Here is a 111787-nt window from a genome sequence, read left to right on the forward strand (position 1 = left end):
TGAGTTGAAACAGCGGAGCGGCCGTGCGACCGCCCCACCGTGGCTTCATGCCGTCGGGCTACTCACCTTCGCGTCGGCCCAGACGAAGTTCCAACTGGTTCGTTTGCCCTTGGCAATCTCGATCAGCTTGTTCTCATATACGGTGTGATTGACCGTGCCGGTGTAAGTCAGCTTTCGGGCCGCATTGGTCCCGGTGACTTCCCCGGGTTTGCCGCCAGATTCAGTCATGGCCTTTTTCATATCGGCTTCCGACGGGGCGCTGCTCTGGTTTTTTTCAACGGTTACGAAACTCATGGTGTCACCTCTTCCGTGATGGGGGGATCGGCGGACAGTCGGGTCAAGACGTTCTCGACCCGGCCAACACACCGAAGCCAACACTCTATTGGCCCGCCGGGCACCGCAGAAGTGACAACACGGTCGGTAAGGTAACACCGCGGATACAGCGAATCGCACGATGTAACGGCGACGTATCAGCCAGTGGCATCATTTCGCTTTCCAGTGTCCACCGCCCGATTCGCAATCAGTCTTCGATTGGGCCAAGTGTTCCGCACCGTAGTAATACGTGGTGACCTGAGCGTTGTCGGGGATGTTCAGCGACTTGCTGTTCTTGTCCTTGCTGGTGGAGTGAGGGTTGGCCAGGGATTCCTGAGTCAGGGTCGCGATGCAGGAGGCCTGATAATGGTCGTCGCACTGGTCGACTTTTTTCTTGGTGCTGGTGAGCATGTCCTTGCTCTCGTTGCTGCATGACCAATCGATGGCATTTACCGGCATGCCTTCGTACTCATAGCAACTATGGGACTCGACCACCGGAACGGATGGGCTTTGGGATCGGGTCAGGACGTCACAGCCTTCAGCGAATGCCAGCGTGGGGCTCAGGCTGGCGAGCAGAAACAGCAGTCTACGGTTCATCGGGAATTCCTCTCCAATGGCGCTGCTCGTGATCAAAGATCGGCGCTTATGGAGTTTCGAAAACACGATGAGGCGTGGGGTTCAATTCGTTTTTGAGCCGCGACGGCATTTAATCCATCTGCGTGCATTAAAAAGGCCTGCCCTCTCGCTCACGAGAGGGCAGGTGCCCGTTTTATGTGTGATGAATCTCCCGATCCTTGGTTTCCGGCATGAAGAATATGCCCAGGACGGCGGTCATCACGGCGATGACAATCGGGTACCAGAGGCCGTAGTAGATATCACCCGTGGCCGCGACCATGGCGAACGCCACCGTCGGCAGGAAGCCGCCGAACCAGCCGTTGCCGATGTGGTAGGGCAGCGACATCGAGGTGTAGCGGATGCGCGCCGGGAACAGTTCCACCAGCCAGGCGGCAATCGGACCGTAGACCATGGTCACGTAGATCACGAGGATGGTCAGAAGCAACAGCACCATCGGGTAGTTGGTCTTGGCCGGGTCGGCTTTCTCGGGGTAACCGGCTTCTTTGAGGGCGGTGCCGAGAGTGGCGGTGAACGCGTCGTTCTTGGCCTTGAAGTCGGCGGCCGGCATGCCGGTGCCCTCGAAACTCTGAAGCACTTTATCGCCGATGCGCACCTGCGCGACCGTGCCCGGTTCAGCCTTTTCGTTCTTGTAGGGAATGGCCCGTTTCGCCAGCACGGTCTTGGCGAGGTCGCAGGAACTGGTGAATTTGGCCTTGCCCACCGGGTCGAACTGGAACGAGCACTGGTCGGGATCGGCGATTACCGTGACCGGGTTCTTCTCCTGCGCGACGAACACGTCGGGGTTACCGTATTGGGTCAACGCGTTAAAGATCGGGAAGTAGGTCAGCGCCGCGAGAATGCAGCCGGCCATGATGATGCCCTTGCGGCCGATGCGATCGGACAGGCTGCCGAAAATGACGAAGAACGGCGTGCCAATCAGCAGCGAGCCGGCAATCAGCAGGTTGGCGGTCTGCGGCTCGATCTTCAGCGTCTGCAGCAGGAAGAACAGCGCGTAAAACTGCCCGGTGTACCAGACGACCGCCTGGCCGGCCGTACCGCCGAGCAGGGCCATGATCACGATTTTCAGGTTATCCCAGCGGGCGAAGGATTCGGTCAGCGGCGCCTTGGAAGACTTGCCCTCTGCCTTCATTTTCACGAATACCGGTGATTCGCTGAGCTGCAAGCGGATGTACACCGACACAATCAGCAGCAGGATCGACAGCAGGAACGGAATCCGCCAGCCCCAGGCCTCGAAAGCTTCGTTGCCCAGGATCGTCCGGCAAGCAAGGATCACCAGCAGCGAAAGGAACAGGCCCAGGGTCGCGGTGGTTTGAATCCATGAGGTGAAATAACCGCGTTTGCCTTTCGGCGCATGCTCCGCGACGTAGGTCGCCGCGCCACCGTACTCACCGCCCAGCGCCAGGCCTTGCAACAGGCGCAAGGTGATCAGGATGATCGGCGCCGCCACGCCAATGGTCGCGTAACCGGGCAGAAAACCGACGACGGCGGTGGAGACACCCATGATCACAATGGTGATGAGGAACGTGTGCTTGCGCCCGATCATGTCACCCAGGCGCCCGAACACGATGGCGCCGAAGGGACGCACCGCGAAACCCGCAGCGAACGCGAGCAGCGCGAAGATGAAGGACGTTGTCTCATTGACCCCGGCAAAGAAATGCTTGGCGATGATCGCGGCCAGGGAGCCGTAAAGGTAGAAGTCGTACCACTCGAACACGGTGCCCAGGGACGAGGCAAAAATGACCTTGCGCTCCTCCTTGGTTATACCGCGTTGGGGCGCGCTGCCCGTGGAGATGTTGTCGATTGCGGCCATGAGTCTTCTCCGTCGTTCTTGTTATAGGCCGGAGTACCTTGTTACCTCTTTGCCGCACCCAGGCCCTTGGGCTGATGTCGTCGGATTACGGATTGCACGAAGCATGCACACAGGTTGACCGCCTCGCATCGCTGCAAGGTTCTTGAAGCATAATCGGCTTCACGCAGATATCCACTCGACGTCACTTCTCACCCCACGGAGTCACGCCTGACGCCTCGGTACGCAACCATTCGTTTAATCAATAATCACCATCAAGGAATGCAAGTTCTGTTTTTTTGTCATGAGAGGAGGATAGCGTCATACCAAAGTCGCCTCTGAAGGAACCTGCGCGATGAGAATCTCTACCTTGCTGGCCCTTGTCGCCGTATTGACCGGCAGTGTTGCCGCCACCGTGCCGGCCTACGCGGCCGACCCGTCCTGCCATTTCCTGCCGATGGGCGACAGCCCCGCCAGCTTGCAGCACACTCAATCGGTGGGCGTGCTCTACAGCGAAAACACCCTCAACACGATCGAATACCTTGAGCAGTACCATTCGGTCGCGCTGAATGGGGCGAAGAACCCGGCGCTGGATTCGCGCATCAGCAGCGCCTTCGTCAACAGCTCCGATCCGAAGCGGGCGATCAACTGGCTGATGGGGTCGCTGCAAAAACAATTTGCTTCGGTGACCGTCTACGACAATCTCGACGCCCTGGTACAAGCCCATCCCGATGTGGTGGTGATGCTCGACACCTACAACCGTCTGGTGTCCAAGCGCAACAACCAGGTCGAAGCGCGATTCCTCGCCAAGTTCTACGACTCGAACCTGCAATACATCGGCAAGGCTGAAGGCTCACGTGAGCAGCAGATGCCTTCGGTGTGGGTGCAAGGCAAAGCCGCCCCGGAGATTGCCGCGCAGATTGACCAGCAGAATGTGGTGCAGGTAAATGCGTTGAAGCAGTTTGATGCGTCGTTGAAGGCGTTGGTGACGTCTGGTAATGGGGCGCAAGTCGCCAGTTACTGATGCACATTCAACGTGATCAATAGCTTATTTGTGAATTCAACACATTGAGGTGTGACCGCTTCTGTACCTGTGGCGAGGGAGCTTGCTCCCGCTCGGCTGCGCAGCCGTCGTAAATCCAGTACACGCGGTTTATCTGAATGATCCGGGTTGCGGATTTTGGGGCCGCTTCGCACCCCAGCGGGAGCAAGCTCCCTTGCCACAGGATATTGGTGAGTTCGACGCATCGAGGTCTCAACGCTCCTTTTTTGAGGAAGGGCGGTCAGGTGATTTTCAGGTTTATTCAAGTGCCGCGCATATCAGGTGGCGCACGACCTCTGCCTCCACAGCCCCTTCGTTGCCGCTTTCATCAAAAACCGCGCAACTCGCCGTGCTGTTTCCATCAATGCAGCGGTAAACCGCAATGATGCTGCCCGGTCCGACTCCCGTGTGACCACTCAAGGTCAGGCCACTTTCCACCATGCCCTGCATCAGACCGAGGCCGTATCCCGGAGCAACCCAGGGACGCCCAGCGATCGGTCCGCCCAGCGTGCGTACCGTTTGCATCTCCCGCAGCAGTGATTGCGGCAACAGATGCCCGTCCAATAGACGATCCAGACACAGGGCCGCTTCAACAAGCGGGCCGACCAGCAAACCGTGATAAACCCAGCCCGGGTCGTAAGTCGAAGCCGCTCCCATGATTACGTACGCCAGATCGGCGCGGGTCGTGGCGAGGCGGATGCGCGATAAACCGAGCGGGGCAAACACGCGTTGCGTCAGCGCTTCTTCAAGTCTCAGCCCGGTGACGCGCGCAATGAGCCTGGCGATGAACAAGTAGCCGACGTTCGAGTATCGCCAGCCGTCTCCGGGTGCATAACGTAACCTGGTCGCATCAAGACGCTGCAGCATTTCGGCGGCTGACCACGGTGTCTCATGGCGCGCGACGGCGGTGTGGTAATCGGCGAGTTCACTGTAATCCGCCAATCCGGCTTCATGCCGCAGCAGTTGACGCAACGTGAACGGGCCTTCAGGCACGCCCTCATCCAGACCGATCAATCCATCACGCACCAGCGACAACGCTGCGGCGGCGAGAACTGTCTTGGTGAAACTCCACCAGGGCACGGTTACGTCGGGCTGCTCAGGCGTGAGGAGTGAACCGTTTGAGACAAGGGCGAAGGGCATGGGCTGACTGCTCTGGGGGAGACGCCGGGGAGTTTGCCAGAAAACAAAACCGCGATTGTGTTTACGCAACGGTTTGGCTAATCTCGCACAAACACGCAAATTCAGGCATAAACATGCAAGATCAGCATTCGGCCACCGAGCTTCCTTCCGTGCGCCGGCAAAAAATCCTCCTGATCCTCGAGCGCGACGGCAAGGTCATGGCCTCTGAATTGAGCCAGCATTTCGCCGTTTCGGAAGACACCATTCGTCGCGACCTGTCGGAGCTGCACAGCGCCGGTCTGGTGCAACGCGTGCACGGTGGCGCGCTGCCTCGGCCCAAGGATACGGGCAAGGATTTCCTCACTCGGGTAGGTGAAACCGACGAGGTGAAAGTGCACCTCGCACAACTCGCCGCGCGACACGTCCGGGATGGTCAGATCGTGATGTTCGATTCGGGGAGTACCACGCTGCAGATCGCCCGGTCCTTGCCTTCGACTATTTCCATCACGGCCATCACCACATCGCCGTTAACCGCGATTACCCTCGCGGAATACCCAGGCATCAAGGTGATTCTGGCGGGTGGGCAACTTAACCTGGCGACGATGTCGGTCAGCGGTCACGAGACCGTGCGCTTGTTGCAAGGCATCAAGGCTGACGTGCTGTTTACCGGGGTTTGTGCGATTCATCCGGAGGTCGGCATCAGCTCGCTGCATTTTGATGAGGTGCCAGTGAAGCAGGCGCTGTTTGACAGTGCCTCTCAAGTGATCGCCGTTACAACGGCGGACAAATTGGGTGCGGTGGAACCGTACATCGTCGTGCCGTGCTCACGATTGCACACCCTGATTACCGAGCGTCACGTGGCGTCAGGCGACATCGACGACTATCGCAAGCTGGGAATCGAAGTGGTGCAAGCGCACGCCTGAGCGATCAGCCATGCCCCAGGGCAATCGCAAACGACACCACGATCAAGCACGCAAACGCAAAATTGATGTTCATGAAGCTTTCGCCCGAATAATCAGAAGTGGCGCCATCCTGAACTCGCCGCTGAAAAATAAGAAATTCGGCTTCATGATTTAAAAGATCGAAGCAATTGATAACGGTGTAGCCCACACCGGCAAACAGCAGCCTAAACCAGGTATTTGTTGAACCAGGCCACGGTCCTGTCCCACGCGAGCTTCGCGGCGGCTTCATCGTAGCGAGGCGTGGAATCGTTATGAAAACCGTGATTGCAGCCTGCGTAAATGAATGCCTCGTAAGTTTTACCCGACGCTTTCAACGCTTTCTCATACGCCGGCCATCCTTCATTGATGCCCTTGTCCAGTTCGCCGTAATGCAACAGCAGCGGCGCCTTGATTTTCGGCACATCCTCAGCCTTTGGCTGACGGCCATAAAAGGGCACGGCCGCCGCCAGTTCCGGGTAGGCCACCGCCGCCGCATTGGAGACGCCGCCGCCATAGCAGAACCCGGTGATGCCGACCTTCCCCGTGGTCTTGTCATTTTTCATCAACCAGTCAATGGCGGCGAAAAAGTCATTCATCAGCTTTTCCGGATCGACAGTCGCTTGTAACTCCTTGCCTTTTTCATCGTTGCCCGGATAGCCGCCCACCGAACTCAGGCCATCGGGTGCGAGGGCAATAAACCCCGCTTTGGCAACGCGCCGGGCGACGTCCTCGATGTAAGGGTTGAGCCCACGGTTTTCATGCACGACCAACACCGCCGGCACCTTGCCGGTGGCTTTGGCCGGGCGCACCAGATAGCCGCGGACATTGCCGTGGCCCTTGGGTGATGGATAGGAAATGTACTCGGGGAGGATGTCCGGGTCGGTGAATTCAACTTGCTCGGCGAGCGCGTAGTTCGGGCTCAGGGAGGCGAGGAGGGCGCTGGCTGTCAAACCGCCCAGGGTGAACAGCGCTGCTCGATCAAGAAACTCGCGCCGGTTGATCTTGCCGTGGGCGTAGTAGTCGTAGAGCTCCAGCAGTTCCGGGGCGAAGTCTTTGGCGGTGAGACGTTCCATGGGGGCACTTCCCGTTGGTTCAGGATCTGAATCAGTAAAGCAGCGTTTGGCGCACTGACTCAGTTTTCGAAACAGGACGCGAGGAAACTCATCACCGCCTGCACCGACGGGGTGTGCCGGATGTCGCTGTGGACCACCAGCCACACTTCACGCGCCAGCCCCGCGCCCACGGTCTCCATCGCTTGCAATCCGTAGTGCTCGCCAAGGAAGTACGGCAGTGCCGCAACGCCGGCGCCTGCCTGGGCAATGGTCGCCTGGATGTTCAGATCATTGCTGCGCAGCAGGATCGGCCGATCCCCCGCTTGTTGCTTGAGCCAGATCTGTTGCGGGGTTTGCTCCATGGTCTGGTCGTAAGCGATGAACGCCAGATCTTCCGGGGCGGTCTTGGACAAGTAATCTGCCGAGCCGTACAGGTGAAACTGCACCGTCGCCACCTTGCGCGCCACCAGGTCCGGCTCCTTGGGGCGGCTCAGGCGCACGGCAATATCGGCTTCGCGCCGCGACAACGAAGCGCTGTCCAGACTGCCGATCAACTGCACAGACAGTTGCGGATGCAGGGTGCGCAACGCCTTGATTCGCGGCGCTATCAACGCGCAGGCCAGGGCGGGCGGGGCACTGACGGTGACTTCGCCGGTAAAGCTTTCCTGCCCGGCGAGCGCCGAGCGTTGCACCGCGAAGGACTCGCTTTCCATGCGCCGCCCGAGCTGGGCAATTCGCTCGCCGTCCTCGGTGATGACATAGGAACGAGGGCGCCGGTCCACCAGCTTGAGGTTCAGCGAACTCTCCAGCGCGCTGATGCGTCGCGCCACGGTGGCGTGGTCGACCTTGAGCTTGCGCGCCGCCGCCGACAACGACTGCTCGTGGGCGAAGACGATGAAGTAGCGAAGATCCTCCCAATCGAACATGGGCGTTTTCTCACATGAAGGGTGAATAAATGGGGAATTTTGCCCCATCGCCAAGCCTGCAAGAATTCTTCAACACCTGACAAGCAGGTCTGAAGCGCGCCGTGTGCGGCGTGTTCATCGCACGACTTGACGAGGAAACAGCCATGTCCAAATCAACGCCTCTCGCGTATGCCGGCATCGTCGGCGCCACGTTTTTCTGGGGCACCAACTTCAATGCCGGTGCCTATATCATCAAGAGCATGGCACCGATCAGCGCGTCCATTGAGCGCTTTGCCATTTCTACCCTGTTGCTGTTGCTGGTTTTCGGCCTGGCGGGCAAGTTGCGCCTCACCACGCTGAAAAACAATCTTGCCGCGTTTATCGGTCTGGGCCTGCTGGGCTTTACCGCGTTCAACCTCGCGACCTTCTTCGGCCTGCAAACCACCACGCCCATCAACGGCGCGCTGATCCTGGCGACCACGCCGCTGTGGACCATGATCTTCGCGGTGCTGCTGGAAGGCGAACGCATTGATCGCGGCCGCGCCATCGGGCTGGTGCTGGGATTGCTGGGCGTGGGACTGGTGATCACGCGCGGGGATATCCAGGTGCTGCTCGGGCTGAAAGTGGCGACCGGCGACGCGATCATTCTGGCCGGCAGCATCGCCTGGGCAGCCAACATGGTCGGCACCCGACGCTTCGTCAAAGACTCGACACCGCTGGAAACCACCACGTTTTCGATGCTGTTCGGTGTCATTGGCCTGATCGTGTTGGGCTTCATCTATGAAAGCCCGATGGCCTCGATCAGTACGGCTTCGTTGTCTGTGCATGGAGCGGTTTTCTACTTGGCGGTCTGTGGTTCGTTGATTGCCTACTTGCTGTGGTTCAAAGGCATTCATGCGATCGGTGCGGCGCGCACGTCGATCTTCTTCAACCTGGCGCCTGTGTTCACCATGCTGGTGTCCTCGATACTCGGTGTGCTGCCCAATGTGTGGCAGTTGCTGGGGGCGGGCGGCGTGATTCTTGGGGTGGTGTTTGCTTCGGGGTTGGTGTTCGGTGCGGGGCAATCTTCGGCGGTGAAGGTTCGCGGTGGGCTTACAGATAAGGCCGCTTGATGCCTTAGCTGTGGTCGTTAACCAATTCCTCTGGTAACACAACTTCTGTGGCCGCTGACGAAGCCTGCGTTCGGCTGCTCAAGTGCTGGATAAAATTGATCTGCCCAATTAGGTGCGGTCAGTCGTGGCATTGCCCAGCGCTTGATCTTATTTAACCCATCGTAAAAAAAGACCCGCTGATGCGATGCACCAGCGGGTCAATTGGCTTGCCGTTCAATGCGGCTTTTGTTTTACAGCCCCTCATTCAGTTCTGCTCTTCGCAGGCTTGGGCCATTTTGAAGTAGGTGAAAGCCTCGACATTCCCGGAGTCGTCCAGATAAGTAAGTTTGGCGTTGACCACTTCGCAATCGGCGGAACGAGGCTCTTCAAGGGAAATGACCTTGGCCACGTGTATCGGCATGCCGTAGTGATAAGGCTTGGCGGGTACGTCGGGCGTGTCCGCCTGGGCGTAACCGGTGAACGCGGCAATGGTTAGCGTGGTTGTAGCCAGTAATGTTCGAATGTTCATGATGTGCTTCCTGTCATGATGATGAGTGAGCAACGTCTGCCGTCTGGCAGGCTCGGGTCATTCTGGAGATATAGCGCTCTATGCGAAATTCCCCATAGGCTCACCTGACATGTGAATAAATACGCATGTGGTTTTATGTCGTTAGTTGCAGCGCCGCCCAATAAAGATGACGTCGGATATCCATCACCACTTCAGGTGGTCGCGCACCGTGTGGGGGCGTGAGGATCTGTAGAAGCAAGATGAATAAAGTCGTCGATGTCATTTTCAATTCAATCAGGGTGCTCCCTCCGAGCGCGTTGCGTGGACGCAAACAAAGGGAGCGGGGTGAAACTCTGCAGTTGGCAACTTGAAGCGTTGAAGTTCAGAGCCCGATCAAATCGCGATGAACTTCCAGCGAATTACGCTCAACCCAGTTATGCGCCAGCAGCCCGTCCGGTCGAACTTCCCAGACCGCAGTGCCGAGCATTTCAAAGGGGCTGTTACACGTGCGGCCACCAATAAAGCCCTGGTTCTTTCCGGCCAGTTTCCAGCGGGAAGCGACGCGAGTGCCTTCGGCGTTCTGAAACGTCTCGATACTGCTGAATTCGAAGTCTTCGATCTTCGACAGAAAGACACCGATCCATTGAATAAAGGCATCGCGGCCGACGATATCCATCCCGCCAGACGTGATCACAAAGTCTTCGGCTACAAAGCGCGCTGCGGCTTGCGGGTCCTTGGCTTGCCAGACTTCGCGCCAGAAACTTTCAACAATATCTACTGCTTTATTGACTGCCATTTTCGAACGCCTCGTATTGGATTGAGTACGATGTTCGGCAATTGCTATCTAGAACACAAACGCATAAATTTAATGGCATCCAGTAGAAAGGCGAATCCATCATGCAAGCCAGCGACCTTGAGATCGACCTGCTTCGGGCGTTTATCGCCGTGGCGGAGACCGGCAGTTTCACTGCTGCTGCCGAGGTGATCGCGCGGTCGCAATCGGCAGTGAGCCAGAAGATCATCCGGCTGGAGGAGGTGCTTGGTTTTCGTGTCTTCGAACGCACCAGCCGCGCCCTGACCCTGACCCCGGACGGCGAGCGACTGCTGGCAGGCGCACGCCGAATGATGGTGCATTTCGACACCTTCATGCGGGACATCAAGGCGCCGGCGACCGTCACCCTGCTGCGCCTGGGGATCTCGGAAAACCTCGTGCCGACCCAGCTGCCCAAGCTGCTGTCGCGCTTCACCCAGTTGTATCCCGACATTCAACTCGAACTCACCACAGGCTTGAGCGACGACCTGCTCACCGACTACGAAGCCGGGCTACTGGACGTGGTTATTTCCAAGCGAAAATTCAGCTCCGGGACCACGCGAGGCCGAGTCATCTGGCGTGAGCCGCTGGTGTGGATTGCCGCGAAGGATTACCAAATCGAATCGTCGAAACCGGTGCGGTTGGTGATGATGCGGCCGCCCTGTGCGTACCGCGCCATCATGATCGAAGCCCTGGCCACGGTCGGGCGGGAATGGGCATCCGCGTGCCTGGCCAGCAATTTGATGGGGGTGCAGGCGGCGGTTGCGGGGGGGTTGGGGATTACGGCGTTGGGAACGTCATTTTTGCAGGAAGGGATGCGCATACTGGAACCGTCGCAGAAGTTGCCGACTTTACCCAGCACCGAGGTGGCGGTGATTGGTGATGATGTTCGGACTCAGCATCTGGTGCAGCCGTTGGTGTCGTTGCTGACCGAGGGGTTGATGTCGGGCGGCCGTCTGACTTGATCCGCGCGTTTTCAAGCCCTGACCCGGGCGACTCGCCCGGGTCTGGGACCTTTTGACGTCTAGTGTCCGCCCACCACCATACTGCTGAACGGCGCCACATAAGCCTGCAACGTCACCAACCCACCGACCAAGATCGCCAGCACAATCGAGTGGAAGAACACATATCGCAGAATCTCCCCTTCATGCCCGTACCAGCGAGTCGCCGTGGACGCGACCACGATCGACTGGGCGTCGACCATTTTGCCCATGACCCCACCGGAACTGTTGGCTGCGGCCATCAGCACCGGGCTGATGCCCAGTTGCTCGGCGGTCACTCGTTGCAAGCCGCCGAACAGCACGTTGGAGGCGGTGTCGGAGCCGGTCAACGCCACGCCGAGCCAGCCCAGGAGGGTGCCGAACATGGGGTAGAAGATGCCGGTCGCGGCGAAGGCCAGGCCCATGGTGGCGTCGAGGCCCGAGTAGCGCGTGAGGAAACCGAGCGCAAGCATGGCCACGATGGTGATGAGTGAGTAACGCACCACCCACAGCGTTCGCAGGTATTGGCGGGCCAGTTGCGGGATGGAATAGCCCATCAGCAGGCCGCCGACGATGGCCGCCAGGAGGATGCCGCTGCCGGTGCTGGTGAACCAGGTGAATTTGTAGACCGCTTCCTCGGTTTTTGCCGCGGGCACCACGGGCGGCACCTTTTCGATTTGCTGATGAATGGTGGTGAAGGTCACGATCGGGGCGAAGATCGGGTTGGCTTCGCGCACCGGTTTGCCCTGAGGGTCGAGCTTGGCCGAATTGGTGGCCGGATCGATTGCCGGACGGGTGTCGAACATGTTCTTGAAGCCCTGGGTGCCCCAGGCGAACACAAACACGGTGAGGATGATCCACGGCATCCAGGCGCGCATCACCGCCGGTTTGGCATCGCTGGCGAAGGTCCCGCTGGCCTCGGGTTTTTGCTGATGCTCCTCGTCGATCTTCGAGTTGTCGACATGCCCTGTCAGGGCTGCCGAGGTGTGGATCGTGGCCGGTTTCCAGACCTTGAGGAAACCGGTCAGGCAGGCCATGGAGATCAGCGCGGCGATCACGTCCACCAGCATCGGCCCGTGGTAGTTGGACACCAGAAACTGCGGCACGGCGAAACTGACCCCGGCTACCAGAATGGCCGGCCAGATTTCCAGCATTTTGCGCCAGCCGGCAAAGGCCCAGATCAACCAGAACGGCACGAGCACCGAGAAGAACGGCAACTGCCGGCCGACCATCATCGACAGCTCCATTTCATCCAGGCCGGTGACCTTGGCCAAGGTGATGATGGGCGTGCCCAGTGCACCAAACGCCACGGGCGCGGTGTTGGCGATCAGCGCCAGGCCTGAGGCGGCCAGCGGCGAGAAGCCCAAGCCGATCAGAATCGCCCCGGTCACCGCCACCGGCGTGCCGAACCCGGCAGCCCCTTCAAAGAAGGCGCCGAAGCAGAAGGCGATCAGCAGCAGTTGCAGGCGTCGATCGTCGGTGATGCGCGCAAGGGAATCCTGCAGCACTTTGAACGAACCGTTTTCGGTGGTCAGCCGGTGCAGGAAGATGATGTTGAGGACAATCCAGCCAATCGGCAGCAGGCCGTTGGCGGCGCCGTAGAGTGCCGCCGAGCCGGCCATGTCCGCGGGCATGCCGAAGGCAAAAATGGCAATCAACAGCGCCGAGCCAAGGGCCAGCAAGGCTGCCAGATGCGCCTTGATATGGAAAAACGCCAGGGATGCCAGCATCACCACCACCGGCACCGCCGCCATGATGGTTGAAAGCACCGGGTTACCAAAGGGATCGTAGATTTGCTGCCAGACCATGTTCCACCTCTGCTTTTTATTGTTGGTAGTGCAGGCCCCGGACGGGGTTGGTGGCATGGAGTATAGGTGGCATTACGCCGCTGTCCTGTGAGGTTTGTCGGCGTTAATACCTTGTATCAGTGGCCAGTCCTGACCCGGCCGATCTTCTACTACGCTCAGAAAGAATGACGGCGCGAGCCCCGAATCAGGGCTTTCGCGTCCAATGCTCTGGCCCGATCCATTCACCACGAGAGGGAGACAGCGATGACTGAACGCCATGAGGAACACAAGGAAACGCTATCCAACGGATGCAGGATCGACGTGAAAGCCGAGATATTGAGGGACGGCTCCCTGAAGATGTTCATCGGTGTTTACCGGCCGGATGGCTCGGTCATAAAAGAGGACAATGACCCGCGTCCGCATCTGTTGGACATGGAGGACGCTTTGGCCTGGGCAGTTGAAAAAGCCAAAGACATCGGTAACCGCCAGCACACGTTGTAAGAGCGGTGAACCACCGCTCTGACCATCGCCTTTATTGCGTACCAAACATGGCTGTCCAGTAAATCCCGGCGTCACTCTTTGGATCAACCGCATAGGCCGCGCCCAGTTCGCGGAACTGTGGGTTCATCAGATTGGCGCAATGCCCGGGGCTGGCCAGCCAGCCATCGACGACCTTGCGCGGGGTGTCTTGCCCGGCAGCGATGTTCTCGCCGATTTCCTGATAGGTGTATCCCGCCAGTTCAGCGCGATCCCCCGGTGTGCGACCGTCCTGGTCCTTGTGGTCGAAGAAATTGTTATTCGCCATGGCCCGGGTATGCGCTTCGGCCGCGGCCGCCAACGTCGCATTCCAGGCCAGCGGCGTGGTCGCGGCAAACGGTTGGCCGCCGCATTGGCGCGGTTGGGCGCGGGCGGTATTGAGCAAGCCCAGCAACTTCTGGCCCTCAGCCGCGGCGTCACCCATGCGCGCGGTCAATTGCGGTCGCGCGAGCACAATGCGCCAGTCGCGACCCTGGTGGCTGACACCGACGTCGATGAATTGCGGGTTCAGCACGACCTGGCAGAAGCTCTCCTTGATCGCCGTCATGGCGGACTGTGCATCACGCGGTCCGGACAACATAATCGCTTGCACGTTGGTCATCGGGTACGACGCTTGAGCCATGGCCTGCTGCAAGTCGACAGCTCCGCTGGGTGACAGGTTCAGGCGCGAATCGCTCGTCAGCGGCGGCAACACCGATGACGCCTGACCGGCGCAACGCTGTACCTGGCTGCGGTAAACGTTGATCGACTCGACCAATTGCGTTTCTTCGCTGGCCACAGCAGTGGCGGCGAACACCAACCCCAGTGGCAACACGGCAAAACGCAGAGCGGATGACAGGACGCGCATGGAAATCTCCCTTGAATTGACTGCGCCCATCATGCGCGATTCCACCCCATGCCGCGCAATGCCTTTTTGCGCTTTGTTGTCCGGCGGTTGACATGATTTGGCTACTACACTGAAGCCAAGTCGCCAAACGGGCGCTTCCCTCGACGCCAAACAGAGTGTCTCCATCATGTCCTTCAAATGGTCCGTTGCGTTTCTCGTGGTTACCCTTGTCGCAGGCCAGGTTATTGCCGACGACCAGCAGCAAAAAAAAGAAGTGGCTGAAGACAAGGCTCAGGTGCTTGAGCAAAAAGCCGCGGACAAGAGCGCCGATGTACCGGTGCCTAAATCCGAGGCGATCACCCAATCCGAAGTCCAGGCCGTCGATCCCGCCGGCAAGTCTCCGCTGGACGATGCAATAACCTGCATGGCCCGCTCCATCTACTGGGAGGCCAAAGGCAAGGACACCGACGACATGGCCGCCGTCGCCAACGTGGTCATGAACCGCCTCGGCCACGCTGGTTTCCCCGACACCGTGTGCGCGGTGGTCAAGCAAGGTTCAGAGACCAAGAGCTGCCAGTTTTCGTGGTGGTGTGACGGGCGCCCGGACACCGTCCAGGAAGAGACGCAATATGCCCTGGCCAAGGAAATCGCGCGCAAGGCGCTGAACAAGCAGCTCCCGGATCGCACCGGTGGCGCGATGTATTTTCATGACCGCACGGTGAAACCGGACTGGGCCAAGGAGTACATCAAAACCGCTGAAATCGGGATGTTCCGGTTTTATAAACCGCATGATGGTTCGGCGAAGTAGGTCCAGGCCATATCCTTATTTGACCAACGACTGGTTCCATTTCGACGGAGGCAGGGTTCTACTACGATGGCTTGAAACACGTCATGCCACGTAATCGGACAGCCGCCATGCACAACATCGGACTCATCGTTTACCCCCGGTTTCCAGGTGCTGGGCCTGGCCATGTGCGCTACCTTCGAGTTGGCCAATATGGCGGCCGACGAGCCGGTGTACAGCATTGCGCTGCTGTCGGAGCAGGGCGGCTCTGTAATGACGTCGGCCGGTTTTGGCGTGGAAACCCGCGCGTTTGACGAGCGTTCCTTCGATACGCTGCTGGTGATGGGGGACAACCTGATCCGGCCGACATCACCGGGCATGGTTAAGTTTTTGCGCAACGCCAGCCTGACCACCCGACGCCTGGGCTCGATCTGCACCGGCGCGATTGTGCTGGCGGAGGCGGGTTTACTGGATGGTCGGCGGGCCACGACTCACTGGTGTCATGCGTCGGCCTTGCAGCGGGCGTACCCGAAAGTGAAGGTCGAAGAAGACCGCATCTTCATCAATGACGGCAATATCTGGACCGCAGCGGGCATGAGCGCTTGCGTGGACCTCGCACTGGCGCTGGTGGAAAAGGATCTGGGCGCCCAGGTCGCACGTGTGGTGGCCCGGCAATTGGTGGTTTATCACCGTCGTGCGGGAGGGCAGTCGCAGTTTTCGGTGATGCTCGAACTCGAGCCCAAGACCGATCGCATCCAGGCCGCGTTGACCTATGCCAAACACAACCTCAAATCAACGCTGTCGGTCGAAGAGCTGGCCAGCGCAGCCAATCTCAGCCCACGGCAGTTCAGCCGGGTTTTCCATGCCGAAACCGGTCAATCCCCGGCCAAAGCCATCGAAAACCTGCGGGTGGAAGCCGCCCGGCTGATGATGGAAACCGGTCGGCACTCCATCGATGTGGTGGCCAGCGACACCGGTTTTGGTGATCGCGAGCGTATGCGTCGGGCGTTTATCCGGGCGTTCGGGCAGCCGCCGCAAGTGATCCAGCGCGCCAATCGGATCATGTCCTGAAAGGTGGTGTATTCGACATTTAAGACAAAATATGACTGCCGTAATCTAGATCTCGTTGAAGCCGTTTCCCTCAGTGAGATCACCACCATGACCCTCGTCAAAGCTGCCGCCGTACAAATCAGCCCAGTGCTCTACAGCCGTGAAGGCACCGTCAATAAAGTCGTGCAGAAGATTCTTGAACTCGGTGACCAAGGCGTTCAGTTCGCCGTGTTCCCGGAAACCATCGTGCCGTACTATCCGTACTTTTCTTTCGTGCAGGCGCCGTTCGAAATGGGCGCCGAGCACCTCAAGCTGCTGGATCAGGCCGTTACGGTCCCTTCGGACGCCACCGATGCCATCGGCGCCGCTGCCAAACAGGCCGGCATGGTCGTGTCCATCGGCGTCAACGAACGTGACGGCGGCACGCTGTACAACGCGCAGTTGCTGTTCGATGCCGATGGCACGCTGATCCAGCACCGGCGCAAGATTTCCCCGACTTATCACGAGCGGATGATCTGGGGCATGGGCGATGGCTCCGGGCTGCGCGCTGTCGACAGCGTGGTAGGGCGCATCGGCCAACTGGCGTGCTGGGAACATTACAACCCGCTTGCCCGTTACGCCTTGATGGCCGATGGCGAACAGATTCATGCCTCGATGTACCCGGGGTCGTTTGCCGGTCCGCTGTTTGCCTCGCAAATGGAAGTCAACATTCGCCAGCATGCCCTCGAATCGGCGTGCTTTGTGGTGAACTCCACAGCTTGGCTCAACCCTGAGCAACAGGCACAAATCATGGCCGACACCGGTTGCCCTATCGGCCCGATTTCCGGTGGTTGCTTCACGGCAATCATCAGCCCGGATGGTGTGGTGCTTGGCTCGCTGCAGGAAGGCGAGGGAGAAGTGATCGTCGACCTCGACATGGGCCTTATCGACAAGCGCAAACGCATGATGGATTCGCGCGGCCACTATAGCCGCCCGGAGTTACTCAGCCTGCTGATCGACCGCACGCCGACGACCCCTATGCATGAGCGCGGTGCTCATCCGCAGGTGCCAGTGATCGATGCTGTGGAAGAGATCAACCGCTGATTGGCTTGAGACCGCTCCGCCCCCTTCGCGTACAGATCATGCGCCATATCAAAATGGGCGCATGAACTGTAGGAGCAAGGCTTGCCCGCGAAGAGGCCATCACAGTGGCAGACAAAAAAGGGACTTCCACGAAGCAATGGAAGTCCCTTTTTTTCACATTTTGTCTTTACAACTCCTGCCCCAGAAAGATCAACGTATTGCCATGGGCCTCAGCCGCTGCACGCTGGTTGTAACTGTCGCGATGCGAGCAGTTGAAGCCATGCTCGGCCTCCGGGTACACGACGATTTCCACGTTGTCGTTGTTGTCGAAACGCTCGGCGATTTTCTCCACCGCTTCCAGGGGAATGTGGCTGTCCTGTTCACCGAAGTGCATCAGCAACGGCACCTCGATTTCATCGGCGCGGTCCAGGTGGTTCTGGATGCCGCCACCGTAGTAGGCGATGGCCACATCCACCAGGCCGTTAGTGGCGGTGAGGTAGGACAGCAAGCCGCCGAAGCAATAACCGATGGAAGCGATGCCGCCGTCCAGGCCCGGTTGCGCATCGAGCGCTTCGATGGCCAGTTTGATGTCGTCCTGCGCCTTATCGATGTCGGTAACGTTCATCAGCTCGACGGCGCGTTTCCAGCCCGCTTCGTCGTAACCCAGTTCGATACGGTGGCCGTTGCGCCAGAACAGGTCCGGCGCAATCACCAGGTAACCATCGGCGGCGTATTGCTCCGCGACCGAGCGGATGTGTTCATTCACGCCGAAGATCTCCTGGATCAGCACGATCCCCGGACCTTTGCGAGTATGCGGAATCGCCAGGTAAGCGCCGAAGGTGCCTTCGTCGCTGTCGATCTCGATCCATTGGGTGGTTACGCTCATGGTGGCTCCTGTCTACGCAAGTGAGTGAGGTTGAGGCTTATTTCGGCTGCGTGGCCTTGTAGCTTGGCAGAGACTGCATACGTTTCCACCATCCGTCGAAACCGTCCACCGAAAACACCTGTGGCGCATCCGGCGTCATCGCGATGTAGGCGCAGCCCGGTGCCAGGTAAAAGTCACCGATACTGGGTTCAAGACCGGCGATATACGGATCGGTGCCTTTTATTTTCATCAGCTCGCGCAACACCCGTTTCGAATGTTCGATCCCTTTGCGGCGCGCCTCTTCATTCTGACCGCCAATGAAGTCAGGAAAAAGATGGTAGCCGAACACTTGCACCAGGTTGCCATAGCCATAGGCATCGTAGATGCCCTGGGCCATGTGAGTGCGAGCGCGGTCGTGGGCGTTATCCGGTGTGATGGACGGCCCGGGCAGGACTTCGTCCAGGTAGGCGATGATCGCGCCGGTTTCGATGACCCGAAAGCCGTCATGGTCGATGACGGGCACTTTGCCGAAAGGGTGCCGCACCAAATGTTCCGGCAGATGCGGCTCGCCTTTGATCACATTGACCTGCACCTGGTCGAAGTCCGCGTCTTTTTCCGCAAGCAGCATTTTCACTGTGCGCACATAGGTACTGCCGTCAAAACCGTAGAGAGTGAGGCTCATGGCGATTGCTCCGTTTTCAAGGGAGTGGAGGACGCGCCCGAGACTCTGGTCGGTCAACGGTTATGGCGACGCCAGAAGAATCGAGCCAACAGTGCATCCAGGCTGAGCTTGCCGGCACCCGAGAGCAACAACGGCATCATGGCGGCGAGGTAGATCAGCGGCAGCTTGAAGTTGCCGTGACCCTTGTTGCTGATGGCGTAACCCTGGGCAAGCTCACTCAATGTAGACCAATCGGTCGGCCAGTGAACGGCAGCGGTCGCGACAATCGTGACGACGATCAGAATGATGGCCGACACCCGCGTCCCGAAGCCGACCAGGATGGCCAGGGCGCAAATCAGCTCCGCCCACATCGACAGTTCCCAGTTCAGCGTGGCCGGCACGTGGTTAAACGGAAACGGGAAGGCGTCCTGGATGTCGGCGAACCAGTTCTCGCCGTTCCATTTTTCCAGGCCCGACTCGAAGAATTCCCAGGCAATGAACAGCCGCAGCGTCAAAGGCGCGAGCCAGCTGCCGGCACGATCAAGGTTTAGGTGCAGGCCTTTCACGGCCGATGAAAGTGAGGTGGTCATGAGCGTGATCTCCGTTCAGTCAGGAAGGCGGGGCAGCGGTTGCCCCGCGTAATCGGGTTACTCGCTGGCGCCGCACTTACCCTCGCCGCACTTGCCTTCGCCACATTTGCCTTCAGCCGGTTTTTCCGCGGTGTCGGCCTGGGCTTGGCTGTAGCCGTGGGCCAGTTGTTTCATGCTGAACGCTTCGGATTCGGAAGCCGAAGCCGCATTGGACAGGGCCAGGCCACCGGCGATGATCAGGCCGAGGGTCAGGGAAGAAGTCGAGAGCTTGAACATGGTGATACTCCGTAGCGTTGAGTGAGTTGAGCGCTTTGATCGGCTTGGCCAATCGACACGCACAGTTCATCAAGCGGGTGTATCTGCGATGTGTCTTTGGTGCGGGGTTTTATGGATGGGGTGTGTCGCAAGGGCGTCTGTACACACTCCGATACACGGCCCCGACACCTTGAGCCTGTGCAACCCCCCTGTGGGAGCGAGCCTGCTCGCGATAGCGGTGTGTCAGACACCATCAATGTCGACTGACAGGCAGCTATCGCGAGCAGGCTTGCTCCTACAGGGGGATGGGTGAAGTTGAGATTGTGGTCGGGTCATCTGTGATCCGGCGCTCACCAACAGCGTCTAGCCTCCGTGTCCCCGCAATCCCACGGGGCGAGACTTCGGAACCCGGCATGCAAGCGCTGTTGAACGAGATCCTTGACGCCGTCCGGCCGCTGATCGGTCAGGGCAAGGTGGCTGACTACATTCCCGCCCTCGGCACGGTGCCGGCCAATCAGTTGGGCATTGCCGTGTATGGCAACGATGGCGAGCTGTATTGCGCGGGCGATGCCGATACACCGTTTTCGGTGCAGAGTATTTCCAAGGTGTTCAGCCTGGTGCAGGCCATCGATCACTCCGGCGAGGCGATCTGGGAACGCCTCGGTCACGAGCCTTCCGGGCAGCCGTTCAACTCGCTGGTGCAGCTGGAATTCGAGCGCGGCCGCCCGCGCAATCCCTTTATCAATGCCGGTGCACTGGTGATCTGCGACATCAACCAGTCACGCTTTGCCGCGCCAGCGTTGTCGATGCGCGACTTCGTCCGTCGCTTGTCCGGCAATCCGCAGGTGATGGTGGACGGCAAGGTCGCCGAATCCGAATACCAGCACCGCGCGCGCAATGCGGCCATGGCCTACCTGATGCAGTCGTTCGGCAATTTTCACAACGACGTCGAGGCCGTGTTGCGTAGCTATTTCAGCCATTGCGCGGTGCGCATGAATTGCGTGGACCTGGCCCGGGCGTTCTGCTTCCTGGCCAACGACGGGTTCTGCAAACACAGCGGCGAACAGATCCTTACCGCGCGCCAGACCCAGCAGGTCAACTCGATCATGGCCACCAGCGGGCTGTACGACGAAGCCGGCAACTTCGCCTACCGCGTCGGCTTGCCGGGCAAAAGCGGTGTGGGCGGGGGAATCGTCGCGGTGGTGCCGGGGCAGTTCACGGTGTGCGTCTGGTCACCGGAACTGAATGCCGCCGGCAACTCGCTGGCCGGCATGGCGGCGCTGGAATTGTTGAGCCAGCGGATTGGCTGGTCGGTGTTCTGAGGCATTCGGGCCTGAGCGATTAATGACGCTCCCTGGATTTTCCTATACATTTTCCAGCCGCCCACAGCATGGTGAAACCGCTTCATGTCTCTTGCGCTCGAACGTCTAGTCGCTGGCACGCCGATCCCTTTTGCCGGTAATCGTGTCACTGTCGTCAGCCCCGAACTGGCCGCGCGCTTTCAGCCCGGGGACCATTTACTGGTCGAGCAGGTCAGTGGCGAATTGTTGCTGATCCCGGTAGTTGACCAGCAAGCGGCCGCCGTCGCCATCGAGCGCGCCGAAGCGGCGTTCGGTGCGCTGTCCAGCGTCCCGGATCAGGCGATCAGTGCGTTCTTCGATCTGTTTGCCCAACGCCTGGAAACCCCCGAGTGCTGGGCCTTGATCGAGGCCGCCAACCTGGCCGACATCGAACGCGCCAAGGCCCGCGGGCGTTCCACCACGCGACTGCTCGCCGATGAACGCATGCGCCGCGACATGATCGCCGGCCTGCGGGCCTGGCGCGATGCGTCGGCGACACGAGGCAAGGTCATCAGTTGCGTCGAGCACGACGGCTGGAAGGTCGAGCAAGTGGTGTCGCCGCTGGGCATCGTCGCGTTTGTGTTCGAAGGCCGGCCGAATGTGTTCGCCGACGCCGCCGGTGTGTTGCGCACCGGCAACACCGCCGTGCTGCGCATTGGCAGCGATGCGTTGGGCACCGCTCAGGCCATCGTCACTCACGCATTGAACCCGGCACTCAGCGACGCCGGTTTGCCGAACGGCGCGGTGTCGTTGGTGGAAAGCGTCAATCACGCCGCCGGTTGGGCGATGTTCGCCGACCGTCGTTTGTCGCTGGCCGTGGCCCGGGGTTCGGGGCGGGCGGTCAGCCAACTGGGCAGCATCGCCCAACAGGCCGGCACCGCTGTCAGTCTGCACGGCACTGGTGGCGCTTGGCTGATCGCTGACAAAGACGCCGATGCCCAGCGCTTTGCCGCCGTGGTACGCAATTCACTGGACCGCAAAGTCTGCAACACCTTGAACGTCTGCCTGATCCAGCGTGACCGCGCCGCTGAGCTGGTGCCGTTGTTTCTCGACGCCCTACAGCAGGCGGGCACCGCCCGGGGCCAGGGTTGCAAGCTGCATATCGTTGAAGGCAGCGAGTCGTGGTTGCCGACTGAATGGCAAACCGGCAGCGTTGAGGTGTATCGCGCCGAAGGCTACCAGACCGAGGCACTGGCCGAACCGTTGTCCGAGGAGCAGTTGGGCCGCGAGTGGGAATGGGAAGAGACGCCGGAAGTCAGCCTGAAGATCGTCGATGACCTGGACAGCGCCATCGCCTTGTTCAATCGCTACAGCCCGCAGTTCACCGTGTCGCTGATCAGCGAAGACGGGGCCGCGCATGAGCGTTTCTACAACGCGGTCAACGCGCCGTTTGTGGGCAACGGAATTACCCGCTGGGTCGACGGCCAATATGCGCTGAACAAGCCGGAACTGGGGCTTTCGAACTGGGAGAGCGGTCGCCTGTTTGCCCGCAGTGCGATTCTTTCGGGAGACGGGGTGTTCACCATTCGCAGTCGCATGACCCAGACCGATCTGTCGGTAAAACGCTGACATTCCTGGCACAGGCAACGATCGCACTATAATTAAGGTGTGTTTGCGTCTGTGTCTTGAGTGAGGGCTGCGTCATGAAACTTCATTCTTTTCGGCATTACTCCCACGATCTGGAAACGGTCGTGCACGACACATGGATCACCGGCCGGGTGAAGTCCGCCTTGGCTTTGGCCGAACCCAGCCTCGGCCTGCAGATCCATGTCAAAACCCTTGCGGGTACGGTGGCGTTGAGCGGTCGGGTCAACACCCATAAACAGTGTGAGCAGGCTGTTGCTCTGGCCCGTTCGGTGCCGGGCGTCGTCGAAATCGATGCCAGGGATTTGCTGACCCACGTGTTCACGCCAGGCAGTAATCCAGTTCCCCCCAACGCCGAAGAAACCGCCGAGCGTCGGCCATCATCGTCAGCAAAAGACGATCACTGATCAGGGCGACCTTGTGAGTGCAGCGCTCCCGTGAACCGGGAGCGCCTTGGTGTGGGCATTTCAGCTCAAACAACAATGGATTGCGTTTTTTGGGTGTTCTCTCGCGGGAAGCAAAGGCGGATGATTGGCCGTTCCCCAGAGAGGTGTACCCGATGAAACGTGTCCTCATGTTGTTGGCCAACGGTGTCGAGCCACTGGAAATGGCGGCGTTCACCGATGTGCTCGGTTGGGCCAATCTGCTTGGCGACCAACCCGTGGAATTGATCAACGCCGGCCTCCGACGGAATATCGTGACGACCTTCGGGTTATCGTTCAATCCGGCTCATTTATTGAGCGAGGTTGATCTCGACAGCTTCGACGCGTTGGCATTGCCCGGTGGTTTCGAACCCTCGGGCTTCTACGAAGAGGCCTTGAGTGAGCCGTTTCTGGCGGTCATCCGGCACTTTGTCGCGGCCGGTAAAACCGTCGCCAGTGTCTGCGTGTCGTCGGTGTGCCTGGGCGTTGCCGGGGTGCTGAAAGACAAAGATGCCACGACCTATCACCAGGTCGGTGGCAAGCGCAAAAACCAGCTGGTTGAAACCGGCGCCCGTTTCGTCGACTGGCCTGTGGTGGTGGATGGCCGCATCATCACGTCAAGCGGCCCCGGCACGGCAACGGAAGTCGCCTTCGTGCTGCTGGAACAACTGACCAGCGCTGCAAATGCGGCGGATATCCGGCAGAAAATGCGTTTTCCAACACCGTCTCGCCAGTGGTATGAAACGCCGCAAGTGCCTTGATCCGGCACGCCCTTCATTTGCCTCGTACATCCAGGGAACCGCTTTAGTCGAGCGCATTCGTCGCGCTCGACCTTCCAGGTTCTGCCACCCATCCCATCAAGCAGCTTCGACGGCTTTGCCATACACGGCGCACGTGGTCGGGTGTTCGGCCAGTGACACAAAGCGGCGACTGCCGGCCTCCAGGGCATCGATCGAACCGGTCTCGATGTCGTAGACCCAGCCATGCAGGTTCAACTGACCTTTTTCCTGGGCCAGGCGCACGCTCGGATGCGTCTGGATGTTGGCCAGTTGCGCGATGACGTTCTCCCGGACCATCGAACTCACCTTCGCCGCGTCATTGGCGTGAGGGCGGGATTCGTTGATGACCTTGGCGGATTCAGCGTGTTGCAACCAGCCACTGACGGCGGGCAGGTGATCCATGCATGTGCACTTGGCGATGGCGGTCATGGCGCCGCAATCCGAGTGGCCGCAGATCACAATGTCAGTCACGCCCAGCACTGCGACTGCATATTCGACCGTGGCCGAGACACCACCCGGGTGCGGGCTGTAGGAGGGCACGATATTGCCGGCGTTGCGGATCACAAACAGTTCCCCGGGTTCTTGCTGGGTCAGCAGTTCGGGGACCACGCGGCTGTCGGAACAGGTGATGAATAACGTGCCGGGATGCTGGGTGGTGGCCAGGTGTTTGAACAGGTCGGTGCGTTGCGGGAACGCTTCGTTCTGGAACTTCAAAAAACCTTCGATGAGCGCTTTCATGGTGACGTCCTCATAAGTGATGAACAGGGGCTACTCAGCTCGAGCAACCGGTGCCGAATTCGCTGAATTGCAGAATGTGAGTGGTGCCTTTGGAATCCTGGTACGTCATTTCCACCGGGACCACGCCGCAGACATCGGCGGTCGGGGTGATTGCCACGACGTGGGCGATGTCCAGGCTCATGCCGTATTGATAGGCAACGGCTGCGTCCTGGGCTTGAACCTGGGCCGATACGCCCGCGATCAACAAAAGAGCCAGCATCATTTTTTTCATGGGGCATCCTCCAGACGAGTGTGGTGGCTGACAAAGTGTTTGGGGTGTTGGGTCTGGCCCGCACCGGAGTGCGGACCGGTTCAACTTAGAAAGGACACAGGGGCAGGAACTTGCCGTCGAGGGTGATGACTGCGCGGTGGCCGCCTTCCGGGTCTTCGACTTTCTTCATGTCCAGCTTGAAGTTGATCGCGCTGATGATGCCGTCGCCGAATTGTTCGTGAACCAGGGCTTTCAACGTGGTGCCGTAGATCTGGATCATCTCGTGGAAACGGTAGATGGTCGGGTCGGTTGGAACGCCTGAGAGGCTGCCGCGCAGCGGAATGATTTGCAGGCGGGCCACGGCGTCGGCGTCCAGGTCCAGTTTTTCGCCAACCACTTTGGCGGCTTTTTCTGGCAGCGGGTGTTGGCCGAGCAGGGCGGCGGTGACGTAGGCCAGGCTCAGGCCGGTGCCCTCGGCCATGTCTGCGAAGGACAGGTTTTTGCGCGCTTTGGCGTCGAGGATTTTGGCGGTCAGCTCGAGACTGGTGTCGTTGTAAGCGTGGGACTGTTGCATGGTGTTTCTCCTATCGGGGTTGTGTTGCTTGGGTGTGAAGCAATCTTCTGCCGATTGATCCATAGCGTCCAAGACCGATATACAATGCGTTGCATAAGTACTGCCTATAGATGGTGAGCCCCATGCTGCTGCGACATCTGCGTTACCTGCTGGCGGTTGCCGACCACGGCGGCTTCACCCGCGCCGCCGAGGCGTTGCACGTTTCACAACCGACCCTCTCCCAGCAAATCCGCCAGCTTGAAGAAACCCTGGGCGTGAGCCTATTCGACCGAACGTCGCGCACGGTCAAGCCGACCGATGCGGGGCAGGCCTACATCGAGTGTGCACGTCGGGTATTAGTGGAACTGGAAGCCGGCAAACGGGCGCTGCATGACGTGAAGGATTTATCGCGCGGCACCTTGCGCCTGGCGATGACGCCGACGTTCATGGCGTATCTGGTGGGGCCGTTGGTGCGCGATTACGTGGCGCGGTATCCGAACATCCATCTGCAGATTTTCGAGTTGTCGATGGACGACATCGAGGCGGGGCTGGTGGATGACTCGCTGGACATCGCCATCGCGTTTACTCAGGTGAGAAACGCCGACATCGAATCGATCCCGGCGTTTACCGAAACCCTGGGGGTGATGGTGGGACGGGATCACCCGCTATATGAACGGCGAGCCGCGTTGTCCGCTGAAGAGGTGGCGCAGTTGGATTTTGCGCTGCTGGCCCCGGACTTCGTCACCCGCACCCGCATCGATGACTATTTTGCGCAGGAGCAGATCACGCCGAAGGTGGTGATTGAGGTGAATTCGGTGAGCACCTTGCTGGAGGTGATTCGGCACACGGCTATCGCCACCATTCTTCCCGAACCGATTGCCACCCAGGACCGGGCACTGCGCAAAATTCCGTTGCTGGGGGACGCGCCTACACGCGGGGCGGCGCTGCTTCGACGCAAGAACAACTATCACAGCGCGGCGTCGGTGGCGTTCATGAATCTGGTGTTGGGCGCGGTGGCGACGGAGTCAGTCGTCCAGTGATTGGCAGATGCCATTGGGGGCTTTGCCCGTGGAGCTCACGGTCACCGAGTCGTCATCGGCGAGAATGATCAAGATCGTGACGCCCGAACCCTTGGCTTCAAAACTGCGCTCGTTGATGGCTTTGGTAACGGCATCTTTGTCATTGATTGTTACCGGACCCTCCTGATCTGCATGGACGGCAATATTGCCGGGGCAAATCACATCAAATGAAGGAAGGTTGGGGATGCTGTCTGCGTGGGCAACATTTGCCATTGTCAGTAACAGCAGGGTTGTCAGGGCATTTTTCATCGCAAGTCTCCATGGGCACAGCAGCGAATACGCTTAACGATAGCTGTATTTACTGCGCACGAGACAAACAAAAAAAGGCCCCGCTCGATCATACGAGCGGGGCCTTATTTATTGAGGAGCAGCGGGGGGGGATATCAGTAGAACCGGTCAATCACCCGAACTTCATTCTGGTTCTGCATCGAGGCCCACGCCTGTTTCAGCGTTTGCAGAACATTACCGATGAAGTCCTTGTCGGCTGCGGCTTTCTTGCCGACATAGCCTTGGCCGCGACGGTACATCTTCAGTCGGGCCAGCAGGTTCTGGTTGTTCTGGTCGAACTCCGCTTCATGGGCGTGTGGCGACAGGCAATCGATATGAACCTGGCCCGATTTGCTGATCCACAGAATGTGGCTGTCGTGGCTGTCTTTTTGCGCCGCGAAGATGCGAGCCAGTTCATCGATAGTAGGTTGATTGTTCAGATTCATAATATGCCCCTTGACCATTTGGTGATCTTTCAAAGTTGATTCGCTAATACAGGTAGCCCATCGGTTAGTTGATCCCTGGCACCGAAACCAGGACGTCAGCGGTCAGCCGTCAATTCGACGGGGTCTCGCGTCTGTTGCATGTAGTCGTGTTGAATAACTGCTACGCAATAGCGTCACAACGAAGAGAAGCAGCGAAAACCTGGAGGCCACCGCCGACTTTTGAGGGTCGGCCACAAGCTTCATGAGGATTGATCGCCAGCGCTTCTCGTCCTTGTACTGGACGTTCGGGCCAGGTCAGCTTCTTCAATCTGCCTTGTGGGCAGCGTGTATCCGGGAAAAACAGCTCGGCGGTCAGACGAGCTTGCTCAAACATGTTGCTGTACTCCCGATCGGGGAGATGTCTGCATCATGCAAGGGCAAATCGGAGGCGTCAACCGTTATGTAGTGATTATTTTTAGACACTACATATTGTCGGACAAAGCGCTTTGGAATTAAAAAGCAGCGACGCAACGCCCGGGTCAGGACGATGGCAGCAGATGTTGGAAGCGATAGAAGGTGCAGGGATAACCGTCTACCGACCGTTGATGCAGGGTGAATTCATCGCCTGCGATCTCGGGCATCACCTTGGCCCAGAAGTGCCGTGCAGGCAGGTTCGCGTCGATGTGGAAAATCTGCCATTGACCGGGGAACCGGCTCAAGAGGGTGGACACGACAAACTTCGCGACACCTTGGCCACGAAAGCGTCGGCTGACAAACAAGTAGCCGATGTTGTGCTCGGCGCCGTCGATATGCGTGTCGTCGTCCACGGTCACGAAACCGGCGAGTTCACCGTCCACCTTGATCAGAAATGGCTGGGTCCCAGGCTTGCGCCAGTAATCTTGGTTGGATCGGATGTCGAAGAAACCGTGCTCGCCGAGTTTCAGCGGTAGAAACTCGCTGAAGTCATGCATGTAGAACTGCATCAGGTTTTCAATCGTTTCCAGTTCGTCGCGGTGTGCGGCATGCAGTTCTATCGAGGGCATGCTGGGTTTTCTCCAGATCGAAGGGCCGTCCGTGGCTCTTTCGGGATCACTCAGTGCGGAGCGAAGTCGTATGTCCCACCCGTCTTCAACGCCGCGGCGTAAGCAGGACGTGCCTGGAAGCGATCAACCCAGGCCGCTACATGAGGGTAGTTGCCCAGCTTGCCTTGGGCGCGGGCAATCTCGCCGATAAAGCTCATCTGGATATCGGCGGCGCTGAATTCGTCACCCAGCAAATAATCGGACTGGCTCAAGGCCGTGTCGAGGTAGCCAAGGTAGTTGGCCACTTCGGAGTTGATGCGCGGATGCAGTGGCGCACCGGCTTCACCCAGGCGCCCGACGTACAGGTTCAACATCAGCGGCAGCATGGCCGAGCCTTCGGCGAAGTGCAGCCACTGGACGTATTCGTCATAGGCGGGGGTAGACGGATCGGGTTGCAGGCGCCCCTGGCCATGACGACGGATCAGGTAATCGATGATCGCAGAGGACTCGATCAATTTCTGCGCGCCATCTTCGATGACCGGCGATTTGCCCAGGGCGTTGATCGCTTTCAATTCCGGCGGTGCCAGATTGGTTTTCGGGTCGCGCTGATAGCGTTTCAGCTCATAAGGAATGGCCAGTTCTTCCAGCAACCAGAGAATCCGCTGGGAGCGGGAGTTGTTGAGGTGGTGCACGATAATCATAAACAAGATTCCTGTAGCAGCTGTCGATTGAAACGAGGCTGCGATGCCGTTTCAGAAAATGGGGCCATCGCCGGGCTTGAAGAACACTAGACCATTACGGTCCGTTCGAAGTGCCCTCAAGCTTTACTGGCCGGTTTCGCCGCGCGTTTGGCGCCTGTCGACGGCTTGCGCTTGGCGGGCTTTCGTTTGTTTTTCCACGGAGTGGCGCCACGACCGGCCGGGCTCGCCGGCCCGCTGATGGTCAGGCTCAGGCCGGCGCAACGGGCGACCTGTTTGCTCATCCACGCGGCCTGTTTGGTGACGAATTCTTCCAGGCTCATCTCGCCGCTTTGCACCATGTCCAGCGCCTGTTCCCAGATGGCCGTGGTGCCGGGGTCGGCGATGGCGCGCGGCACCGCATCGATCAGGCTGAAGGCCGCCGGGGTCGCGGCCAGGGCCTTGCCGTTCTTGATCAGGTAACCACGGTCGAGCAGGCCCTGGATGATCGAGGCGCGTGTCGCCTCGGTGCCAATGCCGGTGGTGTCCTTGAGCTTCTGTTTGAGCAGCGGGTCTTCCACCAGTTTGGCGACGTTCTTCATCGCTTTGATCAGGTCGCCTTCGGTGAATGGCTTGGGCGGTTGCGTCCAGAGGTCCTTGAGCTTCACGTCGGCCACCGCGCAGTCACGCCCTTCGGCCAATGCCGGGAGTGTTTGCGGTGCGGGTGCCTCGCGACCCTTGGCCGGGGCGAGCGCCTCGGGCAGGGCGCGTTTCCAGCCGGGCTCGACGATCTGCTTGCCGACGGCGCGCAAGGCTTCACCGGCGCAGTCGAAGTCGGCCTGGGTGCGGTCGTATTCATGGTTGGGCAGGAACTGCGCCAGATAGCGTGCGCGGATCAGGGTGTAGACCGCCCGTTGCTTGCCCACCAGTCGATCGAGATGCTTGGCCGCCGCCGTCGGGATGATGCCGTGGTGAGCCGTGACCTTGGCGTCGTTCCAGGCCCGTGAACGGCGCTGTGGCTCCAGGTGATCGTTCAAGGCGTTCAGGGACGGATCGGCCTGCCGGAGCGCGGCGAGAATGCCCGGGGCTTCACTGTGCTGGCTCAGCGGCAGGAAACCGCAATCGCTGCGCGGGTAGGTGATGACTTTGTGGGTTTCGTAGAGCGCCTGGGCGATGTCGAGGGTTTCCTGGGCGCCGAGCCCGAGCTTCTTCGAACAGACTTCCTGCAACGTGCCCAGGTCGAACGGCAACGGCGCGACTTCACGCATTCGCTCGGTGCGCAACTTGATCACCCGGGCACTCGCCGCGCTGCTGATGGCCGCAGCCGCTTGCTGGGCCAGCGCCTGATTCAGGCAACGATCCTGATCGTCACAGACGTCGGATGCCGCGCGCCACTGGGCGGTGAACGCCGTGCCGTCATGCAACAGCTGCACGTCGATGGCCCAATAGGCCACCGGTACGAAATCGGCAATGCTGCGGTCACGATCCACCACCAGCCGCAAGGTCGGTGTCTGCACCCGGCCCACCGGCAACACGCCCTGATAACCGGACTGACGGCCCAGCAACGTGAACAAGCGGCTCATGTTCATCCCGATCAACCAGTCGGCCCGGGAACGTCCCAGCGCCGAATGATAAAGGCTGAAAGTTTCGGCTCCAGGTTTGAGCGCCGCCAGCGCCTTGCGTATCGACGCATCGTCCAGCGCCGACAGCCACAGGCGCCGGATCGGCCCGCGATAGCGGCAATGTTCGACCAGTTCCCGGGCAATCATCTCGCCCTCACGGTCGGCGTCAGTGGCAATCACCAGTTCATCCGCCTCGCCGAGCAGGCGTTTGACGGCCTTGTACTGGCTGGCCGTGCGCGGTTTGACCGTCATCTTCCATTTTTCCGGAATGATCGGCAGATCCGCCAGCACCCAACGCTTGTAGCGCGCGTCGTAGGCGTCCGGCGGCGCGGTTTCCAGCAGATGGCCGATGCACCAGGTCACCGTGACGTCCGTTCCCAGCCAGCAACCGTCGCCCCGACGCTTGGCGCCGAGCACTGCCGCGATGTCTTTGGCCTGGGAAGGTTTTTCACAGAGGTACAGCTGCATAACCACCCACCATCGTTCATCAAGTGTGCAAGAGGCGCACAGAATGGCGGGTGATGAGCAAGGGATCAATCATTATCTGTATGGATGTACAGCAAAGCTGTTGCGTTTGTTTGCGCCAGTCAAAACGGCCCGTTCGGCTGCGGGGCCGTCGTGCTGACGAAATTTGGGTTATACCTGACATTCGCAGTCTCAGGTTTCGGGGCCGCTGCGCGACCCATCGCGGGCAAGCCGGATCACCGTACCGCACGCTCCCACAGGTCCATCACCTTCATGAGGCACGTATTCCATGAAAAGCACCGGTCCCAGTCCTGTCATCACCATCGCCGAGCAGCCGGGCTGCCTGTTGGTAAAATTTCACGGTATTCAAGTGGCCGCTTCCTCGCGCGCACGGGTGCTGCTGGAGGCCAATTATCCTCCGGTGTACTACGTGCCCTGGGAGGACATCGACGAACAGTATTTCGCCCGCACCGACCACACGACCTATTGCCCGTACAAGGGCGACGCCACGTATTACAGCCTGCAAATCCCGGGGCATGAGGGCGCCAACGCGGTGTGGCGCTATGAAGACCCCAAAGTGTCGGTCGATCAGATTCGCGGGTATGTGGCGTTCTATCCCGATCAGGTTACGTTTGAGGTGCTCAAAGACGTTGAGTGAGGTTCGGCATTGACGGCAATGCTGCTCACTCACGCTCGATTTTTCAGGCCTACCTGCTTTAGTGGCTAGGGAGCTTGCTCCCGCTGGGCTGCGTAGCGGCCCCAAAAACAGGGCAACGCTACCGATTTTTGTGAGTGCTGCGCACTCAAGCGGGAGCAAGCTCCCTCGCCACAGGTTTTTAATTGGCTGAAGAGGTGATCAGGTGAGCAAATGCCCACACTGATGGGGCGTGTTCATTTCAGCGAACAGCCCCCACCAACGTCGATTCATCAATCTGCCCAATCGAAGTGACCCCGGTCAGGGTCATGGCCACGCGCATTTCCTTGGCGAAAATATCCAGCATGTTCTCCACCCCGCGTTGACCATCGGCCGCCAGCGCATAAGCCATGGATCGCCCCAGCAATACACCTTTGGCGCCCATGGCCAGCATCCGCACCACATCTAGCCCCGAGCGAATACCCGAGTCGACCAGCACCGTCAGGTCATTGCCCACCGCTTGCATGATCGGCGGCAATGCCTGGGCGGTAGAAAGGACGCCGTCGAGCTGCCGTCCCCCATGGTTCGACACCACGATGCCATCCGCGCCAAAGCTCACCGCGTCCCTGGCGTCCTGCGGGTCGAGGATGCCTTTGATGATCATCGGGCCTTTCCAGAAATCACGAATCCACTCCAGATCACTCCAGCTGATCGACGGGTCGAAGTTATTGGCCAGCCAGCCCATGTAGTCTTCAAGCGTGACGGCTTTGCCCAGGTACTTCGAGATGTTGCCCAGGTCGTGTGGGCGGCCCATGACCCCAACGTTGAACGCCCAGTCGGGGCGTGTAATGGCCTGAAGCATGCGTCGCGATGACGCAAAAGGCCCGGACATGCCCGAATGCGCATCCCGGTAGCGGGCGCCGGGGGTCGGCATGTCGACAGTAAACACCAGGTTTTTCACCCCGGCGGCCTTCGCTCGCTCCAGGGCGTTTTTCATGAAGCCCCGGTCTTTGAGCACGTACAGCTGAAACCAGATGGCTTGCTGGCTCTGCGCCACGACTTCCTCGATCGAACACACCGATACGGTTGAAAGGCACAGCGGAATACCTTTTTTCTCCGCCGCTCTGACCGCCTGCACCTCACCCCGGCGGGCGAACATGCCCGTCAGGCCGACCGGCGCCAATATGACGGGCATTGATAGGGGCTGATCGAAGAGGGTGGTTTCCAGGCTCAGGGTTTCGACGTTTTTCAGAATCCGCTGACGCAGGCTGATGCCCGCCAGGTCGGCGCTGTTGGCCCGTAGCGTATGCTCGGCATACGCCCCGCCATCAATGTAATCGAACAGAAAACGCGGAAGTTTGCGACGTGCTGCCTCGCGGTAGTCGGATGCGGATGAAATGATCATGGGGCCTCGGTCTGGTGAGTGTCGGGGCTGTAGAGATCGTTGAGCTTAACCTGTGGCGAGAGAGCTTGCTCCCGCCGGGTGGCGAAGCCACCCCAATCCAGCCGACTCGATTGTTCTGACACACCGAGGCGGCTGGTTTGGGCCTGCTACGCAGGCCAGCGGGAGCAAGCTCCCTCGCCACAGGGGATTGTGGTGGACTCAGTTAGTGTCCAGATCCACATTTTTGGTCTCACGCAGACAGATCATCCCCACCACCAGGCTCACCGCGGTAATCACCACCGGGTACCACAGCCCGTAGAAGATGTCCCCGGTATACACCACCAAGGCAAACGACACGGTCGGCAGGAAACCGCCAAACCAGCCATTACCAATGTGGTACGGCAGGGACATCGAGGTGTAGCGGATACGGGTCGGGAACAGTTCGACCATCAGCGCTGCCAACGGGCCGTAACACATGGCGGAAATGATGATCAGCACCACCATCAGTCCCACGATCATGGGCTTGTTGACCTGTTGCGTATCGGCTTGTGACGGATACCCCGCCAAGGTCACCGCACCGCGCAGGGCCGCTTCGTCGAAGCCATCCAGTTTCACGTCACCGACGCTGACCTGCACGTCGCTGCCGGCCGGTGCGGCTTCGCTCGTGTAGGGCAGGCCCTGCTTCACCAGGAAGGTTTTGACCTTGTCGCACGGGCTGTCAAATTTCGCCTTGCCCACCGGGTCGAACTGGAAGGTGCAGGTGGCCGGGTCGGCCAGTACGGTAATCGGTGCCTGACGGCTGGCCTGGTCGATGGCCGGGTTGGCGTAGTGGGCGATGGACTTGAAGATCGGGAAGTACAACGCAGTCGCCAGCAACAGGCCGATCATCAGCACCGGTTTGCGCCCGACCTTGTCCGACAGCCAGCCAAAAAAGATGAAGAACGGCGCGCCGATGATCACGCTGACAATCAGCAGACTGTTGGCCAACGCCGGGTCCATCTTCAGGAACTGCGTGAGGAAAAACAGCACATAGAACTGTGCGGCGTAGAAGGTCACCGCTTGCCCGGCGTTGATGCTGAACAGGGCGATTAGTACGACTTTGAGGTTTTCCCATTTACCGAAGGAATCGCGCAGCGGCGACTTGCAGAGTTTGCCTTCCTCTTTCATTTTCACGAAGGCCGGCGACTCGTGCAGGCTCAAGCGAATCCAGGTCGAGATGCCCAACAGCACGATGGAAAACAGAAACGGAATGCGCCAGCCCCAGACTTCAAACTGGTCGCCGGTGAAATAACGGCAGCCAAGCACCACCAGCAGCGACAGCAACAGGCCGAGGGTGGCGGTGGACTGAATCCAGCTGGTGTGGAAACCGCGCTTGCCCATCGGCGCGTGTTCGGCGACGTAAGTGGCAGCGCCGCCGTACTCACCGCCCAGGGCCAGGCCCTGAAGCATGCGCAACACCACGAGGATGATCGGCGCGGCGATGCCGATGCTCGCATAAGTCGGCAACAGCCCGACACAGAAGGTCGCCAGGCCCATGAGGACGATGGTCGCGAGGAACGTGTATTTACGCCCGATCATGTCCCCCAGCCGTCCGAACACCAACGCGCCGAAGGGCCGCACGATGAAACCGGCGGCGAAGGCCATTAGCGCAAAGATAAACGCCGTGGTGTCGTTGACCCCGGCGAAAAACTGCTTGCTGATCACCGCCGCGAGGGCGCCGTAGAGGAAAAAGTCGTACCACTCGAACACCGTCCCGAGTGACGACGCGAAGATGACTTTGCGGGTATCGGGGCTGGTGTCGACGCTGAGCGTGGCATCCAGGGGCTGAACATGTTCTGACATATCGGTATCCCTCACAGTGATTGTTTTTGTTGTTCCACTGTCGGCGCCAGCCTTGTGGGCGGGCGCCGCGTTTATCCATAAAGCCGGGTGTACGTCGATCTTTGTAGGAGCGAAGCTTGCTCGCGAAGGCGTCAGACCTGCCACATCGCGTCATCGTTCTTCGCGGGCAAGCCTCGCTCCTACAGTGGGTTGCTCCATAAAGCCGGGTGTACATCGCGAAGGCGTCAGGCCTGACACACCGCGTCATCGTTCTTCGCGGGCAAGCCTCGCTGCTACAGTGGGTTGCTCCATAAAGCCGGGTGTACGTCGATCTTTGTAGGAGCGAAGCTTGCTCGCGAAGGCGTCAAACCTGACACACCACGTCATCGTTCTTCGCGGGCAAGCCTCGCTCCTACAGTGGGTTGCTCAGCAGTTCCTTCTGCGAGTTGAGGCTCCTTGTGCTGGGGTTGAGGATCATCAGCGCAGCATTTTCGGCAATCATCAGCGTAGGCGAGCACGTATTGCCCGAGGTAATGCGCGGCATGATCGAGGCATCAGCGATGCGCAGTCCGGGAATCCCGTGAACGCGCAACTCGGCATCGACCACGGCCTGCACATCGTTGCCCATGCGGCAGGTGCCCACCGGATGGAAAATCGTCGTGCCAATTCGTGCGGCGGCTTCGTGCAGTTCCTCTTCGGTCTGCAAGCTATCGCCGGGCAAGTACTCGACGGGTTTGAACGCTCGCAGGGCCGGGGCGGCGACGATGCGCCGGGTCAGGCGAATGGCATCGGCCGCGACCCGCAAATCCTCTGGATGGCTTAAATAGTTGGGCTGAATCAGCGGCGCTTCCTGCGGATCGGCGGAACGAATCTCCACCCGTCCGCGACTCTGTGGCCTCAGGTCGCAAACCGACGCCGTGAAAGCAGGGAAGGCGTGCAGCGGTTCGCCGAAGCGTTCCAGCGACAGCGGTTGAACGTGGTATTCGAGATTGGCCGAGGTCTGTTCCGGCCCTGACCGGGCAAACGCCCCCAGCTGACTCGGCGCCATCGACAGCGGGCCGCTGCGGTCGTACAGATAACGCAGACCCATGCCCATCTTGCCCCACACGCTGCCAGCGATCTGGTTCAGGGTGCGGGCGTTTTCCAGTTTGTAGATCAGCCGCAGTTGCAGGTGATCCTGCAGATTGTCGCCCACTCCCGGCAGCTCATGAGCCACACCGATCCCCAGTTTTTCCAGGAGCGGGCGAGGGCCGATGCCGGAGCGTTGCAGAATGCTCGGTGAACCGACGGAGCCTGCGCACAGCACGATTTCCTTGCGCGCCTTGAAGGTTTTTGCCTGGCCTTGATAACGCGTACTGACCGCCGAAGCACGGCCGTTTTCCAGCAGCACGCGGTCCACTTCGACGTCGGTCAGCACGGTGAGATTGGCGCGATTGCGGATCGGTTTGAGAAACGCCTTGGCCGCGTTCCAGCGAATCCCGGCCTTCTGGTTGACCTGAAAATAGCCGCAGCCTTCGTTGTCGCCCTGGTTGAAGTCATCGATGCTGGCAATGCCGCTTTGCTCGGCGGCGCTGCGGAACGCATCCAGAATCGGCCACGACAGCCGCTGACGCTCGACCCGCCAGTCGCCGCTGGCGCCGTGAAATTGCGAGTCGCCGGCAAAATGGTTTTCGCTTTTCTTAAACAGCGGCAGCACGTCGTTCCAGCGCCAGCCCGGATTGCCGTCAGCGGCCCAGCCGTCATAGTCGCCCGCCTGGCCGCGCATGTAGATCATGCCGTTGATCGAGGAACAGCCGCCCAGCACTTTGCCGCGCGGGTAACTCAGGGCGCGACCTTGCAGGCCGGGTTGCGCTTCGGTCTTGAAGCACCAGTCGGTGCGCGGGTTGCCGATGCAGAACAGGTAACCCACGGGGATGTGAATCCACGCATAGTTATCGCGGCCGCCTGCTTCGAGCAGCAAGACGCGGTGTTGCGGGTCGGCCGACAGCCGATTGGCCAGCAAACAACCGGCCGGCCCGGCGCCGACCACGATGTAGTCGAATTCATCAAGGGAAGTCTGCATCCCTGACCTCGTATTGTTGTTCTTGTTGTCGGTCATCCTAGTTGTTAGCTTTCGTCAAAAGAATGTTAGTTTTTGCGCAGCCGCTGTGCGTTTTCAGACAGCGCCTCAAACAGCGTAGCCCCAAGGACGACTCATGTTCGACTGGAATGACCTGCGGTTTTTTCTCGAATTGCAACGCAGCGGGCGCTTGCTCACCGCCGCCCGCCGTTTGAACACCACCCACGCCACCGTCGCCCGGCACATCGAGGCCATCGAAAAGAGCCTTGGCACCGCGCTGTTTGTCCAGCATGCCCAGGGCTACGAAATGACCCCGGCCGGCGAAGCGCTGCTCAAGCACGCCGAAGCCATGGAAAACGTCGCGTTGCTGGCGCAAGAGGAAATCACCCAGTCCACGGCACCACTGGGCAAGATTCGCGTCGGCGTGACCGAAGGGCTGGGCATCATGTTCCTCGCCAGCCGCATGAACGGGCTGTTCGAACGCTACCCCGGACTGGAAGTGGAGCTGGTGGCGGTGCCGCGCTTCGTCAGCATCCTCAACCGCGAAGCCGAAATCAGCATCCACCTTGAACGCCCGGCCGCCGACATGCTGGTCACGCGCAAACTCACCGACTATCGCCTGGCGCTCTATGCCAGCCAGGCCTACCTCGACAAGGCACCGCCGCTGCACAGCCGCGAAGACCTCGGCCGGCACGCGTGGATCGGCTACGTCGACGACTTGCTGTTCAGCCAGGAACTGATGTTCCTCAACAGTTTTTGCCGCAACCCGCAGGTGGTGTTCCACAGCACCAGCGTCATCGCCCAGCAACAGGCGGCACGTTCGGGATTGGGGATTGCGGTGCTGCCGTGCTACATGGCCAGCGCCGATCCGGAACTGGTGCCGCTGTTTCCGGACGAGAGCATTGAGCGCAGCTACTGGATCAGCACGCGGCGGGAATTGCACAAGTCGGTGAGATTGCGGGTGATGTGGGATTACGTGGTGGAGTTGTGCGAGACGGAGCAGGGGTTGTTGATGGGATAGCCTGCCAATCCTCCATCATAGATCTCTGATCAACCAAGCAATGAAGCAACCAACACAACCCCTGTGGCGAGGGAGCTTGCTCCCGCTGGACTGCACAGCTGTCCTGGTCTTCAATTCGGGATGAAGACAAGGAGCGTCCTCCGACTCTCCGTCGCGAACAAGGGAGCTTGCAGCATGAGCGAAGAGACAAAAGTGAAAGGCCCGGCGTCGTATTTTCCGTCCATCGAGAAAAAGTACGGTCAGCCCATCAACCATTGGCTGGACCTGCTCGGGACGGTGAGCGGCAAGAAGCATATGGAAATGGTGGCTTTGCTGAAGGATGAGCATGGGATGGGGCATGGCCATGCGAATGCGTTGGTGGCGCATTATTTGGCGGGTGTTAAAAAGTGAGGCCGCTGTAAAAGGCTGCAATGTGAAATGGCGGTGAGAGGGGGGCCGGATGTGCCACCGCCATCGCGAGCTGGTTCACTCCTACATGGGTTCTGCGTCGTTCGCGAGTGTTGTGGTCAGCATAGCCTCCTGTGGGAGTGAGCCTGCTCGCGATGGCGCCAGCTGGCTCACCACATTCTGCCGGGATCACTCAAACATTCGGCGGCAACTCGCGGGTGGTGCGCTGTAGTGGGTCGCGGGGTTGGCTGTCGGGAATCGACAGCGTGGCGCGCAAGCCGCCTTCCGGGCGATTGGCTAGGGTGATGCGTCCGCCCAGTCGGGTGGCGATGGTGTTGACGATGGTCAGGCCCAAACCCGCGCCATGGGCATTGCCACGGCTGTAGAAGCGTTCGAACAACCGCCCGCGATCCGCCTCGTCGATGCCGGGCCCCTGGTCCTCGACGCTCAGCGAATAGAAGCCGTCCGCCTGACTGAGTTGCACCGTGATGACCCCATGCTCCGGGGAAAAGTTCGCCGCGTTGCTGATCAGGTTGTTCAAGGCGATGTCGATGGCGGCGGCGTCGGCCACCACTTCAAAGGGGCGATCGGTGACGTCGAAGGCCAGCTCAAGGTTCTTGCTCAGCAACCACGGCGTGAGCTGCACGAGGCTGTCGCGCACGGTGGCGGCCAGGTCGATGCGTTGCTGTACAGGTGCGATGGCTTTGGGTTCGAGGCGGGCCATGGTCAGCAATTGATTGACCAGGCGGCTGGTGCGGTCGACGCCGGCGATCAGGAATTCCAGGGATTCACGGCGCTCCTGTTCCGTGCCGGCTTCCAGCAGATTTTGCGCATGCACACGCAGCACGGCCAGCGGTGTACGCATTTCGTGGGCGGCATCGGCGATGAAGCGCCGCTCGCGACCCATCACTTCCTGAATCTGCGCGAGCATGCGGTTGAGCGCCGCTTGCATCGGCTCCAGTTCACTGGGCAACGGCGTCAGTTGCAGAGGCTCCAGCGAACCGCTGTGCCGCGCGCGCAAGGTCGCCGCCATGTCTTCCAGCGGCTTGAGGCCCCAGCCGATGGCCAACCAGATCATCGCCGCCAGAATCAGGCTGCCCAGCACATTGGGCCCCAAGGTATGGCGCACGATCCGGTCCACCAGGTCCGAACGCACGTCGTCCCGTTCGCCCACCCAGATTCTCAGACCGTTCTGTTTGTCTACCAACAGGAACGCACGCCAATGGCGGTTGTTGAGGTCCACGACGTCGCTGAAGCCGGGTGTCGACGGCGGCGCGCTGAAGGAGGGCGCACTGGCCGTGTGCACCAGCACTTCGCCGTTGAGGGTCCAGACCTGAAAGGCCATCTTGGTTTCATAGGGATGGCCATCGACCCTCGGCTCGGCCTCGCCCAGCGCCTTGTTGAAGGCCTGATACAGATCGGCGTGTTCCTTGCTCGCCATCGGCATGCGCATCACCCCCTGCAACAGCCGGGCGTTTTGCGCGAGTTGGGCATCGTAGACTTCGGCGATTTCGTGATTGCTGTCGTGCAGGTTCAACAGGCTGATCACCGCCAGCCCTACCAGCATCAGGCCAATGATCAGCGTGAGCGTGCGGCGCCGGATCGACGTCATCGGCGCTCCTCCACCAGGTAACCGACACCGCGAATGGTGCGGATCAGGTCGGTGGAGAATTTTTTGCGCAGGTGATGGATGTGCACTTCCAGGGTGTTGCTTTCGGCTTCTTCATTCCAGCCATACAGCAACTGCATCAGATGATCGCGGGTCATGACCCGGCCTGGCGGCGAGAGCAATTCGTGGAGCAGCTGATATTCCTTGGGCGTCAGAGCCACCGGCTCGCCCAGGTAACTGACTTGCTGGGTGCCGGGGTTCAGGCTGATGCCGGCGTGTTCGATCAGCACCTGGGCGCGGCCGGCACTGCGCCGCAACAAGGCCCGCAGGCGAGCCTTGAGTTCCGCCAGATCAAAGGGTTTGACCAGGTAATCGTCGGCCCCGGCGTCCAGCCCGGCAATGCGGTCTTCGGTCGCATCCCGGGCGGTGAGGATCAGCACCGGCAGGTTGGAGCCGCTGTCCCGCAAGCGGCGCAGCACTTCCAGCCCGTCCATGCGCGGCAGACCGAGGTCGAGCACCGCCAGGTCAAAGGTTTCACTGAGCAGCGCGTGCAAGGCGCTGGTGCCGTCCTTTAGCCAATCGACGGTATAACCTTCGCGGCCCAGGGCTTGATGGATGCCCTCGCCGAGGGCCACGTCGTCCTCAATCAGTAATAAGCGCACACGGACTCCTGTCAGTTGAGTTTCTTGTTCACGTCCACCAGCAACGTTTCGATCTCTTTGCGTCGCCCGGCGTCGGCGAGTTCACGGCCTGGCCTTGGGGCGGCCTGCAGGGCTTTTTGCAACGCGCTGCGGGCTTCGCTGTAACGTTTTTGACGGTAGAGGTGATCGCCCCAGAAGTACAGACTATCGATGCCCTCCGGGTTCAGTTGCAAGGCCTGTTTGAGTAACTGTTCGGCCTTGTCCGAGTCACCGAAACCGATGGGCCAGCCGGGGACGCGATCATACAACGCGCCGAGGCTGGTATAGGCCGAGCCTTGCAGGGCTTTGGGGTCCAGCGTCATGGCTTTCTCCAGATCGGCTTTCGCGGCCTTCACCTTGCTCAGCGCACCGAGGCCACCTTGGGCACCGGCCCAGCTGCTGTTGACGATGCCGGACCAGATCCAGGCTTCGGCCACCGATTGACGTTCCTGAGTGAACGCGGATGCCTGGCCTGCCAGTTTCTCGAATGCAGCGGTGCGTTGCGCTTCCGGGACTTCGTATTGAATGTGCGCCCAGCTTTGCTGGATGCCCTGGAGGCGTTGCTGATCGGCGGGTTCCAGTGCCCAAACAGTCTGGCTCAGGGCTCCCAGCAGCAGGCAAGCGATGATCTTCTTCATGGTTTGAGGGTCTCGTTGTCGGGCTTCTGACTCAGGCGACGGATCAGCGGCAATTGCTTGCGCAAGCCACGGTCCACCAGATTGGGCAGCAGGCTGTTGAGGCGCACAAAAAAGCGCTCCGGCCAGCCGAGGTACAAGTCGCGCCGGTCACCGGCAATCGCATGCATCACCGCAGCGGCAACGGTTTGCGGATCGTCGACGTTGGCCTTGAGCGCATCGTTTAACGCCTGCGCCGCCGGGCTGTTCATGCTGGTGCGGGTAGCGCGCGGAGCGACGTAGAGCACGCTGACCCGGGTGTCCGCCAACTCCCGGCGCAGGGCCTCGGAGAACCCGCGCAAGGCAAACTTGGTGGCGCAATAACTGGCGTAACCGGGGTAACCGATGGAGCCGTAAGTCGAGCCGACGTTCACCACCATCGCGCTCTCGGCTTGCTTGAGCAGCGGCAGCAGGGTTTTGGTCAGGCAAATCGGCGCGCTGATGTTAAGGGCCATCATGGCGTGGATATCGCTGTCCTCCAGCTGCTCAAGCATGGCGAAGTGATTGATCCCGGCGGCGTTGATCAGCAGGTTGATCCCGCCAATCGATTCGGCTGCGGTCAGCACCTTGCGTCGGTCGGACAGCACGGTCAGGTCCGCGCCGACCCAGCACAGGTTTTGCGGATAGCGTTCAAGCAAAGGCCGCAGCGGTTCCTGGTGCCGAGCCACCGCCAGCACCCGGGCGCCGCTGGCGCACAACGCGGTGGCGATCGCCAGGCCGATACCGCCGCTGGCGCCGGTCAGCACCACGCGGGCATCATGCAACTTCATGCAGGGCCTCCCCGTCACGCGGCAAGCCGCGGAACATATCGGTGTAAAGTTTGTACACCACTTTGGAGGCGTGAATCACCGCAGCCTGGTCGTCCGGATCGTCGAGGGTATTCATCAACCGGCGATAGGTCTGCATGTGTTCGATGTCCAAAGAGCCATGGGAACTCAGGTAACTGAAGGCGCTTTCCGGCAATGCCAGGCGCTCGCGGATGCTGCCGGCGGCGTGGGTAGCCAAGGCAATGCTGGTGCCTTCCAGCACGTTGACCATGCCGAACAGGCCGACCGGGTTGTCGCGGGCAATCAGGTCGTAGAGGTAGCTGACCATCAATTCAATCGGCAGGCTCGGACGACCGTCGCGCACGGCAACGCGGTCGCCGCCGCAGGCTTCGATATCGTCCAGCACCCACTGCTCGTGACCGTATTCCTCCTCGATGTACTCGCACACCGCTTTGCGCAGCCATTCCAGGCGCGACGGCAATTTCGCCCCGCACGCCATCATCAACGGCACGGTGTGGCGCACGTGGTAATAGGCTTGCGCCAGGAAGGCCCGGTAGCTTTCCAGGCTGACCTTGCCCTCAAGGGCATCGCGGATGACCGGCAGGTTGAACAGTTCATGACGTTCGTGTTGCGTGGCTTCTTGCAGCGTGTCGAAAAAACTCATGATGCGGATTCCTCGGAAAGTACAGATTCAGTCAGTTGCGCCCGGTAACGCTCGATGATGGCGTCACGGCGCGGGCGGCCATTGGCGGTAAGCAGGCCATTGGCGGGGGTGAACGGTTGATCGAGACGGGTCCAGTGATGGACCTGCGCATAACCGGGCAAGGCCTCGTTGGCCTCGGCGACGGCGGCAGCCAGTTCGGCGTCGGTGCAGTCCGGGCGATGGGGCCAGAGCAGTGCATGGTTGTGCGGCATGGCTTCGCCGTAGACGAAGGCCTGGGCGATATGGCGGCGCTGGGTCAATTCTGCCTCGACCCATTCCGGGTTGACGTTGCGCCCAAAGCTGGTGACGAATTGATGCTTCTTGCGCCCCTTGAGGTAGAGAAAACCGTCCGGGTCAAACTCGCCGAGATCGCCGGTCGGCCACCATTCATCGGTGTGCGGCGCCTCTCCCAGATAACCGAGCAGGGTCGAACCCTTGACCAGCACCTCGCCGTCCTCGGCCAGGCGAATCGTGACGTGGGGCAGGGGCCGGCCGACACTGCCGAGACGGCGCGCTTCGGGGCGATTGAGGCACACCACCGAGGCGCACTCCGACAGGCCGTAACCTTCGTAAACAGGGATGCCGATGCGTTGCGCGCGGTGCAGCAACTCCTCGGACACCCGGGCGCCACCTACCGCCGCAAACCGCAACGAGTAGGGACTGAAGGCTTTCTGCTCGGCGGCGCTGACCAACATCTGCAACAACTGCGGCACCAGGATCAGGCTCTCGGGCGCCCGGGTGGCCAGGCAACCGAGCAGACGCGGCACATCAACACCGCTGGCGCCCTGAATCCCCAGGGTTTTCTGGCTGGGCAAACTCAACGTGGCCCCGGCATACAGCGCGGCGTAGCAACCGAGGTTTTCCAGCAAAATCGCCAGGGGTAACAACGCCAGATGATGCTGCGGATCGGCGGGTTTGCTCGCCTGATTCAGTTCGCGAGCGACCGTCAACAGGCTCTCGGCGCTGAGGCACACGCCTTTGGGCGTACCCGTGGTGCCCGAGGTGAAAGTCAGTTTGGCGGTCCCTTCCGGCATACGGTTCGGGCCGCTGAACGTGCGGCGCCAGAACTCACCGGTTTTCTCGTAGCCGGCCGCTTGTAACTCGTCGTCCAGCGCGGGTTCGGCAATCACCCGTTCGGCCTGGCTCTGTTCCAGACAATGGGCGCGCTGAGCGGGGCTGAAAAAAGGCGGCAACGTCAGGCAAGTCAGGCCTTCGAACAGCGCGGCCAGGTCCCAGAGCATCGCTTCGACGCCATTGTCCAACGCCAGCGCAATCACCTTGACCTGCTCATCGCGCAGCCGTTGCTGGCGATACACCACCTCGGCATACAGCGTGGCGTAATCCACCTTCTGATGATCACCCCACAACGCGATGGCGCTGGTCTTGCGCTCGGCATGGCTGCGCAAGGTCTGTTTGAAACGCTCGGTTTCAGGCGACATGGCTGGATTCCTCAAGGGATGTCGGCAAACCCAGGCGATTGAACATCCCGATGTTGCGCAAATGAATAAAACCGGCGCGGATGTTGCCGACGTGCACCCAAGGCTTGCTCTCGTAATAACTGCCCCAGTGCTGGCGTTCGTCCCCCAGCCGCTCAGGGTCGGCCGCGCACAGCGTCACCGGTTTCAAGCCCAGGCGATGAAAGCTGTTCACCAAGCCGATGTTGCCGGTGAACGCCACCCATTCCAGGCCGCCCATGGCCAGCAAGTAAGTGATGGCAATGATGCTCATCCGCGCACTGCCGGTGTCACTGGCGGCCAGATTGCCGACCTCGACGATACCGGCACGATCCACCGGGCGGTCCGCCGCAGCGCTGATCAGCGGCTCGATCGATTCGTCCAGATAACGTTCCAGAAACAACGACTCAGCATTGGCCATGCGCACACCGGCCACCGCACACAGCGAGCCGGAGGCATCGCTCATGCCAAACAGCTCCGGCATGAAATGACGAATATCGGCGCCATGGGCCTTACGAAAACGTTGCTGAATAAAGGCTTCGAAGACCGGGCGCTCGACGTCGTCCGGTAACGCCCTGGCCAGGTTCATCAGCGGAGCTTCGGCCTGGCCGAAGCGTAGGGGTAGAGGAATATTCCATTCAAAGTCAGGCATTGGAAGACGCCTCCCGAGTAAGTGTGGGAGAAGTATCGAAGCCATTTCTTAACGGAATCTGAAGGTAAGAAAAAGATCATCTTCCGCTGTCTTCAGATTGCCTTAAGACTTCGCGGGCAGGGTGTGGCCCGTCGGTGCGTTGACACACCGCACCCCGGCCGCACGAATGACTCGGCCGCCGGCAATGACATTCATGAGGCCCGTTATGACCCGCGAATCAATGACCCATCGGTATGGAAAACTCTCGATCACCTTGCACTGGCTGATGCTGGCACTGTTCGTCGGCGTGTACGCCTGCATCGAAATCAAAGGCCTGCTGCCCAAGGGCCAACCGTTGAGAGCCATGTTTCTCGGGCTGCACGGCCTCTTCGGCTTAAGCATCTTCGCCCTGGTGTGGGTGCGTTTGCTCGGTCGCCTGACGCCTCGGCCACCGATCACCCCGGCACTGCCCAAATGGCAGACCGGCGTTTCGCACCTGATGCACCTGGCCTTGTACGTATTAATGATCGCCACGCCGCTGCTGGCCTGGCTGATGCTGTCCGCCGGCGGCAAACCGATGCCTTATTTCGAGTTCTACCTGCCATCGCCGGTCGCGGTAGACCCGGACCTGGCCAAGCAATTCAAGTACTGGCACGAACTGCTGGGCAGTGCGGGTTACTGGCTGATCGGCTTGCACGCGGCGGCGGGGTTGTTTCACCACTACTGGGTCCGCGACAACACCCTGACCCGCATGCTGCCCGGCCGATCCAACAATCCCATCAACCAGCGCCAGCGTTAATCCCAAGCCCGGTGCCAACCAGACACCGGCCATATCCATAGCCACCCCGAGACCCCGAATTCACCCCAAACCCCCTGTGGGAGCGAGCCTGCTCGCGATGGCGTCATCCCAGACGCCATCAATCTCAGCCATGGATTCCCACTTCGATACTCACTGCCTTAAACATGTTTGAGCCCCCACGTTTAAAGACACTCAGTGTTACGTCCCAACGGCTACAACGCCTTGCGTCGTTGCCTACGCGTACGCCAGAATCCGCCGGCTTGTGCGTCTAGGGCCCCGTCGGTAACTTGATTCCTGTCACTGCTCATCAGTGATCGGGTCTGCAAGCCCGCCGGAATGCCAGTCGCATAGCCCTATTACAGGACGCTTGTTCAGGTCTTTGAAATGGCGGTTTTGTGCGGGAGACCTCACGGTCTGCCGGGTTCCTGGTTTCCCGAACCCATGTTCCTCGCCAACCCCAAGTACGATACAGAATCCCTGCTGGCCATCGCCAGCGAGTCACTGGGCTCGGCGTCCGTTGCCGGGCATCGCTTCATAGGCTCAATACACTTCCTTGTGCAGACGATTTCCGGCTGATAACTCGTCGACGAAGGCCTGCGCGTCGTCCTCATCCAGTTGGCCGAAGTTCATTGCGATGTTCTTCAGGGCCTGCTCGATGGCGCGTTCCAGATTATTTTTGTTGCCACACACATACAGATGTGCGCCCAGGTTCAGTATTCCCCACAAGTAAGCACCGTGTTCAAGCATTGCGTCCTGCACGTAGTAACGGGTTTGCGAGTCCCGGGAGAACGCGGTAATCACCCGATCGAGCACGCCATTGGCTTGCCAATTTTCCAGGCGCGACTGGTAGAGGAAATCCGCTTCACGGCGCCGGTCCCCGAAGATCAGACAGGTTTGCAGAGGGTTGTTTTGCTGCTCCATCTGCTCCAGCAGCGCGATCAATGGCGCGATGCCGGTGCCGGTACCGATCAGCACTACCGGGTGTCCGACCTGGCGTGGCAGGTGAAATCGCGGATTGCTGCGGACAAATACCCGGGCGCTGGGATGCTCCCCGGTGAGGTGCCCGGTCGCGGTGCCGGTGCGCGAGCGGTCCGCCATGTCATAAGCGATTTCGCGAATGCACACGTCCACGTAACCGGGGTTGTCATGAGAGGCAATCGAATAGGCGCGCGGCAAACAGTCGGGCAACCATTCGATCAAATCTTCCAGGCTCAGCTGCGCGGGATCACAGAAATCGTCCAGCACGTCGAGCACATCCTTGCCGTACAGATAGACTTCCAGATCCTTGCGGTTGCTGACTTTCAGTAAGGTTTTCAAGGTGTCGTGCTGACTGCACCGAGCAAGTTCGCGCAGCAGCGATTTGCCCAGCTGCCGAAGCTCCTTGGTAGTCAGCAAAGTGGCGGCCTCTTCGCGGCCGAACCATTGGCTGATTTGCGCCAGCAGTTGCGGATCGTTTTGCGCCAGCACGTACAGGTTGTCACCCGCACGGTACTTGATGCCGCTGCCTTCAATGTCGAGGCGAATCTGCCAGGCGTAAGGCGCCGTGGTGTTCAGCCGGGTGCGAGAGATGACGCGTGCCGGCCACGCGGCGTTTTCGCCATAGGCGGTGACTTGCAGGTTCAAGGTGCTGCCGGCACGCCGATCACCCTTGAGCACTGCTGCAAGGGTTGCGCACCAGATGTCGAAAAAACCGTCGAAATCGGTGTCGGCGTCCACGCGGGTGATCCACGGGCGGGCTTGTTTTTGCAGCAGTGCGGCATCCAGGCTTTTGGTAAAACCGCAGAAGGTCGGGTAAGCCGTGTCGCCCAGCCCGAAGATCGCGTAGGGCTGGCCGTTCAGGGATGGCGAAGCATTCAGTTGATCCATGAAACGATCGGCATTTCCCGGCGGATCACCGTCGCCGAAAGAGCTGCAAACGATGATCAACACGTCACGAGGCGTCAGTTTGTCGAGGTTCAGCGAGTTGAGATCCTGCACGGCCAGTTCATACGGCTGCAGACAGGGCAGACGCAATAAGCGTTGCGTCAACCCGCGTGCATTGCCGGACTCAGAGCCGTAACCGATCACAATGCGTTCGATTACGTCTGTCATGACGGTTACCTGTCGTAATGTTCGTCGAATTGCTCCTTGGAAAACTCCAGTGCTTCGAAGTCACTCATCAAGTCGTTGATTACCCTGCGGATACTGATGTACTCGACGATATTTCCCTGTTCATCAAACAGCGGCTGCACCGTGGTATCTACCACGTACAGGCCGCCGCCCTTGCCAACGTTGGGGATCACGCCGGTCCAGATCTCACCTTTCTTGATGGTGTCCCACATCTGTTTGTAGGTGCTCTTTGGCACCGAATGATGGCGCACCACGTTATGTGGCTGGCCCAGTAATTCCTCTTTGGTGTACCCGGTAAGCTTGCAAAACAGGTCATTGACGTAAGTGATGTTGCCTTGCAAGTCAGTGGTGGAAATAACCATGACGTTTTCCAGTGCACTCAAGACTTTGGCGTTGATGGCTTGCATTGTGTTTCCCCTGAAATGATTGAAAAGTTGTTGCTGCGAATTCGAATTCGGCGCACCCACGGCTTAGGCACTTCTATTTTTAGTCGTTATAAATCAGTCAACTGACTGAGGGGCATACTGAGAAAAAAGAGGATCCGACCCATGAGCGGATCCTAAAAAGGAGTTTGTGGCGATGGCGGTTTCAGCTGTCCTGAGGTATCAGGCGCGGGCCTTTCCGGGTGACTTGCTGACCCGGTTCGAAGCGAGCATTGGGCGAGCGAACGGTGCTGATTTCGCCTTGGGTGTCTTTCACTTCGTAAGCGGTTTCCGTGAGGCCGGTTGCTTCTTGAACCGAGCTGCCGGCAAAGAATCCGGCGCCGGCACCGATCAGTGCTCCAACGGGGCCACCCACGGCACCGACCATCAACCCGGTCACGACACCGACGGCCTTGCCGGCGGTGGTGTCAGGCACCTCACGAACGACCTGATCGGCCATACACACGGGCGAGAGCAACAAGAAGAGGGTGAAAGGTAGGAGGATAGAACGAGACATGGCGTATTCCTGCTTCGGGTTCATTTCCCTAAACAATCCATAAAGCATGCCAATATTTTATTCTTTATATATCAATTAGATAGGAAATCATGCAGTCATATGTACAACTAAAAAATTAGTCCATATGACTACTGGCTAGTCTTAAAGACTATGTGAAATTCGACAATCCTTACCCGGTCACGTATGCGAAACCCTCGCATCCCATGAATGTTATTGCCGTCGATTAGCCGTGCGAACTGGAAGGTTTAAAGTGTCGCGGGCCCCTAAAAGCAGCTCATATGCAGTGGTGGAGGTGCGGCCGCACAATAAAAGCCGACCCCATTCAGCTAAATATCGAGGGCGATAGCTGCTGCGTTTTCTTGTGTGGGTTGCACGTGTGCGGTCAGCAAAGGCTGTTGTGAACTTGTATTGCGTTTGAGTCACTCAGCTGGAGGACAACCGATTACATTCAGAAAACTTTTTGAAAAAGACTGCCGGTCGTGGAGGGCGGAGATCGACCCAAAGCGGACTTCTGCACTTTCTGATTGAATAAGCCCACCGCACGATACTGATCAACACTCGGACTTGAACGAATGACAGATAATCCTTTTCGTATTCCAACAGATGCTGAAATTGCTGACGCGGAGAGCAGGCTCAACTTTCGCTTTCCCGATGAATATATCCAGTTCCTGAAAGGTGGCAGCGATGTCGCAAACACCGTATTTGAGCCCGCGGTAATTTTGGGTGGATGCAGCCATCTAAATATCTTTGAAATTGCCGAAGCCGCCTGGGCTCAGGGTGTTCCGCGGGATTGGTTGCCTTTCATTGAAGATAACAGCGACTACTTCTGCATATCGCAGGCTGGTGTTGTTCGATACTGGTCACACAACGGAAGTACAGACGAAAGCTGGCCAACCTTTTCCGCCTGGTTCGAGCAGGTCTGCATAGCCCTTGAGTAGTGTCCGCTTCCGGCCGAGGCTGTGTAAAAACGTTTTTCAGTGCGATTGGAGCCCAGTGTTGGACTGAAAATCGCGTTTCTACGCAAAATCCAGCTCGGCTGAGCAGCCGATAATTCTCAGATTTCGCATAGACGCGCAAACTTCAATTTTGACGAAGCGTTTTTACACACTCTGGGCCCAAAGCAGCCCCTTGGGTTTAGACGAGTCGTTAACGACACTAAACCCATGCTGTCCAACGCCAGCGAATCAGTGGGCTCGGCTAGGACCATGTTCAGCCATTTTGCGGCGTTGCTGGATAACTCGCACCGCAAGACGTTGTTGGGAATTACCCGGTTGGTGATGTGGGGGGGAAGGAGTAAGTCCAAACCCCTTTATGGCGGTCGGTTCGTTCGTCAAAGGGGAGAGTCCGTCGGCAACCGTATCCGTGCCACCTCAAATTTCCGGTGAAATCGGCATTTGAAATTCAATCCATGATCTGAGGCCGGTCCGGTCCAGTCATCCCATCAAGTAGAGGCAAACTCGCCCCGAACGTTCAGGCCGACACAATCCCCTGTAGGAGTGAGCCTGCTCGCGATGGCGTCAGACCTGACGCCCCAGATCCAGGCTCGGATGTTTTGCTCGACTATTGATGCACTTAAACAGGTTTCAAGGCTCACGTTTAAAGACACTCAGTGTTACGTCCCAAGGCCTACAACGCCTTGCGTCATTACCTACGCGTACGCCAGAATCCGCCGGCTTGTGCGCCTGTGGGGCGAGCTATATCGTTTCCCGGTCACTGAAAAACAGTGATCGGGTTTGGTAGCCCGGTTTCGTATCACGGCGCATAGCATCACCTTTTATGGTGGCCATGCGCGGGGTCCTTTCGAGGGCGCCGGGAACTGATACGACCGGTCTACCAACCCGCGTATGGCCGCCACCTGTCGTTGGTAGCGAGGGTGACGGCTCTCTTTTAAATAAACTCGTATCAGGAGTTTTATTCATGATCAAACCAACACCCAACCCACCGGACACCAATCCGGCATCCCCCTACGAATCCCTCGATTCCAAAAAACTCCACGAAGCCGCCGAACGCGCCCTCGACCACTACCTCAATCCAGATGCCAACATCATGGCCAGCACCCACGAACCCGAACCCATGTTCCTCGCCAACCCGGCATACGACACCGAATCCCTGCTGGCCAACGCCAGCGAATCACTGGGCTCTGCGACTACCATGCTCAGCAATTTTGCGGCGTTGCTGGATAACTCGCACCGCAAGACGCTGCTGGGGATTACGCAGGTGGTGATGTTGGGGGAATTGGCGGTGAATCAGGCGCTGGATAAGGTTGAGGTGAAGGAGTAAGGGCAATCCCTCTGTGGCGGTCGGGTAGGCCGCCGTCACGGAGGGAGGGCAAGTCGGCAACGGTATCCATGAGGTCTCAGTTTTTTGGCCGAAAATTGGATAATTGCTGGCGGTCATAGCCCAAAAGCTGGCTAAAACGGGAGCAGAAAGTAGCCAGTAATGGTCACCGGTTTTTCAGGATGTTCAGCGAGTAAACAGTCCATTGAGCGTTCGGGTTCAGAGCCTGCAAGCAATTTCCTTCCACATGTAGTCGTATTCGTATCGCAGCCATCGGACCAGCAACTTATCAAACTGCCTGCGTAGCCAATTACGCTTCCGCGCCGCGAGCCTTTCCTCGATCGTCGCTCTGAGCCAGTCGGGGTCAAAGCCTGTCCAGACAGAGGGCAAGACTGCTGCAAGGTTGGAGAAGCAAACGGGCGCCACTTCTGAATAAAAGATTTCGTAGAGTACGTCAGGATCGACGCCTTTGATCTGGCGTGCGATGTAGTCGTAATCGGTCGGAAAATAGTTGAATGGTTCGGACAGTGCGGCTCTGACGTCTGTCAGTTGTGGTTCGGTCAGAAAATGTCCCAATGCGAAAGTTCCTCCAGTACCTCATCCAGCGACTCCGCGACCACTCCGCCCGCGACGCCACCGACGACCGATCCCATCAAGACCTCCCCAATTGCGCAGATCGGGGCTCCAGGGCACCACAATGCACTGACGCCCTATCCAGCAGTACGCCGCCTAACGCACCGGCCAAAAGCTGCCTGACTTTCCGAATGGAAAGCAGCCACAAATGGTCAGCGGGTTTTTTATAACGTTCAGCAAGTCTCTTGACCCTAGTGCATTCCGGTTCAAAGCCTGCTGGAGATCTCTTTCCAGATGTAGGCGTAGTTATATTTCAGCCAGCGAACCAGCACTTTATCGAACTGCCGGCGAAACCAATTACGCTCTCTTGCTACCAGCCTTGTCTCTATCGATTCCCTGAGTATGTCGGGATCGAAGCCCGTCCATACCGGTGGTACAGTGGCCACTAGATTGGTGAAACACACCGGTGCGACTTCTGAATAGAGGATTTCGTACAGAATGTCAGGGTCAACGCCTCTGACCTTCTGCGCTACAAAGTCATACTCGACCGGAAAATCGTTGAATGGCTCGGAGAGTGCGGCTCTGATCTTTGTCAGTTGTGGTTCAGTCAGAAGATGTCCCAATGCGAAAACTCCTCCAGTTCTTCATCCAGTGAACTCGCAACCGCTTCGCCCGCGAAACCGCCAGCGACTGTTCCAGCCAAGACTATCGCAATCGCGCAAATGGGCATGGCAGGGCCGCAAAACGTGCTGACGCCCATCCCAGCGAGGATACCGCCCAACGCTCCCGCACCCGCACCAACAATGATGCCTTGGCGCGCCGATTCTTTGGGTTTGTTTTCAGCATCCAAGGTGGTCAGTAATAACGAGTACCAGGTCGTGTAGCTCTCACTTGGAAATTCCCCGGAAATCGATCACGCACGGATTTGTCATGGACATTTATGTCCCCTATGGCTTGGCTAAATCCTACTCGCAAGCTTTCAATCGCTCTCCATCAGTGCCACTGCCTTCACTGATGTCAATCTCGCCGTTACGGTCAAGATGTATTTCCGTTGTCGGCCATTGGGGCGTAATGCTGATGCAACGGTTCAGGCCCTTCGCGTTCCACCAATCGAGACGCATAAAGAACTCATCGTCAGGAAAGATATGTCCTGCATCACCCATAGTCTTTCCGGGCTGCAGTTCACCGCGAACGATGGTGTGCTGTGTGTTTAGGACGTAACTAATTTTCTTGGTGCCGTCTTTTGAGTAGAAAATGACAACTCGCGGGATAGCTACGTACCAGCACGCCACAGCACCAATGAGAACCAGCGCTATCCACCGCCCAATATGCCGTGGTCGCTTTTCACTTGCAGACATGTTTTTGAACTCCTGTACCCCAGTCAGCGATTGGCACTGCCAACACTTTGTCCATGATGATTTGTGCAGTGACACCGCCGTTCGGATACTCCTTGTAAAGCTCCATTCCCAGGATGATCGACACCCTATCTGGAGCATCGTCCCATGCTCGCATCCCTTCGACTCCTTCCGTCTTTCGTGGGCCATCAAACCTATTGGGGTCTTTGAGGAAGCGCCAACTGTCTGAGCCTATTTGCTCAACACCAGCGCCGTCCAATTGCATGCTGTCGGAGAGTCCACCGGCTAAGCCGACATACCCATAATGGATGTTCGACCAGATGTCGTAGTAGAAGTCATACGCCCCTTGCTTGTGCCAAGGTGCACCAAACAGTTTGGCCAATTTGGGCTTGTGATCCCAATCCTGACCCTGACCCACCTGTTTCGTCCAGATGGCGAAAGCCATCGCCTTTTTTCCAAGTGCCATGTTGTAAAACTGGGGGGCTTGCCCTAGGCGCAGGTAGAGCGGAAGCTCCATGAACTTCTTGGTTTCCGCCTCAGGATCGAAGCTGTTTAGTTCTTTCATTTCCAAGACTGCTGGGTCTTTGATATTGCGGTTCATCTCATCGGCGATGTAACCGGCCAGTTGCTCCATCATGTCAGGGTCTTTGCACGTAGTAGGTGCTTCAGGCTCTGTCTTCGCTGTGGGTTTTTCGGTGCTGGCTTGCGGATCTACCAAGGCATTCGCCGCCAGAGCCTTCTCTTTCAAATTTGGATCAGAGAGCAAGGTCGCCATCTTCTCATCGTCCACGGTGCCATCTGGACGGAACGCTCCCAGTGCCATGAAGTTGATGATAGTTGCACCGCCAGCATCGCCCATTACAAACCCGCCACCTACATCGCCTGACCCGGTGATGATGGTTCCGCCATGGCTGGTAGGACTGCCAAGGTGGGCCATAGGACGGCCATTCACTTGAATCGATGGAAACCCTGTGGTGATTACGGCGCCACAACCACATGTATCGCCAACACGTGCGGAGCCCATAAAATTGATATTTACGTCGCCACTTGCGGAGGCAATCGGGGTGGTGCCATGTCCAGGCAAAGGACAGACATGCTTGTCACCCAGTCGTGCAGAAGAAATCATGTATCGTCCTTGAGTCGTTGCGAAGAATTCCTACTTGGGGCTGGCTAGTCTGACTTTATCGGGAAGCTCAAACAATGGCTGCAAGACAAATCCGAAAAGTCTTGCTGAAAACCTTCCGCGTTCCGTGTCGGTTGCTTTCTATAAACGATACCGGGTCGTGGTGAATCGCCCCTAGTTCGCAGACACATCCGATTGACTCCTTTTGGCCAGTCGCTGCCTATCATGGAGGGCAGCAACCGGCCAGAAGCTGCCTTTCAACGCTGTCCACAAAAACACGCTCAACGTATCCTGTAGTGGTCAACTAATCCCGGACACGACGTTAAGTTTTTCCTCGGCCCGCGCTGGTGCCAACCCCTCGTTGAATTGGTGAGGCCGAATCCAGTTGTAGCGATGCATCAAAAAATGGCTGATATCGCGCTGTGCTTCCTGCGCAGTTCGATAGCCCACGGTCGGTATCCATTCTGTTTTCAAGCTGCGAAATACGCGCTCCATCGGTGCGTTATCCCAGCAGTTTCCTCGTCGACTCATGCTCTGGCGCATGCGGTATCGCCACAACCGCTGGCGAAAGAGTCGGCTTGCATATTGCGATCCCTGGTCCGAGTGGAATAGCAGATCCGAAGGCCTGCCACGCTGCTCGTAAGCCATATCCAGCGCTTTGATCACCAGCTCAGCGTCTGGCTTTTCCGACAGCGCCCAGCCCACGATCCGACGCGTACAAAGATCCAGGACGACAGCCAGGTAATGCCACTTTCCTTGCGCCCAAATGTAGGTGATATCGCCGCACCAGACTTGATTGGGCGCTGGCACGTCGAACTCGCGGTTCAATGTGTTCGGGATATCCAGTCTTTCTACTGTTGCTCGTTTGTAGGCATGGGAGCCGGGTTGTTTGCTGACTAAATCAAGCTCGCGCATTAAGCTACGCACTTTGAATCGACCGAGTTGCTCACCGTCTTCACGCATCAGCGACAGGATGCTGCGACTGCCCGCAGAGCTGCGACTTTGCGAGAACAGCTCACTGACGCGACTACGCAATCGAAGCCGTTCAACATCCGGCGTGCGGCGCCGCAGGCGCTGGGCGTAGTAACACGAGCGAGTGACGTCAAACACCTTGCACAGCCAATCAACCGGCTCATGTGCCCTCAACTGGTCAATCAGCGCGAACGCTCGTGATCTTCCGACATCAAGAGCGCGGTAGCCTTTTTTAGTATTGATTTCTCTCGCTCAAGCCGAGCAATCCGGGCTTCCAGCTCCTGAATTTTTTGCTGTTCCGGAGTCAGTGCCTTGCTCTGCGGGGTGACGCCTTTATGTTCTTTCTGAATCTGGTCAACCCAGCGGCGCAATGCCGATTCACCAATGCCGAGTGAACGGCTGGCTTCGATGTAGCTGTAGTTTTGTTTGAGCACAAGGTCGGCAGCCTCGCGCTTGAATTCAGGAGTAAAGGAGCGGCGTTGTTTAGTCATCTGACACCTCGATCTGGCGAGCATTCTCGCCTAAATGGGTGTCCGGTTTCATTAGACCACTACATCCTGCTAAAAGACAACAATGAAAAGGAGTTCAAATGAAAACTGATTGGCAACAAATTCGAGAGATGATGAACACTGTTATCGATAGCTGTGAGCAGATCGAAACGGCAGGATTCCGTGAGGAACATCGCTCAGCGACTGTGGAAATCAAAGGCGTCGAACTCCGTCCAGGAGTTTTTGATCAGTGCGTGGACACTTCCGGAGAACATTCGCTACCAGATCATTCGTGAGCGTCATGAAGCTGGAAATGACCTTCCCTACGTTCCCGAAGCAGCCCGCATTCTTGTCGCAATGGCACAGGCTTGTGCGGAATTGGTCGGAGCAGCAGACAAGGCACCAGCTCAGAAAGCTATTGCGGGAATGAATCATTGGTACAAGGCCTACGCTGTACCGCATATGACTACAGCCATCAGGCTGGCAAAAAAATAACCTGACGCTTAGATTCACGGGCAATCACCCGGCAGTGATGGATCACATCTATTGTCTGAACGTCGTCTATGGGTCGGTAGCTACCTGGCGCAGCCACCGTCTCTCATCAGTGAGGTGGGTCTTGGCATCAGGATATGTGTGGCTGGATTCCGAGTCCGATGAAAAAGGCCCCCGCGCTCTGTGCAAGTGTCGGGGCCTGTTTGACATAAGCGGTGTTACTCGCCGTGGCGCTGCTGGCCTTTGCGGAGGGTGACCGGAGGGTAGAGCTTTTGCAAGGCTCGCAGGCTTTCGAGGATCGCGAACAGTCGGCGCGCATCCGGGCGCTGCCCGTCCATGGGCTCGACCAGCAGGGTACCGTAGATCAGGGCGATGCGCTCTTCGGCGGCGTGCAGTTCGGCCAGCACGCCTAGCTGGGCCTTGGCGGCGCGGGCCTCGAACGACGGAGGCTGTAAGTTGGCTTCTTGGGGTTGTCCTGTCATCGTGGGGTGGCCTCTTTGGGGTGCATGCCGCAAGTGCAGATCAACGTCGCCTGGTGGTGCCCCTGGCTGAATTCGGGGGGTACTTTTAATGGTTTCACAAGCCGCTATCGGCCAATTGCAGTCATTCATCGACTGCCCGCTACGCTAGCTGAGATGCGTCAGCCGTGCGGTCGTCGTGTATGACTACTTGAATTCTCCATATCGCTTTACCTGTGCAGCGTTTGAGATTCGGATTGCCTCTTTAAGTTTAGGGAGTGCGGCATCAAGGCTAACTTCTATGAAGTTGACACCTGTGTACTTACCCTTCATTCGGATGGCTGTGTAGACAGTTTTTTCCGGTGAGTCTTGGCCTGCAAGCATTCTGATGGTGTCATATATAAAACCAAAATCGTTGCGCGGTTCGGTCTTATGGCAAGGCAAAATTTCTGCTATGTGGCACGCTTCAAAAATGAACGGTTTACCTGAGCCTATCAATTGAACCATGCCTTTCGCTGAGGTTTTTAACACGGAAAATAGCTGCGTACACTGCGCTGAAGTCAGGTTAACGTTCATCTTGAGGCTATCCAGTTCAGCCCTATCGCTAAGGCTCTGCATTTTATTAGAGTCTAATTTATTAAGTAAGGCTTCTCTGTCCGCAGCATTGATCGCCTCAGTCACGTGGTGATTGGCCGCAACCTGATAGATCGACATTCCTAGAGTGGCGTCAGAGCGCGTGACATAGTTAATGATCTCCGTCTTGAACTCTGATTCAGGGATTTTCTGGTGATGGAGCAGTTTCTCCTTCAACTCAATAAATTCCAAAATCATTCTGCGATAGCGGCTGGCGAAAGTGTCGCGAAATTTCGCCCGTTGCGCATCGCTGAGCATAACGTACAGCGAAGCTTGCGGGTCCTTCAAATCCTGCCCACCCATCAATCCGCCGACTAATCCGAAGCGGTATGTTTCGCGACCGTCTGAGGCCATTACCGCTAGCACCTGCGGGTCAACCTCGGTCAACAGATGATTGACGATATCTTCAATGAAAGCTTCACGACTCATACGTAGCTAACCTTGCCAATTCAGATAAGAGTTCCTATTTACCGCTTATGGCGTTCAGCCACTACGGAGCTACTAGGTTAGCCCCCCGTTGGCTGAAGAGCCAGTACCCGTTCCTACTGAGGGTATCCAGCGACCCCGAATCCATTTATTGACGAGGTTGGCACTGATGGTGTGGGTCAAAGCTAGGAACCGCCTTAGCTGTTGTAGACGTGAGATGACCGCTTTAGGCCGATTTTCGCCTGTGGACACCGGCAGCGCTGGGCTACCTCCAGCGACTAGGCCTGCTGGCTAGGTGGCGTGTCCGTAAGCTGGTGCTCACGAGGGGCTGCTTCTGGCCGATTGTTGCATATCGCGAAGCCCTGCAATCGACTCGAATCGGACGGCGAAAAGGAAAGGCTCATTTTTTGCGATAACGCGCTAGGTCAGGCCTGAAGCCATCGCGAGCAATTTTCGCTCCTACAGAAGAGCAGTATGTCTCAGACGAGAATTTCGAATGACGTACTGGCAAGGCGTTCCCCGTTCACCAGAATATGCACTGCATGTTTCCCCACATAGTGCTTCCGAGTAGTCAGTTCCTTGATCTGCTGCCCACGACTAACCCGCTCAATCGCCCCACCATCCAACGTCAACGCCTTCAGCTTGAACACCTTCGCCGAAGTGCTGCCATTGGCCTTCACATAATCAATCGCATAATCAATCACCAACCGCTGACTCTCCGCCACCGTGGATTTCACCGCAAACGACAACGTAATCTTCTCCCCCAACCGAATTACCGCCGGTTCCACCTTCACCCCAACAATCTCAACCTCAGCCTTACCACTCGCCCCAATAATCGCCAACGCCCGCTGGTTTCCCTGCTTGATCAAGCTGCGCAACGCATGCTTGGCAATCCACGCCGTGTGCTTGTTCTCCAGCGACCACCCCTCAATCAAGTCCAGCACCCACTCCGGATGGTCCTTGGTGATGTCATTCAGGTGATTGGCCACCGACTTGCGCACGTAAAGGCTGTCATCTGCCTTGAGGTTGTCGAGAATCGCCGCCGCCAATGTCGGATCGCTCTGGATCTGCTCCAACCGAAACGACCACGGCAAACGCGGTCGACTGCCTTCGCTGGCCAGGCGCCGCACATGCTCGTTCTCATCCCGAGACCATGCCTGCATCAGCGCCAATGACCGTTGCAGATCGCTGCGCAGAAAATACCGGATGGCAAATTCTGCCGAGCCAAATGCGGTGAAGTATTTGAGCGCGTCCATCGATTGCTCGAAATCATGCGCGCCATACATCGCCACGTAGTGCGGCAGCGAGATGCTGACGAAGCCGCTGTTCAGGCGGGGGGCGAGGGCGCGTAGCACTTCGAGGGATTCGTCGTAGTCCAGCGGCAGCACGGCGTGCAGGCATTCGCTGACGCGGGCCATGCGTTGCATGATCGACAGGTCGGCGAGGCCGTCGTTGGCCATTTTCAGGAAGGCGTTGGCGTTGAAGGCCGGGTAGACCGCCGTCATTTCGGTGGCGATGTGTTTGAGGCGTTCGGCGTTGAAGATTTCCTTCAGGGCCGGGGCTGGTTGTTCGGCGGCGGTCATGGTCGGGTCCGTTCGAGGGGGCCGGTCAGGTTATCGGGGTACTGATGAAAGCCTCAAGCTTTTCTGTCTGCGCGGCGAATTCCGTGATAGTGGCGGGCTCACGGGTCAAATCATTCCCCGGGGGATCGACGTTCGCTGACGCTGACGATGGACGCTCGGGCCGGTTCGGGAGGGGAGTTGAGTGGGTCCATACGGACGGTGCCTGTGAAGTACGCTTCCGGGCCTTTTATCGAGGGTTGCGAGCCTGCGCGCTTGAGGATCATGATCCGGTCCTATTGATAAATGAACAGGAAATTTTATGGGCCTCACGCTCCGCATACACTCTATGCATGTCCTGGAGTAAAGCGACCCATGGAAGCCAACCGATTGGGTGACATCGCTGCATTTGTCTGCGCCGTAAAGGCTGGAAGCTTTACCGCTGCGGCGGCTTCTCTTGGCCTGACCCGGTCGGCGGTGGGGAAAAGTATAGTTCGCCTGGAAAGCCGGATGGGTGCACGGCTTCTCAATCGCACGACGCGCAAACTGAGCCTGACTGACGAGGGGCAGGTCGCCTATGAGCGCTGGCGTCAGATTCTCGAAGATCTGGATGAAGTGGACGCGACCATGGCCTTGCGTCGAGGGCGGCCCACCGGGACCTTTAAGCTCACGGCACCGCTGTCCTTTGGTCAGCGCCACATTCTGCCGATTCTGGATGCTTATCTGAAGCAGTGGCCTGAACTGCGGGCGGATGTCTGGTTTACCGATCGCTTTGTTGATCTGATCGAGGAGGGCATCGACATCGCCATACGAATTGGCATGCCGAAAGATGACTCCCAATTATTTACCCGTACCGTGGCGTGGCAGCAATTCGCGACGTGTGCATCGCCTGCTTATCTGGCCCAACGCGGCGTGCCGCAAACGCCCGCTGACCTTGTCGGGCATGACACCATCGCGTTGTTCAGTGGCGAGCGGCCGACCGTCTGGCGTTACCAGACACCTGCCGGCCTTCATCTGTACGAACAGCCGGGGCGACTGAATATCGACAGTTCAGAAGCCACGCGAGAAGCGGCGCTGGCAGGCATCGGCCTGATTCATCTGCCGACCTACATTACGGGTAACGACCTGCGCGATGGCACGTTAGTGGAAGTGTTGAAACCCTATCGCGCACCTCCTGATCCCATCAGAGTCGTCTACACCAGCAAGCGTCACCTGTCCCCCCGCGTTCGCAGGTTTATTGACCTGTTGATCGAGCGTTGGGAAACAGGCGTGCCTTGGGAAAGATAGCGATATTGGGGACTCAGCGGACCGTGTAACGGTCGCGAACTGCTGTTTATCCAGCCTGGGGAATCAATAAATATGTCAGTCATCGTCACTCACGGGACTGCCATCATGACTATCGCCACACACTTCTCGCCGCCAGCTGAACCTGCGACTTTACCGACCGCCCATCCTTCGCTTGAGCGCCATCCCGGGTTTCAACGCTTGTTTAAACCGCAGGCGCTCACGATTGGCCTGATTTTGCCCCTCGAAACCCACCCGGGCAGACCGGCGCCGACCATGCGTGATCACGTGGAGATGGCGCAACGCGCCGAAGCGCTTGGCTTTGGTGCCTTATGGATGCGCGACATACCTTTCTACGACCCGGATTATGGCGATGTGGCGCAGATCTTTGAGCCGCTGGTCTACATCGGTTACCTGGCCGCCGCCACCCGCAGCATTGTCTTGGGCACCACGGGTATTGTGCTGCCGACCCGTGATCCGATGTATCTGGCCAAGCAAGCGACGTCCCTCGATCAACTCAGTGAAGGTCGACTGGTGTTGGGGCTGTCCTCGGGTGATCGATACAGTGATTACCCGATGCTGGGCATCGATTATGAATCCCGTGGTGATCGCTACCGTGATGCCTTTTCGGTGTTTCGAACCCTGATCGAGCAGAGCTTTCCGCGTTTCCGCTCCGAGCGATTCGGTGGCTCACACGGAAACCTGGACCTGGTGCCGAAAGCGCCGTATGGCCGCGTCCCGTCCATTGCTGTCGGCCAGGCGCAACAGAGCGTTGAATGGTTGGCTCAGCACCTTGATGGCTATCTTGCTGGCGTCCAAAGCCCGGAGCGGTTGGCAGCGTTGGGCGAGAGCTGGCACGCCGCCGTGCAGGAGGCGGAGAACCGCAACGCTTTCAAACCGTTGGGCTTGGGCGGCTATTTCGACCTCAGCGACAACCCGGATCAGCCATTCCAGCGCATCCAGGGTGGCTTCCGGGCAGGGCGCAACGGCCTGCGCAATTACCTGGAGCACGCGCAATCTGCCGGTGTTTCGCATATCGCGCTCAACCCCAAGGTCAGCCGTCAACCCTATGGCGAAATCCTCGACGAACTCGGCGAGTACGTTCTGCCGTACTTCCCGTCACATGCCTGAGATCACGGGGAGGAATCACTCATGTCATCACTTTTCGACTCTTATGACCTCGCGGATCAGGTGCTGCCCAATCGCATCGTCATGGCGCCGATGACCCGCGCTCGCGTCGAGGGCACCGTGCCGTCTGAAGACATGGCGACCTACTACGCCCAGCGCGCCGGAGCCGGCCTGATCATCAGTGAAAGCGCGCAGGTTTCTCCGCAGGGACGTGGCTACCTGTATACCCCGGGGATCCACAGCGCAGCGCAAATTGAAGGCTGGAAGCGCGTGACTGATGCGGTTCATCAAGCCGGGGGACGCATGTTCCTCCAGCTCTGGCATGTGGGGCGCGTCTCGCACTCTTCGCTGTTGGACGGACGCTCGCCTGTCGCGCCTGTGGCCATGCCGGCCAGTCAAACGCTGGTGCATGCTTACGACAGCGACGGCAAGCCTGGGCAAGTTCCGGTGAGTGCGCCCGTGGCGTTGGATGCCGAGGGGATTCGGCAGGTCATTGCAGACTTTCGCCTGGCCTCGGCCAATGCCCTGTCGGCAGGTTTTGACGGCGTCGAAATTCACGCCGGCAACGGCTATCTGTTTGAACAGTTCATCAACGGCGGCTTCAACACACGTGAAGACCGTTTCGGTGGTGCGCCGATTGCGAATCGCCTGCGATTGCTGCTTGAGACGGTCGATGCGGTGAGTGCGCAGATCGGCAGTGCTAAGGTGGGTGTGCGCGTGTCGCCTTTTGCCCACTTGGCGGACCTGCACCCGTTCGATGGCGAAGAGGCCACCTGGCTCGCTCTGGCCGGAGCATTGTCCCAACGCCAGATTGCCTACTTGCATGCGAGCCATCTCGGCACGCCGGACTTTCAAAAAGACTTCCGCGCCGCTTACGACGGCACCTTGATGGTGTCGGGCGGGTTCACCCTTGAAACCGCGCAGCAGGCCATCGAAGAAGGATTAAGCGACCTGGTGGTGTTTGGCCGGCCGTTTATAGCCAACCCCGATCTGGTCAATCGCTTGCGCCATGGCTGGCCACTGGCCGAAGCGGGAAGGGAGGCTTACTACGGCGGGGGAGCGCATGGCTACATCGATTATCCCGCGTACTCGTCGCCAGTCGCAGAAAGTGCCTAGCGGACCCGTCGTGCAGCGCCGGGGCAGATTGTTCGGCGACGGTCATGCTCGGGTCCGTTCGAGGGGGCCGGTCAGGTTATCGGGGTACTGATGAAGGCCTCAAGCTTTTCCGCCTGCGCGGTGAATTCGGCGATGCGCGGGAAGCGTGAGGCGTCGACTTGGTCCGGTGTCACCAGGTTGGTGAAGCTCCAGGCGACGGCGAGGGTGATGCCGTCTTGTTCGATCAAGGCACCGTTTGCCAGAGGCTGTTTTTCCAGTTCGCGTTCAAGCGCTGAATAGGCTGCGGCGAGTTGCCCTTCGACGCGCTCAACCCAAGGCTGGTATTGAATTTCGGCGGGGCGCAGGTTGCGTTCGTAGTAAAGCTGAACGGACTTTTCGCACGCCGCCAACCCGAGCCCGATCAGGCGCCATGCGCGCAGTCGTTGCTTGAGGTCGTCGGGCATCAGGCTTTTGCCAGGGCCGGCGAGGGCTTCGAGGTAGTCGATGATCAGGGTCGAGTCGATCAATACTTCGCCGTCGTCCAGCACCAGGGTCGGCGCCTTGACCACGGGGTTAATCTGCTGGAAGTGCTCGAAATGGCGGAACACCGAAACCGATTCGTGCTCCAGGTCGATGCCCAGGTGTCTGGCGGAAATAGCCACGCGCCGCACGTAGGGCGAATCCAGCATGCCGATCAGTTTCATTGAGCCGCTCCTTCAGGTGTCCATGTCGGGATGGACTACCTTAGCTGAGGTTCGGCGACCTGCAAACGGCCTTGGTTAATCTTCGAAACCGACCTGTTCGTGAATCTCGTCAACCTTCAATTCCAGGCGATAGGCCACGGCGATGAACAGCGCCTGGCACAGGCACAACGTCGCGCTCAACGAGCGGAAGGCGAACGAGCTGCCTTCGTTGACCAGCAGCACGGTGTTGGCGCGTTTGGCCAGGGGCGAGAGGTTGCTGTCGGTGATGATCAGGGTTTTCGCCTGGTTGTGCTGGGCGATGCGCAGGCAGTGCTGGGTTTCCTTGCCGTAGGGCGTGAAGCTGATGGCGATGACCAGGTCATTGGCGCGCACGCTGCGCATCTGCTCGCGGTAGCTGCCGCCAAGGCCGGAGACCAAGTGGATGCGCTTGTTGGTGTGTTGCAGGTTGTAGACCAGGTAATCCGCGACGGCGAACGAGCGGCGCACGCCGACCACGTAGATGTTGTCGGCGTTGACCACCAGGTCCACGGCTTTGTCGAAGGCCTGGTCATCGAGTTCCAGCCCCAGCCGTTCGATGCCGGACAGGGTCGCGTCGATGCACTCGCGTGCGAGGTCGCCGCCGCTGGCTTTCTGCGATTTGTTGGCGATCATGCTGCGAATGCGCTGCTGGTAGTTCTGCACCGGCGTGGTCTTGTGCGTGTACGCCTCGCGGAACAGGGCCTGCATTTCGCTGAAACCGCTAAACCCGAAACGCTGCGAGAACCGCACGATGGCCGACGGGTGCACCTCGCACTCGCGGGCGATGTCGCTGATGCGGTCGACCATGATCCGGTCGCTTTGCTGGCTCATGTAACTGGCGATGCGTTTGAGCTGGCGCGGCAGGCTTTCGTATTCATTGGTGATCAGCTGCAACAGACGCTCGGCATTGATCGGGGGGCTGGCGAGATCGCTGTCGGGCGTGCTCTCGGTCGTAGCCGGCTGATCGGTGCGGGACATAGGGAATCCTTCTGGCTTGTTCTTATAGGGCTGACTGGTGTGTCGGCCCCTGACAATAGGTTGGCTGTGCGCAGTCTACAGGGTAGGCCGGAATAAAATCTTGAGCTTGCGGCCGGCATACGGTTTGCTGAAACGATGCACTGTGTCTGGAATGCTTTTGTAAAAGTTTATTGGAAAAAATATTCCACGTAAAAATTATTTGGAATAATTATTGATTGTTCGGTCCCGGTCGTTTTAGTCTGCATCCCACCAAGAGCGTTCGGCGCCTCCATCGCCCCGAACGCAGGCTGATAAAAATAACAGGAGCCAGCATGGGCCAGACTCGTTTTGCCAGTGGGCGTCAATTGGATCTGATTTGCCTGGGGCGCCTTGGCGTCGACCTCTATGCGCAGCAAGTCGGGGCGCGGCTGGAAGATGTTTCAAGCTTCGCCAAATACCTTGGGGGATCGTCCGCCAACATCGCGTTCGGCACCGCTCGACTGGGCCTGAAATCGGCGATGTTGAGCCGGGTAGGGGACGACCACATGGGGCGATTCCTCCTGGAATCCCTGGCCCGTGAAGGCTGTGACGTCAGCGGCGTCAAGGTCGATCCGGAACGCCTGACCGCCATGGTCCTGCTCGGTCTCAAGGACCGCGAAACCTTTCCTTTAGTCTTCTACCGCGAAAACTGCGCCGACATGGCGCTGCGGGCCGAGGACATCAGCGAAGCCTTTATTGCCTCCAGCAAAGCCTTGCTGATCACCGGCACCCATTTCTCCACCGACGGCGTCTATAAAGCGAGCATCCAAGCGCTGGATTACGCCGAGAAGCACAACGTCAAACGGGTGCTCGATATCGATTATCGCCCGGTGCTGTGGGGGCTGGCGGGTAAGGCGGACGGGGAAACCCGCTTCGTCGCCGATCAGAACGTCAGCCAGCATGTGCAGAAAATCCTGCCGCGTTTTGACCTGATTGTCGGCACTGAAGAAGAGTTTTTGATTGCGGGCGGTTCCGAGGATTTGCTCACGGCGTTGCGCAATGTTCGGCGTTTGAGCGACGCGACGCTGGTGGTCAAGCTCGGGCCGCAGGGTTGCACGGTGATTCACGGAGTGATTCCGGTGCGGCTTGAAGACGGGGCGATTTACCCCGGCGTTCGGGTGGAAGTGCTCAACGTGTTGGGGGCCGGCGATGCATTCATGTCGGGTTTCCTCAGCGGTTGGCTGGAGGACGCCAGCGATGAGCGCTGCTGCCAGTTGGCCAATGCTTGCGGCGGTCTGGTGGTGTCGCGTCATGCCTGCGCCCCGGCGATGCCGACACGGGCCGAACTCGATTACCTGTTCAACAGCCCGGTGCCGATTACCCGGCCGGATCAGGACGAAGTGCTGCAGCGTCTGCATCAGGTCAGCGTGCCGCGCAAACAGTGGAAGCAGCTGTTCATTTTTGCCTTTGATCACCGTGGACAACTGGTGGAACTGGCGCACAAGGGCGGTCGCGACCTCAACGCCATCTGCGAACTCAAGCAACTCTTTATCAAAGCCGTGGAGCGGGTCGAAACGGATTTGCGTGAGCAAGGGATCGACGCTGATGTCGGCTTGCTGGCGGATCAGCGTTTCGGCCAGGACTCGCTGAACGCCGCCACCGGTCGTGGCTGGTGGGTGGCGCGGCCGGTGGAAGTGCAGGGCTCGCGGCCGTTGGCCTTCGAACATGGGCGCTCGATCGGCAGCAACCTGATTGCCTGGCCGCAAGAGCAGATCATCAAGTGCCTGGTGCAATTTCATCCTGATGATGAGCCGTTGTTGCGCCTGGAACAGGAAGCGCAGATCAAGGGTTTGTATCAGGCGTCCCAGGTCAGCGGTCATGAACTGCTGCTGGAAATCATCCCGCCCAAGGATCATCCGTCGACCCATCCGGACGTGCTGTATCGCGCGCTGAAACGCCTCTACAACCTGGGGATTTACCCGGCGTGGTGGAAGATCGAAGCGCAGAGTGCCGAGGAGTGGAAGCAGCTTGATGAGTTGATTCAGGAACGAGATCCGTATTGCCGGGGCGTGGTGTTGCTGGGGCTGAATGCGCCGGCGGCGGCACTGGCCGAAGGGTTTCAGCAAGCGAGCCAGAGCCAGACCTGTCGCGGGTTCGCGGTCGGGAGGACGATCTTCCAGGAACCGAGCCGCGCGTGGCTGGCCGGTGAAATCGATGATGAGGCGCTGATTGCTCAGGTGCAGGGCACCTTCGTCGAACTCATCGACGCCTGGCGCACGGCCCGCGCCTGACGCGACACCGCGTTATCGTTCTTCGCGGGCAAGCCTCGCTCCTACGGGAAGCCGCGTTGATCTGTAGGAGCGAGGCTTGCCCGCGAAGTCGGCCTCAGACTCAACGGAAATTTAGAAAACAACAAAAAGGTGCAGCCATGCCCGCTATCCGAATTGGCATCAACCCGATCTCCTGGAGCAACGACGACTTGCCGTCCCTCGGTGGCGAGACGCCGTTGAGCACCGCGTTGAGCGAAGGCAAGGAGATCGGTTACGAAGGTTTTGAACTCAACGGCAAATTCCCCAAGGATGCCAAAGGCGTCGGTGACGTGCTGCGGCCTTACGATCTGGCGCTGGTGTCCGGTTGGTATTCCAGCCGTCTGGCGCGCCGTTCCGTGGCCGAAGAAATCGACGCCATTGGCAGTCACGTCGAGTTGCTGGCGAAGAACGGCGCCAAGGTGCTGGTTTACGGCGAAGTGGCGGACTCGATTCAGGGCCAGCGCATCCCCTTGGTTGAACGCCCGCGTTTCCACACCGAACAGGCCTGGCAGGAATACGCCGACAAGCTCACCGAACTGGCGCGGTTCACCCTGTCCCAAGGCGTGCGCCTGGCCTATCACCACCACATGGGCGCTTACGTCGAATCCCCGGCCGACATCGACAAGTTGATGGCGTTGACCGGCAGCGAAGTCGGTCTGCTGTTCGATTCGGGCCATTGCTACATGGGCGGCGGCGAGCCGTTGCACGTCTTGCGCAAACACATCGAACGTATCTGCCACGTGCATTTCAAGGACGTGCGCAAACCGGTGGTGCAACTGGCGCGCAACAACCTGTGGAGCTTTCCGGACTGCATCATCAACGGCACCTTCACCGTGCCCGGCGATGGCGACATCGACTTCGCCGCGCTGCTCGATGTGTTGCTGGCCAACGATTACCACGGCTGGCTGGTGGTCGAGGCTGAGCAAGACCCGGCCGTGGCGCCGAGTTACGTCTACGCGAAAAAAGGCTACGACACCTTGCGTGCGTTGCTCGACGAGAGGGTTGCGCTATGAGCCTGCTGGTCAAAAGCAATGCCCGTGGCCGGACCATGGTCGAGTTGGGCAAAGGTGAGCTGGAATACGTCGGCTTCGCTGCCTACCGCCTAAGCCTGGGCGAAACCTTGCCGGTGGCGGCGGGTGATAAAGAGCTGTGCCTGGTGCTGCTCAGCGGCCGGGTCAGCATCAAGGGTGAAGCGCCGGGGCAGGGGGCGTTCGACTGGGACAACCTCGGCGATCGCCAGTCGGTGTTCGAGGACAAATCGCCGTTCGCCGCTTATTTGCCGCCCGGCAGTCAGGCCCAGGTCGTCGCGTTGAGCGATGTGCAGATCGCCGTCTGCGCCGCACCGGGCTCAGCCGAAAAGGGCCTCGGTCCACGGCTGATCAAACCCGACACCATGAAACGCAGCGTGCGCGGCAAGGGCGCCAACACCCGTTACGTCTGCGACATCCTGCCGGACACCGAGCCCGCCCATTCGCTGCTGGTGGTGGAAGTGCGCACACCGTCGGGACACTCGTCGAGCTACCCGCCGCACAAGCACGACACCGACGATTTGCCGCACCAGAGCTTTCTCGAAGAAACCTATTACCACCAGATCAACCCGCCTCAGGGTTTCGTGTTCCAGCGCGTCTACACCGACGACCGCAGCATCGATCAAGCCATGGCCGTGGAAAACAGCGACCTCGTGGTCGTGCCGAAGGGCTATCACCCGGTCAGCGTGCCCTACGGCTACGAGTCGTATTACCTGAACGTGATGGCTGGCCCGAAACGGGTCTGGCAGTTCCACAACGATCCGCAGCACAGCTGGCTACTTGATCTCTGATCTAAAAAGCCTGAATTCCACTATTCGAACGGAGAACAAGAACAATGAGCGACGCCCCGGTCATCGGCCATTACCTCGACGGTCACGTGCAAGACAGCGGTAGCGAGCGGTTCAGCAATGTCTTCAACCCGGCGACCGGCGAGGTGCAAGCGCGTGTCGGGCTGGCCAGTTCGAAGACCGTGGACGATGCCGTTGCCTCGGCCCTGAAAGCATTCCCGGCCTGGTCCGAGCAATCGTCCTTGCGCCGTTCGCGGGTGATGTTCAAGTTCAAGGAATTGCTCGACCGTCATCACGACGAACTGGCCGAAATCATCAGCCGCGAACACGGCAAGGTGTTCTCCGACGCCAAGGGCGAAGTCACCCGTGGCATCGAAATCGTCGAATACGCCTGTGGCGCGCCGAGCCTGCTGAAAACCGAATTCAGCGACAACATCGGCGGCGGCATCGACAACTGGAACCTGCGCCAGCCGCTGGGCGTGTGCGCCGGTGTCACGCCGTTCAACTTCCCGGTGATGGTGCCACTGTGGATGATCCCGCTGGCGCTGGTTACCGGTAACTGCTTCATCCTCAAGCCCTCCGAACGCGACCCATCCGCCAGTTTGCTGATGGCCCGTTTGCTGACCGAAGCCGGTTTGCCGGACGGCGTGTTCAACGTGGTTCAGGGCGACAAGACAGCGGTCGATGCGCTGCTGCAACACCCGGACATCGAGGCGATTTCCTTTGTCGGCTCGACGCCGATTGCCGAGTACATCCACCAGCAAGCCACCTCGCGCGGCAAGCGGGTGCAGGCGCTGGGCGGGGCGAAGAATCACATGATCGTCATGCCCGACGCGGATCTGGATCAGGCCGCAGACGCCTTGATCGGCGCGGCTTACGGCTCGGCCGGCGAGCGCTGCATGGCGATCTCGATTGCCGTGGCGGTGGGCGATGTTGCAGACCAACTGATTGCCAAACTGCTGCCGCGCATCGATCAACTCAAGGTCGGCAACGGCATGCAGGGTGACAGCGACATGGGGCCGTTGGTGACGGCCGAACACAAGGCCAAGGTCGAAGGCTTTATCGACCAGGGCGTGGCGCAAGGCGCGCAGCTGATTGTCGATGGTCGTGGGTTCAAGGTGCCGGGGGCGGAGAACGGCTTCTTCGTCGGCGCGACGTTGTTCGATCACGTCACTACCGAGATGAGCATTTACCAGCAAGAGATCTTCGGCCCGGTGCTGGGCATCGTCCGCGTCCCGGATTTCGCCAGCGCCGTGGCGTTGATCAACGCCCACGAATTCGGCAACGGCGTGTCGTGTTTCACCAGTGACGGCGGCATCGCCCGGGCGTTTGCACGCACTATCAAGGTCGGTATGGTCGGCATCAACGTGCCGATTCCGGTGCCCATGGCCTGGCACTCGTTTGGCGGCTGGAAACGCTCGCTGTTCGGCGACCATCACGCCTATGGCGAAGAAGGCATCCGTTTCTACAGCCGCTACAAAAGCGTGATGCAACGCTGGCCCGACAGCATCGCCAAGGGCCCTAAATTCAGCATGCCGACAGCCAAGTGATTCACCTGTGCGGAGAATAACAATAATGAGCAAACCCCTGCGTTTCGCCCTGAACCGTATGGTCGCCCCACGTTTGTCCCTGCCCGCGTTCATCGACCTGGCGGTAGCCCTAAAGGCTGACGCCATCGAGATTCGCAATGACCTCAAGGGTGTCGAGATCGAAGACGGCACCGCGCCCGAGCGCGTCCGCGAGTTGTGCGCGGCCCAAGGCATCAGCGTGCTGTCGATCAACGCGCTGTACCCGTTTGATGTGTGGAATGACGAGCGCCGGACGCTGGCCTTGAAACTGGCGGCTTATGCTCGTGATTGCGGCGCGCAGGGGGTGGTCATGTGCCCGCTGAATGATCGCGCGGATACTCGTAGCGAAGCCGAGCGCGCTTCAGGGTTGCGCACCGCCTTGAGTGAACTGGCGCCGATCCTGCGCGATCACGGCATTCTCGGTTTCATCGAGCCGTTGGGTTTCGAAGAATGCTCGCTGCGGCGTAAACGCACGGCGGTGGAAGCGATCAAGGTTGTCGGTGGGCTGGATGTGTTCCGGCTCGTCCACGACACCTTCCACCATCACCTGGCGTGTGAGCAGGAGTTTTTCCCCGAGCTGACCGGGCTGGTGCATATCTCCGGTGTCGAGGATGCCGAGGCGCCGTTGGCGACGATACGCGACGGCCATAGAGTGTTGGTGGGCGAGGGCGACATTCTTGGCAATGCCGCACAGATCGACACCTTGCTCAGCGGCGGTTACAGCGGCTACCTGTCATTCGAGCCGTTTGCCGACAGCGTCCATGGCCTGGCCAACATCGAGCAGGCCATCGGCGCAAGCATGAATCACCTACAAAAATCCCAAGGCTAATGAAGAACCCCTGTAGGAGTGAGCCTGCTCGCGATTGCGCAGTGTCAGGCAGCATCAATGTCGACGGACACTGCGCAATCGCGAGCAGGCTCACTCCTACAAGTTTTCTGCGTGTATTGAAGGATCAGTTATGACCACAACAAGACTGACCATGGCCCAGGCCCTGGTGAAATTCCTCGATAACCAGTACATCGAGGTCGACGGGGTCCAGAGCAAATTCGTCGCCGGGATCTTTACCATTTTCGGCCACGGCAACGTGCTGGGCCTGGGGCAAGCCCTGGAGCAGGACAGCGGCGACCTGATCGTTCATCAAGGCCGCAACGAACAAGGCATGGCCCACGCCGCCATCGGTTTCGCCAAGCAACACCTGCGGCGCAAAATCTACGCCTGTACCTCATCCGTCGGCCCAGGCGCTGCGAACATGCTGACCGCCGCCGCGACGGCCACCGCCAACCGCATTCCCTTGCTGCTGTTGCCCGGCGACGTCTACGCCTGCCGCCAGCCGGACCCGGTGTTGCAGCAAATCGAACAGTTCCACGACCTGAGCATCAGCACCAACGATGCGTTCAAGGCCGTGAGCAAATACTGGGACCGCATCAACCGTCCCGAGCAGTTGATGACCGCGGCGATCCACGCCATGCGGGTGCTCACCGACCCTGCCGAAACCGGCGCGGTGACCCTGGCCTTGCCGCAAGACGTGCAAGGCGAGGCCTACGACTATCCCGATTACTTCCTGCAAAAACGCGTGCACCGCATCGAACGTCGTCCGGCCACCGACGCGATGCTGGGTGATGCGCTGGCGCTGTTCAAAGGCAAGCGCAAACCGCTGATCATTTGCGGTGGCGGGGTCAAATACTCCGGGGCCAACGCGGCGTTACAGGCGTTTGCCGAGCGCTTCGACATTCCCTTCGCCGAAACCCAGGCCGGCAAGAGCGCGGTGGTGTCCAGCCATCCGCTGAACGTCGGCGGGATTGGCGAAACCGGGTGCCTGGCGGCGAACCTGTTGGCAAAAGACGCCGATCTGATCATCGGTATCGGCACCCGCTACAGCGATTTCACCACCGCGTCGAAATCCCTGTTCCAGCATCCGGACGTGCAGTTTCTCAACCTCAACATCAGCCCGTGCGATGCCCTGAAACTGGATGGCGTGCAACTGCTGGCGGATGCGAAAACCGGTTTGCTGGCGCTGGCCGAAGCACTGGGCGATTACCGTTCCAGCTGGGGCGATCAACCGCGTCAGGCCAAGGCTCAGTTGGATGAGGAGGTCGATCGTCTCTATCAGATCGAGTACCAGACTCAAGACTTCTCCCCGGAAATCAACGACCACATGGACCCGGCGGTCCTGCGCGAATTCATCGAGCTGACCGGCTCCTGCCTGACCCAGAGCCGCGTGCTCGGCGTGCTCAATGAAACCCTCGACGATGACGCCGTGATCGTCGCCGCCGCCGGCAGTCTGCCCGGTGACTTGCAGCGCAGCTGGCGCAGCAAGGGCGTGAACACCTATCACGTCGAGTACGGTTATTCGTGCATGGGTTACGAGGTCAACGCCGCACTGGGCGTGAAACTCGCCGAGCCGGAGCGCGAGGTCTATGCGCTGGTCGGCGACGGCTCTTACATGATGCTGCACTCGGAGCTGGCGACCTCGATCCAGGAGCGCCGCAAGATCAACGTGGTGCTGCTCGACAACATGACCTTCGGCTGCATCAACAACTTGCAGATGGGCAACGGCATGGACAGCTTCGGCACCGAGTTCCGTTTTCGCAATCCGGACACCGGCAAGCTCGACGGCGGTTTTGTGCCGGTGGATTTCGCCATGAGCGCGGCGGCCTATGGCTGCAAGACTTACAAAGTGAACACCGCTGACGAGCTGAAAGCCGCGCTGGCGGATGCGCGTTTGCAGACCGTGTCGACGCTGATCGACATCAAGGTCCTGCCCAAGACCATGATTCATGGCTACCTGTCGTGGTGGCGGGTCGGCGTGGCGCAAGTCTCCACCAGCGCCCGCACCAACGCGGTGGCCAAGACCCTCAATGAACGACTGGCCAAGGCCCGTCAGTACTGATTGCCCTGAATCGAACAATAAGGAGTCCTTACATGTCATTAAAGTTAGGCGTCATCGGCACCGGGGCCATCGGCCAGGACCACATCCGTCGTTGCAGCCAGACCTTGCTCAACAGCCAGGTGGTCGCCGTCACCGACATCAATTTGCAGCAAGCGGCCAAAGTCGTGTCCGACCTGAATCTGACCGCCGAGGTCTACCCCGACGGTCTGGCGCTGATCAACGCGCCAGAAGTCGAAGCGATCCTCGTCACCTCCTGGGGCCCGAGCCACGAAGCGTTTGTGCTGGCGGCGATTGCGGCGGGTAAACCGGTGTTCTGCGAGAAGCCCCTGGCCGTCACCGCCGAAGGCTGTCGCAACATCGTCGAGGCCGAAGTGGCCCACGGCAAGCGCCTGGTGCAGGTCGGTTTCATGCGGCCGTATGACGAAGGCTATCGCGCACTCAAAGCGGTGATCGACAGCGGTCAGATCGGTGAACCGTTGATGCTCCATTGCGCGCACCGCAACCCGACCGTGGGCGAGAACTACAAGACCGACATGGCCATCACCGATACGCTGATTCACGAACTCGACGTGCTGCGCTGGTTGCTCGATGACGATTACGTGTCCGTGCAAGTGGTGTTCCCACGCAAGAGCAGCAAGGCCCTCGCGCATTTGAAAGACCCGCAAATCGTCCTGCTGGAGACTGCCAAGGGCACACGCATCGACGTCGAAGTGTTCGTCAACTGCCAGTACGGCTACGACATCCAGTGCGAAGTAGTGGGGGAGACCGGCATCGCCAAACTGCCGGAGCCTTCGCAGGTTCAACTGCGCAGTGGCGCGAAGTTGTCGAACGCGATTTTGATGGACTGGAAGGATCGCTTCATTGCGGCGTATGACGTTGAGTTGCAGGCGTTCATTGATGGCGTGCGAGCGGGGCAGGTCGGTGGCCCTTCAGCATGGGACGGCTTCGCCGCTGCCGTCGCAGCAGATGCCTGCATCGAAGCACAAAACAGCGGAGCGATCGTCAAAGTCACACTCCCTGACCGCCCCCGTTTCTACGGTTGAGCACCGTCCCCTGTGGGAGCGAGCCTGCTCGCGATAGCGCCAGCACATTCAACATTAATGTCGGCCGACACTCCGCTATCGCGAGCAGGCTAGCTCCCACAGGGGGCGTGTATATCCGGCAGCTATTTATAAGGAGAACATTTTCATGCGCATCGGACTTGTCGGTTACGGCCATGGCGGCCGGTTTTTCCATGCTCCGCTGATCAGCAGCCTGCCGGCGGCGACGTTCGTGGGCGTGGTCACCCGTTCCCCGGAACGCCGACAATTGCTGGCGGCCGAACACCCCGGCGTATCGGCCTTCGACAGCATCGGCCAATTGGTCGAAGCCGGGATCGATGTGCTGGTGGTGTCGACACCGCTCAAGGGCCGACCGGCGCTGGTGCTCGACGGCATCGAACACGGCGTGGCGGTGGTTAGCGACAAGCCGTTTGCCGCCGATGCGCAGCAAGCGCAAACCCTGATCACCATGGCCGAGCGCCAGGGCGTGCGGCTCAGCGTCTACCAGAACCGTCGCTGGGACTCGGACTTCCTCACCGTGCGCAAACTCATCGAGTCCGGCGCTCTGGGCCGTGTCACCCGTTTCGAGTCGCGGATCGAGCGTTACTCGCCGCAATCGGTGAACAACGGCAGTGGCGGCGGCTTCCTGCGCGATTTGGGCAGCCACCTGGTGGATCAGGCGTTGCTGCTGTTCGGCCCGGTGACCCGGGTGTACGCCGAACTGGATTACCGGGAAAAAGACCAGGCCTTCGACAACGGCTTCTTTGTGTCCCTGACCCACGCCAACGGAGTGATCTCGCACCTGGGCGGCAGTTGCCTGCAAAACACCCCTGGCCCGCGTTTTCGCGTGACCGGCACCCAAGGTTGTTACAGCGTCGATGGCCTGGACGGGCAGGAAGCTTCAGCGCTCGCCGGGCTATCGCCGAAATCCGAGGGAGAGCGCTGGGGCGGGGAAGAGCATCGCCGCTGGGGCTGGTTTGAACAGGGCGAAGTGCGTGAGCGGGTGCCGTCGGAACGCGGATGCTGGAATCAGTTCTATTTGCAGCTACAAACCGCGTTACAGAGCGGTGGCCCACTGCCTGTCGAAGCCCGTGATGCACTGGCGACCACCCGCGTTCTAGACGCTGCGCGCTTGAGTTTCGAACGCCGTCAGGTCGTTGAATTGAGCCCGTTTGAGAGCCATGGAACAAAATCAGAATAAAATTCTAAAATGAGTTGATATAGAAATAATATTCCAATAAAGTCATTTCCAGCGAACTGCCTCTCGCTCGTTTTCACAGCTTTTCCCGCTTGCCTGCTTACTGAAAATCGTCACGCCTCATCCATAAAACCAACAAGAATGTGGAGAAAGACTTTTCATGAAGACCAAGATCCGTTTTGCCTCACTGGCCTTGTCCCTGATGTTCGCCAGTGGCGCTGCACTCGCCGACATGAAGATCGGCGTCAGCATGTCCCAGTTCGATGACACCTGGCTGACCTACCTGCGCGAATCCATGGACAAGAAAGCCAAGTCCTACCCCGACGGCGTGCAGCTGCAGTTCGAAGATGCGCGCAGCGACGTGGTCAAGCAGTTGAGCCAGGTCGAAAGCTTCATCAGCCAGAAAGTCGATGCCATCGTGGTCAACCCGGTGGACACCGCCGCCACCAAGAAAATCACCGAAGCCGCCGTCAAGGCCGGCATCCCGCTGGTCTACGTCAACCGTCGTCCCGATGACCTGAAACTGCCCAAAGGCGTGGTCACGGTGGCCTCCAATGATCTGGAAGCCGGTGAAATGCAGATGCAATACCTGGCCGACAAAATGGGCGGCAAGGGCGACATCGTGATTTTGCTGGGCGACCTCGCGAACAACTCCACCACCAACCGCACCAAAGGCGTTAAAGAGGTGTTGGCCAAATACCCGAACATCAAGATCGAGCAAGAACAGACCGGTACCTGGCTGCGGGATAAAGGCATGACCCTGGTCAACGACTGGCTGACCCAGGGCCGCAAGTTCGATGCAGTGGTGGCCAACAACGACGAAATGGCCATTGGTGCCGCGATGGCCCTGCAACAGGCCGGCGTCGACAAGGGCAGTGTGCTGATCGCGGGTGTCGACGGTACGCCGGACGGCTTGAACGCAATCAAGAAAGGCAGTCTGGCGGTCTCGGTGTTCCAGGATGCGAAAGGTCAGGCCGACGGCTCCATCGACACGGCAGTGAAAATGACCAAAAACGAGCCGGTTGAACAGGCCGTGTGGGTGCCATACCGTTTGATCACGCCGCAAAACGTCGACACGTTCAAATAGCCCGTCCGCCCCATAACAACAATAAGCACGCAAGGTTGCCACCGCGACCTTGCTGATGGAGTACCTGATCATGTTCGCTTCAGCGACTGCTTCGAGCACCCCGTTGGTGGGTATCCAGCCAACCGCAACACCTGTCGATGAGCCGTACCTGCTGGAGATCATCAACGTCAGCAAGGGTTTTCCCGGTGTGGTGGCGTTGTCGGACGTGCAGCTGCGGGTGCGCCCTGGCTCCGTCCTGGCGCTGATGGGCGAGAACGGTGCGGGCAAATCCACCCTGATGAAAATCATCGCCGGCATCTACCAGCCGGACGCCGGCGAGTTGCGCCTTCGCGGCCAGCCGGTGGTGTTCGATACGCCGCTGGCCGCGCTGCAGGCCGGGATCGCAATGATCCACCAGGAACTCAACCTGATGCCGCACATGAGCATCGCCGAGAACATCTGGATCGGCCGCGAGCAGCTCAACAGCCTGCACATGATCGACCACCGCGAAATGCACCGCTGCACTGCGAAACTGCTCGAACGCCTGCGGATCAACCTCGACCCGGAGGAGCAGGTCGGCAACCTGAGCATCGCCGAGCGGCAGATGGTCGAGATCGCCAAGGCGGTGTCCTACGACTCCGACATCCTGATCATGGACGAACCGACCTCGGCCATTACCGACAAAGAAGTCGCGCACCTGTTCTCGATCATTGCCGACCTCAAGAGCCAGGGCAAAGGCATCATTTACATCACCCACAAAATGAACGAAGTGTTCGAGATCGCCGATGAAGTAGCGGTGTTCCGCGACGGCGCCTACATCGGCTTGCAACGGGCTGACAGCATGGATGGCGACAGCCTGATTTCTATGATGGTCGGCCGCGAGTTGAGCCAGTTGTTCCCGGTGCGCGAAAAACCGATTGGCGATCTGCTGCTGTCGGTGCGCGACCTCAAGCTCGACGGCATTTTCAAAGGGGTGTCCTTCGACCTGCATGCGGGCGAGATCCTCGGCATCGCCGGGCTGATGGGCTCGGGCCGCACCAACGTTGCCGAAGCGATTTTTGGCATCACTCCGAGCGACGGTGGCGAGATTCGTCTCGATGGCGAAGTGGTGCGCATCAGCGATCCGCACATGGCGATCGAGAAGGGCTTCGCCTTGCTGACCGAGGATCGCAAGCTCAGCGGCCTGTTCCCGTGCCTGTCGGTGCTGGAGAACATGGAAATGGCGGTGCTGCCGCATTACGCCGGCCACGGTTTCATCCAGCAGAAAGCCCTGCGGGTCTTGTGCGAAGACATGTGCAAGAAGCTGCGGGTGAAAACCCCGTCGCTTGAGCAGTGCATCGACACCTTGTCCGGCGGCAACCAACAGAAAGCCTTGCTGGCGCGCTGGCTGATGACCAATCCACGCATCCTGATCCTCGACGAACCGACTCGTGGCATCGATGTCGGCGCCAAGGCCGAGATCTACCGGCTGATCTCCTACCTCGCCAGCGAAGGCATGGCGGTGATCATGATTTCCTCGGAGCTGCCGGAAGTGCTCGGCATGAGCGACCGGGTGATGGTCATGCACGAGGGCGACCTGATGGGCACCCTCGACCGCAGCGAAGCGACCCAGGAACGAGTCATGCAACTGGCCTCGGGCATGTCCGTACGCCATTGAGTCAAGGGCAAACAGAGTCCAGGGGTGAACCGGGATTCTATGGCGAGGGAGCTTGCTCCCGCTGGGCTGCGAAGCGGCCCCAATGTCTCGAACATACCGTAGAACTGGCGAGCGCTGCGCACTCGAGCGGGAGCAAGCTCCCTCGCCACAGGTATGTAGTCGATGCCGGAATTCATTAGAAGGGTGAATGGTTATGAACGCGATACTGGAAAACAAGCCAGCAACGGCACCGGTCAAGAGTCGTCGGCGCTTTCCGACCGAGTTGAGTATCTTCCTGGTGCTGATTGGCATCGGCCTGGTCTTCGAAGTCTTTGGCTGGATCGTGCGCGACCAGAGCTTCCTGATGAACTCCCAGCGCCTGGTGCTGATGATCCTGCAAGTGTCGATCATCGGCCTGCTGGCGATTGGCGTGACCCAGGTGATCATCACCACCGGGATCGACCTGTCCTCCGGTTCGGTGCTGGCGCTGTCAGCGATGATCGCTGCGAGTCTGGCCCAGACCTCGGATTTCGCCCGGGCGGTGTTTCCGTCGCTGACCGACTTGCCCGTGTGGATTCCGGTGATCGCCGGGCTCGGCGTCGGGCTGCTGGCGGGCGCGATCAATGGCAGCATCATTGCCATCACCGGGATTCCGCCGTTCATTGCCACCCTCGGCATGATGGTCTCGGCGCGTGGCCTGGCGCGTTATTACACCGAAGGCCAGCCGGTGAGCATGCTCTCGGATTCCTACACGGCCATCGGTCATGGCGCCATGCCGGTGATCATTTTCCTGGTGGTGGCGGTGATCTTTCACATCGCCCTGCGCTACACCAAGTACGGCAAGTACACCTACGCCATCGGCGGCAACATGCAGGCGGCGCGCACCTCGGGGATCAACGTCAAGCGTCATCTGGTGATCGTCTACAGTATCGCCGGGTTGCTGGCGGGCCTGGCGGGCGTGGTCGCTTCGGCGCGTGCCGCGACCGGGCAGGCGGGGATGGGCATGTCTTATGAGCTGGACGCGATTGCCGCGGCGGTCATCGGCGGCACCAGCCTGGCCGGTGGCGTCGGGCGCATTACCGGCACCGTGATCGGTGCCTTGATTCTCGGAGTGATGGCCAGTGGGTTTACCTTTGTCGGTGTTGATGCGTATATTCAGGACATCATCAAGGGACTGATTATTGTGGTGGCGGTGGTGATCGACCAATACCGCAACAAGCGTAAACTCAAGCGCTGAGTCGTAGAACCGACAGCCAATGCGCCACGCCTGACCCGCGTGGCGCAACCATTTGTCTTCTCTATACAGCCGCTCGATTGAATTTCTTGCTATAAACGCACTCCGATAACCACCGCAGAGGCTGCCATAGAGCACTTTCCGGGCTTTGTCGGACAAATTCGCTGTCTTTTCAGTTGCTGAGGCCTCAAGTCGGCCTTAGACTGCCGGCCCTCGTAAATTGAGTGCCGGGTGGCGCTTGGAATAAACGGCGCCTTTCCGATGGCCAGACCTGGTCCACCGGAACGCTCCCTAATTCGCCTTAATGCACGTTTTTTTATAGAGATATCAATGACAAAGGACAAGTTGCTGGCCATGCCGGCGGATGACTACATGAATGCCGAGCAACATGCTTTTTTCTATGAGCTGTTGCAGAACATGAAAGTCGAAACCCATGAGCGCATCGAACAGAACCGCATCGCCATCGAGAGCCTGGACACTCCAGCCGATCCGGCCGACGCTGCTTCTGTTGAAGAAGAGCGCACCTGGCTGGTGAACGCGATCGATCGCGACCAGCGCATGCTGCCTCAGTTGGAACAGGCTCTGGAACGCATCAAAGAAGACAGCTTCGGCTGGTGCGATGACAGCGGCGAGGCCATCGGCCTGAAACGCCTGCTGATCAGCCCGACCACCAAGTACTGCATCGAAGCTCAAGAGCGTCACGAACAGATCGACAAGCACCAGCGTCAGGCCTGATTTCGTAGCGCCCCGCATCGCGGGCAAGCCCGCTCCCACGGTTCACGATGAACCTGCAGGAGTGAGGCTTGCCCGCGATGCTTTTTGCCGTCTGCGAAAACCTCAGGCACTTCTATTGATCTGCTGCAACGCCCACTACTAATGGACCATAGATAATGGCCTTGTGGTGGCGTTTAATGCATGCACAACAATTAGAAGAGCCTTGGGGTGACGAAGATGACGAGAGACGGATCTCTGGTTGCGGCAGTGCCTGCACCAGTGTTTTTGCCGAAAAACCTTTGGCTGACGCCAACCCTGCAAAGCATCGCCCTGATGCTCTTGCTGTGCGGCATGGCGTTGGGTGGCTGGTCGCTTTACCTTTGCCTGCCACTGGCGGTGCTGGTGATCTGGCTGCCTCGCCTGCGCTCGCGCGCCACGCCCGAAGCAGCGCCCGCCGACGGCGCCAGCGCCATCGCCGAGTTGACTCGCGATCTTTCCTACACCACCAGTCATAACGCTTTGTCGGCCGCGGGCGTGGCCTTTTCGGTCAAGCAACTGGCGGACAAACTGCAATCGCAACTCGACGCGGCGGCGCAAATCGTCAGCAACGCCGAAGTGATGATCGGGACCGAACAAGCCACGTCGAAACTCAGCCGCGAAGCCCTCAGTGCCGCCAGCGAAGCTCATCAGAGCAGCGCAGCAGGGCGCACGGAACTGATCGAGTCCATCAGCCGCATGCATCAGCTCAGTCAGCGCGCCAATAACAGCCGTGAACTGATCGAAGCCCTGAGCCTGCGCAGCGACGATATTCAACGGGTCACCCTGGTGATTCAGTCCATCGCCAGTCAGACCAACCTGCTGGCCTTGAACGCCGCGATTGAAGCGGCTCGGGCCGGGGAACATGGTCGCGGGTTCGCGGTGGTGGCGGATGAGGTTCGCGGACTGGCGGCGCGCACGGCGACGGCGACTGGCGAAGTCGGGGAGATGGTCGCCGATATCCAGCAACGCACGGCGCAGGTGGTGGAGCAGATCCGCCAACTGTCCAGTGACCTCGACATCGGCGTCAAGCAGGTCGAGCACACCGGCCAGCACCTGGAAAACATCGCGCGCCTGGCTGCCGGCGTCGAGCATCAGGTTGGGGAAATCGCCAAGGGGGCGGACACCAACCGCGAACAACTCGACAGCCTGTTCCATGCCATTGAACAGATGCGCAGCGACCTGGCGATCAGCGACCAACAGACCCAGCGCCTGGCCCAGGCTGCGGTGCAAATGGAAGGTCAGGCCGAAACCATCAGCGAGCGTCTGGCCGAAGTCGGGCTGGATGACTACCACCAACGCATCTATGACCTGGCCCGCGAAGGCGCCAGCCAGATTGCCGCGCGCTTCGAAGCGGATATTGATCAGGGCCGTGTCAGCCTCGATGATCTGTTTGATCGCAATTACCAGGCGATCCCCAACACCAGCCCGGCCAAGTTTCAGACGCGTTTTGATCGTTACACCGATCAGGTTTTGCCCGCCATCCAGGAACCGTTGCTGCCGCGCCATGAAGGCCTGGTGTTTGCCATCGCCTGTACCCAGCAGGGTTACGTGCCCACCCATAACAAAATCTTCAGCCAACCGCTGACCGGCGATGCGCAGGTCGATACGGTCCAAAACCGCACCAAGCGCAAATTTGCCGACCGCACCGGCATCCGCTGTGGCAGCCATCAACAGCCGGTGTTGTTGCAGACTTACACCCGCGACACAGGCGAACTGATGCACGACCTTTCAGTGCCGATCATGCTCAAGGGGCGGCATTGGGGTGGGTTGCGGTTGGGGTACAAACCGCAAAGTCCTCGCTAGATGCTCAACATGATAACCGGTGAGCAAGCCTGAAACTCAACTGTGGCGAGGGAGCTTGCTCCCGCTGGGCTGCGTAGCGGCCCCAAGATGGGCCTGCTGCGCAGTCCAACGCGAGCAAGCTCCCTCGCCACAGGTTTATCGCTGACGGAAGACAGGCGGGCTAGTGAATCTGATGCATGCGCAGGTTCAGGTCGTCGACCACCCGCGCCCAATCGGCGTCTTCACGCAATTGTTCTTTGAGGAAGCCGGCTTGTTGCGGCGTCCAGAACTCCGCATCGATGAGTTTCTTGTCGTCGGCCAAAGGTGAATGGCTGGCGATGAATTCATCGATGGCTTTCTGACTGGAGTCCAGACCGAGCTGGTCGAACAAACCTTTCAAGTCGTGTATAGGTGAATCCATCTTCATCTCCTTGCGGGTCGCGATCTGAGGTGCGGCTTCATGGCATCTGAGCGGGCCGCGCTTCAGGAGTTCGATTGCGATGTGGGGAAGCAGGAGAGAGCATAGACGGCAAATCCGACGATCAGGCTTTCAATGCACCTTCATCGACAGCCGTTTTCAGAGCCTGGGCAGCTTCTTTGGCGGCGATGGCAGCGACGTCCGAGGTCTTGAACCAGCGATCCTTCTCGACTTGGTGATACGTCACCGTGGTCAACGGTGGTTTGGCACGCATGACAATGACTGCCTGGAATTCGCCTTCGACCTCTCTGGCTTCGCCCCGGATAAAAAATTCACCGATATCAAATTCCGTCACGTAGCTGCCTTCCCTTGGAAATATATTGTTGTGTTGAATGCCGTCCGTCCTGGGGACGAATTTCATTGGTCGGGCAGTATGGCAGTAGTTGCCTGCCGGCGGCTGAGTTAAGTCGCCGGCATGACGAAACGTCTATAGGCATGAAGGCAGGCGAACGCGTCAGATGCGAGACTCAAGTGAGCGGGCAAGTGCGCAGGCTTCGTTATGGCAGCCACGGAAACCTCTTACACGACCCGTAGAAATTTCCTTGATATGGAAGAAGGCATTACCGGCCAGCACCACCTGAAAGCGTGGCAGCAGCAGGCTTTCAGGCTGCAATTCATGCGGCTGGAACACCGCCGGGTGCAACGGGGCGTAATTGTTTGCGCGCGTTGTCTGGGGGGAAGCGAAGTGAGTCATGGTGCACATGTGAAGTCCTTTTCATTGTTTTACCGACGTGTGTACATCGTTTTGGGTAGTCTCGGTGAGCATCGCTGCTCTAGAATCACCCGCACTGGTTAGCGAACGGTGTTCATCTAAAGCAATTTTTTATTTGCGATATGTCGGAAAAGTGCTTTTTTTAAAGAGTTTTTTCCCTAAAGTTGGTAATCCGGTTTCCTCTGGCTGTGAGAAGGGCTTTTTCCTTCAACATCTGACGACTTTCACAGAGGACGGCGCGAGTGATATTCCAGTAATCTCACTGACCTCGCGAGGCATGAGCGCTCTGCTCGGCTCAGGATTTCAACCCGGGTCTTACGGCAACACTTCGGCATGGCCGCTTTTTTCTGCTGTGCGCTTTTTCTGCGTGCGGCATCATTTTCAGATGTGGGGATGTTTCCTTGGCAGTAAGTAATCTCGATATGCATGCTTTGTTCGTGCTGGGTGATTTGCGCGCAAAGCTGGTTAAACAGTTTCAGTCACGTTTCGTTTACATCACCGAACAGAACGCTGAAGGCATTTACATTGCCGAGATCGACACCGAAGAGGCGCTGGTGGTCGACGACAAGCCTGGGCTGAAGCTCAAGGTCGGCGATCATTTCAGCGCTTCGGTTCTGCCCAGTCGTGAAGGCGGCAAGCTCGACATCAAGTTCCGTGAAATCAAACTGACGGTTTACGGGCTGGGCGATTACGCCTTTGTCACCACCGCAGAGGGTCACGCGATTGTGTTCAAGGAAGGCCATAGCGTGGTGATGGTCTTCGCCGCGCACCAGCAGTTGCAGGAAGGCCTGACCAAAACCCTGAAAGCCGTGACCGCCAAAGCCGCCAAGTGGCGCAAAGGCGAACTGATCACGTTCAAGGCCAGCGAGTAATGACCCTGACCCGCGCCGACTTCCACGAACAGAACCAGGCCAATGCGCACCTCGAAGCCCGACGGCTGTTCGAGCACAAGGCTGTTCTGCAGGGAGGCTGGCTGACGTGGGTGGCGTCACAGATTTACACGCTGCGCCCGGCGGCTTACGCCAGCATGGTCAGAAGAGAGCTGGCACGCTTGCAGGAAACTTCCGAAAATTGAATCGCCCCTCTCGAAAGCAGGAACCTCTACTACAGTCAGTTGACTGAGTATTCAGAGGCTTGCGGTCTTCTGTCAGGCCATCCTGCTATTTGCTGTGAACAGCACGAGGTGCAAAAGCATGAAAGGATTTCGACGGTTGTTGGTTGGTGCACTGGCCGCATTGGGTGTATTGAGTTCACCCATTCCGGTATCCGCTGCCCAGGCGCCGATCCATTTTGCCGACCTGAACTGGGAAAGTGGCAGCCTGATCACCGACATCCTGCGGATCATCGTCGAGAAGGGCTACGGCCTGCCGACCGACACCTTGCCCGGGACCACCATCACCCTGGAAACCGCCTTGGCCAACAATGACATTCAGGTCATTGGCGAAGAGTGGGCCGGTCGCAGCCCGGTCTGGGTCAAGGCTGAAGCCGAGGGCAAGGTCGTGAGCCTGGGCGACACGGTCAAGGGTGCCACTGAAGGCTGGTGGGTGCCGGAATATGTGATCAAGGGCGACCCGGCCAAGGGCATCAAGCCATTGGCTCCAGATCTGCGCAGTGTCAGCGACCTGCCCAAGTACAAGGATGTGTTCAGCGATCCAGAAAGCCCGGGCAAGGGACGCTTCCTCAACAGTCCGATTGGCTGGACATCGGAAGTGGTGAACAAACAGAAACTCACGGCTTATGGCCTGAACGACAGCTATGTGAATTTCCGCAGCGGTTCCGGTGCAGCGCTGGATGCAGAGATCAGTTCGTCTATCCGTCGTGGCAAGCCTGTGCTGTTTTATTACTGGTCACCGACGCCGTTGCTTGGGCGCTTCAAGCTGATTCAGCTGGAGGAACCGCCCTTTGATGCCGAAGCCTGGAAAACCCTGACGGACGCTGATAACCCTAATCCGAAACCGACTCGCTCGCTGGCCTCGAAGCTGTCGATTGGCGTGTCCACACCTTTTCAAAAGCAGTACCCGCAGATTGCCGATTTCTTCAGCAAGGTCGATTTTCCGATCGACCCCTTGAACAAGGCACTGGCCCAAATGAGCGAAAAACACACCCCGCCACGGCAAGCGGCGGAGGCGTTCATGAAGGCGCACCCAGAAGTATGGCAGGCGTGGGTGCCGAAGGATGTGGCGGATAAAGTCTCCGCCAGTCTCCAGTGACTATTGTGGCTAGGGAGCAAGCTCCCTCGCCACAAGAGATGTGCAGGGTTAAAAACGCGTTTGCACCGCAAGCTCAAACGTTCGCGGTGTTCCGAGATAATACGCCGGCGATACATGCGCAAACTCGGCATACACCTCGTTGGTCAGATTTCGCACTCGGCCGGTGACGGTGGTGTGGCGGTCGACCTCGTAACGGAGAAACGTGCCGTAGAGCGTGTACGACGGCACCGTCATGGTGTTGGCGCTGTCGGCAAACACTGAGGCCACATAACGCGCATCGACACCCCCTTGCCACTGCGGTGCGAAGTCATAGGTCAGCCACACATTGCCGACCCGGTCCGGCACATTGGTCGGCGTGTTGCCCTTGCGTGATACCACCACGCCCGCCGCATTTTTCTCGGTGAACGCGTCGTACTGTGCGTCAACCCACGCGAAGTTGCCCTCGGCCAACAGCTTGTCGGTGATTTGCAACGAACTGGCCAATTCAATCCCCTTCGACGTCTGCTGACCCACTGGAATGCTGAGGGTCGGGTCCAGCGGATCGGTCACTGCGAAATCCTTGCGCTCAATCGTGTACGCCGCCACCGTTGCCGAACCGCGCCCGTCCAGATAATCGAACTTGCTGCCGACTTCCCATTGCTTGCCGGTGGACACGTCGAAATCCTGCGTGCCGTTGGGTTGTTCGGCAGCGGTGCTGTATTGCACGTAGACGTTGGCGGAGGGAATGAACTGGTAGGTCAGGCCGACCCTTCCCGTCACCGGCTCCCAGCTGCGTTTCAAATGGCGGGGATTGCTGGCGGTCACTTGCCGGTGATTGGTCACGTCCAGGTCGATATCGTCGTAACGCAGGCCGGTCAGCAACGCCAGTTTGTCGGTCAGCGCCAGGCGGTTTTCGGCGAACAGGGCTTTGGTGGTGACCTCGTTGGTCTTGTCGCTGACAAATCCCGGTCGGGTGCCGGGAATGTCGTAGAAGTGCCCCGGCTGGAAGTTATTCGGGTCAACGGTGCTTGCGCCTTTGACGTTCAACGGCGAGTTGGTGGTCTGGTTGACCTTGTACTCGAAACCGCCAGACCAGGTGGTCTCCAGGCCAAATAGCGTGTTGTCGTGGCGCAGTTCGAACTGGTTGCCGTTCTGTTCGCCCTGATGCCGGACCTGATACGCCGTGGAGCGATTCACCGCGCTGTTGTCGGCGTTGTACTGATAGGTTTCCAGGTTGCGGTAATCGCGCTGGCTGTCGAGGTGGTAAAGCGTGTTGCGCAGGGTGGTGCTGTCGGTGATCCGGTAGTCGATGATCGAGCGAGCCCAGATCGTGCGCTGCTCGTAACGCCCGTCTTCAACGTTGTAATTGTTGAAACGATTGTGTTTGTCGATTTTCAGCTCGCCTGCCTTGGGATTGAGCACGGGTGTGCCCCAGTAAGGACTGTCTTCGTGTTCGTCCTGGTATTCCAGCGCGAGGGTGTGGGACAGGTTGGGCGTCAGGTCGCTGAGCAGCGAAAACGCGACACTCCAGGCATCGCGCTCCTGGCGGTCGATGTAGCCATTGCCGGTGTTGTGGCTGACGTCGAGGCGCGCGTAGTGCTGCACATCATCCCCGGCCTCGCTGAGTGCGTGGTTAAGGCCGAACGCGGTCTCGGTTGTGTCATAAGTCCCGTAACTGACACGACCTTCTACCGCTTGCTCTTCGCGGGTCGCAAGTTTGGTCACGTAGTTCAATGAGCCACCCACGGAGCCGGCGCCATTGATCAGCGACGAGGGGCCACCCACCAGTTCGACCCGATCGTATATCCATGCATCCACTGGCCGGGCGAGGCCGCCAGAGACGTTGATGCCGTTGAACATCTGTGTGATCTGACCGCTGGTGAAACCGCGGTAGGAAACGAACCCGCCGAAACCCGGCGGTGCGCTGGCGTTGACACCCGGCAAGGTGTTGGCGGCGTCCTGGAAGTTTTGCGCGCCGTGGCGCTCGATGTCGTGGCGGTTGGCGATGGCGACTGATGCCGGGGTTTCCCGCACGCTAAGGCCCAGACGCGAGGCCATGCCGCTGGACTGATCGAGGCTCAGCCCTGGCTCGGTCGTCGCTTCGCCATCAATGGTAATCGGTGCGAGGTCGACGGTGGATTGCGCCCAAGCGTTAACAGACAGGCAGCCGCACAGGCTGGCCAGCAAAGGGCTTACTAACAAAGCAGCATGTTTCATCGATGAATCCTGAATTCCTGGCTAAAAAACAGCGCACGAGCGAACGCCACGCGTTGGCGCAGTGGGCTGATCGGGAAAGGCGAAGAAATTCAGGCGACAGGCGGAGCGCGAGGATTGGCCGAGGGCCAGGTGAAACGGGCGGGGAGGTCAGCGTTGGCGATGACAGCCAGAGGCGGGCTGTGCTGCTCCGGGAGTATCGCCAGGGTCAGGCTGGAGTTGAGCGCCGGGCCCATGCCACCGGTGGAACACAGCGGGCAAACAAAGGCTTTGGACAGGGTCGGCAGGTTGTCGTCCGAGGAGTTCGAGGAAACTGGCGCCTGGGTCGCCGGATCAACCGAACAGAACGGGCCGCCGATGCCGTTGAGCTGCATCCCGACCATTTGCCCGTGACCGATACTGCAGGCGAACACATTGAACAGGACGCAGCAATAAAGCATCCATGCCATCAATGTGCGATCAGTTCGGGCGAGTTTCATGGAGCGGCACTTTATCATCGTCGATGACGAATACCCTTACAAAATCGTTCAATGAAGTTCATCCTGCTGCGACATTTCACGCTGGATGTCTGAACATGAGCCTATTGATCGCGCAATGGATGGCTGCCATCTTCCTGTTGATCAGCCTGATCCACCTGTACTGGGCGGCAGGTGGCAAGTTAGGTAGCGAGGCGGCGGTCCCGCGAATATCGCCAGAGGGGGGCGGGGAATCCAGGCCGGCGTTCAAGCCGTCGGGGTTTGCCACGTTGCTGGTCGCGGTGGGGTTGCTGTTGATCGCGATGCTGGTATGCCTGCGGGTCGGCCTGTATTTGCCGACGGTGCATCACTGGTCGCTGCAATGGGTAATCAGCGCCATTGCGATGCTGATGTTTGCCCGGGCAATCGGCGATTCGAATCTGGTCGGGTTTTTCAAGCAGGTCAAGGATTCGAAGTTTGCCCGACTCGACACCTGGGCTTATTCGCCGCTGTGTGTGGTGTTGGGGGTCGGGTTGTTGGCTGTTGCCTGGATCTGAAAAGCTTCGCGGGCAAGCCTCGCTCCTACAGGTTTTGGGTCGATCACACGTTGGTGATTTCCCACGATCCTGTAGGAGCGAGGCTTGCCCGCGAAGAGGCCCTGACATCCAACACAAATCTCCTGAACTAACTCCCGCTTTCTGTGCGCCGACTACTCACCTCAGCCGGCACATCATCCCCCGCCATGCGCTTGCGAAACAGCGCCGCCCGCGCCAGCAGCAATGTGGTCACCGGCACCGTAATCGACAACAGGATCGGAATCAGCCAGGCATGCAGCACCGGCCCGGACTTTAGCGCCGAAAAATATATGATCGAGGCCAGCGCCACACACCACGCCCCCAAGGTCGAGGCCAGTGCCGGCGGGTGCATACGCTGGAAGTAATCCTTCATCCGCACCAGGCCAATGGCGCCGATCAGCGCAAACAGACTGCCGAGCACCAGCAGGATCGCCACGGGTATTTCAACCCACAGAGACAGTTCCGCGTTCATTCGATCACCTCGCCACGCAGCAGGAATTTGGCCAGGGCAAACGAGCCGACGAAGCCGAACAGGGCGATCAGCAGCGCCGCCTCGAAGTAAGTGTCACTGGCATACCGAATGCCAAGCGCCAGCATCATCAGCATCGCGATGATGTACAGGTAGTCCAGTGCCAGAACCCGGTCCTGGGCCGACGGGCCTTTGAACAGGCGAATCAGGGTCAGGATCATCGCCAGCGAAAAGATGAACAGGCTCAGCAGGATCGCGTTCGACAGCAATTCGCTCATTCGAAGATCTCCATCAAGGGGCGCTCGTAGGTCGCCTTGAAGTGTTCGATAAACAGCGTTTCATCCTCCAGATCGAACACGTGCAGCAACAGAATGCTGCGGTCCAGCGCCAGTTCCGACCAGACCGTCCCGGGGACCACTGTGCAGATCATCGACAGTGCCGCGAGGCCGTTGGCATCGCGCAAGTCCAGCGGGACCTTGATGAAGCGCGGGCGCGGTGGACGGCGACCGGCATTGAGCACGCCCCAGGCCACGACGAGGTTGGACACCAGCACGTCACGACCGACCAGGAAGAACAAACGCAGGATCACCCCCGGTCGACGAATGCGGATCGGCAGCGGCCGCAGCTTGCGCATCATCAGCGGCGCGCAGAACCCCAGCACCGCGCCGAGCAACAGGTTGCCGGGGCTTATCGACAGGTTCAGCACCAGCCACAACAGCCACAATGCCAGGGACAACCACGGTGCCGGAAACAGACGCTTCATGGCTGCACCTCCAGCATCGCCGCCCTGGCTTCCGGGCTCGGCACCACACGCGTGCCCAGTACCGCCATCACGTATTGCTGCGGATTGTTCAAGGCATCAGCGGCCGCCTGGGTGTAGCGCATCAGCGGTTCGGCCTTGAAGGTCAGCGCAACACTCAGCCCCAGCAGGACGATGATCGGCACGCACTCGAAGCGTCGCAGCAACGGTGATGGCCGTTCTTCGGGTGTCCAGAAACGCTGGATGCCCAGCCGCGAGAAGGCAATCAACGACGCCAGCCCGGACAGGATCAGCAACGCCAGCAAGCCCCACGCCGCGTTCGATATCGGCACATCGGTGCTATTGCCCAACCCCAACGGGTTGAGCAGGGCACTCAACAGGCTGAGTTTGCCGATAAACCCGGACAACGGCGGCATGCCGATAATCAGCAGCGAGCAGGCAATGAAGCTCAAGCCGAGGAAGGCCATGGTCCAGGGAATCACCTGGCCGACCACGGCTTTCTGTTCGTCATCGAGGTTGATGCCTTTGGGCGGTTGCAGGGATTCCATCGGCCGTGGAAGCAGGTCGCCGTCGTCGAACAGCGGCATTTCATTGGCCGAACGGGAGCGCTCGATCAGCTCGGCCAACAGGAACAACGCGCTCAACGCCAGGGTCGAGCTGACCAGATAGAACAGCGCCGCGCCGATCAGGTTCGGCTGGGCAAAGCCGATGGCCGACAGCAGAATCCCCGCCGACACCAGAATGCTCAGGCTGGCCATGCGTTCCAGTCGTTGTGCGGCGAGGATAGCCACGCCGGCGCAGACGATGGTCGCCATGCCGCCGTAAATCAGCCAGTCGCCACCAAAGTACGCCGACGCCCCGGCCTGGCCGGAGAACAACAAGGTCCACAAGCGCAGCAAGGTGTAGACGCCGACCTTGGTCATGATCGCGAACATCGCCGCCACCGGTGCGCTGGCGGCGGAATAGGCCGGCACCAGCCAGAAGTTCAGCGGCCACATCCCTGCCTTGGCCAGGAACGCCACCGCGAGAATCCCCGCGCCGGCGTGCAGCAGGCCGCGATCGGCTTCCGGCACCAGCGGGATTTTCAGCGCCAGGTCGGCCATGTTCAGCGTGCCGGTGACGCCATAAATCAGCGCCGCGCCAATCAGGAACAGCGACGACGCCAGCAGGTTGATCGAGATGTAATGCAAGCCCGAGGACACCCGCGCCCGGCCCGAACCGTGGAGCATCAGGCCGTAGGAGGCCGCCAGCAACACTTCGAAAAACACGAACAGGTTGAACAGATCCGCCGTCAGGAACGCGCCGTAAAGGCCCATCATCTGAATCTGGAACAGCGCGTGGAAACTCGAGCCGGCGCCGTCCCAACGGGCCATGGCGAACAGCAAGGCACTGACGCCGATGATCCCGGTCAGCACCAGCATCAACGCCGACAGGCGATCGACCACCAGTACGATTCCGAATGGCACCTGCCAGTTGCCCGGCAGGTAGACGCCGATCGAACCGGGCACGCCAGTGGCTTGCGTCCACTGCAGCAACAGTACGGAAATCCCCAGGCCCAGCAGGCTGGAGAACAGGTTGATCTTGGCTTTCAACGGGCGGTGTTTCTCGCCGAGCATCAGCATGAGGGCGGCGGTCAGCAGCGGCAGCAGAATCGGTGCCGCGATCAGGTGCGTCATCGCATTCATTCTTTAGGCTCCCGGCCATCGACGTGGTCGGTCCCGGTCAAGCCGCGCGAGGCCAGCAACACCACCAGAAACAGCGCGGTCATGGCGAAGCTGATCACGATCGCGGTCAGCACCAGCGCTTGCGGCAGCGGGTCGGTGTAGTGCAACAGGTCCTGTGGCACGCCGTCCTTGATGATCGGCTCCTTGCCGATGAACAAGCTGCCCATGCTGAAGATGAACAGGTTGACGCCGTAGGACAGCAGGCACAGGCCCATCACCACCTGAAACGTCCGTGGCCGCAGGATCAGCCAGACGCCGGACGCGGCGAGCACGCCGATGGCGATTGCGATGACTTCTTCCATCAGACGGCTCCTTTGGTGGCGACGGATCTGGGCAGGGCAGCGGTCTTGTGACCCCGGACCGATTGGTGAGCGATGGCGGTGAGGATCAACAGCGTCGACCCGACCACCACCGCGTACACGCCGATATCAAAGAACAGCGCACTGGCGATGTGAATGTCGCCCAGCACCGGCAGTTCGAAATGCCAGGTGTGGGTGGTCAGGAACGGATACCCGACCGCCATCGCGCCGAGCCCGGTGATCGTGGCGAACAACAGGCCGGTGCCCATCCAGCGCAACGGTCGCAGGCTCATTTGCGCTTCGACCCACTGGGTGCCGGCAACCATGTATTGCAGGATGAAGGCGACCGACATCACCAGCCCGGCGACAAAGCCGCCACCCGGTTGATTGTGTCCGCGCATGAACAGGTAGAAGGACACCACCACCGCAATCGGCAGCAGCAGGCGCACCAGCACCGCCGGGACCATCATGAAACCGAGCGCGGTGTCGCTGGCCTGGCGCGGGTTGACCAGATCGGTGACCACGTCGGGCGCCAGCAGGCGTTGCTGAGCCGGCAATTGCAGGCTTTCTTTCGGCGGTCGGAAGCGGCGCAGCAGGGCGAAGACGGTCAGGGCCACGGCGGCCAACACGGTGATTTCACCGAGGGTATCGAAACCACGGAAGTCCACCAGCATCACGTTGACCACGTTGCTGCCGCCGCCTTCGGGCAGGGCGCGACTGAGGTAGAACGAGGAAATGTGGTTGGGCGTCTGGCGCGTCAGCATCGCGTAGGCCAGCAACGCCATGCCGCCACCGACGACACTCGACAGCAGCAAGTCGCGGATCCGGCGGATGCGCGCTTTGCGCAGGGTGCTCGGCAGGGGCGACACCTCTTCGATCCGCCGTGGCAACCAGCGCAGACCGAGGAGGATCAGCACCGTAGTCACCACTTCCACGACCAGTTGCGTCAATGCCAGGTCCGGGGCCGAGAACCAGACAAAGGTGACGCAGGTCATCAGGCCGCAGACGCTGACCATGGTCAGGGCCGCGAGCCGGTGATACTTGGCCTGCCACGCCGCGCCGAGGGCACAGGCAATCGCCAGCAGCCACAAGGTCACGAACACGATCGAGCCCGGAATCTTCGGCCGGTCACCCCAGCTCAGGCTGCTGTGCAGCATCGGAATCAACCCGGCGAACACCGCCGCGAGGACCACCAGGAACAATTGGGTTTGCAGGCGCTTGGTGCTGATTCGCCGCTCCAGCCGACGGGCCAGGCGGATCATGACCACCAGGCTGCGTTCGAACAGGCGCTTGCCGTTGAAACGCCCAATGATCGGCGGGTATTTGAAACGCCCGCGCTTGAGCTGATTGCGCAGCAGCAGGTAGAGCACGATGCCGCAGGACATGGCGATCAGGCTCATGATCATCGGCGCGTTCCAGCCGTGCCAGATCGCCAGGCTGTACTCCGGCAAGGTGCCGCCCACCACCGGCAGGGCTGCAGCGGACAGCAACGGGCCGACCACTTGCGCCGGGAAAATCCCCACGACCAGACAGGCGAACACCAGCAACTCCACCGGCGCGCGCATCCAGCGTGGCGGTTCGTGCGGGGTGTGGGGCAGGTCGGTGGCGGTCGGGCCGAAGAACACGTCAACGGTAAAGCGCAGCGAGTAGGCGACGCTGAAAGTACCAGCGATGGTCGCCACGATTGGCAAGGTCATCTCGACCCAGGCCGTGGCGTTGATGAACACGGTTTCGGCGAAGAACATCTCTTTGGACAGGAAGCCGTTGAGCAGCGGCACACCGGCCATCGAGGCACTGGCGACCATGGCCAGGGTGGCGGTGAACGGGATCAGCTTGATCAGGCCGCTGAGCTTGCGGATGTCACGGGTGCCGCTTTCATGGTCGATGATCCCGGCGGCCATGAACAGCGAGGCCTTGAACGTGGCGTGGTTGAGGATGTGAAACACGGCGGCCACGGCGGCCAGCGGACTGTTAAGTCCCAACAACAAGGTGATCAGGCCGAGGTGGCTGATGGTCGAGTAGGCCAGCAAACCCTTGAGGTCGTTCTGGAACATCGCGCAGTACGCGCCAAGCAACAGGGTGCAAGCCCCTGCGCCGCTGACGATGTAGAACCATTCTTCACTGCCGGACAACGACGGCCAGAGCCGCGCGAGCAGAAACACCCCGGCCTTGACCATGGTCGCCGAGTGCAGATAAGCCGAAACCGGTGTAGGCGCTGCCATCGCGTGGGGCAGCCAGAAGTGGAAGGGGAATTGCGCACTTTTGCTCAGGGCGCCGATCAGGATCAGGGGCAGCAGGATAGGGTAGAGGTCATGCGCGCGAATCAGGTCGCCGGCGGCCAGGACCTTGTCCAGGTCATAGCTGCCGACCACATGGCCGAGCAGCATCACCCCCGCCAGCAAACACAAACCGCCCGCGCCGGTGACCATCAGCGCCATATAGGCGCCGCGTCGCGCATCGGCGCGGTGGTGCCAATAGCCGATCAACAGGAATGAAAAGAGGCTGGTCAGCTCCCAGAAAAACACGATCTGGATAAGGTTGCCGGAGATCACCAACCCGAGCATCGCACCCATGAACGCCAGGAAAAACGCAAAGAAACGCGGCACCGGATCGTCCGGCGACATGTAATAGCGGGCGTATAAAGAAACCAGCGTGCCGATGCCCAACACCAGCATCGAGAACAGCCAGGCGAAGCCGTCCATGCGCAGGACGAAGTTCAGGCCCAGGCTGGGCAGCCAGAAAAATTCTTCACGAATGACGCCGCCATCGGCGATTTGCGGGTACAAGAGGGCAACCTGGACGGTGCCAATCAAAGCCACCAGGCCAGCCAGTAAAGATTCGGTATTACGCGCGTTGTGTGGCAGCAAAGCCGCCAGACAGCTGCCAACAAAAGGCAGAAGCAGTAGAACTATCAGGGACATAGGCTTCTAATCTGCGGAAGTTTGTGAAGCATCATACGTGCCAGCTCTCGGATCACCAAACGCCAAGCTGTCGCAGAATCCTTCAAGGTAGACGGGAAAAGCCGGATTTACAGTGTTGCGAAGGACTGTTTTAGCAGGTCTGGCCCCTTCGCGGGCAAGCCTCGCTCCTACGGGTTTTGTGTCGATACCCGAACTTGCGAACGACACAAAACCCGTAGGAGCGAGGCTTGCCCGCGAAGGCAATCCGCCAGGCACTGAAAATCTTAAAGCTTAACCTTGGATTTCCCGTTCCAACTCTTCTTCGGTCGCAGCTGCCTTACCCTTCGTCTTCAACTCACTCACTATCACCGCCGCCACAATTAACCCCGCACCCACCAGAGCAATCGCCGGCAACCGCTCCCCGGCGATCCGCCCGACAATCCCGGCCCACACCGGCTCGCCCGCATAGATCAACGTCGCCCGAGTCGGCGATACGCTCTTCTGCGCCCAGTTCATCGCCACCTGGATTGCCGCGCTCGCGGCGCCCAGGCCCAGTGCACTGCACAGCAACAACCACGAGAAATCCGGAATCACTTCCTGGGTCGGCACCACCATCAGGAACGCCAGCACCGACGTGGTCGCCAGTTGCACCACCGTCACCCGGCGCACATCGACCTGACCGGCATAGGTGCTGATCAGAATGATCTCTGCCGCAATCGCGACCGCGCTGATGAGCGTGGCGATTTCACCGGGGCTGAAATTAAAGGAAGCGCCCGCAGGCCCGGACAGCAACATCAACCCGGTAAACGCCAGCATGATCCCGATGCTCGGCATCAGCCCCGGACGCCGCCCCAGCACCAGCCATTGCAGCAACGGCACGAAGGGCACGTACAACGCGGTAATAAACGCCGACTGACTGCTGGGAATACTTTGCAAACCCACGGTCTGCAAGCCGTAACCGAGCATGATCGCCACGCCGATAAAGGCACCGGCCTTGAGTTCGAACAGGGTCAGGTCCCGCAGGTGACGCCATGAGAACAACGCAACAATGATTGCCGCCGCAGCAAAGCGCAGGCCGACGAAAAACATCGGCCCGCTGACGGTCATTGCATGCTGCACCAGCAGGAATGTCCCGCCCCAGACCATGGTGATCAGCACCAGCACGCACTCGGCCTTGCTGAACCGAGAGAAACGGGGAGAAGTGTGAGAGGGGTTCACAGACGTCATGACCTTGCGCGCTACCTGAGGGCGACGCACAATGCGTCGAATGTTGCGCAGTATACTGCCCAACCCCACCGAGTGAGCAATATAGTGCACAAAGATTCTACCCCTCGGGCTTCGGTCCTCCAGCACGTCAGCCAGAACGTCCGACGCCTGCGCCATGCCGCCGATATGAGCCAGACCGCGCTGGCCGAAAAGTCCGGAGTTAGCCGTCGCATGCTGGTGGCGATCGAGGCTGGCGAGAAAAACGTCAGCCTGACCACCCTTGATCGCGTGGCCGAAGCGCTGGACGTGGCGTTCAGTGATTTGATCCAGGCGCCGGATGCCCGAGATCCGAGCCGTATCAACGAAGTGGCCTGGGCCGGTACGATCCCCGGGAGCAAAGCCGTTCTGCTGTCCAAAGCCACCGCTACCCGCGAAGTGGAGCAATGGGAGTGGTGCCTGCAACCAGGAGAAATCTACCCCTCGCAACCGGATGCCGAGGGCTGGAGTGAGCAGATCTTTGTATTTGAAGGCTGCCTGACCTTGATGCTGGGCGACACGCCGCATGAGATCGCCGCCGGCGAGTTCTACATGTTCCCCAGCAACCAGCCGCACGCCTACCGCAATGATGGGGTTGTGGCGACGCGGTTTGTGCGCAATGTGGTGATTTGACTGCGGACTATCGCTCAGCGGAAACGATGAGCTACCTGGTCGCCATCGGCCGAGCGCTGATGACACGTCCTACTTTGGTACTGCTTGATGAACCCTCCATGGATTTGGCGCCTATTATCGACCCGGAGATTGTTGAGATCGTCGCGCAACTCAATCGTGCCGAGCAGGTGAGCTTTCTGATTGCCGAGCAAAACATTAACGTGGCACTCGACTACGCATCGACGGCTTACGTCCTCGATACCGGCCGAGTCGTTGCTGGCGCGGGGCGACCTGCCCGGTTTCTATTCAGGTAAACATTGATCAGTGAGAACGCCATGACTCAAACCCAGCGCGCACAGGCGACCGACGCCATCCGCCACGCGGACATCCTGATCGTCGGCGGCGGCCTCAGCGGCGCGATGCTGGCGGCGCAGCTGTTGCGATTGCCTGGCAAGCGTTCGGTGCTGGTGATCGAGCCGCGCGCGGAACTCGGGCGGGGCGAGGCGTACAGCGCGGTCGAGCTGGGCCATACGCTCAACGGCAACGCTGCGCGCATGAGCGTTGACCCGGACAACGCTGACGACCTGACCCAATGGCTTACCGAACACATCGCGGCCGGTGGCTGGCCGGAGTCCGATGAGCAACATGTGCCAGTCAGCGAGTTGTTCCCGCCCCGGGGCCTGTTCGGCGTGTATGTGCAGCAGCGCCTGGCGGAAGCGCAAGCGGTGGGGGTGGCGAACGGTTCGACGGTCGAGCATGTGCGGGCCGAGGTGGTTGATCTGCAAACCCGGGACGACTCGGTGTTGCTGACCTTGAGTAACGGGCAGCGTTTGCAAGGCGCTTACGCGGTGCTGGCCACGGGGATGTTTCCCGCTGCGCGCACACCGCAGACCGAATCCAGCGGTTTGAACGCGGCGGCGCTGGATCCGTGGGATGTCGCGGCCATGCGCCGGCTGGACCCGCAGTCGACGGTGTTGATCATCGGTTCGGGCCTGACTATGGTCGACGCCGTGGTGTCGCTGGAGCAGGCCGGGCATCGCGGGCCGATCGAAGTGTTTTCTCGCCACGGCTTGCTGCCGCACGTGCGCCGGCAACCGCCGGCCTGGGTGGATTTTCTCGCCGATGATCAGCGCATTCGCACGCCTCGACAGCTGGTGCGCGAACTGCGCCGGCATTGCCGGGACGCTATCGCTCAGGGCATCGACTGGCAGGCGCCGCTCGATACCGTGCGGGCGCATATCGGCCGGTTGTGGAGTCAGGCGACGGACGTGCAGCGCCGGCAGTTTGTGCGGCATGTGCGGCCCTGGTGGGAAAGCCATCACCACCGCTCGCCACCGTTGAGTGCCGAGTTGGTGGCGCGGCTGCACGAGGAAGGGCGGTTACGGATCCAGGCGGCGTCGTTCAAAGGGCTGGAATCGACGGTCGAGGGGCAAGTGAGCATCCGCATCCGCCGTCGTGGCGAGGTTGAAACAACGGTGGTCAGCGGCGCAGCGTTGATCAATTCCAGCGGCATCGAATACGACTGGCGCCGGGTGGCCCGACCGCTGCCGCAGCAACTGCTGGCGCGCGGGCTGATTCGTCCGGGGCCGTTGGCGTTGGGGATTGCGGCGGCGGTTGATGGCGCGGTGCTGGACGCTGACGGACAGGTCGCCCAACGGCTGTTCGCCATGGGCCCGCCGTTGCGCGGCATGTGGTGGGAAAGCACGGCCGTCACCGACGTCGCCAGTCAGGCCAAAGCCCTCGCCGAACGCCTTGCCCGGCCGCTGTAGCGGCTATCGAGCCTGTGAGGCTGCACAGTCAGTGCAACTTCAGGTGCTTTGCACTATCCCATTCTGCTGCGGTCGTAAACTTCACAGAGCGGCGCATCACTGCGCCGCTGCACCCGTGGAGATCCAATGAGCCAGGACGTCCTGACCACCGAAGCCAATCGCCGTCAGTTGCAGCAAATCATCGCCGGTTTGTCCGATGGGGTGATTTTGCTGGAACTCGACCAGACCATTGTGTGGGCCAATGAAGCCGCGCTGGCCATGCATGGCGTCAGTCAGGTCGGCGAGTTGGGCGCCAATGCCAAGGAATACGCCAAGCGCTTCGCCTTGCGCTATCGCAATAATCACCCGGTGCCGCCAGAGAACTACCCGATCAGCCGCGTCGCCAAGGGCGAGACCTTCGCCGATGTGCTGGTCGAGGTGACGCCGGTCGACGATGAGGAACGCATGTGGGTTCATAACGTGCGCAGCATGGTCCTCGCCGACAGCGCCGGCGAGGCGGAGTCGCTGGTGTTGATCATGGACGATGTCACGGAATGGGCGAGTGCCGAGCAGCGTTTCGAAAAGACGTTCAATGCGAACCCGGCACCGGCGGTGATCTGTCGTCTCAGCGATTTGCGTTACATCAAAGTCAATTCGGGCTTCCTGGAAATGACTGGCTATGCCCGCGATCAGGTGATCGGGACTTCGACCTATGAGCTGGACATTCTGGACGGCGCCGAAAACAGGGACCTGGCCATCGAGCGTCTGCGCGAGCACGCCACGATCCCGCAGATGCAGGCTGAGCTGAAACTGCCTGAAGGCGGCAGCAAGCAGGTGATCGTCGCCGGTCAGCCGCTGGAGTTCAACGAGGAAGACTGCATGCTGTTTTCCTTCGTCGACATGGAGCCGCGGCACAAGGCCGAGGTTGCCCTGCGCCAGAGCGAGGAGCGGTTCGCCAAGGCGTTTCGCCTGACGCCGGTGCCGACGCTGGTCTGTGGTGCACAGGATCAGGTGGTGATCGACGTCAACGAGGCCTTCCTGGATACCCTCGCGTACCCCAGCGAAGAAGTGCTCGGAAAAACCGTTGCCGAACTCGACTTTATCGATGACAAGGGCGCGCGCACACGGCTGTTCGCGGCGCTGGAGAAGGCGGGAAGCCTGGATCGGGTCGATGTCAGAATCCGCAGGAAAGACTCGAGCGTGATTGACTGCACGGTGTCGGCCGACACCGTGAACATTCAGGACAACCCTTGCTACCTGCTGGTGTTGATGAACATCACCGAACGCAAACGTACCGAGCTGGAACTGGTGGCGGCGATCGAAGAAGTGATGAAAGACGCTTCCTGGTTCACCCGTACGTTGATCGAAAAACTCGCCAACGTGAAGAACATTAACTCGCCGCAGTTACCCAGCGTGTCCTTCACCGACCTGACCGCCCGCGAGCGCGATGTGCTCGGCCTGATCTGCGAAGGCCTGGCGGACAAGGAAATCGCGGCACGCCTGAAACTGGCGCCCAACACTGTGCGCAACCACGTGTCGACGGTGTATTCCAAGCTGGATGTGCACAGTCGCAGCGAAGCAATTGTGTGGGCGCGGGAGCGAGGTTTGTTCTCCAGTGAGTGGCGGCCCAAAGGCCAGCGTTAAGGTGCAAATGCACTAGGCGAGGCAGTGCAAATGGAGGTTCTGGCGGGGTGCAGCAGTTCCTAACCTGTCAGGGTGCGAAACGGGCCTTTGGTCGGTATCGCGTCCTCTACGAAACAGCTTAAGGAACAGTCGTATGCTCGGCCAATTCAACCAGTTTTCAGTCGACGGAGTCAGCCGGCCCATGGGTGAATCGCAATGATTTATCTGGCGCAATTGCGTGCGCAACTGGAACAGCACTTTTCCCCGCTGGCTTGTGATTGCAGCGTGTCAGGGGACAACTCGGTGACGGTGAAGCTGTATCACCCGGCGTCGGGGCAGGTGGATCTGGTGGTCAGTGGGCTGAGTGTCGCTCACCTCAGAACGCCGGAAGCGGTCGCTTCGTTGATTGAAGAGCTGCGTTACGAGCTCGAAAGCAACAATTTGCATCAGAGGCAGGACTCGGTTTCGTAGCTGTCGTTTTTCAGTGTTGAAAACGAGTTAAGTGCCTTATTGACTGGCATTGGCGGCGGGCTAGGCTATAAGAAATGCGAGGGTATTATTTTCTGTGACCAATCCGCGGCTACGCGGTAGGGGTGTCGGGTCGCGGAAAGTGTCGATGACTTATCGCGGGACAGCCTATGAACAGTCTTGGGAAACGTGCTTTTTCGCCCCTGTCGCTCGCCTTTTGCATAGCGATGCTCAGCGGTTGCGCCAGTCCGCCACCTCCACCGCCCGCCGCACCACCGCCTGTTCCGCAGCGCACCTGCGAAACCACTGAACAAACGGATGTGATGGGCGATGCAAGAGTGACCGAGGAAGTGACCCGGCAAACGAAAGTGACCCGTTGTGTCACTCAGTAGGTCTGAGTGACTGCTTCGTTGCTTTCTTCATGTGTTGAATGCGCAATGATCCGGCACCCTCACGGGTGCCGACACCTGGGGGCCTGAACCTCAGACATCCTCGATCCTGACCCAGCGTGACTCGCTTGCCGCCAACCGGATCGCCGTCGCCAGACGTTCAACTTCCCATGCTTGCTCAAAGTCAGTCCCGCCCTGGGAAAGGCCAGCCAGGGCCATCACCAGGTCATGTACCTCTAGCGTCTTGAGTTCGTTGTATCCCAGCTGATGACCCGCCGCCGGGCTGAACGCCGCGTAACCCGGCAGGTTCGGTCCGGCGAGCAAGCGCTGGAAACCGTCCTGGCCGGCGCGATACAGCCGCAGCTCGTTCAAGCGCTCCTGGTCGAACGCCAGCGTGCCTTCAGTGCCGCTGATCTCGAAGCTCAGGTGGTTCTTGTAGCCATGCTTGAGCCAACTGCTGCTGAACGTACCGCGTGCGCCGTTGGCAAACCGCAGCAGCGCGTGGACCTGATCGTCGACTGCAATGGGCCGTTGCTCCTGACTGCCTGACGTCGCAGGACGCTGCCGGTGCACGGTTTGAGCGTCGGCGCACACCGATTCGACATCGCCCATCAGATAGCGCGCCATCGCCAGTAAATGACTGCCCAGATCCGCCAGCGCGCCGCCCGCGTGATCGGCATCGCAGCGCCACGACCACGGCGAAGCTGGATCGGCCATGAAGTCTTCGCTGAATTCGCCCTGAAAACTGATGAGCTGCCCCAGTTTGCCGCTGTCGATCAGCTCCCTGGCCAGCCCGATCATCGGGTTGTGCTGATAGTTGTAACCCACCCGCGTCACGATGCCCGCTGCGTTGGCGGCCTGACGCATCGCGTTGGCTTGCTGCAGATTCACCGCCAGAGGCTTCTCGCAATACACCGCTTTACCCGCCGCGAGGGCGGCCATGGCCATGGGGTAGTGGAGGTGATTGGGTGTAGTGATGGCGACCAGATTGACCTTGGGATCATCGATCAGCTGTTGCCAGTCGGTGTGAGCGGTTTCGAAACTCCAGGCGTCGGCACAGTGCCGTGCACGATGTGGATCGACGTCGGCGAGGGCCGCCAGCCTAAGCTTCAGCGGGAGCTCGAACACCGCGCTGACGTTGCGAAAGGCCAGGGCGTGGGCGCGACCCATGAAACCTGTGCCGATGAGTCCGATACCGAGTTCGCGCATAGCTGGGGGCCTTTTGGGATTTTTGTTGTTGGGATGCTATTTATGGAATATAAATTCCTAAAATGCAATTGATGGAATAATAATTCGTTATATGTATGGCATCAGCGAAATGGCAACAACGCTATGCGCTCAGTAAGCGGTGCTGGAAGGTGAGGGGGCGAGTCATTGGTGGAGTATTCGGTGGACCGCTCTTGCTGATCTCTTTTACCGCTCTGTCAGATTCTGAAATAACTCGTCTCGTATGAGGTGCTCCGAAACATTGTAGGATTTCATCCCTCATTTCTTTCAGGTCTATATGAACACCCTCCTGGAGCCTCCCAGTCGCTTTTTTCAATCCACACCCTGTATCCATTTGGCCTCCGCTATTCGGCGCAGGTCTCGCTTTCTAATATCGCTTAACCTCGAAATCCCGGCGGCAGGTTGCTCAGTGATGTCCTTCTCCAGGACTGACCGTGCCATCTCGAAGGGTTCACTTCCTTGCCTGCGCTCGGTGAAACCTTTCTTTCTTGCGCCTTGTGCCCTGAACATCGCATCCGCTCCGTCGAGCAGGCGTTCGTGTGTTTCTGCCATTCACTCATTCGCCCCCACTCTACGAGAGACTGAATAATTCCTATGGAATGGATTGCTGATCCCACGGCCTGGCTTGGCCTGCTGACCCTGATCGTGCTGGAGCTGGTGCTCGGCATCGACAACCTTGTGTTCATTGCCATCCTGGCTGACAAGCTACCGCCAGAGCAGCGAGATCGCGCGCGTGTCATCGGGCTGTCCCTTGCATTGCTGATGCGTCTTGGCTTGCTCGCGAGCATCTCCTGGATGGTCACCCTGACCGAACCTTTGTTCGAGGTCTTCGACAAGACGTTCTCGGGCCGGGATTTGATCATGCTGTTCGGTGGTGTGTTCTTGTTGTTCAAGGCAACCATGGAATTACATGAGCGACTTGAAGGGCATGTGACACAACGCACAGGCAATGCGGCCTATGCGATGTTCTGGCCTATCGTTGCGCAAATTGTGGTGCTGGATGCCGTCTTCTCGCTGGACGCTGTGATCACTGCCGTGGGCATGGTGGAGCACTTGTCGGTCATGATGATCGCTGTGATTTTCTCCATTGGCTTGATGATCATCGCAAGCAAGCCATTGACCAATTTCGTCAACGGGCACCCCACCGTCATCATGCTCTGCCTGGGTTTCTTGATGATGATCGGCTTCAGCCTCACCGCTGAGGGCCTTGGCTTCCACATTCCGAAAGGCTATCTCTACGCAGCGATCGGCTTCTCGATCCTGATCGAGTTGTTCAATCAGGTGGCTCGCTCACGCCGCAAGAAGAGTGTGCAAGGTCATCGCCCTATGCGTGAGCGTACTGCGCATGCCGTTTTGCGTTTGCTGGGTGGCCACAAGCTGGGGGCCGATGAAGTCGGCGAGGAAATCGCTGACATGCTGTCAGGTGCAGAGGCCGAGCAGGTTTTCCATCGACGGGAGCGCGTCATGATCAGTGGCGTGCTGCAGTTGGCGGAACGCCCGATACGCGGCGTCATGACTCCGCGTGCGGAAATCGACCATATTGACCTGGCCGATTCTGCGGAAAAAATCCGCACCCAGCTGATGCACTCGCCGTACTCCCGATTGCCGTTGATCCGCAGTGGGCGCGTTGATGAACCTTTGGGGTTCGTCCACAAGAAGGAGCTGCTCAAAGAGCTGTTGGCCGGGCACCAGCCCAACCTGGAAACCATTGCCCGCCAGGCCATCAACTTGCTGGACAACTTCTCGATTCTCAACGCGCTGGAACAGATGCGCAAAGAGTCGACTCACATCGCGTTCGTGGTGAACGAGTTCGGTGACTTCATGGGTATTCTGACCATGACCGACATTCTCGAATCCATCGCGGGTGAGTTGCCGGATGCCAGTGAAATTGAAGGCCCGAACATCATTGTCGAGGAGGGAGGCTTCCTCGTCAGTGGTGCGCTGAATCTCAGCCAGATTCGCGAACACATTGGCTTCCAGGCTAAAGCGACTGATGACTATCAGACGCTCGCAGGGTTGGTCATGAGTTTGCTGGATCGTCTGCCGGTCATTGGCGACAAGCTCGATTGGCAGGAGTGGAGCATGACCGTTGTGGAGGTCGAAGAACGACGAGTGACGAGGGTGCGATTGCGTAAAAAGTAAGCCGGAGTCCGCTCGGCAAAAGGCAGCCCTGAGGCTGCCTTTTGTTCATCCTGAGCAGTGAATCAGGACAAGAATCCGCCATCCACATTCAACGAAACCCCGGTCGTGTAGCTCGACGCATCGCTGGCGAGGTACAGCACCGCGCCGGCCATCTCGCTCGGATCCGCTACGCGCTTGAGCGGGATCTGCTGCAACGCGGTCTTCAGGATCGCGTCGTTCTTCACCAATGCCGACGCAAACTTGGTGTCGGTCAGGCCCGGCAGCAGGGCGTTGCAGCGGATGCCGAACTGCGCGCATTCCTTGGCGAACACCTTGGTCATGTTGATCACGGCGGCCTTGGTCACCGAGTAGATGCCCTGGAAGATGCCCGGCGAGATGCCATTGATCGACGCGACGTTGATGATGCTGCCGCCGCCGTTTTCGCGCATCAGTTTGCCGGCTTCGACCGACATGAAGAAGTAGCCACGGATGTTGACGTCGACGGTCTTCTGGAAAGCGCCTAGGTCGGTGTCCAGTACGTTGCAGAACTGTGGGTTGGTCGCGGCGTTGTTGACCAGGATGTCCAGGCGCCCGAACTGTTCCTTGATGCCGGCGAAGACCTGGCTGATCTGTTCCATTTCACCAATGTGGCACGCGACGGCGGTGGCTTTGCCGCCGGCGGCGATGATGGCGTCGGCCACGTGCTGGCAGCCGTCCAGCTTGCGGCTCGAGACGATGACGTGAGCGCCTTGCTGGGCCAACAGTTTGGCGATGGCCTCACCGATACCGCGGCTGGCGCCGGAGACGAAGGCGATTTTGCCGTCGAGGTCGAACAAGTGAGTCTTGGACATGAGGTTTCCTTGTTATTAGGGCCCGGAATGTAGTTAAAGCCGCGATCAGAGCGTAGATTTCTGGATGACTTGCAGGCTCATCTGCTCCAGCAGTTTGTTCATGTGAATGAACTGCGCGAAGCGTTTGTCCTGGGTCTGACCGTGGAAGAAGCGGTAGTAAATCTGCTGCACGATGCCGGCCAGGCGGAACAGGCCGTAGGTGTAATAGAAGTCGAAATTGTCGATCTGGATGCCAGAGCGCTGGGCGTAGTAATCGACGAATTCGCGACGGGTCAGCATGCCCGGGGCGTGGCTCGGCTGGCGACGCATCAGTTGCACCGGCGCCGGGTCTGTGGCTTCGATCCAGTAGGCGAGGGTGTTGCCGAGGTCCATCAGCGGGTCGCCGAGGGTGGTGAGTTCCCAGTCGAGCACGCCGATGATTTGCATCGGGTTGTTCGGGTCGAGGATCACGTTGTCGAAGCGGTAGTCGTTGTGGACGATGCTGGAGGTCGGGTGGTCGGCCGGCATCTTGTCGTTGAGCCAGGCCTTGACCGCCTCCCACTTCGGCGCGTCCGGCGTCAGGGCTTTTTCGTAGCGATCGCTCCAGCCCTTGATCTGCCGTGCCACATAACCTTCGGGCTTGCCCAGGTCGCCCAGGCCAAAGGCCTTGTAGTCGACACGATGCAGTTCAACGAACTTGTCGATGAAGCTTTTGCACAAGGCTTCGGTTTTCGCCGAGTCCAGGCCCAGTTCCGGTGGCAGTTCCGAGCGCAGGATGATCCCGTTGACCCGTTCCATCACGTAGAACTCGGCGCCGATCACCGATTCGTCGGTGCAGTGCACATAGGCCTTGGGGCAATACGGAAAACCGTCGCGCAGTTGATTGAGAATGCGAAATTCGCGGCCCATGTCGTGTGCGGACTTGGCTTTATGGCCAAACGGCGGCCGACGCAGGACGAACTCCTGCTCCGGGTATTCCAGCAGGTAGGTCAGGTTCGACGCACCGCCTGGAAACTGGCTGATCTGAGGCAAGCCACTCAAGCCCGGAATGTGGGCCTTGAGGTACGGATCGATCAGGCTGGCATCGAGTTCTTCGCCGGTGCGGATACGGGTGGACTGGTCAGTAAGCGCCATGCTTATCCCTTCTGCTTATTCTGGAGGCCTGCGATTATTGGCTAATCTAATGCGCGCACCCGGCACCCACAACCACGAACGGCCCTTATAGGTGAGCGTGTTGCCGGGCAATCATTGCTTTTGATACACCTGTTTGAATGACCCTCAAGGCGCAACCTTGCTCAGTGAGGCCGGCAGGGCAATGGGCGTCAACACGGGACTGCCGGAGAAGAATGCCACCAGATTGCGACCCACCAACTCCACGGTGCCTTGCGTTGCCTCCGGAGACAACCCTGCGACATGCGGCGTCAGGATCACGTTGGTCAGCGCCTTGAGTGCCTCCGGCACGTGAGGCTCGGCATCGAACACATCCAGGGCGGCACCGGCAATGCGTCGTTGCTCAAGCGCAGTGACCAGGTCTGCCGTGGCGATCACCGAGGCTCGGGCGATGTTCACGACGAACCCTTTGGGGCCCAAGGCATCAAGGACGTGTTTATTGATCAGGTGTTTGGTGCCCAGGCCGCCAGGGGTGGCAACGATCAAAAAGTCCGAGGCACGAGCCAGTTCGGTCGGTGTCGAGCAGAAGGTATAGGGGACGTCGCTGCGATGCTGGCGGTTGTGGTAACTCACGGTCATGTCGAAGCCGGCGGCGGCGCGTTTGGCGATGGCCATGCCGACCGCGCCGAGGCCGAGGATCCCCAGGCGCTTGCCGGCCAGGGAGGGGCGCATGATCTTCGGCCACTCGCCGCGGCGTACCGCTGCGTCGCAACGGGGAATGTCGCGAACCAGCGCCAGCAACATCGCCATGGCATGGTCGGCCACTGAAGAGGCGTTGACGCCGGCGCCATTGGTGACGGTGATGTCCCGGTTGGCGGCGGCTTGCAGGTCGACGTGTTCGTAACCGGCACCGATCACGCAGATGATTTTGAGGTTGGGCAGGGCGGCAATTTCATCGGCGTACAAGCCCAATGGACCGCGAGTCAGTACCGCATCAATCTGCGGGCCATGCCGTGAGATGGCGGCGGCGCGCTCGGCCGGCGTCGGGGCCAGAATCAGGTGAAAGCCCTGATGTTCGAGAATCGGCAAGTAATCGTTGATGGTTTCAACCAGTACCAGAACGGTTGCAGGCATGCTGAGCTCCTGTGGGGATTGAATGTCGGATCTCGAATGTTGCTTCAGATTGCTGATTCCAGAGGAGTTTAGCAACGACCGGGGATTGCACACGCCGTTGATCAGACTGATTCACCTTGGGAGGTCAGAAAATGGCGGGCGGCGTCGAGAATCTCATCAGACAGTTCATCCCCCCGCGTGGCGCGGGCCAGGGTCAGCGCGCCGACCATCAAGGAATAATCCACCAAGGCTTGCTGGCGATTGGCTTGGGGCTGATCCGAACCCATCAAAGGGGTGAGCATCTGCAACAACGCTTCCAGCCCCTGGGTATAGGTCTGGTGCAAACCGCTTTCGGCGGTTTCATGGCACATGTCGCCGGCAAACGCCGTGACCGGGCAGCTTTCGCCCGGGTTATCGCGGTTGGCCGCCGACAGGTAGGGCGCGATGATGCTCGTGCGGGCCGAAACGCGGTTATCGTTGGCGTCGATTTTCTGCTTCCAGCGTTCCATCGACTGGGTGAACGCCCGGGTGCAGGCCTCTTTCGCCAGCGCTTCCTTAGAGTCGAAATGACCGTAGAACCCGCCATGGGTCAAGCCGGCCGCGCCCATTACGTCAACGACGCTGATCCCGTGCAGGCCGCGCTCGCGAAACAGTCGCGTGGCGGCTTCGACGATGATCTCGCGGTTGAGTTCGGCTTGTTTGCGAGAGACTCGAGGCATGGCGGCTCACAGGTAGGGAAGGTGTTTAGATGACTGGCATCATAAGGAACTGTCGAGCGCGTGTCAGTGAATGACTTTCGCGGCAACAGTCGGCCCGGTCGAAGGATGTTTCTATCCCGATTGAGAGATGTCCTCCGAGACCTTGTAAAACGCCAGGCGTGGCGGCAATCAGTTGGCGTATTGAGCGATTCCATTGCCGAAAGACCAGTTCTCGGGTTTGCCTTCCACCAGATTGATGAAGACATCTTCCAGGCGAACACCCAGTTCAGCGTTGAGGCTTTCGGCGATGGTCTTGTAGAGCAGTTTTTTCTGCTCGAGGGTGCGGCCTTCCCGCAAGGTGATCTGGATGATCACCAGGTTGTCCGTGCGATTGATGCCCATGTAAACGGGGTCAAAGATGAAGTGGTTCTCGTCGTGTTCGGCGAGGATCTGGAAGTTATCGTTCTCGGGGACGCCAATGGTGGCATGCATGGCAGCGTAGATCAGTTTGCCGATGCGCTTGGCGAAGGTCGGGTCCTGGTTCTTTTTGATATCGACGCGAACGAGTGGCATGAGAGGTCTCCGTAAAAGAGGGCTGCCGGTCAGCAGGTGATTTGAAATTACATGACGCTAATCCTTCATCGAATAGATTTATCAAGACATCTATTTAATTTGATGCAAGAGCGCCACGGGAGCAAGTGTAGGAGAGCGCCACAAAGGCACGCGCCCACTGGGTCTGGATCTGATCCGCACAACCACTCCTCAGCTAAGTCTTTGCTTCTGTTCATTAATCCCGGACAATCGCGCCCCTGTTTCGGCCAGGGCGCTGCCCGTCGGATTTTTCCGACTCGTCCTGACCGGGTAGCAAATGACCGGAATGCGGAGATCCCACCGGATGAATGATCAGGCCAATAGCGTCGACGAACGCTATGTAGCGGCGACACCAGCGACTCTCACTAGCTGGAATCGCCATGACACCACCTGGATGCTCGGCCTGTTTGGCACGGCCATCGGAGCCGGTACCCTGTTTTTGCCGATCAACGCAGGCCTGGGCGGTTTCTGGCCGTTGCTGATCCTGGCGGTGCTGGCATTCCCGATGACCTTTTATGCGCACCGTGGCCTGACCCGCTTCGTGTTGTCCGGCCGCGAAGGCGCGGACATCACCGAAGTGGTGGAAGAACACTTCGGCATCAAGGCCGGTGCGTTGATCACCTTGCTGTACTTCTTCGCGATCTTCCCGATCCTGCTGATCTACAGCGTGGCCCTGACCAACACCGTGGGCAGTTTCCTTGAACATCAACTGCACATCATGCCACCCCCGCGCGCCGTGCTGTCGCTGGTGCTGATCCTCGGCCTGCTGGCGGTGGTGCGTTGTGGCGAGCAGGCGATCGTCAAGGCCATGAGCCTGATGGTGTACCCGTTCATCGTGGCGCTGCTGTTTCTCGCGGTGTTCCTGATTCCGCACTGGAACGGTGGCATCCTGGCCACGGCGTCGACCCTGCCTGAACCGTCGGCGCTGCTGCACACGCTGTGGCTGGCCATTCCGGTGATGGTGTTCTCGTTCAACCACTCGCCGATCATTTCGGCGTTCGCGGTGGACCAGAAGCGTCGTTACGGCGAACGCGCTGAAGAACGCAGTTCGCAGATCCTCTCCCGCGCCCACCTCTTGATGGTGGCGATGGTGCTGTTCTTCGTCTTCAGCTGCGTGCTGACCCTGTCGCCGGGGCAACTGGCGGAAGCCAAGGCGCAGAATCTGTCGATCCTGTCGTACCTGGCCAACCACTTCAGCAACCCGACCATTGCCTTTGCGGCGCCGTTGATTGCGTTCGTGGCCATTTCCAAGTCATTCCTGGGCCACTACATCGGCGCCAGCGAAGGCCTCAAAGGCTTGATCGTAAAAAGCGGCAAACGCCCGGCGCCGAAGACCCTGGACCGCATGACCGCCGCGTTCATGCTGGTGGTGTGCTGGATTGTCGCGACCCTGAACCCGAGCATTCTCGGCATGATCGAAACCCTCGGTGGCCCGATCATCGCCGCGATCCTGTTCCTGATGCCGATGTACGCGATCCGCAAAGTGCCGGCGATGGCGCGCTTCCGAGGTCAGGCGTCCAACGTCTTCGTGACGGCGGTGGGGCTGGTGGCGATTTCGGCGTTGATCTATTCGCTGACGGCCTGAGCACTGCTTTGATCATTCCCACGCGGGGCGGGGGAACGATCAGGGAACGATCAGGCATAAATAAACGCTGCTCATCTTTCGATGGGCGGCGTTTTTTATTGCGTAGAAGAACGCACACCCCTGACCCAGCGCACCCGTCCCCCAGGATTAGCGGCTAAGCTTGCGGCTGCATCAGCGCGTCGTAGACCGTTTGCCGCAGATTGACCCTTTCTCTGGAGACGCTTTATGGCAGGTGCCCCCGGCGCATCGGTGCAACCCCGTGCCGATACGCCCAACCGCTGGCTCGACGTTATGGCCGGTGTGTCGATTGCCGGTTTGTTGTTGCCCGAGGCCGTTGCCTATTCCAGCATTGCGGCGTTGCCGCCCCAGGCCGGGGTGATTGCGCTGTTTGCCGGGTTGCTGTGCTACGGACTGTTCGGCACCAGCCGTTTTGCCATTGTTTCCGCGACTTCATCTTCGGCAGCGGTGCTGGCCGCCGCCACCGCCACGCTGGCCAACGGTGATTCAGGGCTGCGCATGACGCTGGCGATCGGCCTGGTGCTGGTGACGGGTGGTTTCTTCCTGTTGGCCGGACTGTTCAAGCTTGGCCGCGTGACGTCATTTATCGCCAAACCGGTACTGCGCGGCTTTGCATTGGGCCTGGCCGTGACCATCATCCTCAAGCAACTGGCGAGCATCGTTGACGTGCACTTGAGCAACGGCAACCTGATCCGTTTCCTGCCGCAACTGCTGGAGCAGTGGGCGCAGTGGAATCGGGTTGGCTTGCTGGTCGCCGCGGTGGCGCTGCTGGTGTTGTGGGTGTGTGCACGTTTTCGGCGATTACCGGGAGGCTTGCTGGTGGTGGCGCTCGGCATTGCCGCCGGCCAATGGCTGAACCTGCCGGCCTACGGAGTGAAACTGATCGGTGTGATCGACCTGAGCCTTGAAGTGCCCCGGCTGCCGGTGCTGCCGTTTGCCGACTGGCTGCACCTGGGGGAATTGGCGTTTGCCATGGTGATGATTCTGTATGCCGAATCCTATGGATCGATTACCTCGTTTGCACTCAAGCATGGCGACCGGGTTTCCTCGAACCGCGACCTGCTGGCCCTCGGGGCGGCCAATCTGCTGTCAGGCCTGTTCCACGGCATGCCGAGCGGCGCCGGTTACTCCGCGACGTCGGCCAATGAGGCGGCCGGTGCCGGTTCACGCCTGGCCGGTGTGGTTGCGGCGGGGGTGGTGTTGCTGATTGTCTTGACCGTGTTGCCCTGGATTGCCTTGACGCCCGAACCGGTGCTGGCGGCCATCGTCATTCATGCACTGGCGCGCGGCTTGAGCCTGCAGCCATTGGGTCGGTATTTCATCTGGCGTCGCGACCGCTTGCTGGTGATCTGCGCGGTGGCCGCCGTGTTGGTGCTCGGCGTGCTGGACGGCTTGCTGGTGGCGGTGGTGATCAGCGTGGTGCTGATGCTCAAACAGATGTCTTCGGCGGATATTCAAGTGCTGGGGCAAATGGGTAACGGCCATGATTATGTCGACCTGCAGCGCCATCCCGATGCCCGGGCGATCCCTGGCGTGCTGATCGTGAGGCCCAGCGAGGCGCTGTTTTTCGCGAACGTGGAGCGCATTCTGAGTGGCGCGCTGCACCTGGCCCGGCACGCGGAGCCGCCGGTGCATACGATCATTCTCAGCCTGGAAGAATCCCCCGATCTGGACGGCACCAGTATCGAAGCGCTGGAAGCGTTCTTTATGCAGGTGCGGGCGCTGGACATGCTGTTGATCCTGGCGCGGCTCAAGCACGAAGCCAAAGCGGTGCTCGCACGGTTACCGACGCAGGAAATGGAGCAGGTGATTCTGAGTGGCCTGAGCGTCGACGGCGCGGTGCAACAAGCCCTCAAGCCATCCACATAACCCCTGTGGTAGCGGGTTTGCGGGCATAAAAAAACGCCGCTCATCTCACGATGGGCGGCGTTTTTTATTGCGTTGCAGCGTTAGGCTTGAACGACCGGGATGTTGGCGTTCGCAGCAGCTTCACGGAACTCGGCGATCTGGTCGAAGGACAGGTAGCGGTAAACGTCGGCCGCCATGCTGTCAATCTTGCCAGCGTATTCCATGTACTCCTCGACGGTCGGCAGGCGACCCAGGATGGAAGCAACGGACGCCAGCTCGGCCGAGGCCAGGTAGACGTTCGCGCCGTCACCCAGACGGTTCGGGAAGTTACGGGTCGATGTCGACACCACGGTGGAGTTCGGCTCTACACGTGCCTGGTTACCCATGCACAGCGAGCAGCCTGGCATTTCCATGCGAGCGCCGGCCTTGCCGTAGATGCCGTAGTAGCCTTCTTCTGTCAGCTGGTGAGCGTCCATTTTGG

Annotated in this window: 111 protein-coding genes and 5 pseudogenes (1 of these 116 running past the window's edge); 50 read left to right on the top strand and 66 right to left on the bottom strand. The window is 59.5% G+C overall.

What is annotated here, in order from left to right:
- Nucleotides 1-45: 45 nt before the first annotated feature.
- The 3 genes from JIO00_RS12295 to JIO00_RS12305 all read right to left on the bottom strand — a co-directional run bounded on the left by JIO00_RS12295 (nt 46) and on the right by JIO00_RS12305 (nt 2758).
- Nucleotides 46-294: a hypothetical protein gene (locus JIO00_RS12295; protein WP_010459515.1), complete on the bottom strand. Its 249-nt coding sequence runs from the start codon at nt 292-294 to the stop codon at nt 46-48.
- 189 nt (nt 295-483) lie between these two features.
- On the bottom strand, nt 484-909 hold the full coding sequence (locus tag JIO00_RS12300; RefSeq protein WP_200668334.1) for a hypothetical protein: 426 nt from the start codon (nt 907-909) through the stop codon (nt 484-486).
- Nucleotides 910-1081: 172 nt separating this feature from the next.
- On the bottom strand, nt 1082-2758 hold the full coding sequence (locus JIO00_RS12305; protein ID WP_200668335.1) for an MFS transporter: 1677 nt from the start codon (nt 2756-2758) through the stop codon (nt 1082-1084).
- Between the two features lie 331 nt (nt 2759-3089).
- Between JIO00_RS12305 and JIO00_RS12310 the strand changes: the two genes are divergently transcribed.
- Entirely contained in the window at nt 3090-3758 is a 669-nt protein-coding gene (locus JIO00_RS12310; RefSeq protein WP_200668337.1) for an ATPase, read from the top strand.
- Nucleotides 3759-4034: 276 nt separating this feature from the next.
- On the opposite strand, the gene JIO00_RS12315 is transcribed toward JIO00_RS12310, so the two are convergent.
- Nucleotides 4035-4916, bottom strand: coding sequence for a serine hydrolase domain-containing protein (locus tag JIO00_RS12315; protein ID WP_200668338.1), 882 nt, complete (start codon nt 4914-4916; stop codon nt 4035-4037).
- 113 nt (nt 4917-5029) lie between these two features.
- Between JIO00_RS12315 and JIO00_RS12320 the strand changes: the two genes are divergently transcribed.
- The gene (locus JIO00_RS12320) at nt 5030-5818 is read left to right on the top strand and encodes a DeoR/GlpR family DNA-binding transcription regulator (RefSeq protein ID WP_010459523.1); all 789 of its coding nucleotides are present in this window, start codon (nt 5030-5032) and stop codon (nt 5816-5818) included.
- Between the two features lie 203 nt (nt 5819-6021).
- On the opposite strand, the gene yghX is transcribed toward JIO00_RS12320, so the two are convergent.
- Together yghX and JIO00_RS12330 are read right to left on the bottom strand one after the other, a co-directional pair.
- The gene (yghX, locus tag JIO00_RS12325) at nt 6022-6909 is read right to left on the bottom strand and encodes a YghX family hydrolase (protein WP_010459524.1); all 888 of its coding nucleotides are present in this window, start codon (nt 6907-6909) and stop codon (nt 6022-6024) included.
- Between the two features lie 59 nt (nt 6910-6968).
- On the bottom strand, nt 6969-7814 hold the full coding sequence (locus tag JIO00_RS12330) for a LysR family transcriptional regulator (RefSeq protein WP_200668339.1): 846 nt from the start codon (nt 7812-7814) through the stop codon (nt 6969-6971).
- A gap of 143 nt (nt 7815-7957) precedes the next feature.
- On the opposite strand from JIO00_RS12330, the gene JIO00_RS12335 reads away from it, so the two are divergent.
- Entirely contained in the window at nt 7958-8905 is a 948-nt protein-coding gene (locus JIO00_RS12335; RefSeq protein WP_200668340.1) for a DMT family transporter, read from the top strand.
- Between the two features lie 244 nt (nt 8906-9149).
- Here the strand turns inward: JIO00_RS12335 and JIO00_RS12340 are convergent, their stop codons facing one another.
- Nucleotides 9150-9413 (bottom strand): DUF2790 domain-containing protein, encoded by a 264-nt coding sequence (locus tag JIO00_RS12340; RefSeq protein WP_200668341.1) that lies wholly within the window; start codon nt 9411-9413, stop codon nt 9150-9152.
- A gap of 361 nt (nt 9414-9774) precedes the next feature.
- Nucleotides 9775-10188, bottom strand: a complete 414-nt coding sequence (locus JIO00_RS12345) for an ester cyclase (RefSeq protein ID WP_145309334.1) — start codon at nt 10186-10188, stop codon at nt 9775-9777.
- Nucleotides 10189-10289: 101 nt separating this feature from the next.
- Between JIO00_RS12345 and JIO00_RS12350 the strand changes: the two genes are divergently transcribed.
- On the top strand, nt 10290-11168 hold the full coding sequence (locus tag JIO00_RS12350; RefSeq protein ID WP_010459531.1) for a LysR substrate-binding domain-containing protein: 879 nt from the start codon (nt 10290-10292) through the stop codon (nt 11166-11168).
- Nucleotides 11169-11227: 59 nt separating this feature from the next.
- Here JIO00_RS12350 and JIO00_RS12355 read toward each other — a convergent pair whose 3' ends face one another.
- The gene (locus tag JIO00_RS12355) at nt 11228-12991 is read right to left on the bottom strand and encodes an L-lactate permease (RefSeq protein ID WP_010459532.1); all 1764 of its coding nucleotides are present in this window, start codon (nt 12989-12991) and stop codon (nt 11228-11230) included.
- Nucleotides 12992-13234: 243 nt separating this feature from the next.
- Here JIO00_RS12355 and JIO00_RS12360 point away from each other — a divergent pair, with 243 nt between their 5' ends.
- Nucleotides 13235-13471 (top strand): hypothetical protein, encoded by a 237-nt coding sequence (locus tag JIO00_RS12360; protein ID WP_010459533.1) that lies wholly within the window; start codon nt 13235-13237, stop codon nt 13469-13471.
- A gap of 31 nt (nt 13472-13502) precedes the next feature.
- On the opposite strand, the gene JIO00_RS12365 is transcribed toward JIO00_RS12360, so the two are convergent.
- Nucleotides 13503-14354, bottom strand: a complete 852-nt coding sequence (locus JIO00_RS12365; RefSeq protein ID WP_010459535.1) for a CAP domain-containing protein — start codon at nt 14352-14354, stop codon at nt 13503-13505.
- A gap of 166 nt (nt 14355-14520) precedes the next feature.
- On the opposite strand from JIO00_RS12365, the gene JIO00_RS12370 reads away from it, so the two are divergent.
- The 3 genes and pseudogenes from JIO00_RS12370 (at nt 14521) to JIO00_RS12380 (ending at nt 17250) form a co-directional block, all read left to right on the top strand.
- The gene (locus JIO00_RS12370) at nt 14521-15141 is read left to right on the top strand and encodes a cell wall hydrolase (RefSeq protein WP_077750136.1); all 621 of its coding nucleotides are present in this window, start codon (nt 14521-14523) and stop codon (nt 15139-15141) included.
- Nucleotides 15142-15248: 107 nt separating this feature from the next.
- A pseudogene (locus JIO00_RS12375) lies at nt 15249-16188 on the top strand (GlxA family transcriptional regulator).
- 87 nt (nt 16189-16275) lie between these two features.
- Entirely contained in the window at nt 16276-17250 is a 975-nt protein-coding gene (locus tag JIO00_RS12380; RefSeq protein ID WP_200668343.1) for a nitrilase-related carbon-nitrogen hydrolase, read from the top strand.
- Between the two features lie 166 nt (nt 17251-17416).
- Here JIO00_RS12380 and JIO00_RS12385 read toward each other — a convergent pair whose 3' ends face one another.
- From JIO00_RS12385 to JIO00_RS12400, 4 genes are read right to left on the bottom strand one after another with little or no spacing between them, the layout of a single operon-like run.
- On the bottom strand, nt 17417-18115 hold the full coding sequence (locus tag JIO00_RS12385; protein ID WP_200668344.1) for a dienelactone hydrolase family protein: 699 nt from the start codon (nt 18113-18115) through the stop codon (nt 17417-17419).
- 37 nt (nt 18116-18152) lie between these two features.
- Complete coding sequence (locus tag JIO00_RS12390) at nt 18153-18776, bottom strand: glutathione S-transferase family protein (RefSeq protein ID WP_010459543.1); 624 nt, start codon at nt 18774-18776, stop codon at nt 18153-18155.
- A 53-nt stretch (nt 18777-18829) separates the two neighbouring features.
- Nucleotides 18830-19345, bottom strand: a complete 516-nt coding sequence (locus JIO00_RS12395; RefSeq protein ID WP_200668345.1) for an HvfX family Cu-binding RiPP maturation protein — start codon at nt 19343-19345, stop codon at nt 18830-18832.
- 57 nt (nt 19346-19402) lie between these two features.
- Nucleotides 19403-19621: an HvfA family oxazolone/thioamide-modified RiPP metallophore gene (locus tag JIO00_RS12400; RefSeq protein WP_154912555.1), complete on the bottom strand. Its 219-nt coding sequence runs from the start codon at nt 19619-19621 to the stop codon at nt 19403-19405.
- Nucleotides 19622-20013: 392 nt separating this feature from the next.
- On the opposite strand from JIO00_RS12400, the gene glsB reads away from it, so the two are divergent.
- The 4 genes from glsB to JIO00_RS12420 all read left to right on the top strand — a co-directional run bounded on the left by glsB (nt 20014) and on the right by JIO00_RS12420 (nt 23707).
- A complete protein-coding gene (gene glsB / locus JIO00_RS12405; protein ID WP_010459549.1) occupies nt 20014-20922 on the top strand; it encodes a glutaminase B in 909 nt (302 codons plus the stop codon).
- Nucleotides 20923-21006: 84 nt separating this feature from the next.
- Nucleotides 21007-22509, top strand: coding sequence for an aldehyde dehydrogenase family protein (locus tag JIO00_RS12410; protein ID WP_154504374.1), 1503 nt, complete (start codon nt 21007-21009; stop codon nt 22507-22509).
- Nucleotides 22510-22583: 74 nt separating this feature from the next.
- Nucleotides 22584-22931, top strand: a complete 348-nt coding sequence (locus tag JIO00_RS12415; protein WP_010459553.1) for a BON domain-containing protein — start codon at nt 22584-22586, stop codon at nt 22929-22931.
- Nucleotides 22932-23083: 152 nt separating this feature from the next.
- A complete protein-coding gene (locus JIO00_RS12420; RefSeq protein WP_010459555.1) occupies nt 23084-23707 on the top strand; it encodes a DJ-1/PfpI family protein in 624 nt (207 codons plus the stop codon).
- Nucleotides 23708-23803: 96 nt separating this feature from the next.
- On the opposite strand, the gene JIO00_RS12425 is transcribed toward JIO00_RS12420, so the two are convergent.
- The 3 genes from JIO00_RS12425 to cynS all read right to left on the bottom strand — a co-directional run bounded on the left by JIO00_RS12425 (nt 23804) and on the right by cynS (nt 25287).
- Nucleotides 23804-24463: a carbonic anhydrase gene (locus tag JIO00_RS12425; RefSeq protein ID WP_154504376.1), complete on the bottom strand. Its 660-nt coding sequence runs from the start codon at nt 24461-24463 to the stop codon at nt 23804-23806.
- 34 nt (nt 24464-24497) lie between these two features.
- A complete protein-coding gene (locus tag JIO00_RS12430) occupies nt 24498-24734 on the bottom strand; it encodes a DUF2790 domain-containing protein (RefSeq protein ID WP_200668347.1) in 237 nt (78 codons plus the stop codon).
- A gap of 85 nt (nt 24735-24819) precedes the next feature.
- Nucleotides 24820-25287 carry a cyanase gene (cynS, locus tag JIO00_RS12435; protein WP_200668348.1) on the bottom strand — a complete coding sequence of 156 codons (468 nt, stop codon included), beginning with the start codon at nt 25285-25287 and terminating at the stop codon, nt 24820-24822.
- A 122-nt stretch (nt 25288-25409) separates the two neighbouring features.
- Between cynS and cynR the strand changes: the two genes are divergently transcribed.
- Nucleotides 25410-26306, top strand: a complete 897-nt coding sequence (gene cynR / locus JIO00_RS12440; RefSeq protein WP_010459560.1) for a transcriptional regulator CynR — start codon at nt 25410-25412, stop codon at nt 26304-26306.
- Here cynR and JIO00_RS12445 read toward each other — a convergent pair.
- The 5 genes from JIO00_RS12445 to JIO00_RS12465 form a co-directional block, all read right to left on the bottom strand.
- Nucleotides 26292-26594, bottom strand: coding sequence for a hypothetical protein (locus JIO00_RS12445; protein ID WP_077750146.1), 303 nt, complete (start codon nt 26592-26594; stop codon nt 26292-26294). The two genes, cynR and JIO00_RS12445, sit on opposite strands and share 15 nt — an antisense overlap.
- A gap of 134 nt (nt 26595-26728) precedes the next feature.
- Nucleotides 26729-27058 carry a hypothetical protein gene (locus JIO00_RS12450; RefSeq protein WP_042932832.1) on the bottom strand — a complete coding sequence of 110 codons (330 nt, stop codon included), beginning with the start codon at nt 27056-27058 and terminating at the stop codon, nt 26729-26731.
- A 518-nt stretch (nt 27059-27576) separates the two neighbouring features.
- Nucleotides 27577-28080 carry a GNAT family N-acetyltransferase gene (locus tag JIO00_RS12455; protein WP_010459564.1) on the bottom strand — a complete coding sequence of 168 codons (504 nt, stop codon included), beginning with the start codon at nt 28078-28080 and terminating at the stop codon, nt 27577-27579.
- A gap of 50 nt (nt 28081-28130) precedes the next feature.
- Entirely contained in the window at nt 28131-28760 is a 630-nt protein-coding gene (locus tag JIO00_RS12460) for a glutathione S-transferase family protein (protein WP_010459566.1), read from the bottom strand.
- 116 nt (nt 28761-28876) lie between these two features.
- Nucleotides 28877-30826: a DNA topoisomerase III gene (locus JIO00_RS12465; protein ID WP_145310358.1), complete on the bottom strand. Its 1950-nt coding sequence runs from the start codon at nt 30824-30826 to the stop codon at nt 28877-28879.
- A 286-nt stretch (nt 30827-31112) separates the two neighbouring features.
- Between JIO00_RS12465 and JIO00_RS12470 the strand changes: the two genes are divergently transcribed.
- Entirely contained in the window at nt 31113-31481 is a 369-nt protein-coding gene (locus JIO00_RS12470) for a DUF427 domain-containing protein (protein WP_200668350.1), read from the top strand.
- Between the two features lie 238 nt (nt 31482-31719).
- On the opposite strand, the gene lldD is transcribed toward JIO00_RS12470, so the two are convergent.
- From lldD to JIO00_RS12485, 3 genes are all read right to left on the bottom strand, one after another.
- Entirely contained in the window at nt 31720-32862 is a 1143-nt protein-coding gene (lldD, locus tag JIO00_RS12475) for an FMN-dependent L-lactate dehydrogenase LldD (RefSeq protein WP_200668352.1), read from the bottom strand.
- A gap of 198 nt (nt 32863-33060) precedes the next feature.
- A complete protein-coding gene (locus tag JIO00_RS12480; protein WP_077750152.1) occupies nt 33061-34683 on the bottom strand; it encodes an MFS transporter in 1623 nt (540 codons plus the stop codon).
- Between the two features lie 391 nt (nt 34684-35074).
- Nucleotides 35075-36724 carry a GMC family oxidoreductase gene (locus JIO00_RS12485; RefSeq protein WP_200668354.1) on the bottom strand — a complete coding sequence of 550 codons (1650 nt, stop codon included), beginning with the start codon at nt 36722-36724 and terminating at the stop codon, nt 35075-35077.
- 133 nt (nt 36725-36857) lie between these two features.
- Here JIO00_RS12485 and JIO00_RS12490 point away from each other — a divergent pair, with 133 nt between their 5' ends.
- Both JIO00_RS12490 and JIO00_RS12495 read left to right on the top strand, forming a co-directional pair.
- Nucleotides 36858-37742 (top strand): LysR family transcriptional regulator, encoded by an 885-nt coding sequence (locus tag JIO00_RS12490; protein WP_172790779.1) that lies wholly within the window; start codon nt 36858-36860, stop codon nt 37740-37742.
- A 174-nt stretch (nt 37743-37916) separates the two neighbouring features.
- A complete protein-coding gene (locus tag JIO00_RS12495) occupies nt 37917-38132 on the top strand; it encodes a DUF4287 domain-containing protein (protein ID WP_200668356.1) in 216 nt (71 codons plus the stop codon).
- A gap of 190 nt (nt 38133-38322) precedes the next feature.
- Here JIO00_RS12495 and JIO00_RS12500 read toward each other — a convergent pair whose 3' ends face one another.
- Genes JIO00_RS12500 through JIO00_RS12530 form a run of 7 tightly spaced genes read right to left on the bottom strand, consistent with a single transcriptional unit; the run spans nt 38323 to nt 44668 of the window.
- Entirely contained in the window at nt 38323-39741 is a 1419-nt protein-coding gene (locus tag JIO00_RS12500) for an ATP-binding protein (RefSeq protein ID WP_010459583.1), read from the bottom strand.
- Nucleotides 39738-40400, bottom strand: coding sequence for a response regulator (locus JIO00_RS12505; protein ID WP_010459585.1), 663 nt, complete (start codon nt 40398-40400; stop codon nt 39738-39740). The genes JIO00_RS12500 and JIO00_RS12505 overlap by 4 nt, the downstream gene beginning before the upstream one ends.
- Nucleotides 40401-40411: 11 nt before the next feature.
- A complete protein-coding gene (locus tag JIO00_RS12510) occupies nt 40412-41056 on the bottom strand; it encodes a tetratricopeptide repeat protein (protein ID WP_200668358.1) in 645 nt (214 codons plus the stop codon).
- Nucleotides 41053-41862: an SDR family oxidoreductase gene (locus tag JIO00_RS12515; RefSeq protein WP_010459589.1), complete on the bottom strand. Its 810-nt coding sequence runs from the start codon at nt 41860-41862 to the stop codon at nt 41053-41055. The genes JIO00_RS12510 and JIO00_RS12515 overlap by 4 nt, the downstream gene beginning before the upstream one ends.
- On the bottom strand, nt 41849-42523 hold the full coding sequence (locus tag JIO00_RS12520) for a TenA family transcriptional regulator (RefSeq protein ID WP_154912573.1): 675 nt from the start codon (nt 42521-42523) through the stop codon (nt 41849-41851). Before JIO00_RS12520 ends, JIO00_RS12515 begins: the two co-directional genes overlap by 14 nt.
- Nucleotides 42520-44001 carry an AMP-binding protein gene (locus JIO00_RS12525; RefSeq protein WP_077750498.1) on the bottom strand — a complete coding sequence of 494 codons (1482 nt, stop codon included), beginning with the start codon at nt 43999-44001 and terminating at the stop codon, nt 42520-42522. The genes JIO00_RS12520 and JIO00_RS12525 overlap by 4 nt, the downstream gene beginning before the upstream one ends.
- On the bottom strand, nt 43991-44668 hold the full coding sequence (locus JIO00_RS12530) for a thermostable hemolysin (protein WP_083376962.1): 678 nt from the start codon (nt 44666-44668) through the stop codon (nt 43991-43993). Before JIO00_RS12530 ends, JIO00_RS12525 begins: the two co-directional genes overlap by 11 nt.
- Nucleotides 44669-44873: 205 nt before the next feature.
- On the opposite strand from JIO00_RS12530, the gene JIO00_RS12535 reads away from it, so the two are divergent.
- Nucleotides 44874-45446: a cytochrome b gene (locus JIO00_RS12535; protein WP_145310343.1), complete on the top strand. Its 573-nt coding sequence runs from the start codon at nt 44874-44876 to the stop codon at nt 45444-45446.
- A gap of 432 nt (nt 45447-45878) precedes the next feature.
- Nucleotides 45879-45980 (top strand): annotated as a pseudogene (locus tag JIO00_RS30145) (DUF6124 family protein); the annotation flags it as partial.
- 6 nt (nt 45981-45986) lie between these two features.
- Here JIO00_RS30145 and JIO00_RS12540 read toward each other — a convergent pair.
- The 3 genes from JIO00_RS12540 to JIO00_RS12550 all read right to left on the bottom strand — a co-directional run bounded on the left by JIO00_RS12540 (nt 45987) and on the right by JIO00_RS12550 (nt 48494).
- A complete protein-coding gene (locus tag JIO00_RS12540) occupies nt 45987-47537 on the bottom strand; it encodes a diflavin oxidoreductase (RefSeq protein ID WP_200668360.1) in 1551 nt (516 codons plus the stop codon).
- Between the two features lie 5 nt (nt 47538-47542).
- Complete coding sequence (locus tag JIO00_RS12545) at nt 47543-47962, bottom strand: PAS domain-containing protein (RefSeq protein ID WP_010459602.1); 420 nt, start codon at nt 47960-47962, stop codon at nt 47543-47545.
- 181 nt (nt 47963-48143) lie between these two features.
- Nucleotides 48144-48494: a hypothetical protein gene (locus tag JIO00_RS12550; protein WP_042932121.1), complete on the bottom strand. Its 351-nt coding sequence runs from the start codon at nt 48492-48494 to the stop codon at nt 48144-48146.
- 572 nt (nt 48495-49066) lie between these two features.
- Between JIO00_RS12550 and JIO00_RS12555 the strand changes: the two genes are divergently transcribed.
- The 3 genes and pseudogenes from JIO00_RS12555 to JIO00_RS12560 all read left to right on the top strand — a co-directional run bounded on the left by JIO00_RS12555 (nt 49067) and on the right by JIO00_RS12560 (nt 50774).
- Nucleotides 49067-49432, top strand: coding sequence for an SMI1/KNR4 family protein (locus JIO00_RS12555; protein WP_135843618.1), 366 nt, complete (start codon nt 49067-49069; stop codon nt 49430-49432).
- Between the two features lie 213 nt (nt 49433-49645).
- Nucleotides 49646-49879, top strand: a pseudogene (locus tag JIO00_RS30150) (DUF6124 family protein); the annotation flags it as partial.
- 532 nt (nt 49880-50411) lie between these two features.
- The gene (locus JIO00_RS12560; protein WP_200668362.1) at nt 50412-50774 is read left to right on the top strand and encodes a DUF6124 family protein; all 363 of its coding nucleotides are present in this window, start codon (nt 50412-50414) and stop codon (nt 50772-50774) included.
- Between the two features lie 216 nt (nt 50775-50990).
- On the opposite strand, the gene JIO00_RS12565 is transcribed toward JIO00_RS12560, so the two are convergent.
- The 6 genes and pseudogenes from JIO00_RS12565 to JIO00_RS12590 form a co-directional block, all read right to left on the bottom strand.
- A complete protein-coding gene (locus JIO00_RS12565) occupies nt 50991-51347 on the bottom strand; it encodes a DUF7079 family protein (RefSeq protein ID WP_200668364.1) in 357 nt (118 codons plus the stop codon).
- 263 nt (nt 51348-51610) lie between these two features.
- Nucleotides 51611-51967, bottom strand: a complete 357-nt coding sequence (locus tag JIO00_RS12570; RefSeq protein ID WP_200668366.1) for a DUF7079 family protein — start codon at nt 51965-51967, stop codon at nt 51611-51613.
- Nucleotides 51952-52194 (bottom strand): annotated as a pseudogene (locus JIO00_RS12575) (hypothetical protein); the annotation flags it as partial. The gene JIO00_RS12570 and the pseudogene JIO00_RS12575, both read right to left, overlap by 16 nt.
- A 115-nt stretch (nt 52195-52309) precedes the next feature.
- Entirely contained in the window at nt 52310-52702 is a 393-nt protein-coding gene (locus JIO00_RS12580; RefSeq protein ID WP_200668368.1) for a hypothetical protein, read from the bottom strand.
- On the bottom strand, nt 52689-53825 hold the full coding sequence (locus JIO00_RS12585; RefSeq protein WP_200668370.1) for a polymorphic toxin type 44 domain-containing protein: 1137 nt from the start codon (nt 53823-53825) through the stop codon (nt 52689-52691). Before JIO00_RS12585 ends, JIO00_RS12580 begins: the two co-directional genes overlap by 14 nt.
- Nucleotides 53826-54122: 297 nt before the next feature.
- A protein-coding gene (locus JIO00_RS12590; protein ID WP_200666142.1) for an IS3 family transposase occupies nt 54123-55285 on the bottom strand; the annotation gives its coding sequence in 2 pieces (ribosomal slippage) (nt 54123-55030 and nt 55030-55285; 1164 coding nt in all).
- Between the two features lie 98 nt (nt 55286-55383).
- On the opposite strand from JIO00_RS12590, the gene JIO00_RS29820 reads away from it, so the two are divergent.
- A complete protein-coding gene (locus JIO00_RS29820; RefSeq protein ID WP_234452953.1) occupies nt 55384-55578 on the top strand; it encodes a hypothetical protein in 195 nt (64 codons plus the stop codon).
- Nucleotides 55579-55992: 414 nt separating this feature from the next.
- On the opposite strand, the gene JIO00_RS12600 is transcribed toward JIO00_RS29820, so the two are convergent.
- The 3 genes from JIO00_RS12600 to JIO00_RS12610 all read right to left on the bottom strand — a co-directional run bounded on the left by JIO00_RS12600 (nt 55993) and on the right by JIO00_RS12610 (nt 58874).
- Nucleotides 55993-56256: a hypothetical protein gene (locus tag JIO00_RS12600; RefSeq protein WP_200668372.1), complete on the bottom strand. Its 264-nt coding sequence runs from the start codon at nt 56254-56256 to the stop codon at nt 55993-55995.
- A 183-nt stretch (nt 56257-56439) separates the two neighbouring features.
- Nucleotides 56440-57294, bottom strand: coding sequence for a hypothetical protein (locus JIO00_RS12605; RefSeq protein ID WP_200668373.1), 855 nt, complete (start codon nt 57292-57294; stop codon nt 56440-56442).
- Nucleotides 57295-57770: 476 nt separating this feature from the next.
- Complete coding sequence (locus tag JIO00_RS12610; protein WP_200668374.1) at nt 57771-58874, bottom strand: DNA alkylation repair protein; 1104 nt, start codon at nt 58872-58874, stop codon at nt 57771-57773.
- 351 nt (nt 58875-59225) lie between these two features.
- Here JIO00_RS12610 and JIO00_RS12615 point away from each other — a divergent pair, with 351 nt between their 5' ends.
- The 3 genes from JIO00_RS12615 to JIO00_RS12625 all read left to right on the top strand — a co-directional run bounded on the left by JIO00_RS12615 (nt 59226) and on the right by JIO00_RS12625 (nt 62378).
- Nucleotides 59226-60137, top strand: coding sequence for a LysR family transcriptional regulator (locus JIO00_RS12615; RefSeq protein WP_083376947.1), 912 nt, complete (start codon nt 59226-59228; stop codon nt 60135-60137).
- 105 nt (nt 60138-60242) lie between these two features.
- A complete protein-coding gene (locus JIO00_RS12620; protein ID WP_234452954.1) occupies nt 60243-61265 on the top strand; it encodes an LLM class oxidoreductase in 1023 nt (340 codons plus the stop codon).
- A 21-nt stretch (nt 61266-61286) separates the two neighbouring features.
- Nucleotides 61287-62378 (top strand): alkene reductase, encoded by a 1092-nt coding sequence (locus JIO00_RS12625; protein WP_200668376.1) that lies wholly within the window; start codon nt 61287-61289, stop codon nt 62376-62378.
- A 71-nt stretch (nt 62379-62449) separates the two neighbouring features.
- On the opposite strand, the gene JIO00_RS12630 is transcribed toward JIO00_RS12625, so the two are convergent.
- Nucleotides 62450-63061 (bottom strand): glutathione S-transferase, encoded by a 612-nt coding sequence (locus JIO00_RS12630; protein ID WP_010459617.1) that lies wholly within the window; start codon nt 63059-63061, stop codon nt 62450-62452.
- 75 nt (nt 63062-63136) lie between these two features.
- Entirely contained in the window at nt 63137-64057 is a 921-nt protein-coding gene (locus JIO00_RS12635; protein WP_077749729.1) for a MurR/RpiR family transcriptional regulator, read from the bottom strand.
- 311 nt (nt 64058-64368) lie between these two features.
- Here JIO00_RS12635 and JIO00_RS12640 point away from each other — a divergent pair, with 311 nt between their 5' ends.
- From JIO00_RS12640 to JIO00_RS12700, 13 genes are all read left to right on the top strand, one after another.
- Entirely contained in the window at nt 64369-66306 is a 1938-nt protein-coding gene (locus JIO00_RS12640) for a bifunctional 5-dehydro-2-deoxygluconokinase/5-dehydro-2-deoxyphosphogluconate aldolase (RefSeq protein ID WP_200668377.1), read from the top strand.
- Between the two features lie 137 nt (nt 66307-66443).
- Nucleotides 66444-67337, top strand: coding sequence for a myo-inosose-2 dehydratase (iolE, locus tag JIO00_RS12645; RefSeq protein ID WP_010459620.1), 894 nt, complete (start codon nt 66444-66446; stop codon nt 67335-67337).
- Nucleotides 67334-68143 (top strand): 5-deoxy-glucuronate isomerase, encoded by an 810-nt coding sequence (iolB, locus tag JIO00_RS12650; protein ID WP_010459621.1) that lies wholly within the window; start codon nt 67334-67336, stop codon nt 68141-68143. Before iolE ends, iolB begins: the two co-directional genes overlap by 4 nt.
- A gap of 44 nt (nt 68144-68187) precedes the next feature.
- Nucleotides 68188-69690, top strand: a complete 1503-nt coding sequence (locus tag JIO00_RS12655; protein ID WP_200668378.1) for a CoA-acylating methylmalonate-semialdehyde dehydrogenase — start codon at nt 68188-68190, stop codon at nt 69688-69690.
- A 25-nt stretch (nt 69691-69715) separates the two neighbouring features.
- Nucleotides 69716-70537: a TIM barrel protein gene (locus tag JIO00_RS12660; RefSeq protein ID WP_200668379.1), complete on the top strand. Its 822-nt coding sequence runs from the start codon at nt 69716-69718 to the stop codon at nt 70535-70537.
- A 130-nt stretch (nt 70538-70667) separates the two neighbouring features.
- Complete coding sequence (gene iolD / locus JIO00_RS12665; protein ID WP_200668380.1) at nt 70668-72599, top strand: 3D-(3,5/4)-trihydroxycyclohexane-1,2-dione acylhydrolase (decyclizing); 1932 nt, start codon at nt 70668-70670, stop codon at nt 72597-72599.
- Between the two features lie 32 nt (nt 72600-72631).
- Nucleotides 72632-73642 carry a Gfo/Idh/MocA family protein gene (locus tag JIO00_RS12670; RefSeq protein WP_145310314.1) on the top strand — a complete coding sequence of 337 codons (1011 nt, stop codon included), beginning with the start codon at nt 72632-72634 and terminating at the stop codon, nt 73640-73642.
- Between the two features lie 145 nt (nt 73643-73787).
- Nucleotides 73788-74840, top strand: a complete 1053-nt coding sequence (locus JIO00_RS12675) for a Gfo/Idh/MocA family protein (RefSeq protein ID WP_200668381.1) — start codon at nt 73788-73790, stop codon at nt 74838-74840.
- Nucleotides 74841-74997: 157 nt separating this feature from the next.
- Complete coding sequence (locus JIO00_RS12680) at nt 74998-75924, top strand: sugar ABC transporter substrate-binding protein (RefSeq protein ID WP_200668382.1); 927 nt, start codon at nt 74998-75000, stop codon at nt 75922-75924.
- A gap of 70 nt (nt 75925-75994) precedes the next feature.
- On the top strand, nt 75995-77560 hold the full coding sequence (locus JIO00_RS12685) for a sugar ABC transporter ATP-binding protein (protein WP_083376935.1): 1566 nt from the start codon (nt 75995-75997) through the stop codon (nt 77558-77560).
- A gap of 193 nt (nt 77561-77753) precedes the next feature.
- On the top strand, nt 77754-78776 hold the full coding sequence (locus tag JIO00_RS12690) for an ABC transporter permease (RefSeq protein WP_008153855.1): 1023 nt from the start codon (nt 77754-77756) through the stop codon (nt 78774-78776).
- Between the two features lie 327 nt (nt 78777-79103).
- Nucleotides 79104-79508 (top strand): TraR/DksA family transcriptional regulator, encoded by a 405-nt coding sequence (locus tag JIO00_RS12695; RefSeq protein ID WP_010459637.1) that lies wholly within the window; start codon nt 79104-79106, stop codon nt 79506-79508.
- A 597-nt stretch (nt 79509-80105) separates the two neighbouring features.
- Nucleotides 80106-81329, top strand: a complete 1224-nt coding sequence (locus JIO00_RS12700; RefSeq protein ID WP_370655171.1) for a methyl-accepting chemotaxis protein — start codon at nt 80106-80108, stop codon at nt 81327-81329.
- Nucleotides 81330-81489: 160 nt separating this feature from the next.
- Here the strand turns inward: JIO00_RS12700 and JIO00_RS12705 are convergent, their stop codons facing one another.
- The 3 genes from JIO00_RS12705 to JIO00_RS12715 all read right to left on the bottom strand — a co-directional run bounded on the left by JIO00_RS12705 (nt 81490) and on the right by JIO00_RS12715 (nt 82489).
- Nucleotides 81490-81729 carry a DUF2789 domain-containing protein gene (locus tag JIO00_RS12705; RefSeq protein ID WP_010459641.1) on the bottom strand — a complete coding sequence of 80 codons (240 nt, stop codon included), beginning with the start codon at nt 81727-81729 and terminating at the stop codon, nt 81490-81492.
- 121 nt (nt 81730-81850) lie between these two features.
- Nucleotides 81851-82081 (bottom strand): hypothetical protein, encoded by a 231-nt coding sequence (locus JIO00_RS12710; protein WP_010459643.1) that lies wholly within the window; start codon nt 82079-82081, stop codon nt 81851-81853.
- 159 nt (nt 82082-82240) lie between these two features.
- The gene (locus JIO00_RS12715; protein WP_010459645.1) at nt 82241-82489 is read right to left on the bottom strand and encodes a hypothetical protein; all 249 of its coding nucleotides are present in this window, start codon (nt 82487-82489) and stop codon (nt 82241-82243) included.
- A gap of 410 nt (nt 82490-82899) precedes the next feature.
- Between JIO00_RS12715 and JIO00_RS12720 the strand changes: the two genes are divergently transcribed.
- The 3 genes from JIO00_RS12720 to JIO00_RS12730 all read left to right on the top strand — a co-directional run bounded on the left by JIO00_RS12720 (nt 82900) and on the right by JIO00_RS12730 (nt 84708).
- Nucleotides 82900-83370: a hypothetical protein gene (locus JIO00_RS12720; RefSeq protein WP_042932119.1), complete on the top strand. Its 471-nt coding sequence runs from the start codon at nt 82900-82902 to the stop codon at nt 83368-83370.
- Nucleotides 83370-83573, top strand: a complete 204-nt coding sequence (locus JIO00_RS12725; RefSeq protein ID WP_200668384.1) for a hypothetical protein — start codon at nt 83370-83372, stop codon at nt 83571-83573. The genes JIO00_RS12720 and JIO00_RS12725 overlap by 1 nt, the downstream gene beginning before the upstream one ends.
- A 118-nt stretch (nt 83574-83691) precedes the next feature.
- Entirely contained in the window at nt 83692-84708 is a 1017-nt protein-coding gene (locus JIO00_RS12730; RefSeq protein ID WP_169857945.1) for an ABC transporter substrate-binding protein, read from the top strand.
- Nucleotides 84709-84756: 48 nt separating this feature from the next.
- On the opposite strand, the gene JIO00_RS12735 is transcribed toward JIO00_RS12730, so the two are convergent.
- Both JIO00_RS12735 and JIO00_RS12740 read right to left on the bottom strand, forming a co-directional pair.
- Nucleotides 84757-86904, bottom strand: a complete 2148-nt coding sequence (locus JIO00_RS12735; RefSeq protein ID WP_200668386.1) for a TonB-dependent receptor — start codon at nt 86902-86904, stop codon at nt 84757-84759.
- Between the two features lie 89 nt (nt 86905-86993).
- Nucleotides 86994-87380, bottom strand: a complete 387-nt coding sequence (locus tag JIO00_RS12740) for a DUF2946 domain-containing protein (protein WP_200668388.1) — start codon at nt 87378-87380, stop codon at nt 86994-86996.
- Between the two features lie 95 nt (nt 87381-87475).
- Between JIO00_RS12740 and JIO00_RS12745 the strand changes: the two genes are divergently transcribed.
- Nucleotides 87476-87913, top strand: a complete 438-nt coding sequence (locus JIO00_RS12745) for a DUF3995 domain-containing protein (protein ID WP_200668390.1) — start codon at nt 87476-87478, stop codon at nt 87911-87913.
- 127 nt (nt 87914-88040) lie between these two features.
- On the opposite strand, the gene JIO00_RS12750 is transcribed toward JIO00_RS12745, so the two are convergent.
- From JIO00_RS12750 to JIO00_RS12780, 7 genes are all read right to left on the bottom strand, one after another.
- Entirely contained in the window at nt 88041-88403 is a 363-nt protein-coding gene (locus JIO00_RS12750; protein WP_010459660.1) for a Na+/H+ antiporter subunit G, read from the bottom strand.
- A complete protein-coding gene (locus tag JIO00_RS12755) occupies nt 88400-88678 on the bottom strand; it encodes a K+/H+ antiporter subunit F (protein ID WP_007935991.1) in 279 nt (92 codons plus the stop codon). The genes JIO00_RS12750 and JIO00_RS12755 overlap by 4 nt, the downstream gene beginning before the upstream one ends.
- Nucleotides 88675-89163, bottom strand: a complete 489-nt coding sequence (locus tag JIO00_RS12760; protein WP_145310302.1) for a Na+/H+ antiporter subunit E — start codon at nt 89161-89163, stop codon at nt 88675-88677. Before JIO00_RS12760 ends, JIO00_RS12755 begins: the two co-directional genes overlap by 4 nt.
- Nucleotides 89160-90845, bottom strand: coding sequence for a monovalent cation/H+ antiporter subunit D (locus tag JIO00_RS12765; RefSeq protein WP_102595422.1), 1686 nt, complete (start codon nt 90843-90845; stop codon nt 89160-89162). Before JIO00_RS12765 ends, JIO00_RS12760 begins: the two co-directional genes overlap by 4 nt.
- Nucleotides 90842-91186 (bottom strand): Na+/H+ antiporter subunit C, encoded by a 345-nt coding sequence (locus JIO00_RS12770; RefSeq protein ID WP_007986256.1) that lies wholly within the window; start codon nt 91184-91186, stop codon nt 90842-90844. Before JIO00_RS12770 ends, JIO00_RS12765 begins: the two co-directional genes overlap by 4 nt.
- Nucleotides 91186-94104, bottom strand: a complete 2919-nt coding sequence (locus JIO00_RS12775) for a monovalent cation/H+ antiporter subunit A (protein WP_200668391.1) — start codon at nt 94102-94104, stop codon at nt 91186-91188. Before JIO00_RS12775 ends, JIO00_RS12770 begins: the two co-directional genes overlap by 1 nt.
- Before the next feature lie 270 nt (nt 94105-94374).
- Nucleotides 94375-95400 (bottom strand): DMT family transporter, encoded by a 1026-nt coding sequence (locus JIO00_RS12780; RefSeq protein WP_083376928.1) that lies wholly within the window; start codon nt 95398-95400, stop codon nt 94375-94377.
- On the opposite strand from JIO00_RS12780, the gene JIO00_RS12785 reads away from it, so the two are divergent.
- The 5 genes and pseudogenes from JIO00_RS12785 (at nt 95395) to JIO00_RS12805 (ending at nt 99779) form a co-directional block, all read left to right on the top strand.
- The gene (locus tag JIO00_RS12785) at nt 95395-95958 is read left to right on the top strand and encodes a helix-turn-helix domain-containing protein (protein ID WP_077749709.1); all 564 of its coding nucleotides are present in this window, start codon (nt 95395-95397) and stop codon (nt 95956-95958) included. The two genes, JIO00_RS12780 and JIO00_RS12785, sit on opposite strands and share 6 nt — an antisense overlap.
- 35 nt (nt 95959-95993) lie before the next feature.
- A pseudogene (locus tag JIO00_RS12790) lies at nt 95994-96258 on the top strand (ABC transporter ATP-binding protein); the annotation flags it as partial.
- Nucleotides 96259-96272: 14 nt separating this feature from the next.
- Nucleotides 96273-97706 (top strand): FAD/NAD(P)-binding protein, encoded by a 1434-nt coding sequence (locus tag JIO00_RS12795; protein ID WP_083376927.1) that lies wholly within the window; start codon nt 96273-96275, stop codon nt 97704-97706.
- Nucleotides 97707-97832: 126 nt separating this feature from the next.
- A complete protein-coding gene (locus tag JIO00_RS12800; protein ID WP_083376926.1) occupies nt 97833-99329 on the top strand; it encodes a helix-turn-helix transcriptional regulator in 1497 nt (498 codons plus the stop codon).
- Between the two features lie 195 nt (nt 99330-99524).
- Nucleotides 99525-99779, top strand: coding sequence for a DUF1652 domain-containing protein (locus JIO00_RS12805; protein WP_010459680.1), 255 nt, complete (start codon nt 99525-99527; stop codon nt 99777-99779).
- A gap of 479 nt (nt 99780-100258) precedes the next feature.
- Here the strand turns inward: JIO00_RS12805 and JIO00_RS12810 are convergent, their stop codons facing one another.
- Both JIO00_RS12810 and JIO00_RS12815 read right to left on the bottom strand, forming a co-directional pair.
- The gene (locus JIO00_RS12810) at nt 100259-101374 is read right to left on the bottom strand and encodes a Gfo/Idh/MocA family protein (RefSeq protein ID WP_145310290.1); all 1116 of its coding nucleotides are present in this window, start codon (nt 101372-101374) and stop codon (nt 100259-100261) included.
- Between the two features lie 330 nt (nt 101375-101704).
- Nucleotides 101705-101944: a hypothetical protein gene (locus tag JIO00_RS12815; RefSeq protein WP_010459685.1), complete on the bottom strand. Its 240-nt coding sequence runs from the start codon at nt 101942-101944 to the stop codon at nt 101705-101707.
- Nucleotides 101945-101986: 42 nt separating this feature from the next.
- On the opposite strand from JIO00_RS12815, the gene JIO00_RS12820 reads away from it, so the two are divergent.
- A complete protein-coding gene (locus JIO00_RS12820) occupies nt 101987-103534 on the top strand; it encodes a TerC family protein (protein ID WP_200668392.1) in 1548 nt (515 codons plus the stop codon).
- A 62-nt stretch (nt 103535-103596) separates the two neighbouring features.
- Here the strand turns inward: JIO00_RS12820 and JIO00_RS12825 are convergent, their stop codons facing one another.
- From JIO00_RS12825 to JIO00_RS12845, 5 genes are all read right to left on the bottom strand, one after another.
- Nucleotides 103597-104364, bottom strand: coding sequence for an SDR family oxidoreductase (locus JIO00_RS12825; RefSeq protein ID WP_010459689.1), 768 nt, complete (start codon nt 104362-104364; stop codon nt 103597-103599).
- 45 nt (nt 104365-104409) lie between these two features.
- Nucleotides 104410-105477 (bottom strand): phosphotransferase family protein, encoded by a 1068-nt coding sequence (locus JIO00_RS12830; RefSeq protein WP_010459691.1) that lies wholly within the window; start codon nt 105475-105477, stop codon nt 104410-104412.
- Between the two features lie 144 nt (nt 105478-105621).
- Nucleotides 105622-106587, bottom strand: coding sequence for a 2-hydroxyacid dehydrogenase (locus JIO00_RS12835; RefSeq protein ID WP_010459693.1), 966 nt, complete (start codon nt 106585-106587; stop codon nt 105622-105624).
- Nucleotides 106588-106688: 101 nt separating this feature from the next.
- Nucleotides 106689-107285 carry a TetR/AcrR family transcriptional regulator gene (locus tag JIO00_RS12840; RefSeq protein ID WP_077749703.1) on the bottom strand — a complete coding sequence of 199 codons (597 nt, stop codon included), beginning with the start codon at nt 107283-107285 and terminating at the stop codon, nt 106689-106691.
- Nucleotides 107286-107453: 168 nt separating this feature from the next.
- On the bottom strand, nt 107454-107837 hold the full coding sequence (locus JIO00_RS12845; RefSeq protein WP_010459697.1) for a tautomerase family protein: 384 nt from the start codon (nt 107835-107837) through the stop codon (nt 107454-107456).
- Between the two features lie 322 nt (nt 107838-108159).
- Here JIO00_RS12845 and JIO00_RS12850 point away from each other — a divergent pair, with 322 nt between their 5' ends.
- Together JIO00_RS12850 and JIO00_RS12855 are read left to right on the top strand one after the other, a co-directional pair.
- On the top strand, nt 108160-109440 hold the full coding sequence (locus tag JIO00_RS12850) for a serine/threonine transporter (protein WP_200668393.1): 1281 nt from the start codon (nt 108160-108162) through the stop codon (nt 109438-109440).
- Between the two features lie 225 nt (nt 109441-109665).
- Complete coding sequence (locus JIO00_RS12855; RefSeq protein ID WP_010459701.1) at nt 109666-111327, top strand: SulP family inorganic anion transporter; 1662 nt, start codon at nt 109666-109668, stop codon at nt 111325-111327.
- Nucleotides 111328-111407: 80 nt separating this feature from the next.
- Here the strand turns inward: JIO00_RS12855 and acnB are convergent, their stop codons facing one another.
- Nucleotides 111408-111787 carry the end of a bifunctional aconitate hydratase 2/2-methylisocitrate dehydratase gene (gene acnB / locus JIO00_RS12860; protein ID WP_010459703.1) on the bottom strand. The gene runs 2230 nt beyond the window's last position, so 380 of the gene's 2610 nt are visible here — the last part of the coding sequence; its start codon lies off the right edge, out of view — the gene reads right to left on this strand; the stop codon is at nt 111408-111410.

Source organism: Pseudomonas sp. SW-3, assembly GCF_016615645.1.
Lineage (GTDB): Bacteria > Pseudomonadota > Gammaproteobacteria > Pseudomonadales > Pseudomonadaceae > Aquipseudomonas > Aquipseudomonas mandelii.

Excerpts from the sequence above, each read along its gene's own strand:
- JIO00_RS12385 (WP_200668344.1), bottom strand. The coding sequence starts at position 18,115 with ATGAGCGTAACCACCCAATGGATCGAGATCGACAGCGACGAAGGCACC.
- JIO00_RS12655 (WP_200668378.1), top strand. The coding sequence starts at position 68,188 with ATGAGCGACGCCCCGGTCATCGGCCATTACCTCGACGGTCACGTGCAA.
- JIO00_RS12745 (WP_200668390.1), top strand. The coding sequence starts at position 87,476 with ATGAGCCTATTGATCGCGCAATGGATGGCTGCCATCTTCCTGTTGATC.
- JIO00_RS12310 (WP_200668337.1), top strand. The coding sequence starts at position 3,090 with ATGAGAATCTCTACCTTGCTGGCCCTTGTCGCCGTATTGACCGGCAGT.
- JIO00_RS12615 (WP_083376947.1), top strand. The coding sequence starts at position 59,226 with ATGGAAGCCAACCGATTGGGTGACATCGCTGCATTTGTCTGCGCCGTA.
- JIO00_RS12450 (WP_042932832.1), bottom strand. The coding sequence starts at position 27,058 with ATGAATCTGAACAATCAACCTACTATCGATGAACTGGCTCGCATCTTC.
- JIO00_RS12445 (WP_077750146.1), bottom strand. The coding sequence starts at position 26,594 with ATGAAAAATGCCCTGACAACCCTGCTGTTACTGACAATGGCAAATGTT.
- JIO00_RS12735 (WP_200668386.1), bottom strand. The coding sequence starts at position 86,904 with ATGAAACATGCTGCTTTGTTAGTAAGCCCTTTGCTGGCCAGCCTGTGC.
- JIO00_RS12300 (WP_200668334.1), bottom strand. The coding sequence starts at position 909 with ATGAACCGTAGACTGCTGTTTCTGCTCGCCAGCCTGAGCCCCACGCTG.
- JIO00_RS12395 (WP_200668345.1), bottom strand. The coding sequence starts at position 19,345 with ATGACCACCTCACTTTCATCGGCCGTGAAAGGCCTGCACCTAAACCTT.
- JIO00_RS12420 (WP_010459555.1), top strand. The coding sequence starts at position 23,084 with ATGAAACGTGTCCTCATGTTGTTGGCCAACGGTGTCGAGCCACTGGAA.
- JIO00_RS12820 (WP_200668392.1), top strand. The coding sequence starts at position 101,987 with ATGGAATGGATTGCTGATCCCACGGCCTGGCTTGGCCTGCTGACCCTG.
- JIO00_RS12840 (WP_077749703.1), bottom strand. The coding sequence starts at position 107,285 with ATGCCTCGAGTCTCTCGCAAACAAGCCGAACTCAACCGCGAGATCATC.
- JIO00_RS12640 (WP_200668377.1), top strand. The coding sequence starts at position 64,369 with ATGGGCCAGACTCGTTTTGCCAGTGGGCGTCAATTGGATCTGATTTGC.
- glsB (WP_010459549.1), top strand. The coding sequence starts at position 20,014 with ATGCAAGCGCTGTTGAACGAGATCCTTGACGCCGTCCGGCCGCTGATC.
- JIO00_RS12625 (WP_200668376.1), top strand. The coding sequence starts at position 61,287 with ATGTCATCACTTTTCGACTCTTATGACCTCGCGGATCAGGTGCTGCCC.
- JIO00_RS12660 (WP_200668379.1), top strand. The coding sequence starts at position 69,716 with ATGAGCAAACCCCTGCGTTTCGCCCTGAACCGTATGGTCGCCCCACGT.
- JIO00_RS12805 (WP_010459680.1), top strand. The coding sequence starts at position 99,525 with ATGATTTATCTGGCGCAATTGCGTGCGCAACTGGAACAGCACTTTTCC.
- JIO00_RS12760 (WP_145310302.1), bottom strand. The coding sequence starts at position 89,163 with ATGAAGCGTCTGTTTCCGGCACCGTGGTTGTCCCTGGCATTGTGGCTG.
- JIO00_RS12755 (WP_007935991.1), bottom strand. The coding sequence starts at position 88,678 with ATGAGCGAATTGCTGTCGAACGCGATCCTGCTGAGCCTGTTCATCTTT.
- JIO00_RS12675 (WP_200668381.1), top strand. The coding sequence starts at position 73,788 with ATGCGCATCGGACTTGTCGGTTACGGCCATGGCGGCCGGTTTTTCCAT.
- JIO00_RS12585 (WP_200668370.1), bottom strand. The coding sequence starts at position 53,825 with ATGATTTCTTCTGCACGACTGGGTGACAAGCATGTCTGTCCTTTGCCT.
- JIO00_RS12455 (WP_010459564.1), bottom strand. The coding sequence starts at position 28,080 with ATGCCCTCGATAGAACTGCATGCCGCACACCGCGACGAACTGGAAACG.
- JIO00_RS12610 (WP_200668374.1), bottom strand. The coding sequence starts at position 58,874 with ATGACCGCCGCCGAACAACCAGCCCCGGCCCTGAAGGAAATCTTCAAC.
- JIO00_RS12410 (WP_154504374.1), top strand. The coding sequence starts at position 21,007 with ATGTCTCTTGCGCTCGAACGTCTAGTCGCTGGCACGCCGATCCCTTTT.
- JIO00_RS12430 (WP_200668347.1), bottom strand. The coding sequence starts at position 24,734 with ATGAAAAAAATGATGCTGGCTCTTTTGTTGATCGCGGGCGTATCGGCC.
- JIO00_RS12795 (WP_083376927.1), top strand. The coding sequence starts at position 96,273 with ATGACTCAAACCCAGCGCGCACAGGCGACCGACGCCATCCGCCACGCG.
- JIO00_RS12825 (WP_010459689.1), bottom strand. The coding sequence starts at position 104,364 with ATGTCCAAGACTCACTTGTTCGACCTCGACGGCAAAATCGCCTTCGTC.
- JIO00_RS12605 (WP_200668373.1), bottom strand. The coding sequence starts at position 57,294 with ATGAGTCGTGAAGCTTTCATTGAAGATATCGTCAATCATCTGTTGACC.
- JIO00_RS12545 (WP_010459602.1), bottom strand. The coding sequence starts at position 47,962 with ATGCAAGCCATCAACGCCAAAGTCTTGAGTGCACTGGAAAACGTCATG.
- JIO00_RS12335 (WP_200668340.1), top strand. The coding sequence starts at position 7,958 with ATGTCCAAATCAACGCCTCTCGCGTATGCCGGCATCGTCGGCGCCACG.
- JIO00_RS12600 (WP_200668372.1), bottom strand. The coding sequence starts at position 56,256 with ATGACAGGACAACCCCAAGAAGCCAACTTACAGCCTCCGTCGTTCGAG.
- JIO00_RS12680 (WP_200668382.1), top strand. The coding sequence starts at position 74,998 with ATGAAGACCAAGATCCGTTTTGCCTCACTGGCCTTGTCCCTGATGTTC.
- JIO00_RS12315 (WP_200668338.1), bottom strand. The coding sequence starts at position 4,916 with ATGCCCTTCGCCCTTGTCTCAAACGGTTCACTCCTCACGCCTGAGCAG.
- JIO00_RS12485 (WP_200668354.1), bottom strand. The coding sequence starts at position 36,724 with ATGCAGACTTCCCTTGATGAATTCGACTACATCGTGGTCGGCGCCGGG.
- JIO00_RS12425 (WP_154504376.1), bottom strand. The coding sequence starts at position 24,463 with ATGAAAGCGCTCATCGAAGGTTTTTTGAAGTTCCAGAACGAAGCGTTC.
- JIO00_RS12295 (WP_010459515.1), bottom strand. The coding sequence starts at position 294 with ATGAGTTTCGTAACCGTTGAAAAAAACCAGAGCAGCGCCCCGTCGGAA.
- JIO00_RS12365 (WP_010459535.1), bottom strand. The coding sequence starts at position 14,354 with ATGCGCGTCCTGTCATCCGCTCTGCGTTTTGCCGTGTTGCCACTGGGG.
- JIO00_RS12670 (WP_145310314.1), top strand. The coding sequence starts at position 72,632 with ATGTCATTAAAGTTAGGCGTCATCGGCACCGGGGCCATCGGCCAGGAC.
- JIO00_RS12770 (WP_007986256.1), bottom strand. The coding sequence starts at position 91,186 with ATGGAAGAAGTCATCGCAATCGCCATCGGCGTGCTCGCCGCGTCCGGC.
- JIO00_RS12835 (WP_010459693.1), bottom strand. The coding sequence starts at position 106,587 with ATGCCTGCAACCGTTCTGGTACTGGTTGAAACCATCAACGATTACTTG.
- JIO00_RS12800 (WP_083376926.1), top strand. The coding sequence starts at position 97,833 with ATGAGCCAGGACGTCCTGACCACCGAAGCCAATCGCCGTCAGTTGCAG.
- JIO00_RS12345 (WP_145309334.1), bottom strand. The coding sequence starts at position 10,188 with ATGGCAGTCAATAAAGCAGTAGATATTGTTGAAAGTTTCTGGCGCGAA.
- JIO00_RS12320 (WP_010459523.1), top strand. The coding sequence starts at position 5,030 with ATGCAAGATCAGCATTCGGCCACCGAGCTTCCTTCCGTGCGCCGGCAA.
- JIO00_RS12350 (WP_010459531.1), top strand. The coding sequence starts at position 10,290 with ATGCAAGCCAGCGACCTTGAGATCGACCTGCTTCGGGCGTTTATCGCC.
- JIO00_RS12810 (WP_145310290.1), bottom strand. The coding sequence starts at position 101,374 with ATGCGCGAACTCGGTATCGGACTCATCGGCACAGGTTTCATGGGTCGC.
- iolB (WP_010459621.1), top strand. The coding sequence starts at position 67,334 with ATGAGCCTGCTGGTCAAAAGCAATGCCCGTGGCCGGACCATGGTCGAG.
- JIO00_RS12630 (WP_010459617.1), bottom strand. The coding sequence starts at position 63,061 with ATGAAACTGATCGGCATGCTGGATTCGCCCTACGTGCGGCGCGTGGCT.
- JIO00_RS29820 (WP_234452953.1), top strand. The coding sequence starts at position 55,384 with ATGAAAACTGATTGGCAACAAATTCGAGAGATGATGAACACTGTTATC.
- JIO00_RS12700 (WP_370655171.1), top strand. The coding sequence starts at position 80,106 with ATGATCGGGACCGAACAAGCCACGTCGAAACTCAGCCGCGAAGCCCTC.
- JIO00_RS12380 (WP_200668343.1), top strand. The coding sequence starts at position 16,276 with ATGACCCTCGTCAAAGCTGCCGCCGTACAAATCAGCCCAGTGCTCTAC.
- cynR (WP_010459560.1), top strand. The coding sequence starts at position 25,410 with ATGCTGCTGCGACATCTGCGTTACCTGCTGGCGGTTGCCGACCACGGC.
- JIO00_RS12550 (WP_042932121.1), bottom strand. The coding sequence starts at position 48,494 with ATGTCTCGTTCTATCCTCCTACCTTTCACCCTCTTCTTGTTGCTCTCG.
- JIO00_RS12465 (WP_145310358.1), bottom strand. The coding sequence starts at position 30,826 with ATGCAGCTGTACCTCTGTGAAAAACCTTCCCAGGCCAAAGACATCGCG.
- JIO00_RS12515 (WP_010459589.1), bottom strand. The coding sequence starts at position 41,862 with ATGAAGTTGCATGATGCCCGCGTGGTGCTGACCGGCGCCAGCGGCGGT.
- JIO00_RS12480 (WP_077750152.1), bottom strand. The coding sequence starts at position 34,683 with ATGTCAGAACATGTTCAGCCCCTGGATGCCACGCTCAGCGTCGACACC.
- JIO00_RS12845 (WP_010459697.1), bottom strand. The coding sequence starts at position 107,837 with ATGCCACTCGTTCGCGTCGATATCAAAAAGAACCAGGACCCGACCTTC.
- cynS (WP_200668348.1), bottom strand. The coding sequence starts at position 25,287 with ATGCAACAGTCCCACGCTTACAACGACACCAGTCTCGAGCTGACCGCC.
- JIO00_RS12635 (WP_077749729.1), bottom strand. The coding sequence starts at position 64,057 with ATGTCCCGCACCGATCAGCCGGCTACGACCGAGAGCACGCCCGACAGC.
- JIO00_RS12855 (WP_010459701.1), top strand. The coding sequence starts at position 109,666 with ATGGCAGGTGCCCCCGGCGCATCGGTGCAACCCCGTGCCGATACGCCC.
- JIO00_RS12500 (WP_010459583.1), bottom strand. The coding sequence starts at position 39,741 with ATGACGTCGATCCGGCGCCGCACGCTCACGCTGATCATTGGCCTGATG.
- JIO00_RS12520 (WP_154912573.1), bottom strand. The coding sequence starts at position 42,523 with ATGAGTTTTTTCGACACGCTGCAAGAAGCCACGCAACACGAACGTCAT.
- JIO00_RS12555 (WP_135843618.1), top strand. The coding sequence starts at position 49,067 with ATGACAGATAATCCTTTTCGTATTCCAACAGATGCTGAAATTGCTGAC.
- JIO00_RS12695 (WP_010459637.1), top strand. The coding sequence starts at position 79,104 with ATGACAAAGGACAAGTTGCTGGCCATGCCGGCGGATGACTACATGAAT.
- JIO00_RS12525 (WP_077750498.1), bottom strand. The coding sequence starts at position 44,001 with ATGTCGCCTGAAACCGAGCGTTTCAAACAGACCTTGCGCAGCCATGCC.
- JIO00_RS12620 (WP_234452954.1), top strand. The coding sequence starts at position 60,243 with ATGACTATCGCCACACACTTCTCGCCGCCAGCTGAACCTGCGACTTTA.
- iolD (WP_200668380.1), top strand. The coding sequence starts at position 70,668 with ATGACCACAACAAGACTGACCATGGCCCAGGCCCTGGTGAAATTCCTC.
- JIO00_RS12360 (WP_010459533.1), top strand. The coding sequence starts at position 13,235 with ATGACTGAACGCCATGAGGAACACAAGGAAACGCTATCCAACGGATGC.
- JIO00_RS12730 (WP_169857945.1), top strand. The coding sequence starts at position 83,692 with ATGAAAGGATTTCGACGGTTGTTGGTTGGTGCACTGGCCGCATTGGGT.
- JIO00_RS12415 (WP_010459553.1), top strand. The coding sequence starts at position 22,584 with ATGAAACTTCATTCTTTTCGGCATTACTCCCACGATCTGGAAACGGTC.
- JIO00_RS12740 (WP_200668388.1), bottom strand. The coding sequence starts at position 87,380 with ATGAAACTCGCCCGAACTGATCGCACATTGATGGCATGGATGCTTTAT.
- lldD (WP_200668352.1), bottom strand. The coding sequence starts at position 32,862 with ATGATCATTTCATCCGCATCCGACTACCGCGAGGCAGCACGTCGCAAA.
- JIO00_RS12390 (WP_010459543.1), bottom strand. The coding sequence starts at position 18,776 with ATGAGCCTCACTCTCTACGGTTTTGACGGCAGTACCTATGTGCGCACA.
- JIO00_RS12460 (WP_010459566.1), bottom strand. The coding sequence starts at position 28,760 with ATGATTATCGTGCACCACCTCAACAACTCCCGCTCCCAGCGGATTCTC.
- yghX (WP_010459524.1), bottom strand. The coding sequence starts at position 6,909 with ATGGAACGTCTCACCGCCAAAGACTTCGCCCCGGAACTGCTGGAGCTC.
- JIO00_RS12305 (WP_200668335.1), bottom strand. The coding sequence starts at position 2,758 with ATGGCCGCAATCGACAACATCTCCACGGGCAGCGCGCCCCAACGCGGT.
- JIO00_RS12510 (WP_200668358.1), bottom strand. The coding sequence starts at position 41,056 with ATGAAGAAGATCATCGCTTGCCTGCTGCTGGGAGCCCTGAGCCAGACT.
- JIO00_RS12530 (WP_083376962.1), bottom strand. The coding sequence starts at position 44,668 with ATGCCTGACTTTGAATGGAATATTCCTCTACCCCTACGCTTCGGCCAG.
- JIO00_RS12540 (WP_200668360.1), bottom strand. The coding sequence starts at position 47,537 with ATGACAGACGTAATCGAACGCATTGTGATCGGTTACGGCTCTGAGTCC.
- JIO00_RS12355 (WP_010459532.1), bottom strand. The coding sequence starts at position 12,991 with ATGGTCTGGCAGCAAATCTACGATCCCTTTGGTAACCCGGTGCTTTCA.
- JIO00_RS12580 (WP_200668368.1), bottom strand. The coding sequence starts at position 52,702 with ATGTCTGCAAGTGAAAAGCGACCACGGCATATTGGGCGGTGGATAGCG.
- JIO00_RS12690 (WP_008153855.1), top strand. The coding sequence starts at position 77,754 with ATGAACGCGATACTGGAAAACAAGCCAGCAACGGCACCGGTCAAGAGT.
- JIO00_RS12370 (WP_077750136.1), top strand. The coding sequence starts at position 14,521 with ATGTCCTTCAAATGGTCCGTTGCGTTTCTCGTGGTTACCCTTGTCGCA.
- JIO00_RS12400 (WP_154912555.1), bottom strand. The coding sequence starts at position 19,621 with ATGTTCAAGCTCTCGACTTCTTCCCTGACCCTCGGCCTGATCATCGCC.
- JIO00_RS12765 (WP_102595422.1), bottom strand. The coding sequence starts at position 90,845 with ATGAATGCGATGACGCACCTGATCGCGGCACCGATTCTGCTGCCGCTG.
- JIO00_RS12815 (WP_010459685.1), bottom strand. The coding sequence starts at position 101,944 with ATGGCAGAAACACACGAACGCCTGCTCGACGGAGCGGATGCGATGTTC.
- JIO00_RS12750 (WP_010459660.1), bottom strand. The coding sequence starts at position 88,403 with ATGAACGCGGAACTGTCTCTGTGGGTTGAAATACCCGTGGCGATCCTG.
- JIO00_RS12330 (WP_200668339.1), bottom strand. The coding sequence starts at position 7,814 with ATGTTCGATTGGGAGGATCTTCGCTACTTCATCGTCTTCGCCCACGAG.
- JIO00_RS12715 (WP_010459645.1), bottom strand. The coding sequence starts at position 82,489 with ATGTGCACCATGACTCACTTCGCTTCCCCCCAGACAACGCGCGCAAAC.
- JIO00_RS12495 (WP_200668356.1), top strand. The coding sequence starts at position 37,917 with ATGAGCGAAGAGACAAAAGTGAAAGGCCCGGCGTCGTATTTTCCGTCC.
- JIO00_RS12470 (WP_200668350.1), top strand. The coding sequence starts at position 31,113 with ATGAAAAGCACCGGTCCCAGTCCTGTCATCACCATCGCCGAGCAGCCG.
- JIO00_RS12490 (WP_172790779.1), top strand. The coding sequence starts at position 36,858 with ATGTTCGACTGGAATGACCTGCGGTTTTTTCTCGAATTGCAACGCAGC.
- JIO00_RS12340 (WP_200668341.1), bottom strand. The coding sequence starts at position 9,413 with ATGAACATTCGAACATTACTGGCTACAACCACGCTAACCATTGCCGCG.
- JIO00_RS12725 (WP_200668384.1), top strand. The coding sequence starts at position 83,370 with ATGACCCTGACCCGCGCCGACTTCCACGAACAGAACCAGGCCAATGCG.
- JIO00_RS12775 (WP_200668391.1), bottom strand. The coding sequence starts at position 94,104 with ATGTCCCTGATAGTTCTACTGCTTCTGCCTTTTGTTGGCAGCTGTCTG.
- JIO00_RS12535 (WP_145310343.1), top strand. The coding sequence starts at position 44,874 with ATGACCCGCGAATCAATGACCCATCGGTATGGAAAACTCTCGATCACC.
- iolE (WP_010459620.1), top strand. The coding sequence starts at position 66,444 with ATGCCCGCTATCCGAATTGGCATCAACCCGATCTCCTGGAGCAACGAC.
- JIO00_RS12830 (WP_010459691.1), bottom strand. The coding sequence starts at position 105,477 with ATGGCGCTTACTGACCAGTCCACCCGTATCCGCACCGGCGAAGAACTC.
- JIO00_RS12560 (WP_200668362.1), top strand. The coding sequence starts at position 50,412 with ATGATCAAACCAACACCCAACCCACCGGACACCAATCCGGCATCCCCC.
- JIO00_RS12685 (WP_083376935.1), top strand. The coding sequence starts at position 75,995 with ATGTTCGCTTCAGCGACTGCTTCGAGCACCCCGTTGGTGGGTATCCAG.
- JIO00_RS12705 (WP_010459641.1), bottom strand. The coding sequence starts at position 81,729 with ATGGATTCACCTATACACGACTTGAAAGGTTTGTTCGACCAGCTCGGT.
- JIO00_RS12850 (WP_200668393.1), top strand. The coding sequence starts at position 108,160 with ATGAATGATCAGGCCAATAGCGTCGACGAACGCTATGTAGCGGCGACA.